The organism is Neorhizobium sp. BT27B (genome assembly GCF_050455485.1).
GTDB lineage: Bacteria > Pseudomonadota > Alphaproteobacteria > Rhizobiales > Rhizobiaceae > Neorhizobium.
Map to the genome: position 1 here is coordinate 340,455 of NZ_JBCIYT010000002.1, position 113,135 is coordinate 453,589.

Genomic DNA, 113,135 nt, shown 5'->3' on the forward strand with positions numbered 1-113,135 from the left:
GCGGCGCGCAGGCCACGCTGGTCGTAGATGCGGTCGTTTTCATCGCGCGTCAGCGCTTCCGGGCCGTTATCGACATCAAGCAGGATGGCATCCCATGCCTGCGAGCCGGCCTTGATGAAGCTGGCGACATCGTCTTCCTCGATCGTCACGCGCGGGTCGGACAGGCAGTCGCCATAAACCTCCGCCATCGGGCCACGCGCCCATGCCACCACAGCCGGCACCAGTTCGACGACGGTGATCTGCGCGTCTTGCGGCAGTTCCTTCAGCGCTGCGCGCAAGGTAAAACCCATGCCCAGTCCGCCAATCAGCATTTTGGGCTTTGGCCGCCCCTTGATCTTCTCCCAGGAGAGTTTGGCCAGTGCCTCTTCGGAGCCGCTGAGGCGACTGTTCATCAATTCGTTGCTGCCGAGCATGATGGAGAATTCGGAGCCGCGCTGTTTCAGGCGCAGTTCGTCACGACCGTCTGGCACCTTGGCCGTATCAAGCACTATCCAGGGGATCATCGTTTTCTCCGCACGCGGTCTTTCCGTTACCCGCCTTATGCCGGTTCGGGCGTCATATCGCAATCAGTCGAAAAAATGCATAGCTGCAAAAACGAACTAGCCGCGAGACTGAACAAACAGCAGACTAATGCTCGCATTAGGGGAATCTTGCTCATCATTTATAAAGGAGAGGTTGTCTAGACTTCGCGCCGGACGATGGGGTGATGGGGATGGCATTCGATCTGCGGACGATTTACGCGATGACCGCGCTTGCCTGTGTGGTTTTGGGCTGCGTGCAGGGCGCCGCTTTTTTTACCGGCCGCTTTGGGCGCTGGCTGGCATGGTGGAGCGTCAATAATATCCTGCTTGGGTTGGCGTCATGCCTGATCGTGTTGCGGGAAATTGCCCCGGATTTTCTGTCGATTTCGGTCGGAAACACGATGACGATCGTCGGTTGCGCGCTGTTGCCGGTGGCGATCCGCGAATTTGCCGGACGCAAGACCAGCCCATGGATCGTCCTTCTTATGGCCGGGTTGCCGAGCCTTCCCTATTTTACGGTCTTCACGGATCCTGCCCATTCGATGCCGCGCATCGTGTTCTCATCCGCCGTCTGCGCCCTTTTTGATATGGCGGTTGCCTGGGAAGCGCGTCGGCTGGCGCGCGAGGAAAAATTGTACTCGGCAGAGCTTGCCTCCGGTCTGTTTGCGCTGACGGCAACGCTCTATGGGGCCCGCGCCATGATGGGCTGGTGGGGCAGCCTGGGAGATGGGCCGCTTTTCCACAATGGCGACCAGACGCATGCAGCACTTGGGCTTGTGGCGATGCTGCTTTTGACGCTGCGCTGCATGGTGATCATGATGATGGCGACCGAACGCACGCAGCTGCAGTTGCAGAGTGCGGCCTATCACGATGCGCTGACAGGGGTACTCAATCGGGCCGGAATGAGCCGTGCTTTTGGCGAGTTGCCGCGCCAGCCGCTGGGCGTGCTGCTGATCGATATCGATAACTTCAAGCAGCTCAACGATAGCTGCGGCCATGCAGTGGGCGATGATGTTCTGAAAGCCTTTGCATTTGCAGCACATGCCGTAACCCGGCCCGGCGACCTTGTGGCGCGTCATGGCGGTGATGAGTTCGTCGTCGTGCTGCCGGGGCTTTCACAGGAAGAGGCGGCCGCTCTGGCCCAAAACATGCGCAAGGCATTTTCGACCACGACAGCAGGTCTGGCCACGGAGTGCAGCACAAGGCCGACGCTGAGCATTGGTGTGGCAACCGGCCAGACAACGGAGCCGGAAACGCTGGAAGCGATCCTGCACAAGGCCGATCAGGCGCTGTACCGTCGCAAACGCGATGGCCGCGACGGTGTCGATGTTTTCGTCGGAGAATTGCAGGCGGCCTGACGACCAAGCCGCCTGACGGAGGGATCAGGCCGAGATGTCGATGACGCCGCAATCGCCGGCATCGGAGGCAAAGGCCAGCCGCTTGCCATCACTGCTCCAGCTGAAGCCGGTAATGCCGCCCTTGCCGGGACGGCGCAACAGCGCTTCCTTGCCATCGGACATTCGCACACCCAGAATCATGCCGTCGATATAGCCGATGGCGAGCACCTCTTCGGCCGGATGGAAGGCAACCTGCGTGACCATGATATTGGCGCGGGTGCCCAGTTCCTGCGGCGCCTTGCCCATCGGGCCATCCTTGCCGGCAAACGGCCAGACGATGGCGGCAGGCGCACCGGAAGAGGCCAGCCACTTGCCCTTGGGTGACCAGGACAGCGATTTCACCTTCGCCGGATAACCGGTCATGCGCATGTGGCGGGCATCACCCGCCTTGCCATCGAGCTTCCAGCCGTGAAGAGCGTTTTCAACCATCATGGTGACGAGGAAACGGCCATCCGGCGAGAAGATGACGCCGGTATGGGCGCCCTTCCATTCCAGATCCTGCGCCGGCGCATTGGTGCCGACCCAGTGCATCGACACGCCGTTGTAACGGGCCGCTGCGATGCGCATGCCTTTCGGCGCGAACGCAATCGCCTCGACGCTGCGTTCCTCGGTGAATTCCCTGGTTGTGCCATCAGCAAGCTTGACGAAGCTCGACTTGCCGTAAGCGTATGCGACCGCGTTCTGCGGGCCTCCGGCAACGACATTGATCCACTTGCGCGGCGCTTCGGCCACCAGCGTGGTCGAGCCGTCGGCTGCAATGCGCAAAACCTTGCCGTCTTCGCCGCCCGTCAGCAGCGTATTGCTGAAAGGATCACGAACGAAGGTGAGAAGGCCCTGATGGGCTTCATCCACCTTTTCGCCGCCATCGAGGCGGTGGATCGTGCCGGCGGCGGTGGCGAAGAACGGGGTGTCGCCGAGGAAGTGAACCCCGACGACATGGCCTTCAAGATCAAGCGGTGCAACGGTCGGCATTGTCAGGCATTTCTTTCACGCATGGATTTCGTAAGTGACCGCTTGGTCGGTATCGGCTATCAGGCCGGTGTCTTTTTCGTCGCCTGGCAGGCAAGGAAACTCTGCTCGATCTTGGCGAAATCGAGATCGCGGCCGATGAAGACGAGGCGGCTTTCGCGCTTTTCGCCATCTTTCCACGGACGCTGGTGATCGCCTTCGACGATCATGTGCACGCCCTGAACCACATAACGCTCCTCGTCACCCTTGAAGGCGATGATGCCCTTGAGACGGAGAATGTTGGGGCCTTCTGTCTGGGTGATCTTCTGGATCCAGGGGAAGAAACGCTCCGCGTTCATCTCGCCGCCGCGCAGCGAAATCGACTTCACCGTCAGGTCATGGATGGCCGAAACGGCGCCCGGCGAATGGTGGTGATGGTCGTGACCATGATCATGCTTGTGGTCATGATGATCGTGGCCGCAATCGGGACCGCAGGTGTGGTCGTGATCGTGGTGATCATGATGATGATGGCCGTGATCGTGATCGCAGTCAGGCCCGCAGACATGGTCTTCATGGCCGTGCTCGAGGAAATGCGGATCGTTTTCCAGCGCGCGCTCAAGGTTGAAGGCGCCCTGATCGAGCACACGAGCCAGATCGACACCCGAACGGGTGGCCTTGTAGACGCGAGCGGTCGGGTTGATGGCGCGCACGATTTCTTCGATGACGGCCAGTTCTTCCGGCGTCACGAGGTCTGTCTTGTTGATGACGACGACATCGGCAAAGGCGATCTGATCTTCGGCTTCGCGGCTGTCCTTCAGACGCAGCGGCAGGTGCTTTGCATCGACGAGAGCGATGACGGCATCGAGCTCGGTCTTGGCGCGCACGTCATCGTCCATGAAGAAGGTCTGAGCGACCGGGACCGGATCGGCAAGGCCGGTGGTTTCGACGATGATGCCATCGAAACGGCCGGGGCGGCGCATCAGGCCTTCGACGACACGGATCAGGTCGCCGCGCACGGTGCAGCAGACGCAGCCATTGTTCATTTCATAGATTTCTTCATCCGACTCGACGATCAGGTCGTTGTCGATGCCGATTTCGCCGAATTCGTTGACGATGACGGCATATTTCTTGCCGTGGCTTTCGGAGAGGATGCGATTGAGGAGCGTCGTCTTGCCGGCGCCGAGATAGCCGGTCAGCACGGTAACGGGAACGGGCTTTGCGGTGGCTGCTTCGGTCATGGAAACCTCGAGAGATCTTGTGGCGCTATCGCGCGGAATTTTGGGACCCGGACATCCGGTCCGCCCCATATAAGAGCAAGCGGCAGCGAGTTCAAAGGGTTTAATGTTATAAGATGACGGTGGGGGGATGATCAGGCGGCGATGGCCGGCTTGATGTCTGTGCGGGCAAAGTCGTCACCGATGAAGAGCAGAGGGCAGTCGAATTCCTGCGCCGTGGCATAGGCAAAACAATCACCGAAATTGAGCGATGCGGGATGGAAGCCTTTGCCCCATCGGGAGTAGGCGGCGGCTGCACGTTGGGCACGAAACGGCGTCACGTCTATGGTCTTAGTAATAACGCTATTCAGAAGATCGCTGACATCCTGAACAAGTTTACGTCGGGCGGACACGATCAGGACCTCTGCAAATGTGCCTGCAGAAATAAGGACCACTTTCTCTGTTGCCAAGACCTTTTCACGGTCGCGCGCCATCGGCTCGTTGGCTGCTATTGCGATAATTGCCGACGAGTCGATGACGATCATTTGGGCAAACCGAATTCATCATAAAGAAAATCCTGACTATGCGCGGCATCGGTATCATCAAAAGAGTTTCTTTCAGATGCGCGCCTGCGAATTCTTTCGAAAACTTTTCTCTTTTCTTCAGCGCTCAGAGGCTCACGTCTGGGTGTCAGAGGACCAACTTTTGCCAGTTCGGCGACGGCATCGTAGGATTGGAGCGACGTTTCAGCTGCTGCATGCACAATTGACAGCCGTGCGGATGGCAGGCCGGGCTGGGTCAGGATAACCTCTTCGCCCTGCTCGGCACGCCTCACCAATTCTTCAAGCTGATTTTGGGCTTCGGCAATGGATATGCGCATGTCCGCCTCCTTTGGGCGATCACAACTTCCGGCAGTATGAGGCATTGCGATTTCTGCGGCAAGCGTCCGAGCTTTGCAGATTTTACGTTGGTGGCGCAGGTTGCTAATTCAAGCTTGCCACATCAAACCGCGCCACATCCTCCAGCAATTCGATAAACCCCGCCACCGCATGCGCCACCAGCTGCTCTCCACGCTCGGCCGTGGCAGCGCTCGCATCGCCCGCCACGCCCTTGTCATTGAGGTCGCGCATCTTCCAGCCGAAGGCATGCGGCCCATAGGCGCGCAGGTGCCTGTAATCGCGCGCGAAATCCGCCTGTCGCGAGCCAAATCGTTCCGCCTTCGCCATGTCCACACGATCCGGCCACAGCGCCAGCATGACCGAGGTCTCGATGTCTCCGCCATGAATGTCGAGTGCCTTGTCTTCCGGCTTGATCCAGCCATCGGGCTGGCCGAAACGTGTCCAGCTGGTCGCCACTGCCAGCATGTCGAAACGCACGCGGGCCTCGGTGGCGACGATCGTCAGCAGCGGCGAGTTGCCGCCATGGGCGTTCAGCATCACCAATTTGCGGATGCCCTGCCCATGCAGCATTTCGGCAATGCCGAGCCAGCGTTCGACCGCTTCGGCAAAGCCAAGCGTTTTTGTGCCCGTCACATCCATGTGCTCTATCGAGTAACCGACCGGCTCGACCGGCAGGAACGTTACGGGCAGGGTTCGCGGCAATTGCGGGATAATGCGCTCGACAAGGCCTTCGGCAATCAGCGAATCGGTTTCGAACGGCAGGTGCGGGCCGTGCTGTTCGTGGGCGCCAAGCGGCAGAACGGCGATCCAGGTACTGCGGTCCTCTGGAGCAAGGTCTGGATCGTTGATGGCAAAATGACGGGCGGGATGGCTGGCGGACGTCGTCTCGACATTGGGCATCTGGTGATGGTTCCCGGCTTTCGCTATGGATGTGCTTCGTATACCGGGAAGGCATCTCCATGGCAAAGCCGCCACGGCAAAGACGGGTGAGAGCATGAGCAAGAAAAAAGCCGAGAAGAAGAACAAGACCGGCAAGAAGAAGGGCGCCTATGAGGCCGTCGATATCGCTCCGGCGATCACCCAGGCCGCGCGTTCCATGCGCACAGCGCTCAGCCACATGCTGTCGGAAAGCGGGCTTTATGCGGGACAGGACGGTGTCATCATGCTGCTCGCCGAAGAGGATGGCCTGACGCCGGGGCATCTGGCCGACAAGCTGGGCGTCAAGGCGCCGACCATGACGCGCACGATCGGCCGAATGGAAGCACAGGGGTTTCTGGAGCGCCGTTCCGATGACAGCGACGGTCGTCTTGCCAAGGTGCATCTGACCGAACTCGGGCGCAAGAGCGTGGAACAGATCGAGCGTTCGACAGCCGGTTGCGGTGCGCTGGCGGCGAAGGGCCTGTCCGACAAGGAGGTCAAGACGCTGATCAAGCTGTTGCGGACGGTGGATGAAAACCTGCAGCCGGGCGAAGACTGAAAGTCGCAGGCAAACCGCGTTTCAAAGCTTGCGAAACGGAATTAAATTGTTTTAATAATTTAAATCCCGATTGCGCCTCCGTTTGGTGCGTCTCACCCCGGAGGACTTGTGGCCCAAAAGATCAAGCTGTCGACGATCGCCGAAAGCCTCGGGCTTTCGACGGCAACCATTTCCCTTGCCCTTCGTGACAGCCCGCTGGTGGCCACCGATACCCGCGAAAAGATCAAGGAACAGGCGCGCGCGCTCGGTTATATCTATAACCGCCGTGCCGCCAGCCTGCGCACCTCGCGCTCCGGCATTATCGGCGTCGTGGTGCATGACATCATGAACCCGTTCTACGGCGAAATCCTCAAAGCCATCGAGACCGAACTCGACCGCAATCGCCAGACCTTCATTCTTTCCAACCATTACGATTCGGTCGAAAAGCAGCGCAATTTCATCGAAACGCTGCTGCAGCTCGGCGGTGATGGCGTCATCATGTCGCCGGCCATCGGCACGCCGATCGAGGATGTGCGACTGGCGGAAACCAACGGCATGCCGCTGATCCTCGTGGCCCGCTCGCTGGAAGGCACGGCGCTGCCGACCTATCGCGGCGACGACAGCTACGGCATTTCGCTCGCCACCAATCACCTGATCGGGCTTGGCCACAAAAGCATCGCCATGATCGGCGGCACCGACCAGACATCGACCGGTCGCGACCGTTATCAGGGTTATGTCAACGCTCTGCGCAAGGCCGGTATCGAGGTCGATCCCGAACTGCGCATTCCCGGCCCGCGCTCCATGCAGGGCGGTTTCGAGGCGGCGGTGAATTTTCTGTCGCTGCCGCAGAAGCCGACGGCTGCCGTCTGCTGGAACGATCTTGTCGCCATCGGCCTGATGAATGGCATTGCCCGTGCCGGACTCGTGGTGGGGCAGGATATTTCCGTCACCGGTTACGATGACCTCGAACAGGCTTCCATCTCCGTACCGGCACTCACCACGGTATCCAACCAGCAGGCCGAAGTCGGCCGTCTGGCGGCACGCGCGCTTCTCGATCGCCTTGCCGGCAGCCACGAGCCGGATGGCATCCATCTCATCAAGCCGGAAATGCGTATCCGCCAGTCGACGGGCCTGTATCGCCCGCGCTGAGTCGCATCCCACCTTTTAGAGATCAGCACAGGAAAAAGAGCATGACCGACAAGCCCGTCACCGTCCTCATTCCCGGACGTATTCATCCGCGTGTTCTGGAGCGGTTGGAGAAAAGTTTTGACGTGGTGAAGGTGGCGGGCCAGGGCGGCGAACTGGAGCTGGATGAAGAGACCCGCGCAAAGGTGCGCGCCGTCGCCCTGTTCGGCACGCTGCAAAAGCCGTGGATGGACAAGCTGCCGAACCTTGAAATCGTCTCGAATTTCGGTGTCGGTTATGATGGTGTCGATGCGACATACGCGGCTAGCAAAGGCATTGTCGTCACCCACACGCCCGATGTTTTGAACGACGAAGTGGCCGATACGACCATCGGCCTGCTGCTCAACACCGTGCGTCGCCTGCCGTTGGCCGAGGACTGGTTGCGCAGCGGTCGCTGGAAGGCGGAAGGGCCGTTTACGCTGTCGCCGCTGTCGCTGAAAGGCCGCCATGTCGGCCTGCTGGGGCTTGGCCGAATCGGCCTGGAAATTGCCCAGCGGTTGGAAGCCTTCAAGCTGAAGATCAGCTATCACACCCGCACCGCCCGCACGGATGTGCCCTACACACATTTTTCCTCGCTGAAGGAGATGGCGGAAGCGGTCGATACGCTGATCTGCATCGTGCCCGGCACGGCCGCCACCCACAAGATCATCAATGCCGACATCCTCTCCGCACTCGGCCCCAACGGCGTGTTCATCAATGTCGGCCGCGGATCGAGCGTCGATGAAGAGGCGCTGGCTGCCGCGCTGCGCAACGGCACCATCGCCGCTGCCGGCCTCGACGTGTTTTACCAGGAACCGACCACGGCCGCCGATTTCCTCGATCTCGACAATGCGTCACTGCTGCCGCATGTCGCCTCCGCCTCGGTGCCGACACGCAATGCCATGGCCGATCTGGTGGTCGATAACCTGATTCAGTGGTTCGATCATAAGAAGGTGCTGGCGCCGGTGCCGGAAACACCGGTCAAGGGGTGAGTGCCCGATGAGCCGATGCAAGCTGCAGATCAGACGAGCGCCTGATATCGGCGAGGCATGGGGTCGGCTGACCGTCGCGATCGACAACAGGACGCTGTTCGATATCGAGGCGGGTGAGACGAAGGCTGCGCTGTGCGAGCCGGGTGATGCGACGATCATCGTCACTGCCTCGGACGGGCGCGGCTTTTCGCGGCGCATGGCTCTGCCGCCGGAGCATGTCCTTGTTCTGTCGCTGCATGCGGTTGCACCGGTGTGGTGGCGGACCTTGCTGGGCGTTTCGCGGTTCCTCGATTTTACGGAAATAGCGCGAACTCCTATCGGCCCCTCCGAGCCCGGCCCGGCCAGCCAACTGACGCAGCAGATGTGGATCGGCCACGCCGCCAATGAAGGCGCGCTACACGCGCTGATGGCCGAGCGAGACGGCTATTATTCGGACGACAATGCCGAACGCGAGGATACGCCGGAGCATATGGCTCTATCTGGCTTCGCGGAGGCGATGGGTCAGCCGTCCTACGATCACGACTTTCTCGAATACGGATTTGCAAAACCGGGCGACGATCTGGAAAGCCGTTTTGCCGGACATTCCTGGGTCGAGGCATGGGCGCCGGTTCTGCGTGACACGCTATCTGCCGAGGAACTTGCCGACATCAATGTCTTCGTGATGTTCGGCGTCGATCGCGATCCGCAGTTCGGCGATCGCCGGCAGATCCGCCAGCCGCGTGATCTGGCGCTCACCGATATCCGCTTGCGCTATATCGGTGAGATCAACCATCCCGTCCGATCCTGACGGCCGGGCCTTATTCTGCCGCGAGGTTACGCACAGGCGCTGCGGTTTTTCCCGCCGCATAATCCCGTACGGCATCACCAAATGCTTCAAAAAGCTGGCGTGACGGCTGATCGACAGCTGCCCAATATTCCGGATGCCATTGCACGCCGACGGCAAAATTTTTCGCATCGATGACCGAGACGGCCTCGATCGTGCCGTCTGCCGCCGTTGCCTCGACCTGCAGGCTCGGTGCGGTCCTGGCGATCGCCTGCCGGTGCAGCGAGTTCACCTGCACCTCGCCGGCCATGCCGAGATAATTGGCGATGCAGGAGCCTTCCCTGACGAAAACCGGTTGGCGGATCGAATACATCACGTCGCGATCGGCATGTTCCGGCTTGCGGTGATCCCAGATACCTTCTTCCTCCTGGATTTCGCTGGCCAGCGTGCCGCCGAGCGCGACGTTCAGTTCCTGGATGCCGCGGCAGATGGCGAGAAGCGGAATGCCACGAGCGATGGCGCGGCGGATCAGCTCTAGCGAGGTGGCGTCGCGGGCCAGATCGAACGGGCCATCCTTGTCCGTTGCCTCAAGGCCATAGCGGGACGGGTGTACATTGCTGGCGGCGCCCGAAATCAGCACGCCATCGACGCGGTCGAGCAGGCTATCGATATCGTTACCGTCCTCGAAGGCGGGTACGATGATCGGCATGGCCCCGGCCACCTGAAGTGCTGCCTTGGCATACTGGTTGGGCGTGGCATGCCACAAAGCGCCTTCGATCTCCTTGATATCGGCGGGAATGGCAACGATCGGCTTGGGCATGCGAGAGGCTCCGAAAGGCTGGTCTGGATCAGCCTTTTGGCGCTGCTCACGGATGGAAGTCAAGCGCGCCGATGCAACCTTGGTCGCCGTACCGGGCAAAGTCTATTCGGGCACATGTGTGTCGACGCCAAGCAATGTGCGGCGACGTCTAAGACGAAAGTCTCATGTGCTGCGGCTGTTCCTGCATTCGAAAATACAGATGCCACGCTTGCCAGTGATCAAACGTCATGGTTGTTTCATATACGGTCGCGGGATTGGAGAGAGGCCCGTGGTCCGGTTCAACGTGAAGCTCACTGGGAGGTGAACATGGATCGTCGTGCATTCTTCAAAAAAGCGGCTGCCACGGGGGCGGGCGCTGCTGCCGCAAGCGTTCTGGCGGCACCCGCCATCGCGCAGGAAAATCCTAAGATCAGCTGGCGCCTGACCTCGTCGTTTCCGAAATCGCTGGATACGATCTGGGGCGGTGCCGAGGATATTGCCAAGCGGGTGAGCGAGGCGACCGGCGGCAATTTCACCATCCAGACCTATGCGGCCGGCGAAATCGTGCCTGGTCTGCAGGCGGCGGATGCAGTGAGCAACGGCACGGTCGAGATGTGCCATACCTGCTCCTATTATTACGTCGGCAAGGACCCGACCTTTGCGATCGGCACGGCCATTCCCTTCGGCCTCAATGCGCGGCTGACCAATGCCTGGTTCTATGAGGGCAACGGCAACACGTTGCTCAACGAGTTTTATGCCACCCACAAGCTTTACGGCATGATTGCCGGCAATACCGGTGCGCAGATGGGCGGCTGGTTCCGCAAGGAGATCAATACGGTCGACGACCTCAAGGGCGTGAAGATGCGCATTGCCGGCCTCGCTGGCCGCGTCGTCGAAAAGCTCGGCGTGGTGCCGCAGCAGATCGCCGGCGGTGACATCTATCCGGCGCTGGAGAAGGGGACGATCGATGCCGCCGAATGGATCGGCCCCTATGACGATCAGAAGCTCGGTTTCTACAAGGTCGCCAAGTATTACTACTATCCGGCCTTCTGGGAAGGCGGCCCGGCCATTCATGCGCTGATCAATCTCGACAAGTGGAACAGCCTGCCGAAACAGTATCAGGCGGCGCTGACGGATGCGGCGGCCTATGCCAATACCAACATGATGGCGAAATACGACCTGAAAAACCCGATTGCCGTCAAGCAACTGGTCGGGCAGGGCACGGTGCTGCGGCCATTCAGCCAGGAAATTCTCGAGGCCTGCTATGGCGCTGCCATGGAGGTCTACAAGGATATTTCCTCCAAGAACGAATGGTTCAAGAAGATCTACGAGGATCAGGTCGCCTTCAAGAAGGAAGGCTACCTCTGGATGCAGCTGTCGGAATACACCTATGACACGTTCATGATGATCCAGCAGCGCAACGGCAAGCTCTGACCACGCGCACGCTCTGAAACTGTGATGCCCCGGCTGAAAAGCTCGGGGCATTTTTTCAAACGCGATTACAATTTTTGCGTGCAAACGATTGCGTTCGCCACATCATGAAATACAGTTGAAATGTTGGAGAGCAGAAGCAGCATACTCCGAGGCCAGCCGGAGTGTCGGTGAAGACGGGCTTCACCGACTTAGGCATAAGCCTTGCTCTCGAACCGGAGGTGATGCGATGTGGAAACCACTGAGCATTACACTGCATTTTAGGAAGACCCGGACAGGCTGGTCAGTCGCGTTCCGGATCAACTTCCGTATCAAGTAGTAAATGAGGGCAGAGCTCCAACTCTGCCCTCACTCCGCAAATATATCCCCGATACCCTCTATCGGCAAGGGCAACCTTTACGGGTTTATCTTTGGCGGTTCGCCAAAGTTCGGCATGCCCGGCAGGCCGCCCGGTTGTGCCGGTGCGCCGTCCATCGGTGGCAGGCCGAAATTCGGCATCTGGTTGCCGCCGCCGTTGCCGAAGCCCGGTATCTCGATCTTGATGGAATCGAGGTCGACTTCCGGTGCCTTGTCCAGCCAGTAGGTGACCGATTCCGGCCAGAAGATCACGATGGCGACGAGGATCAGCTGCATGCCGAGCCATGGAATGGCACCGAGATAGATGTCCTTGGTCTTTACCGATTTGGGCGCGATCGAGCGCAGGTAGAACAGCGCAAAACCGAAAGGCGGGTGCATGAACGAGGTCTGCATGTTGATGCAGATCAGCACACCGAACCAGATCAGGTCGATGCCGAGCGCATTGGCGACCGGCACCAGCATCGGGATGACGATGAAGGCGATCTCGAAGAAATCGAGAAAGAAGGCCAGGAAAAAGATGAAGATGTTGACGAAGATCAGAAAACCGATCGCGCCGCCGGGGACGTGAGACAACAGGTGCTCGATCCAAAGGCCGCCGTTCATGCCCTGGAAAACCAGGCTGAAACAGGTGGCGCCGACGAGGATGAACACCACCATGGAGGTGATCTGCATCGTCGTGTGCATGCCCTGTTTGGTCAGATCCCAGGTCAGGCGGCCATGCAGCGCGGCGATGCCCATGGCACCGACGACACCGAGCGCCCCGGCTTCCGTTGGGGTTGCAAGCCCGAGGAAGATGGTGCCGAGCACGAGAAAGATCAGCACGATCGAGGGAATCATGCCCCAGAGCACGCGCATGACCAGCGCCATGTTCATTTCGCCACGCGCTTCCGGCGGCAGGGCCGGCACGTCCTTGGGACGGAAGATGGAGAGCGCCAGAATGAACAGCAGGAAGATCGTGACCTGCAGGATAGAGGGGCCGATGGCGCCGAGATACATGTCGCCGACCGACCGGCCGAGCTGGTCAGCCAGAACGATCAGCACGAGCGACGGCGGGATGACCTGGGTGATCGTGCCGGATGCGGCGATAACGCCGGTCGCGACACGCGGGTTGTAGCCGTATTTCAGCATGATCGGCAGCGATATCACGCCCATGGTGATGACCGAGGCGGCTACCGTGCCGGTGATGGCACCCAAAATGGCGCCGACGACGATGACCGCATAGGCAAGGCCGCCCGGAATGGCGCCGAACAGTTTGCCTGTGCCTTCGAGCAGGTCTTCCGCAAGGCCACATCGCTCGAGGATGGCGCCCATGAAGGTGAAGAAGGGAATGGCCAGCAGAAGATCGTTGGAGACGATGCCAAAGATGCGGAAGGGCAGGGCCTGCAGAAACACTTCCTCGAAATGGCCGGTAAACACTCCGAGTATGCCGAAGAACAGGCCGACCGCCGCCAATGAGAAGGCGACGGGAAAACCGTAGAGCATGAAGAGGATCATGCCGAGGAACATCAGGGGCGGCATCACACCGTAAGCGAACATCGTCTCTCTCCCGGTATGATTACTGAAGCGGTTTTTCGTAGGTCGTGTCGACGGCGGCAAGGCCCATCAGCGCGGCGATGCGCTTCACCAGTTCCGACAGGCCCTGCAATACGAGCAGAGCGAAACCGGCGAAGATGATCAGCTTGACCGGCCAGCGGATGAGGCCGCCCGCATTCGACGAGACTTCGCCCTGCAGCCATGACAGCCAGAAAAACGGAAAACAGATCCAGGCGAGATAGGCGCAGGCCGGGATGAGAAAGACCACGAGGCCGATGATATCGATCCACAACCGCTTGGTTTCAGAAACGGCCCCATAGATCAGGTCGACGCGCACATGTTCGTTCAGCCGCAGCGTATGGGCAGCACCGAGAAGCACGATGAATGCGAACATATACCACTGGATTTCCAGCCAGCCATTCGAACTGATGTTGAATGTATAGCGGATGAGAGCATTGCCGGCGCTGACAAGGCAGCAAAACAACACGAGATACCCGGAAAATTTTCCTATGATCTCGCTGAGCCTGTCGACCAGGCTGCTGAAACGAAGCAATACCGCCATTTATCCCCCCGGATGGTTCCTCTTCCATCCTTCTCCTCTTTAGGCGATGTAACAAAACAGTCGTCAAATTGAAAGACGGCGCTTATGCAACTTTCGTTGCTGCGGCGGCGAAGACACAGTAGTCTTGACAGGTGTTCGGTTCGCATCGGACAAATACAGTCGATCAATGATGGGCGAACACGCGGTGGTCGTCCGATGCTTATCTGGGAGGAGCGGGCATGGAACATCATAACAGCGGGCCGGTCGAAACCGGTGCCGAGATGGATTATCGCGAACACGAAAAGACTTACGACCGTTTTCTGGCCGGATCCAAATGGGGTTCCATGGCCGTCGTGGTGCTGCTGATTGCCATGGCCGTCGGGTTTCTGTCGGGCGGAGGTTTCCTCGGCGGCCTGATCGTCTTCATCGTTCTCAATATCGCCGGCGTTTTCCTGCTGCGCTGAGTTTCACGTCATTGCCCTGAAACGACTTCGGCCCCGCTGATACGGGGCCGAGCGCAATGTCGATTTCTCAATCGGCAGATGTTCAGGAAGCGCTGCCGCGTGTGCGGGCGAGGCCGTCCTTGGCCGGCTTGTAGTTCGGATCGAGGCGTGCCGCATGCGAATAGGACTTTGCCGCACGCGCCTTGTCGCCACGGCGCTCATAGACCAGTGCCTGGTTGGCCCAGGATTCGGCGAGCTTGTCATCCAGTTCGATGGCGTGGTTGAAGTCGGCGAATGCGTTTTCGTCGTCGTTCAGCGCCACGTAGGAAACGCCGCGGCCGTTATAGGGTTCGGCCGAGGTCGAGGACAGCGAGATCGCCTTGGAGAAATCGTCGATCGCCTGAGCGTGCTGGCCACGGCTCTGCAGGATCAGGCCGCGTCCGTGATAGGCGCGTCCGTCCGTCGTTTCCAGCTGGATAGCCTTGGTGAAATCGTTGAAGGCATCGTTGGTGCGGCCGGCCTGGCGATAGATGTTGCCGCGGCCGATATAGGCTGCGTCATAGTTCGAATTGATCTGCAGTGCGGCGTTGTAATCGTTTGCTGCTTCAACGGGCTTGCCCATGTTGCGATAGACCAGCGCGCGGTTGGCATAGGCCTGATAGAACTGTGGGTTGAGCTGCAGGGCGCGGTTGAAATCGTCAAGCGCACGACGGAAATCGCCGGCGCGGCCGTAAGCGGAGCCACGAACGTTGTAGCCTTCCGGATCCTGCGGGTTGGCGTTGATGACCGATGTCAGCGAAGCGATGTTCTGTTCAGAGCCCTGGGCGCGATCGACGCGGATCGTGTCCATCGAGGTCACGGTCGACTGGCAGGCGGTCAGCGCGCTGGCGGCGAGCAGGATAAGGGCGATGGGGGCGATGCCGCGACGCCTGCGGGCTGTGGAATGCGAAACACCATTCGAAATGGAGTGAGCGGCAGTCATGGCAGCCATCAGGCGCTTGTCCTCATATGAGCAGGGACGCCGGCCCGAGAAAAAATCACGGCGGACATCCAGACAGAAATCAAAAAGCGGCGGCGTCCGTTAGAGGTCGCCGCCGCTCTTAAGCATGAGAAAACGTCGAAAAGACGACAGATTAGCGAGCCGGGCGCGCAGGACGCGGGGTCTGCGGCAGCAGGCCTTCGCGCTGCATGCGCTTGCGGGCCAGCTTGCGAACGCGGCGAACAGCTTCAGCCTTTTCGCGAACGCGCTTTTCCGAAGGCTTTTCATAGCTTTCGCGCATCTTCATTTCGCGGAAAACGCCTTCGCGCTGCAGCTTCTTCTTGAGAGCGCGGAGAGCCTGATCAACGTTGTTGTCGCGGACTAGTACCTGCACGAGAAATCCCGATCCTTTGGTTTGGTGTCGCCGTTCCTCGACAGGATTTTCGGCGATAAAGTTACGTGCGCGCGGCGTTAACCGTGCGATTTGGCAGCGCTCTTAACAGGGCGGTGGGGTAAAGTCCAGATGTTAACCAGGGCTAACGCGAAAAATCGCCGTTATCAACGGCTTCAGCAGCCGCTACCATACCCTATATTCTTTCAGGAACGCACCTGTCCCCCGTGGACGGTTCGCGGGTAATAGCTTCCCAGACTATTGAACATTTTGGAGATTTTTCATGCGCAGCGCCATATATTCGCAATTCGGAACGCCTTTGAAGGTTTTGACCATCGAAGACAGGCCGGTGCCGCAGCCGGGACCCGGCGAAGTGCGCATCCGTATGGCAATGGCTGCCATCCACAACCATGATCTGCTGACGATAGAGGGCAAGTATGGCAGCCTGCCGGCTCTGCCGGCGGTTGCCGGCACCGAGGCGACGGGGACGGTGGATGCGCTGGGCGAGGGCGTGACGCATCTGAAGATCGGTCAGCGGGTCGCTGTGTCGGGCAAGGGCACATGGGCCGATTATTATCTCGCATCGGCTGCGATGGCGGTGCCGCTGCCCGACTCGATCCATGACACGGCTGCAGCGCAATTGATCTCCATGCCGCTCAGCGCACTGACATTGCTCGATTTCGTCGGCGCCGAAAAGGGCGACTGGCTGATCCAGAACGCTGCCAATGGGGCCGTTGGCAAGACGCTGGCGATGTTTGCAAAGAAGCGCGGCATCCGCGTCGTCAATCTCGTGCGCCGCGACGACGCGGTCAGCGAGCTTGCGGATCTGGGTATCGAGGATGTCGTCTCGACGACGCAGGAAGGCTGGCGAGAGACGGTGCGAGCGATCACCGGCGGCGCGCCGATCAAGGCCGGTGTCGATGGTGTCGGTGGGCCGGCCTCGGGCGAACTGGTGTCCACGCTTGGCGACAACGGCCTGCTGGTGTCCTTCGGCCTGATGTCCGGACAGCCGATGCAGCTTTCGGCCAGCGACATGATTTTCAAGCAGGCGACGGTCAAGGGGTTCTGGCTTGCCAAGATCGCGCCGACGCTGCCTGTCGAAAAATTGAAGAGCATGATCGGCGAGATTGTCGAGAGTGTCGCAAAGGGCGAGGTGGAATTGACCGTTTCCGACGTGTTCGACCTGTCGGACGTGGCGAAAGCGGCCGCTGCGGCGGGGGAAACGGGCCGCAAGGGCAAGGTTCTCATCCGGGGCTGATCGCCGATCGATTTTTCGCCGTGTCGAAACAATCCTCTCATGCGTCGCAAAACAGCCATTGCGGCGCATATTGATTTGCGATGGGTATGACACTACCCAAGTCATTGCGGCCGCAAGGCCCTTGAGGTGGAGCAAAGAAGAGAGGCCAGATGCGCAGATATTCGGTTTTCGCCATCGCACGCGAGGCAATGCGTGCCCATAAGGGCTGGGACCAGCAATGGACCTCGCCAGAACCGCGCTCCGCTTATGATGTCATCATCATCGGTGCCGGCGGTCATGGTCTGGGAGCCGCCTATTATCTCGCCAAGGAACATGGCATCACCAATATCGCGGTGATCGAGAAGGGCTGGCTCGGCGGCGGCAATACCGGCCGCAACACCACCATCATCCGCTCCAACTATCTCTATGAAGAGAGCATGGACATCTACGAGCATTCCCTCAAATTGTGGGAAGGCCTGAGCCAGGATCTCAACTACAACACCATGTATTCGCCGCGCGGCGTGATGATGTTGTCGCACAACATCCACGACCAGCAGTCGTTCAAGCGGCATATCAATGCCAACCGGCTTTACGGCATCGACAACGAGTGGATGACACCGGAACAGGCCAAGGCGTTTGTGCCGGTTCTCGATATCTCGAAAACGGCGCGTTACCCGATCAATGGTGCAGCCCTGCAGCGCCGTGGTGGCACCGCCCGTCATGATGCTGTCGCCTGGGGTTACGCACGCGCAGCCGCCGACCGTGGTGTGCACATCATCCAGAATTGCGAAGTCACCGACATCCGTCGCGGCCCGGCTGGCGAAGTGCAGGGTGTCGAGACCTCCAAGGGTTTCATCGGCGCCAAGAAGATCGGCGTTTCCGCTGCCGGCCATTCGTCGGTGGTGATGGAAATGGCGGGGGTACGCGTGCCGTTGCATTCCAACCCATTGCAGGCGCTGGTGTCCGAACCGTTGAAGCCGATCTTCCCCTGCGTGGTCATGTCCAACACCGTGCATGCCTATATCTCGCAGTCCGACAAGGGCGAGCTGGTCATCGGCGCCGGTACCGACCAGTACAACTCCTATAGCCAGACCGGCGGCCTGCAGATCATCACGCATACGCTCGATGCCATCTGCGAACTGTTTCCGATCTTCCGCCGCGTGAAAATGATGCGCCAGTGGGGCGGCATTACCGACAACACGCCGGATCGTTCGCCGATCCAGGGCGTGACGCCGGTGCCGGGCCTGTTCGTCAATTGCGGCTGGGGTACAGGCGGTTTCAAGGCGACGCCGGGATCTGCCAACCTGTTCGCGCATCTGATTGCCAAGGGCGAACCGCATCGTCTGGCTGCGGGCCTCAACCTCGACCGTTTCCGTACCGGCCGCCTGATCGACGAAGCGGCCGCTGCCGCCGTCGCGCATTGATAAATAGGGGATAGACCAGATGCTTTTGATCCATTGCCCCTATTGCGAGGAAGAGCGTTCCGAGCTGGAATTCCGCTGGGCCGGCGAAGCACATATCGCCCGGCCGGAAAATATCGCGGCTATTTCTGACGAAGAATTCGCCGAATACTTTTTCCTGCGCAACAACGAAAAAGGCGTCACCTACGAACGGTGGCGGCATATCCATGGCTGCGGTCGCTTCTTCAACGCGGCGCGCGATACGGTGAGCGACAAGTTCCTGATGACCTACAAGGCAGGCCTTCCGAAACAGCCTATCCCCGCTGCGACAAAAGCCGAGGCGATTGCCGAGGAAAAGACTGTAGAAACGTGGGAACAGACGGAAGGAGACGCCCGATGAGCGCATCCTCCAATTCCGGCGCATTCCGCATCAAGGGCGCTGGTCGCCTGACGCCGGCGCGCACCGCTCGTTTCACCTTCGACGGCAAGACCTATACGGCGCTTGAAGGCGATACGGTCGCCTCCGCGCTTCTGGCGCATGGCGTGCATCTGCTTGGCCGTTCGTTCAAATATCACCGTCCGCGCGGCATTCTTTCGGCTGGACCGGAAGAGCCGAATGCGCTCCTCGACGTGTCGCGTGATGCATCCCGCCGTCAGCCGAACGTGCGTGCTACCGTGCAGGAAGTGTTCGATGGCGCAAAGATCGCCTCGCAGAACCGCTGGCCGTCGCTGAAACATGATATCGGCGCTTTCAACGATCTGCTGTCGCCGTTCTTCGCCGCCGGATTTTACTACAAGACTTTCATGTGGCCGAAGGAAGCCTGGCACAAACTCTATGAGCCGATCATCCGCCGTGCGGCCGGTCTCGGCGAAGCGCCGAAGGAAGGCGATACCGACCATTACGCCAGCCGCTACGAACATTGCGACGTGCTGATCGCCGGTGCCGGCGTGGCTGGTCTGACGGCAGCACTCTCTGCTGCCGCGACCGGTGCAAAGGTCATCCTTGTCGATGAACAGCCGGAAGTGGGCGGTGCGCTGCATTTCGACTCATCGACCGAGATCGATGGCAAGAACGGTTTTGACTGGGCGCAAGGCGTTGCTGCCAAGCTGAAGGCCATGCCGAATGTCACCGTGCTCAATCGCACCACGGTATTCGGTTATTACAATCACGGTTTCCTCGGGCTTGCCGAACGTGTCACCGACCATCTGGCCCTGCCTTCGAAGGAGCTGCCGCGCGAACGTCTGTGGCAGGTGCGGGCAAAGAAGGTGATCCTCGCGACCGGTTCGATCGAGCGCCACATGGTGTTCGCCAACAATGACCGTCCCGGCATCATGCTCGCCTCGGCTGCGCGGACCTTTCTCAACCATCACGGTGTTGCCGTCGGTCGCGCGGTGGCCGTCTACACGGCGCATGACAGTGCTTATGAGGCGGCATTCGACCTGAAACGTGCCGGTATCGATGTGGTTGCCATCATCGACAATCGTCAGGTATCCGGTGAAGCGGTGCTGGCCGAGGCCCGTTCTCTCGGCATCGAGGTTCTGCTGTCGCATTCCGTGCTCGATACGGCGGGTCGCCATCGCGTCTCTTCGATCACCGTTGCCCGCAATGGCGAGAAGAATAGCCGCAAGCTCAAGGTCGATGCGCTGCTGGTCTCGGCCGGCTGGACGCCCTCCGTGCATCTGTTTTCGCAATCGCGCGGAAAACTGCGGTTTGATGCCGAAAGCGACCGCTTCCTGCCGGATATCTATGCGCAGGACTGCATCTCGGTCGGCGCCTGCAACGGCACCGACGACCTTTCGACGCTGATCGGCGAGGCGCTGTCGGCTGGTGCCGAAATGGCCGGGCATAAGGGCGCGGCGAGCATAGACGCCATCGCCTTTGCCGGCTCCAATCTCTATGAGTGGACGGGCGGCATGATCGGTGCGGCCGAAGGGGCCGGGCCTGATACGGCGGTCAAGGCCTTTGTCGATTTCCAGCATGACGTGACCGCCAAGGACATCCGCCTTGCCGTGCGCGAAGGCATGCATTCGATCGAGCATATCAAGCGCTTCACCACCAATGGCATGGCGTCCGATCAGGGCAAGCTGTCCAATATGCATGGCTTGGCAATCGCCTCGGAAATGCTCGGAAGGCCGATCCCGCAGGTGGGCCTCACCACGTTCCGTGCACCGTATACGCCGGTGACCTACGGCACGCTGGTGGCGCATTCGCGTGGCGAGCTTTTCGATCCGGCCCGCAAGACGCCGATGCACCATCTCGAAGCGGCCGAAGGTGCCGAATTCGAGGATGTCGGAAACTGGAAACGCGCCTGGTATTTTCCAAAGCGCGGCGAGGATATGCATGCTGCCGTCAACCGCGAGTGCAAGACGGTGCGTGATGTCGGCGGCGTGTTCGATGCCTCGACGCTCGGCAAGATCGAGGTGGTCGGGCCGGATGCGGCGCAGTTCCTCAACCTGCTCTACACCAATGCATGGGACACGCTGAAACCGGGCAAAAGCCGTTACGGCATCATGACCCGTGAAGACGGTTTCATCTATGACGATGGCGTCGTCGGGCGTCTGGCCGAAGATCGTTTCCATGTGACGACGACGACCGGCGGTGCGCCGCGCGTGTTGCAGCATATGGAAGATTATCTGCAGACGGAATTCCCCGATCTCAAGGTCTGGCTGACCTCGACCACCGAACAATGGGCGGTCATCGCCGTTCAGGGTCCGAAGGCGCGCGATATCATCGCGCCGTTCGTCGAGGGTCTCGACATCTCCAACGAAGCCTTTGCGCATATGAGTGTTGCCGAGTGCACGGTCATGGGTGTGGCCGCACGTCTGTTCCGTGTGTCGTTCACGGGTGAGGTCGGTTTTGAAGTCAACGTGCCGGCCGATTTCGGTCCGGCGGTGTGGTCGGCGATCTGGGAACGCGCGCAGTCGCTCGGCGCCTGCCTTTACGGCACCGAGACGATGCACGTGCTGCGTGCCGAAAAGGGTTATCTCATCGTCGGTCAGGATACCGATGGCACGGTCACCCCGGACGATGCGGGCTACGGTTGGGCCGTTTCCAAGAAGAAGACCGACTTTGTCGGCATCCGCGGCCTGAAACGCCCGGATCTGGTGCGCACCGGTCGCAAGCAACTGGTCGGGCTTCTGACGAAGGATCCGAACGAGGTGCTGGAGGAGGGCGGCCAGATCGTTGCCGATCCGAACCAGCCGAAACCGATGACCATGCTTGGGCATGTCACGTCTTCCTACTGGTCGGAAAATCTCGGACGCTCGATTGCCATCGCTCTGGTGGCCGGTGGCCGCGACAAGATGGGGCAGCGGCTTTACGTGCCGATGAAGGATAAGGTGATCGAGGTCGAAGTCACCGACGTGGTGTTCGTGGATAAGGAAGGAGGCCGTATCAATGGTTGAGGTCGCAACAAGAACCCTTCCGCTTTCCGGCGTTCACGGCGGTTCGTCCAAGGTGCGGCTGGAGCCGGCAGCACCTGCCGCGCGCATCAACCTGCGGGTTCGTGCCGAAGACGTGGCGGCGCTGTCTGCAGCGCTTGGCGTCGATCTGCCGGTCAGGCCGAAGACGTCGGCATCCGCCAATGGTCGCACCGCGCTCTGGATCGGGCCGGATGAATGGCTGGTGATTGCCGAAGGCAATACGGATATCGGCAGCATGCTGGTGGCGGCGGCCGCCAAATCCGGCGCGTTGCATTCGGCCACCGACGTGTCCCATCGTAACACGGCGATCCTCGTCTCCGGCGCCGGAGCGGCTGCGGCCATCAATACCGGTTGCCCGCAGGACCTGTCGCTGCAGGCATTTCCTGTCGGTGCATGCTCGCGCACCATCTTTGGCAAGGTGGAGATCGTTCTGCTGAGAACCGCCGAAGATGCTTTCCGGGTCGAGGTCTGGCGGTCGTTTTCGGATTATGCGTTTGGGATGCTGGCGGAAGGCGCGAGGGACGCGGCGCTCTGAGGGCGCCGCTGACGGTCACTCACCGGGTTGGCGGTTCTTGCGTCTTTGCCTGCGATCCAGATCCCACTCGTGCAGTTGGGCTGCAACAAACGCCAATACGACAATTCCCGCAGGTAGAACGATCGAATAGAAAAACCAGAAGTCCATTACGCAAGCCTCCTGAGTATTCGTCTCGCACGATAATGTAGTGCTATCGCGCCGAGAAACCAAGCTGTGAGCGTCACGGTCATGCGCAATGTCGACAACGTGCTGAAGACTGCAAGGCTATAAGCGTAACCCGCAAGTGGCGTCGCTATTCCCACAGTAAAACATGCTGTCGAGGCGCGATCCAGCGCATTCGCCAGCAGCTTGGTCTGCTCGATTTCTGCCGGATCAAGTCTACTCATCATTACATCCCTAAAATACAAACGCAATCATAGGGTGTGTTTGGGTGCTGTCAAATGTGGGCGAGCGACCGCATGATCTTGCTTGTCACCACCCCTTCCACTTCACCCACCGTCCGTGAAAATCGACGCGTCCCAGTTCGCGTTTTTCTCCGCCCGGCCAGATCTGCAGGCTGATTGTCGCGCCGTCTTGTCTGTCGTCGGCTTCCATCTGCAGGCGGGCGAGCGGCGTGCTTTTGGTGGCGCGGTTGCCGGCTTCGGTAATGGTGGCTTCGCCGCGGGCGCGTAAAGCTGCCGGCAGATATTGCCAGGCGATCGAGTGGTAGATGACGCGCACCGCGCCGGTCGGTGGTTTCACCAGTTCGCGCGGCAGCCATTCCAGCGCATCGGCACGTTCTACCGGCGGCGGATCACCGACGGCGAGGTCAAGCGCGGCCGAGAGGCGTTGCAGACGGTCCGGCTGGTCGGCCCAGACATAGGACATCAGTCGCAGCCGGTCTTCTGCGGATGTCACGTCTAGCGGGTTGAGGTCACAGCCGAGGCGGCTGGCGATGGTGATCTCCGCATCGGGTGGCGGCGGCCCCTGCCAGTCGGGTTGCAACAGCACGGGGGAGGCGGGATCGCCCCATTCGAAACCGCCGAGATTGTAGCGATACCGGTCCCATTGCAGGTTGAGGCCGGCGCTTGCGCCGACTTCCAGCAGATCCAGCGGTTTTTCGAAGATTTCGGCGATGGTGAGAAAACCGGGCAGAAGCGCGTTGCAGCGGCGGATTTCATTGGTCTGCGGGGCCGATTGCAGCCGCTGGATGATGAAATCGCCATGCGCTTCGAAGGCGCCGGTAATGGCCTGCCAGAGCGTGTCGTCATCGGTTTCCTGCGGCGGATAGACGGCTTTCAGCGCTTCATCCTGACCCGACAGAACAAGTGCATGCAAGGAGCCGGCCAGCCGCAAGGGTATGAGATCGTTGTTGATCGAGGCATCACCCGGCCAGTCCAGAACAGCGCTGCCGACAGCGGTGCCATGGTCCAGTCGTTCAGCGGCGAGGCGGCACAGATGCGCGACAAAGGGTGATCCAAGCTCCGTCGCAGCCTTGACCTGCTTGCGAAAAGCATCGCGCACGGCGTTTTCACGATCCATCTCAAGGGTCATGTGTTTCTTCCTGCTGTCCTTAAAGGGATAGGTCGAGCCGCTTTTCCCGATCGATATAATCGCGTTGTTTGTCGGTGATGTAATCGCGCACGATCGGAGCGGCATCGCGCTTGCGCGACAGCTGCATGTGAAAGACCATCTGGCTGCCGGTGCGGAACATCATCTCGGCGCTGATCAGATAAAATTCCCACATGCGGGTAAAACGCTCGTCGTAAAGCGCGATCACCTTGTCGCGGTTGGCCTGAAAACGCGCGTTCCAGTGGGCGAGCGTCGTGGCGTAATGCACCCGCAGAACCTCCACATCGGTCACCCACAGGCTGTTCTGTTCTACAACCTCGAACACTTCGGAGAGCGCCGGCGAATAGGCGCCCGGAAAGATGTATTTGCGCAGCCATGGGCTTGCCATGCCCGGCGGGCTCATATGGCCGATCGAGTGCAGAACCATGACGCCGTCATCCGGCATCAACGTATTGATCTTGGAAAAGAACTCGTCGTAGTGGTGCACGCCGACATGTTCGAACATGCCGACCGAGACGATGCGGTCGAATTTTTCCGTGACGTCGCGATAGTCGCGCAGCTCGAATTTGACGCGGTCGGCCAGACCCGCTTTCTGGGCCCGTTCCGATGCCAGCGCCTGCTGTTCCTTCGACAGCGTCACGCCCAGAACCTGCACGTCTTCGAGGCTCGCGAGATAGAGCGCCAGATCGCCCCAGCCGCAGCCGATATCCAGCACTTTCATGCCCGGTTTCAGGCCGAGTTTTGCCGCCAGCAATCGCAGCTTGTTGCGTTGCGCCTGTTCCAGCGTTTCGCCGTCCTCGCGAAAATAGGCGCAGGAATACAGCATGTTGTCGTCGAGGAAGAGTTTGTAGAATTCGTTGCCGAGATCGTAGTGGTGGGCGACGTTCTGTTGGGCCTGCCCCTTGCGGTTGGACTGCTGGCGTTTGCGGAATTTCATCTTGATGGCCCGCAGCGCCTTTTGCAGTGGATAGGAGCCGAGCGACAGGCGGTTCACCGAAAACAGCGTCAAGAAATCCTGCAGCGTCGAGCCTTCCTCAAAGCGCATCGTGCCGTCCATATAGGCTTCGCCGGCCGCGAGTTCGGGATTGAAAACGAGGCTCTTGTAAAGCTTTGGATCGGTCAGCCGCATGGTGACCTCGAGACCCGGCGTGCCGGAGAAGATGTGGCGCTTGCCGTCGGCATCGATGACCGTCAGCTTGCCTTTGCGGATAAAGGATTTCATCATATGCGAGAGAGGAAACATGCAGCCTCCTGAGCCGGGGATGAATATCCCGAGCCTAACATCGCAATGGCTTGGCGTGCATCAGAAAATTGCGGTTTGCTTATCTCAGGCGTCCTCGGGCCGGTCCTTTGGATCGAACTGCACGATCGTCGTCCAGCTGCCGGTCAGCGCCGGCTTTTTTTCGTTCTCGATCTCGATCAAGATATCATAGGTGGTCATCAGCATGGCGGCACCGCGAAAGCGCGCTTCCTTCAGCGTGAAATGGCAGCGGATGCGGCTGCCGGTCTTGACCGGCGAGCCGAAGCGGATGTGATCGAAGCCGTAATTGAGGCCCATCGTCTGTTCACGGATCACCGGCAGGCTGTCGTAGTTCATCGTCGACAACAGCGACAGCGTCAGAAACCCATGGGCGATGGTGCCGCCGAACGGGCTCTCGCTCGCGGCGCGTTCAGGGTCGACATGGATGAACTGGTGGTCGTCGGTGGCATCGGCAAAGGTGTCGATCATCGTCTGGTCGACGGTGATCCAGCTGGACACGCCGATTTCCGTTCCGACGAGATCGCTTACATCCCTCAACGAAATTTCACGCGGCATGGATTTCTCTTTCGGATGGCAGGTGATTCCCGGCAAGTATCGCCAAGCTTTGCACACATCACATGGCGCAAAAAGCGATTTGCTGGCCGCAGGCTGGATCAGGCCTCGAGTGCGAAGCTGACGGACCGTGGCGGCAGCTCCATTCTAGTGATTGTGCCGGCATATGCCAGCGTTCTCCAGTTGTTTCCGGGCAGATCGGCAGCGACCGTTTCGTGGCCACGGTTGAACAGCACGGCGACACGGACGTTGCGCCCGCTGTCACGGTCCGGCTTGGCAAGCACCATGGTCAGCGTTGCCGCATCGCCGCGTTGCCAGTCCTCGACCGTCATTGCTGCACCGCTGGCGGAAAACCATGCGACATCGTCTGCGCCGGTCAGGAACGCCGTGTCGGCAAAGGCCGGAAAACGCCTGCGCATGCGCGCAAGAAAAGCGGTATGGGCGATGATGGCCGGATCGAGTTTTGCCCAGTCGACCCAGGTGATGGCATTGTCCTGGCAATAGGCGTTGTTGTTGCCGCGCTGCGAGCGCCCGCCTTCGTCACCCGCCGTCAGCATCACCGTGCCACGGCTGGCAAACAGCGTGGAGAGCAGGGCGATCACGTCGCGGCGGCGATTGTCGAGGATGTTTGGGTCTTCGGTCGCGCCTTCTGTGCCGTTGTTCCATGACAGGTTTTCGCCGTGGCCGTCGCGGTTGTCCTCGCCGTTTGCCTCGTTGTGCTTGTGCTGATGGGAAACGAGATCCATCAGCGTAAAGCCGTCATGGGCGGCGAGGAAATTGACGCTGCGGGTTTCGGTGAGGCCGTGGCGGGAAAAAATCTCGGAGGAGCCGGCAAGAGCGCTCGCCAGCGTGCCGGTCAGGCCATGGTCACCCCGCCAGTAGCGACGGATATCGTCGCGGGCGCGGTCGTTCCATTCGAGGAAGGGGGCTGGAAAATTGCCGAGCTGGTAACCGCCGGGGCCGATATCCCAGGGTTCGGCGATCATGATGCGGTCGGTCATAACGTCGTCGGCGAGGATGGCTGAAAGCGTGCCGCCATCGCGCACAAAAGCGTTTGCCGTGCGGCCGAGCACCGGGGCGAGGTCGAAACGGAAACCGTCGATACCGGCTTCGGACACGAAATGGCGCAGCGTGTCGATGATCAGTCGCTGCACCACCGGATGGTCGCAGGCAACCGTGTTGCCGGTGCCGGTGTCGTTCACCAGCACATCGGGCGCATCCGGCAGATGGCGGTAATAGGAAAGGTTGTCGAGGCCGCGCATGGAAAGCGTCGCGCCGTAACGGTCGCTTTCGCCGGTGTGGTTGAACACGAGGTCGAGAATGGTGCCGATGCCGGCATCGTGCAGTTTCGCCACCGTCTCGCGTAGCTCGGTGATGCCGCCGGGGCAGAGGCGCGGATCGAGCGCCATGAAGGCGACGGGATTGTAACCCCAGCCGTTGGTTAGGCCCAGCGGGGGCAGATGGCGTTCGTCGATCCAGGCGGTGATCGGCATCAGTTCGATGGCATCGACGCCGATTTTCTGGAGATGCGCGATGATGGCGGGGTGGGCGAGTGCGGCGATGGTGCCACGCTGTTCTTCCGGCACATCCGGGTGCAGCATGGTGAAGGGGCGCACGGCGACTTCATAGACAAAACCGCCGGGTTTGAATTTTGGTGACGTGACGTTGATGGGGGCGGCCGGCGTGAGGATGGCTTTTGGCACGATATCGGCGGTGTCTTCGCCAAAACGCATCAGCCGGACATCGTGGCGGAAGGGGCGGTCGAGTTCGCGGGCGTAGGGGTCGACGAGGAGTTTTGACGGATCGAACCAGAGGCCGTGATCGGGATCGTAAGTGCCGTGGGCGCGAAAACCGTAACGCTGGCCGGCGGTGATGCCGGGAAGGGTGATGTGGTGGATGCCCTCATTACCGCGGATGAGCGTGTGGCGGGCGGTTTCGGTGTCGTTGTCGAACAGGCAGAGTTCGATCTTTTCGGCGGTCGAGGACCAGATGGCGAAGTGCGTGCCATCAGGGGTGAGGGTGGCGCCGAGGGGATAAGTGTGTGGCATTATGAGGTGTACCCCCCTCTGCCTTGCCAGGCATCTCCCCCACAAGGGGGGAGATCGGCTGGGGGCACGATCCTCGTTTCATCTCGATCGCTGAGATTATCGCGGACGCCGAGGAAAGAGAAAGGCGGGGCATCGCCACGTCCGATCTCCCCCCTTGTGGGGGAGATGCCCGGCAGGGCAGAGGGGGGCAGCGACATCCGTCGACCTTTCGTTTTCAGTAGCAAGAACCTCAGGTAATCACCGTCGGGGCATCACGGCCCGAACGCTTTTTCAGCTCGGAAATCTCGTCCGCTACCGCGATCAGGTCGGCCAAAGCCTCCTGCGTTTCGATGGCGTGACGGGATGCGTCCGGCTCGTAACGTTCGACGTAGAGGCGGATGGTGGCGCCCGAGGTGCCGGTGCCGGACAGACGGAAAACCACGCGGCTGCCGCCTTCGAACAGGACGCGCACGCCCTGGTTCTTGGACACCGAGCCATCGACCGGATCGTTATAGGCAAAGTCGTCGGCAGCGGCGACCTTCAGATTGCCGAATGCCTGGCCGGGAAGGGAGCTAAGCTTTTCGCGCAGGGCGGCAATCATGCCGTTGGCGGCGTCGCTGTCGACCTCTTCATAGTCGTGACGCGAATAGTAGTTGCGGCCGTATTCGGCCCAATGTTTGGTGACGATGTCGTAGGCGCTTTCCTTGCGCACGGCCAGAATGTTCAGCCAGAACAGCACGGCCCACAAACCATCCTTCTCACGCACGTGATCCGATCCGGTGCCAAAGCTTTCCTCGCCGCAGATGGTTGCCTTGCCGGCGTCGAGCAGGTTGCCGAAGAATTTCCAGCCGGTCGGCGTCTCATACATGCCGATGCCGAGTTTTTCCGCCACGCGGTCGGCGGCGGCGCTGGTCGGCATGGAGCGGGCGATGCCGGCAATGCCCTTGGCATAACCCGGTGCCAGCGTCGCGTTGGCGGCGATGATCGCAAGGCTGTCGGAGGGGGTGACGAACATGTTCTTGCCGACCACCATGTTGCGGTCGCCATCGCCATCGGAAGCGGCGCCGAAATCCGGGCCGGTCGGGCTCATGACGTCGTCATAAAGCTCCTTGGCGTGGACGAGGTTCGGGTCCGGGTGATGGCCGCCAAAATCCGGCAGCGGCGTGGAATTGCGCACCGAACCAGCCGGAGCGCCAAGACGCTTTTCGAGGATTTCCACGGCGTAAGGGCCGGTGACGGCGCCCATACTGTCGATCACGACCTTGAAGCCGCCGGCAATCAGCGCCTTGATCGCCGGGAAGTCGAACAGTTCTTCCATCAGGATGACGTAGTCGGTGACCGGATCGACCACTTCCACCGTCATACCCGCGAGATCGAAAGTGCCGATCTTGTCGAGATCGATATCGGCGACCTCGGCGATCTTGTAGGTATCGATGACCTGCGTGCGGGCAAAGATCGCGTCGGTGATCTTTTCAGGTGCCGGGCCGCCATTGCCGATATTGTACTTGATGCCAAAGTCTTCGGTCGGGCCGCCGGGATTGTGGCTGGCCGACAGAACGATGCCGCCGAACGCCTTGTATTTGCGGATGAGGTTGGAGGCGGCGGGGGTGGACAGAATGCCGCCCTGGCCGACCATGACCTTGCCGAAGCCGCTAGCTGCCGCCATTTTCAGCGCCTTCTGGATGACTTCGCGGTTGTAATACCGGCCGTCGCCGCCGATCACCAGCGTCTTGCCGTCAAACCCTTCGAGGCTGTCGAAGATCGCCTGGATGAAGTTTTCGGCGTAGTTCTCCTGCTGGAAAACCGGAACCTTTTTACGCAGGCCCGAGGTGCCTGGCTTCTGGTCCTTGTAGGGCGTGGTGGAGACGGTCTTGAACATGATCATCCTTTATTTGCAATGAGGCGGGCGTAGAGGTCGGCGTAAAGGCCGGCGCTCTTGTCCCAGGAGACATCCGATTTCATGCCCTGCTTCTGCATGGCCGACCAGATCTTGGGGCTCTGGTAGAGACCGACAGTGCGCCTGATGGCGCGGCGCAGGTTATCGGTGGTGACGGCGTTGAAGGACACGCCGGTGGCTGCTCCGGCCGATATTGCGGCCGGGTTGGCATCGATGACGGTATCGTTGAGACCGCCGGTGCGGCTGACCACCGGCACACAGCCGTAGCGCAGGCCGTAAAGCTGGGTCAGTCCGCAGGGTTCGAAACGGGATGGAATGAGAATGGCATCGGAGCCGGCCTGCATCAGGTGCGACAGCGGCTCGTCATAACCACGGTTGATGGCGATGCGGCCATGATGGCGGGTGGCTGCGGCAGAGAGTGCCTGTTCCAACGCCGGATCGCCGGAGCCGAGCACGGCGAGGCGGGCGCCCATGGCGACGATCTCGTCGGCAAGGTCGGCCAGCACATCCATGCCCTTCTGCATGGTCAGGCGCGAGATGACGCAGAACAACGGACCATCATCCTCGTCGAGGCCGAAGCGGGCTTCGACGGCGCGCTTGTTGGCGCTGCGGGCCTTCAGGGTCGAGGCGCTGTAATGGGTGGGCAGGTCTGCGTCGGCGCGCGGGTCCCAGACATCGGTATCGATGCCGTTGACGATGCCGGACAAGTGTTCGGAACGGGCGGCGAGCAGGCCTTCTAGGCCCATGCCGAATTCCGGCGTGAGGATCTCCTCGGCATAGGTCGGGCTGACGGTGTTGATCGCCCAGGCTGCCTGCAAGCCGGCTTTCAAGTAACCGACGCCGCCATAAAACTCGACGCCGTCGATATCATAGGCATGCGCCGGCAGGCCGATATGCGGCAGAATGCTGGCGTCGAAGCGGCCCTGAAAGGCGATGTTGTGGATGGTGATCAGGCTCGGCAGTTCCGGGCCGTCACTGTAGCGCATATAGGCGGGAACCAGACCGGCCTGCCAGTCATGCACATGCACGAGATCCGGCTGCCAGCCGTCCATCTCGCCCGCCGCAATCCGCGCGGCGGCCAGCGACAGGGCGGCGAAGCGGCGCCAGTTGTCGGCATGGTCGGCGCCGGTCGCATCGGCGTAAGGGCCGCCGGGGCGGTCGAACAGTTCCGGCGCGTCGAGGATCAGAAGGTCGAGGCCGTCGATCCGGGTTTCGATGATATCGGCGGAGACGCCGAGCAGATCGTCGAAATGCAGGCTCAGCGTGGTGTCGCCCCGTAGCTTGGCCATCACGGCGGGATAACCGGGGATGAGCGTTCTGGTGGCGACGCGATAATGTTTCAGCGCAAGCGGAAGCGCACCGGCCACATCGGCAAGCCCGCCGGTTTTCACCAGCGGGTAGAGTTCGGATGCGACGGCCAGAACCTGCATTTTCGTCTTCAAAACCCCGTTTCGTCTCAGATGTCGAGCTTGTCGATCATCTTCTGGGTGATCAGGCAGATCCCGCCCTCGCTGCGCCGGAAACGCTTTGCGTCGATCTCGGGATCCTCGCCGACTACCAGTCCTTCCGGAATGGTTACACCGGCATCGATGACGACATTGCGAAGCTGGGCATGCCGTCCGATACGCACATTCGGCAGGATTACGGCACCGTCGAGGCGCGAATAGGAATTGGCGCGCACGCCTGTGAACAACAGGCTGCGGTTCAGCGACGAGCCGGAAATGATGCAATCGCCCGAAACGACCGAGGAGATTGCCGAGCCGCGGCGGTCTTCGTCGTCATGCACGAATTTCGCTGGCGGGGTGACTTCCTGATAGGTCCAGATCGGCCAGGACTTGTCGTAGATATCAAGCGTCGGCACGATGGCCGTCAGGTCGACATTCGCCTGCCAGTAGGCATCGATGGTGCCGACATCGCGCCAATAGGGCTCGCGCTCGAAATCGGAACGCACACAGCTGTCGGCAAATCGGTGGGCGACGGCTTTGCCATTGGCGACGATGTGAGGAATGATGTCCTTGCCGAAATCGCGGCTGGAATTCGGATCGGCGGCATCGCGTTTCAGCGCCTCGATCAGGAATTTGGTGTGAAAGACGTAGATGCCCATCGAGGCCAGCGCATGATCCGGATCGCCGGGAATGCTCGGCGGATCGGCGGGCTTTTCGACGAAATCGATGATCTCGTCCTTGGCGTTGACATGCATGACCCCGAAGGCCACGGCTTCCATGCGCGGCACTTCCAGGCAGCCGACGGTGACGTCGGCACCGGAATCGACGTGCTGCTGCAGCATCAACTCGTAGTCCATCTTATAGACGTGGTCGCCGGCAAGGATGACCATGTATTCGACGCCATGGTCCTGGATGATGTCGATGTTCTGGTAAACGGCGTCGGCCGTGCCTTCGTACCACTGAGTTTCGGAGACGCGCTGCGAGGCCGGCAGGATGTCGAAACTTTCGTTACGCTCGGGACGGAAAAAATCCCAGCCGCGCTGCATGTGGCGGATCAGCGAATGCGCCTTGTACTGGGTGGCGACGCCAATGCGGCGAATGCCGGAATTGAGCGCGTTGGACAGCGCGAAATCAATGATGCGGGTCTTGCCGCCGAAATAGACGGCTGGTTTCGCGCGCCGGTCGGTCAGTTCCTTCAGGCGGCTGCCGCGGCCGCCGGCCAGAACATAGGCCATGGCATCACGTGCGAGTGGTTGAACGCGTTTCGTGGTCATTTCATCCTCCCCAAATTTCGACTTCTTGTCCGCTAGACGTCTTTGTTCTGTCTTTGCCGCAAAACCGCTCCACACGATCTTGCGGCGGCAGCCGTTATTCCAGTTCCAGCATGATCGTCGCCAAGGGCGGCAGCGTCACTTCGGCAGAGATCGTGCCTCCCGCATCGACCGCCTGCACGCGTCCGCCATTGCCCTTGCCGCTGCCACCATAGATCTCGGCATCGGTATTGAGTATTTCGCGCCAGCGGCCGGCATTCGGCAAGGGAATTCGGTAGTTTTCGCGGTAAGCGGGCGTAAAATTGCAGATCACCGCCACCGGCTTCTCTCCCGGCGACATTCTCAGCCACGCATAAACCGAATTGTCGTCGTCATCGACGATCAGCCAGCGGAACCCTTCGCCCTCGCAATCGCGCGCATGCAGCGCCGGTTTCGAGCGGTAGCAGAAGTTCAGGTCGCGGATCAGCCGGCGCATGCCCTCGTGCATGTTGTACTGAAGCAGATTCCAGTCGAGTGCGCGCTCCTCGCTCCATTCGCTCCACTGGGCAAATTCCTGGCCCATGAACAGCAGCTTCTTGCCGGGATAACCCCACATCAGGCCGTAATAGGCGCGCAGATTGGCAAATTTCTGCCAGTCGTCGCCGGCCATCTTGGCAATCATCGAGCCCTTGCCGTGCACCACTTCGTCATGGCTGATCGGCAGCACGAAATTTTCGGAAAAAGCGTAGACGAGGCCAAAGGTCAGTTCGCTGTGGTGGAACTTTCGGTGCACCGGATCGCGGCCCATATAGGACAGCGTGTCGTGCATGAAACCCATGTTCCACTTGAAGCCGAAACCCAGCCCGCCTTCATGCACCGGCGCCGAAACTTTCGGCCAGGACGTGCTCTCTTCCGCGATGGTCATGACGCCGGGATGGGCGCCGTAGGAGAGAGAATTCATCTTCTGCAGAAAACGCACGGATTCGAGGTTTTCGCGGCCGCCATATTCGTTCGGCACCCATTCGCCGTGGCGGCGGGAATAGTCGAGATAGAGCATCGAGGCGACGGCATCGACGCGCAACCCGTCGAGGTGGAATTTTTCCGACCAGTAGAGCGCGTTGTTGATCAGATACGACAGAACCTCGACGCGGCCAAAATTGTAGATCGCGGTGTTCCAGTCGGGATGGTAGCCCTGACGCGGGTCGGCATGTTCGTAGAGTGCTGTACCGTCGAAATGGCGAAGGCCATGCGCATCGGTCGGAAAATGCGCCGGCACCCAGTCGAGAATGACGCCGATGCCGACCTTGTGGCAGCCGTTGACGAAACGGGCAAAACCTTCCGGTTCGCCGAAGCGGGCGGAGGGGGCGTAGAGACCGGTCGTCTGGTAACCCCATGACGGATCATAGGGATGTTCGGTGATCGGCAGGAATTCGATATGGGTAAAACCCATGTCGGTGACGTAAGGGATCAGCTGCGAGGCAAGCTCGTCCCAAGAGAGGAAGGAGCCATCGTCGCGGCGCTGCCATGAGCCGGCATGCACTTCGTAGATGGAAATCGGCTGACGGCGGTGGTCGGCCTTTTCCCAATGCTCGCGGTGGGCGGCGTCTTCCCATTTCTGCTCGAGTTCCGGCGTGGTGACGGAAGCCGTTTTCGGGCGCATTTCGGCGCGGCGGGCATAGGGATCCGCCTTCAGCGGCAGAAGCGTGCCATCGGCACCAACGATCTCGTATTTGTAGGCGGAACCGGTGCGTACGTCGGGCGCAAAGATTTCCCAGATGCCGGTATCCTGCCGCAAACGCATGACGTGGCGGCGGCCGTCCCAGTTGTTGAACTCGCCAACCACCGACACGCGCTGCGCATTCGGTGCCCAGACGGCAAAGTGAAACCCTTCGACGCCTTCATGTTTTAAAGGATGCGCGCCCATCCTGTCGAACAGGCGCAGATGCGAGCCTTCGCGCAGCAGATAATCGTCCATGGGGCCAAGAACAGGGCCAAAGGAATAGGGGTCGGTGACCGCCCATTCGACATCGCCGCGGGCGGCGCGGTAGCGCAGCGGCTGCTGGCTGGTGAGCGGCAGCATGCCTTCGAAATAACCGGCTTCGTGGCGCAGTTTCAGCTCGCCGAGATCCTTGCCGTCGAGGGTGAGCACGATGGCTTCCTCGGCGCCGGGAATGAAGCAGCGGGCGATAAATCCCTCGCCGATCTGGTGGACACCCAGAACGGCGAAGGGATTGGTGTGTTTGCCATTGATGATCGCCTCGATCTCGGAGAGAGGAATCTCACCGGGAGCGCGGGTCTCGTTGCGAGCGCCGGCTTCCCCGAGATCTTTGGGCGATTTGGTCATATGGCTCTCCAGATTTCCGTCGCATATTGACGGATGGTGCGGTCGGATGAGAACCAGCCCATCCGGGCCGTGTTGCGGATCGTCTTGGAATACCAGGACGTCTGATCGGTCCAGATCTGGTCGACATCGCGCTGTGCTTTTGCATAGGCGTCGAAATCGGCGGCAACCAGGAACCAGTCGTTGTTGTAGATACCGTCCATCAGGGCGGTGAAGCGGTTGCGGTCATCCGGCGAGAAGACACCGGACGAAATGGCGGCCAGCGCCTGCGACAGTTCGCGCGAACCCTCGATGACTTCGCGCGGATTGTATTCGCCGGCGCGCAGGTTGGTGACCTCTTCAGCCGTCATGCCGAAGATGACGATGTTTTCCGCACCGACATGTTCCTGCATTTCGACGTTTGCGCCATCAAGCGTGCCGATCGTCAACGCGCCGTTCAGCGCGAACTTCATGTTGCCCGTGCCAGACGCTTCCATGCCGGCCGTCGAGATCTGCTCGGACAGGTCGGCGGCCGGGACCATGGTCTCGGCCAGCGTGACGTTATAGTTGGGCACGAACACCACTTTCAGAAGACCGCGAACCGCGGGGTCGTTGTTGATGACCCGCGCCACGTCGTTGGCGAGTTTGATGATCAGTTTCGCATTATGGTAGCTGGGGGCTGCCTTGCCTGCGAAGAGCTTAACGCGCGGAACCCAATCCAGTTCCGGATGCGAGCGGATTTGATCATACAAAGCAACGGCTTCGACAATGTTCAAAAGCTGGCGCTTGTATTCATGGATGCGCTTGATCTGGATGTCGAACATCGACGACGGATCGAGACGGATGCCCATGCGGCTGCCGACCAGATTGGCGAGCGCCACCTTGTTGGCGCGCTTCACGGCCGCGAACTTTTCCTGGAATGCCTTGTCGTCGGCGAACTTGTCGAGTTCCACCAGCGCATCGGTATCATCCATGAACTTGTCGCCGATCGCTTCGCGGATCAGAGAGGTCAGGCCCGGGTTGCACTGCATCAGCCAGCGGCGCGGTGTGATGCCGTTGGTCTTGTTGTTGATGCGCTTCGGATAGAGAGTGTGCAGGTCGGCAAACACGGTTTCCTTCATCAGCTCGGTATGCAGCGCCGAGACGCCGTTGACCGAATGTGAACCGATGAAGGCAAGGTTGCCCATGCGCACGCGGCGATCGCCACTTTCGTCGATCAGCGAGATCGAACGGATCTGGCTCTCGCCAAAGTTCTTTTCCTTGCGGGCTTCCAGCAGGATCTTTGCGTTGATCGCATAGACCAGCTGCATGTGGCGCGGCAGCAGGCGTTCGAACAGCGGCACCGGCCAGCTTTCCAGCGCTTCGGGCAGCAGCGTGTGGTTGGTGTAGGAGAAGGTGTGGCGGGTGATTTCCCACGCTTCCTCGAACTCCATGCCATGCACGTCGCAAAGCAGGCGCATCAACTCGCCGATCGAGATCGCCGGATGGGTGTCGTTGAGCTGGATCGACACCTTTTCATGCAGGTTGGTGAAGTCCGGATATTGTTGCAGGTGACGACGCAAAATGTCCTGCAGCGAGGCCGACGAGAAGAAATATTCCTGACGCAGACGCAGTTCCTGACCGGCCGGGTTGGCATCGGCCGGGTAAAGAACGCGGGTCAGCGCTTCCGCCTTGTTGCTCTCGCGCAGCGCGCCGATATGGTCGCCGGCATTGAACGCATCGAGCAGGATGGGATCGATCGGCTGGGCCGACCACAGGCGCAGCGTGTTGACGCGTTTTCCCCGCCAGCCGACGACCGGCGTGTCATAGGCCATGGCGATGACACGTTCGGCCGGCTTCCAGACGTAGCGCGGGGCATCGTCATACCCGCCGACGGTCTCGACAGAGCCGCCAAAACCGATTTCATAGGAACTTTCGCGGCGCTCGAATTCCCACGGATTGCCGTGGGCAAGCCATGTTTCCGGCAGTTCCACCTGCCAGCCATCGGCCATCTGCTGGCGGAACAGGCCGTGGATATAACGGATGCCGTAGCCATAGGCCGGCACTTCCACCGTCGCCATGCTCTCCATGAAACAGGCAGCCAGACGGCCGAGACCACCGTTGCCAAGGGCGGCGTCCGGCTCGAGGCCGGCGATGACGTTGATATCGACACCGAGCGACGTCAGGGCATCGCGGATTTCCGACATCAGGTTGAGATTGGAAACGGCATCGCGCATCAGGCGGCCGATCAGGAATTCCAGCGATAGATAATAGACGCGCTTCTGGCCTGTCCGGTAGGCCTGACGCGTGCTTTCCATCCAGCGGTCGATGATGCGGTCGCGCACGACGAGAATGGTGGCGGTCAGCCAGTCATGCGGTTTTGCGACCTGGACATCCTTGCCGATGCGGTAGGTGAGACGTTCGATGATCTCCGCAGCCATGATCTCCGGGCGCGAGGAACGCGGAGCGGGATGAGGAAGGTCATTGGAAAAGACGGTAGTGCTCATTGTATCGCCAACTTTGCTGGAGGAGCGGATGGGAGGGTCGTCCGATTCAGTCGTCTGGCATGCTCTAAACCACAGTTTATGCATTCTTATGATGGACTGGCAATATCGGGGCGATGGTCTATTCGACAAGATCGGAAAAGGAAATTCGGCAGAAATAACAAAGCCCCCGCTGCGGGCAGCGAGGGCTGTGAATAATGCGGGCCGGATTGGCGATCAGTTGGTCAGGCGGGTCGTTGCCTTTGCCGCTTTTTCGGCGATTTCGCCGAAGGCGGTGACCAGATCGTTCATATCGTCCGGCTCGTAATAGTAGCTGCTATCGCTGGCGCAGTAATTCAGGAGCGACTTGCCGGTTGCCGGCGCCATGAAGGCAACAGTGAAAATCTGGATGCCGTCCTTCTTGGCGGCCGCGCATTTGGCGCGAACAGATTGATCGAGGCCGCTATTGAAGGCGGAGCTGTAGCCTGTCATTTCACCATCGGTCATCAATACGATATACCGCGAGAAGCTGTTGTTCCCTTTCTTGGCATGAGCTTCCTTTTCGGCCGAATTGCTGCTCTTGAGAGCATCGAAGGCAACCGTCATCGCGCCGTTGGCATCGGTACCGCCCTCTGGCAGGCTGGGTAGACTGGCGACGTATTTAGCGGTCTTCGCCGTGCCCCAGTCGAGCGCCGAAGCTGTCTGGGTTTCGTCCGTATAGGAAACCGCGCCGACGCGAACGAGGTTGGAATTCTTGTCGGCCGTGTTAAGCGCCGTGAACATCGTGGCGCCGGCTGTCTTCAACGCATCGATCTTGCGGACGTAGCAGGGGCTCTCTGCCTTGAGATAAGGATTTCCATACTTATCCTTTGTGTTTTTGTATCCCCAGTTCGATGCAGTATAATTGACGCAACTGGTGTTCTTGATGACCGTCGAGGTCTTGAACGACATCGAGCCCGAACGGTCGAGCGCCAGATACATGGAAATGCCGTTGGTCGATTCGGTGGCGCTGGATGCGGTGCTCGATGCGGCCAAAGTCATGCTTTTGCCTGCGACGAGGCTGGTCATCGCATTGAGCGGCATCTGGTAGTTTGACGATACCGTGACTGAATAACTCTTGCCGCGGCTGCCATTGGCCGTTTCGGTGATCGTGACCTTCATCGCAGCTATCTGCGCGGCAATCATGGCATCGATCTCGCCGTCGGTTTCCTTGCCGGTCTTCAGAAAATTGACGATCTGGCCGGCATAGATCTTTTCGGCACGCTCTTTTGCCTTGGCGCTGGTCATGTCCTCTTCTTCAGACAGGGCCCTTGCAGCGGCGAGCGACGCGGAATCCGCTATCGCCTGCAACTCGCCCTTGACCTGCATGGCCTGCGTGAGGTCGATCGCAATGCCGCCGGCACCAATCGCCAGCGGCGCGATAACTGCCGTCATAATTCCGAAATTACCGCCGCGATCCTTCAGGAAACGCGAAAGAGTGTGAGAGATCTTCATTGCCCCAGCCCAATCCATTGGAACCCATGGAGGCTGGTTTATCGGCGATGCGTAGACAGGGGCCTAAATTATTCCATCGAATTTTAGGCATGTGCAGAATCTCGGGAAAACCGCCCTCATTTAGGACAGTTTCCCAACCCTCTTTCAGGTAATTCCGGCTTTTCCTGGCTCGGCAAACGTTCATTGCGTCAGGCGCGTTATCCCTTTCGCTGCGGCTTCACCGATAGACTTGAAGGCCGCCGCGAGTTCGGCGGAGCTTTCGGCATTGAAGTAATGGGCAGATGTCGATGCACAATAATTCAGAAGCGTCTGGCCGGGTGGCGGAGCCATGAACGCCACCGAATACACGGTGATATTTTTGGCTTTGGCAAGGTTGCAGGCGGTCTTGGTCACGACGTCGGCATTGCCGACATTGTTTTCGCCGTCCGTCATCAGGACGATGAATTTGCTTGGGACCTGGCCATTCTTCTTATTATGGGCATCGTTTTCGGAGCCTTTGCCCGTGGCGGCAAGGGTCGCGTAAGCCAGCGCGGTCGCTTCGCCGGAATTGGTTGATCCGTCTGCCGGCAGATCCGCGGCATATTCGCCGACAGCAGCGGTACCCCATGACATGGGCTCGGGGTCCTGCATCTTTTCGTTATACGAAACCGCACCAAGGCGTGCATACATCTGGTTCGGATCTGCTTCGGCGATAACCTTAAGAAGACCTTTTACAGCCCCCTTTAACGCATCGATCTTCTTGACATATTCCTCTTTGGTGCATTTGCCGGCGTTGTTGGTCTTGATGCATTCCTTCGTATTGGTGTTGTATTTCATCGACCCGGACTGATCGAGGACGAGATACATGGAGAAGGCGTTCTGGCTTTCGGTCGCGCTTTGGGAGGCCGCCTTGGTGCCGAGCGTGATGGATGGCCCGGTGACGATCGCCGTCATCTGATTGACCGGCATCGTATAGCTCGAGGCGATGGAGACGTCGTAGATCTTACCCTTCGCGCCGTTTGCCTTGGTCACGATCGTTGTGGTTGTTGCGTCCTTGATGGCTTTGACCATAGCTGCGAGCTCTGTCTCGGTCTCCTTTCCACTCCTGCTGACCTGAACGATCTGGGTGGCGTAGAATGTGTTGGCGAGATCCTTGGCCTGCGCTTCGGTAAAGTCCTTTTTGTTGGATAGCGATGTCGCCGCAGCCAGCACTGCGGAGTCGGCTATTCCCTGCATTTCGGCCTTGACCTGCATGGCGCGCGTTACATCGATGGAAATGCCAGCGACGCCTACCAGTACGGGTATTATTGATGCGGTAATAATCCCAAAGTTGCCGCCGCGGTCACGGATAAGCTGCGCAAGATGCCTTGAAATGCCCATTGTGATCCCCGCTCACATTTATACCCCTATAGCGTGCATATCGCTTTGTGAGTGGAGAGAGGCTTAAGAAACTGCGCTGAATTTTATGTATTTCGAGAAATATGATACAAATTCGTTTATTTCAGCGGAACGACATCCACGGATTGCACCGTCTGGTGGGTTCCGTAGGTTTTCAGCACACCGATGACCGGGGCGATATCGGCGTAATCGCGGCCATAGGCGACGACGATGTGGTCGCTGCCGGCGGTGATGTCATTGGTGGGATCGAGTTCGACATAACCGGTCGTCTCGCCGCACCAGACGCGCACCCAGGCATGCATGGCATCGGCGCCTTCCAGCCGTTCCTTGCCCGGTGGCGGGATGGTGCGCAGGAAACCTGAAACGTAACCGGCCGGAATGCCGAGGCTGCGCAGCGCCACGATCATCACATGCGAAAAATCCTGACAGACGCCACTCTTCAGCTTGAAGGCTTCGCCCGGCGTGGTGTCCACCGTGGTCGCTTCGGGATCGTATTTGAAATCCTTGTGAATGCGGCGACACAGCGCCGCGGCGATCTCGCGCACCGTCTGGCCAGGTTTCAGACCTTCGCGGGCATAGGCCGCGATCTGCGGATCGTCGCGCAGCCGGGGGCTTGGTCCCGTCAGATGATGGGGTGATGTCGCATCCACCGACAGCACGCCGGCCAGCTCTTCGCGCAGCACCTCCAGCGTCGGCGAGAGGTCGGCGGTGATCGCCGGGGTTTCGACCGAGACGCGGGCATGCATGCGGATATCCAGCCGCTCATGCGGCGCGCGCAGAAACACCGAGGTTGCCTGCTGGCCGAAAAAATCGATGAACGTCGTCTTTTCCTCGGCATTCGGCGTCACCGTCACGGCACCGGCAATCAGCCGCTGGCGGTCGGGAAGCGAGAGCGGCAGAACGCGGATGACATGGCGCGCGCCGGAGGCCGGCACGTCATAAACATAACCCATGTGCAGGGAGAGATCGTAGAGCATGGCTGTATCTCTCCTTATGCAGTTCTCGCGTCGGCCGGTTCATCGGAGGGGTCGGGCACAACATTCGGAGTGCGATCCAGAATTGAAAGCGCCGCATCGACATTTCCGCGGGCCGCCCGTTCCTTAAGGCTCATGATCGCACGTCTGTGGCCGATACCGTCTGCGATGAAAGCTGAAAGCAGCTGGTTGAGCGACACGTTGTCTTCCGCCGCTGCGCGCTTGGCTTCCTCCATGACGTGATCTGCTATTCTGAGAGGATATGTAGTCATTTCGGCTGCCTCCTTGTCATCAATTCCGCCAGAAAATCCGCCGGCCTCACGACTGTCATCCCGAATGCACGAACGGCTGGATGGCGAAAATGTCTGTCATGCGTGACGATGAATGTCGCCTCGGCCGTCAGGGCGCATTCGATATAGATGTCGTCCTTCGGATCGCTCAGAAACGGCCTGAAACGAAACCATGGAGAAACGAGATAGGCCTGGCTGAAGAGTGCATCCAGCACCGTGTCAATCTCGTCCGGGCGGATCCACGGTTCATCGCCGAAAATACCTTCCCGTTTCAGCAAATCTTCGTATTCGAAGGCGACGGCTGGTGACACGGCAAAGGGAGCCTTGCCGACAAGCATTTCCCGCAAAAGCAGGTGTGACGCGCCTGCCGACGAGCGCATGGCCGAAAGCACAACATTCGCGTCCACAACCATCATGACCTTAATATGATATCGTATGTGATGTCACGTCAAGGTGCCAATGAACAGCGTTTGATGGCCTGAACGCCACCCGAAAAGACCTCAATGCAGATAGGTCTGGCCGAGAATGTCGGAGAGTTTTCCGAGATCCTGCTCCAGCCGTTCGTAGACCTCGCCGTCCATGGCTTCCGGCGTCATCACCGCAAGGCCCGAGTAGAGGCGGGTGGCCTCGCGCAGGAAGGGTGACATCTGGCCGTTGAGCTTGGCATTGGGCAGCTGTTCCACCTCGTTGCGGATCTCGTGCAGCTGGAAGAGGATCGAGCGCGGGTTGAGCTGGTCGAGGCCGAGCAGGTCGTTGATGGTAAGGCGGGCGGTCGCCACATTGTAGCGGCGGCGATGGGTCATGACGCTGTCGCCGATTTCCAGCAGCATGTCGAGCGCGCCATCGGGGGCTTCTGTGCCGGACATGTGGCCGAGCAGGCCGGACATGTGCAGGCCGCGCTCGAGATGGCGGCCGATCGACAGGAAACGCCAGCCGGTGAAACGATACATGTTTTCATGCACGAGACCGGCAAAACCGGCGAGCTTGCGCAGGAGAATGGTGGTGGCGTGGGCTGCGTCATCGCCGGGTTTCACCACTTCGTGGAAACGGCGTGCTGTTTTCGCAAGGTCGGTCAGGGCCAGCCAGCCATCCGGCGAAAACCGGTCGCGGATATTGCTGGCCGAATAGATGGCGCTGTCGAGATTGCGGATGAGGGTGGCCGGAATGGCTTCCTCGACCATGTCGATGTCCAGCCCCTTCATGTAACGGGTGACATCGGCCAGAAGCGGCGCATTCGGATCGGCGGATTCGGCGTAACGCACGTTCCAGGCGCGCAGGATGCGCAGCGCCCCTTCGGCGCGTTCGATGTAACGGCCAAGCCAGTAGAGATTGTCGGCAGCGCGGCTCGGCAGCGAGCCCGGCATGTTACGGGTAAAGCTTTCCTCCGGCGGCAGAAGTGTTGGTTTCGGCACCGGCTTGTCGGAGACGATCCAGACGTCGGCGGCCGAACCGCCCGACTGCATGGCGATGGCCGCCACGTCGTCACCGGAACCGATACGGGCAAAACCGCCCGGCATGATCTGCCAGCCCTTTTCGGTGCGGGCGGCGAAAATGCGCAGCGACATCGGCCGCGGCGTCAGCTTGCCGTCGACATAGACCGGGGTGGTCGACAGCGTGACGACCTCTTGGCCGACCAGCTTTGCACCGTCGCTTGCCAGCCATTCACCCAGCGAGCCTTGTGCGGTCTTGCGCAGGGCCGAACCGCGCACCGACTGGCCATTGTCCTCGAAAAACGGCATGCGCGAATAGGCAGGGCCGATCACCATGCGGTCGATGTTCTTGGCCACATGTTCGCGTTCGGATTTCTGGCCGCACCACCATGTGGCAACCGATGGCATCAGCGGTTCTTCGCCGAGCAGACGGCGGCAGATGGTGGGCATGAAGGCGAGCAGGGCGCGGGTTTCGAGAATGCCGGAGCCGAGCGCGTTGACCAGCGTCATCGAGCCGGAACGCAGTGCCTGCACCATGCCGGGCGTGCCGATATGCGAATTCTGGTCGAGTTCCAGCGGATCGGCGTAGGACGCGTCGAGACGGCGCCAGAGCACACCGATCGGTTTCAGGCCGGCCACGGTGCGCACCATGACGCGGTCGTTGACCACGGTCAAGTCTTCGCCTTCCAAGAGCATGAAGCCGAGATAACGGGCGATATAGGCGTGTTCGAAATAGGTCTCGTTGGCGGGACCGGGCGAGAGCACGGCGATGCGATCATCCGGGTTCTTACGGTGGCCCTGAAGCGCATCGCGGAAGGCGCCGAAGAAGGAGGCGAGGCGATGCACATGGCTTTCGGCATAGATGTCGGAAAAGGCGCGGGTGGTGGCGACGCGGTTTTCCAGCGCAAAACCGGCGCCCGAAGGGGCCTGCGTGCGGTCGGCCAGAACCCACCAGTTGCCATCCGGGCCACGGCCGATCTCGAAGGAACAGAAATGCAGGTAATGGCCGCCAACCGGTTTGACGCCGACCAGAGGCCGCAGGAATTCCGGGTTGTTGGCGATCAGCTGCGGCGGCAAAAAACCTTCCTGCACCAGCTTGTTGTCACCGTAGATATCGGCGATCACCGCTTCCAGCAGATCGGCGCGCTGCACGAGACCTTTGGAAATGCCTTCCCATTCGCGCTCGTCGATCATCACGGGCACATGGCTGATCGGCCAGTTGCGCTCGCCATTGTCCTTACCGTCATAGGTTCGGTAAAATACGCCGGCATCGCGCAGGTAACGGTCGGCGCGAGCGAAACGCTCGTGCAGCTCGCGCGCCGGCATGCGGTCGAGATGGGCGATCAGCTTGCGCCAGACCGGCCTAATCTGTCCGTCTTTATCCAGCATCTCGTCGGCGACGCCCGGAAGCGCCGCATAACCGAGGGCCGGTTCGTTTTCGATCGCATCTTCATTCACGCGTTCGGCTGCCGGTCCGGTGGACATAAGAGGTCGTCATACTCCAAGTGGCCGGCGCAGATCGAGCGTCAGCGGAAATTCGGGCGAGGGCACTTCGGCTGCGAGCTGATAATGCCCGGCTGTGTGCCCCCATGGTTCGAACCGCGACAGTCGGCGTGCTTCTGCTTCATTGCCGTTGACCGGAAAGGTCTCATAATTGCGCCCGCCCGGATGAGCAACATGATATCTGCAGCCGCCGATCGCCCGGCCGGACCATGTATCATAGATGTCGAATGTAAGCGGCGTGTTAACCGGCAACATCGGATGCAGGCCGGATCTCGGCTGCCAGGCCTTGAAACGCACGCCGGCCACCGAAATGCCGGAGGTATCGGTTGCCTTGAGCGGCACGGCGCGGCCGTTGCAGGCAACGGTATAACGCTCCGGATTGCCGGTTTCGAGCCGCACCTGCAGGCGTTCGACCGAACTATCGACAAACCGCACCGTGCCACCGATGGCACCCTGTTCGCCCATCACGTGCCATGGCTCCAGCGCCTGGCGCAGTTCCAGCTTGGCGCCTTGCTGCTCCACCTCGCCGAAGAATGGGAAGCGGAATTCCAGCTGGGCGGCGAACCATTCGGGGCGCAGATCGAAACCGTTTTCGCGCAGGTCCTGCAACACGTCCATGAAATCGGCCCAGACGTAATGGGACAGCATGAAGCGGTCGGCAAGTGCCGTGCCCCAGCGCACGAATTTTCCCTGCACCGGATTTTTCCAGAAGCGTGCGATCAGCGCCCGCACCAGCAATTGCTGGGCGAGCGACATGCGCGCATTCGGCGGCATTTCGAAACCGCGGAATTCTACGAGGCCGAGACGGCCGGTCGGGCCATCCGGGGAAAACAGTTTGTCGATGCAGATTTCCGAGCGGTGGGTATTGCCGGTGACGTCGGTCAGCAGGTTGCGGAACAGCCGGTCGACCAGCCATGGCAAAGGCGGCTGGCCTTGACCTGGGACAGGTACCTGCGAAAGCGCGATTTCCAGTTCGTACATGGAATCGTGGCGGGCCTCGTCGATGCGCGGCGCCTGTGAGGTCGGGCCGATGAACATGCCGGAAAACAGGTAGGACAGAGACGGGTGGCGCTGCCAGTGTAGCACGATGCTTTTCAAGAGGTCCGGGCGGCGCAGGAACGGGCTGTCGGCCGGATTGGCGCCACCGACCACGACATGGTTGCCGCCGCCGGTGCCGGTGTGGCGGCCGTCGATCATGAACTTGTCGGCACCCAGACGCGTCTGGCGGGCTTCCTCGTAGATCGCGGTGGTGATGTCGACGGTTTCCTTCCAGCTTTCGGCCGGATGGATGTTGACCTCGATGACGCCGGGATCGGGCGCGACGCGGATGACGTGGATGCGCTCGTCATGTGGTGGCGCATAACCTTCGATATGGACCGGCAGGCCGAGTTCGGCGGCGGCGTTTTCGGCAGCGGCGATCAGTTCGAGATAGTCCTCGATCTTTTCCACCGGCGGCATGAAGACGCACAGGCGGCCGTCGCGCGCCTCGACCGAAACCGCGGTGCGCACCGCACCGGCAATCTCACTCAGCGTTTGTTCGACGCGTCCGAGATTGGCGGGATCACTGGCCGTGAACGAGGACTCCGGCATGGCGCGGCCCTGACCGCCAGCATGGCCGATCGGTACGATGGCTTCAGGCAGGGGAGCGCGCGGGATGGAGGGGTCGGCCTCGTGGATATAGGGAAATTGCGAGGCCGGAATGAAAGGCAGGGTGCCGAGCGGCAGGCGATAACCGACGGGGCTGTCGCCGGGCACAAGGAAAATCTTGCCGCGCCGCGTGCTCCATTTTTCGCTGATCCAGCGCCGGGTCTGCGGCGCGCCGCTGGCATGGGCGTTCCAGGCCTGCACCGGCAAGACATGGCCGGTCGGTTTGGTCAGGCCACGTTCGAACACGCGGGCGATGCGGTTGCGCTCCTCCGGATCCTTCAGCTGTGAATTGGACGGATCGACATTTTCGGGCAGCGAGCCTTCCTTGATGATCCATTCGGCCGGATCCTCGAAAGCGGGCACCACCATCTCGGCATCGATGCCGAGTTCGCCGGCAAGGGCGGTGAGAAAGTTTTCCGAATCACTTTCGCTGACACCGTAATCGCCGCCTTCCTGGGCCACCAGATCGGGGTTCTGCCAGATCGGCTTGCCGTCCTTGCGCCAGTAGAGCGAAAACGTCCAGCGCGGCAGGCTTTCGCCGGGATACCATTTGCCCTGGCCGTAATGCAGGAAACCGCCGGGCGCGAATTTTTCGCGCAGGCGGCGGATCAGCACATCGGCCTTTTCGCGCTTGGTGGGGCCGACGGCGCCGGTGTTCCATTCGTCGGATTCGAAATCGTCGATCGACACGAAAGTCGGCTCGCCACCCATGGTGAGGCGCACGTCCTGCGCTTCGAGGACGCGATCCACCTGTTCGCCAAGCGCATTGAGCGCTTCCCAGCTTTCATCGGAAAACGGTTTGGTGATGCGCGGATGTTCGGCCACGCGGGTGACGTTCATGGCGAAATCGAACGCGGTGTTGGCCTCGCCGAAATACCCGCCGGAAATCGGTGCGGCATTGCTGTAATGCGGGGTGGCGGCCAGCGGAATGTGGCTTTCGCCGGTCAGGAGCCCGGAGGTCGGGTCGAGACCCACCCAGCCGGCGCCGGGAAGATAGACTTCGCACCAGGCGTGCAGATCGGTGAAATCCACTTCCGTTCCGGAGGGGCCGTCGAGCGCCTTCAGGTCCGGCGTCAGCTGGATCAGGTAACCCGAGACGAAGCGGGTGGCAAAACCGAGATTGCGCAGGATCTGCACCAGCAGCCAGGATGTGTCGCGACAGGACCCCATGGCCGAAAGCAGGGTCTGTTCCGGCGTCTGCACGCCCGGTTCCATGCGGATGACATACCCGATCGCCTGCTGCAGGCGGGCGTTGATGCCGACCACCATGTCGACGGTCGGCTGGTCGGGCGACATGTCGAAATCGCGAAGGTAATCGATCAGCGCCGGGCCGGGCGGTTCCGGGATCATGTAGATCGACAGGTCTTCGGCCAGTTCCTCAGGGTATTTGAACGGCCAGAGCGTCGCGTCTTCCTCAACGAAGAAATCGAACGGATTATAGACCGTCATGTCGGCGATCAGATCGACCTCGATCTTGAACTCGCTGACCGGATCGGGAAACACGAAACGGGCGAGGTAATTGCCGTAGGGATCCTGCTGCAGGTTCACGAAGTGGTTTTGCGGTGTCACCTTCAGTGAATGCGACAGCACTTTCGTGCGCGAGTGGGCTGCCGGTTTCAGCCGGATGATTTGCGGCCCGAGCCGGACGGGTTTGTCATAGATATAGTGAGTAAGATGGTAGACGCTTGCCTTGATCGACATCGTTCCCCTTAAGGCCCTTTGCGGGCGCCCCTTGCCCGGTCTCGTTTGAATGGACCGGTGCATCTTCGTTAAGGCGAGTTTGTGCAATGCGGGGAGAGAATGCAAGGCGGTTTCGGGCGCCGGTACAATCGGCCTTCGTCAAAGCCGCAAAAGCCGGCATATGACGCCTGTGTCATGTCTGCCGGTTACGCTTTCCGATATGCAGATGAGGATAGTCACCGTCTTTTGTGGCAATGTAAGGCTTTCTTTATGAGTAAAGCTTTACGTATCCGCCATGTTGTCAGCTCTTATAACCTCCTCCAGCCTTGCCATCGCGAGCCTGCTGATCGGCTTTGCATTGTTCGTCGCCTGGTGGCAGTTCGGGCGCAGGACCCATGCGCTGATCTGGGCGTTTTCCTTCATGGCCGCGGCGCTCGGGCACGGTACGCGCATCATCGGCGGGCCGCTGTCCGGTCATAGCGATTTTCTCGCCATGCTGGCCTGCCATGCATCGGTTGCCAGCTTTGCCTTTCTGGCTTGGGGTTTTCGGCTGCGGGCAGGGCGCGGCAACCGCCTGACTATCGGCTGCTGGGTCATCGCGACGCTGGCCTTGCTCACCTGCTATTTCGTCATCGGCGGGGGAGAGGGGCGGATGTTGAACCGCATCATCACCGCCGCCGGTGATGCCGTCATGGTTGCCATCATCGTTTTCACGATCGGTTCTTCCAGTCGGCTGGCTGCCACCGTGCGCTGGCTGTTCGTTGTGTACGGCGCCTATATCTGCAGCGTTGGCATCGCCGCATGGTTGGCGCGCGATGGCGGTATGATCGGAAATCCGGTGTTCATCGCCGTGCTGTCGATCGGCACGCCGACCGGCATGATCGCCACCGGGCTTTTGACGCTTCTGATCGTTGCCGCCGATCTGGCTGAGGAATTGCGCCGGCAGGCGATCGCCGATCCGCTGACCGGGCTTTTGAACAGACGCGGCCTTGAGCAGGCGGTGACGCCAATCTTTGCTTCCGGCGGTCGGGCAGGACGCCCACTGGTGGTGGTGCTGGCCGATATAGACCGTTTCAAATCGATCAACGATCGTCTTGGCCATGCCGGCGGCGATGTGGTGCTGAAGGCTTTTGCCGCGCATCTGTTGTCGGAGCGTCGCAAGGGCGATCTGGTGGCGCGGATCGGCGGTGAGGAATTTGCGATCGTTTTGCCGGATGTGGATATTCACGAGGCGGTGGCGCTGGTGGAAACCATCCGCGCCGGTGTTTCGCATGCTTTGCGCGGCGGCGTGCCGATCAGGGACATTACCGCCAGTTTCGGCATTGCTCTGGTTGGAGATGGCGAAACTTTTGAAGCCACGCTCGGCCGCGCCGATGCCGCGCTCTACCGTTCAAAAACGGGCGGCCGCAACGCCGTGACGCTGGAGCCGCCGCATGACCTGGCACGCGCCGGCTGAGTTTCAATCCGTCACGCCCGGCAGATCAGGGCCCACCGGCACGATGCCGTTCGGGTTGAGCGCCTTGATCGAATAATAGCCCTGCTTGATATGGTCGATATCGACCGTTTCGCGCACGCCCGGCAGCGACAGGACACGCAGCATATAGGCCTGCAGGGCTGCATAATCGGCGATGCGGCGCAGATTGCATTTGAAGATGCCGTGATAGGCGGCATCGAAGCGGATCAGCGTCACGAACAGGCGCACATCGGCTGCCGTCACCCGGTCGCCGAACAGGAATTGTCTGCCGTCTGCCAGCCGTGTCTCCAGCGTGTCAAGCATGGAGAAGACATCGGCGAAGGCTTCTTCATAGGCGCCTTGCGTGGTGGCGAAACCGGCGCGGTAAACGCCGTTGTTCAGTTTTGGGTAAAAGGCCTCGGCCAGCGCGTCGATTTGCGCGGCGATATCGGCGGGGTAAAGATCGATCGTGTCATCCGCCAGATCGCCAAAACCGCTGTTGAGCATTTTCAGGATGTCTGCGGATTCGTTGTTGACGATGGTCTTCTTCTGTTTGTCCCAGAGGACAGGCACGGTGGCGCGGCCGGTATAATGCGGGTCGGCCTTCGTGTAGATTTCATGCATGTAGGTGGCGCCATTCAGCGTGTCCAAGTCTGCGCCGGGATAGCTGCCGAACTGCCAGCCTTCGTGCGACAGTTTTGGCTCGACGACGGAAACGGAAATGACGTCTTCCAGCTTCTTCAGCTTGCGGCCGATCAGCGTGCGCGACGCCCAGGGGCAGATCAGCGCGACATAAAGGTGGTAACGGCCAGCCTCGGCCTTGAAACCGGCGTCACCGGTCGGGCCGGCGGAGCCATGGGGCGTGACCCAATGACGAAAGCCGGAGACCTGCCGCACAAAACCGCCCTTGGCATCGGTTGCCTGAACCGGATGCCATTCGGCCGTCCATTTTCCATCTACGAGCATTTTTGTCTTCCTGTCTGCGGTAGATGGCAGGGTATCACAGGATTCCCTGCCATCCGGATTTTTAGCGCTTGCCGACCGGGGTCGGGCGCAGGGCGTAAGCACCGTCGCCGATCAGGGCCAGCGCGATCAGGCCGATGATCCAGAACGCCGGGAATTCCCAGCCGCCATTCGGGTTGTTGAAGAAGAAACCGGCTGCGCCGTGAACGGTGAAGATCGCACCGAGCAGGATCGGGATCAGGGCAATGGCGGCCAGGCGCGGCAGAACGCCGAGGATGAGCGCCAGCGCGCCGACCAGTTCCCAGGCGATGGTGACATAGGCCAGCCAGCCCGGCAGACCGAGCGAGGAAAAGAAACCGGCAGTGCCGGCGGGGGTGAACACAAAGATCTTCAGGCCGGCATGGGCCAGAAACAGGATGCCGAGGCTGAGGCGGAGAATGAGGGCAGCGTAAGGGGCCGTGCGGGCGTCGATCATGGGTGCAAAACCTTGGGGCTAAGAGCAATAATGCTGCGCTTATGCACCGTTTCCGTGCGGCCGATTATCCGGTTAAGATGAGAATAATTGTTTCTGATTTGGAAGGAATGGTGGGCGTAAACGGTTGGAGGGCGCTATTGCGCCATTCGCAGTCATTCTCGAGGAAGCTTTTCTGCAATTTCTTGAAACTGCGCAGCAGTAAATCCCGTAAGCGTCGGCATCTCCCAGTCAAAAAAAGACTTGCTGGAGATTGCATGTAGGATCAGCAGTCGCAAACCGTGCATTTCCTCTGGAGTGAGGCCAGGATTTGGCACGACTGATCTCAGCCCCACGGCGATTTTTTCAGCGGCCTTTCGAGGTGATGCCCCCAAAAGGATGACATCGTCATCTCGTTCCAGTTGCTCAAGAGCGTCGATGATAGTCTGAATGATTGTCGTGTTATGAGGTTCGTTCATTGGCAGTCGGTCAGCAGTGAAGTTTGGTCAGAGAGTCCATAACAGGCACAGCACCAGAGGCAACCAAAAGTCCGCATCAGGCCGATAGTGGTCGCCCGCTCGATGACCCGCACCGTTCTGTACCCTACCACCCCTTGTCCCAATCCGGCCGCCCCCGGAATGCTGCACTCAAAAAATCCACCAGCACCCTCACTTTCAAGGCCAGATGTCGCCCCGGTGGATAAAGCGCATAGATGCCGAAATCGTCGTAACCGCGCTCCGATAGAAGCAAGGTCAGCCGGCCATCCCGCAGGCAGGGGCCGGCGATAAAACTCGGCAGACGGGCGATGCCGAAACCCGCAAGCGTGGCGGCAAGGCAGGCTTCTGCATTTGAGAATTGCAGCCGCCCCTTCATCACCACGGTTTCGGTGCCGCCATCGGGGTGGGCGAACTGCCAGCGAAACGGTTCGCGAAAATTGGTGTCGATGACGCAGTCATGGCCTTCCAGCTCGGCCGGCGTTTTGGGCGTGCCGCGCGCAGCAAGGTAAGCGGGGGAGGCGGCTACCACGACGCGGCTGTCGCAGAGTTTTCGCGCGATGAGGCTGCTATCCATCGGCCGGCCGACGCGGATGGCTGCATCAAAACCTTCATCCACCAGATTAACGTTTCGATCAGAAAAATTAACATCCAGCTGTATATCGCTGTATTGTTTGGCAAATTCTATTAAGATAGGTGCCAGCTGTGCGGTGCCGAAGGTGATCGGCGCGCTGATCCTCAATCGTCCCGAAGGTGCGCCGGAAGCATGGCGCGTGACGGTGTCCAGCGCCTGATAATCGTCCAGCAGCGGCTTGATGCCCTCCAGATAACCGCGGCCGGCTTCGGTCAAAGACAGAGCGCGGGTGGTGCGCGACAGCAATTGCACGCCGAGTTCCGCTTCCAGCCGCGACACCAGTTTCGATGCCTGTCCGGTACTGGCGCCCAGCTTCGCGGCGGCGGCGGCAAAACTGCCGCTTTCGGCCACGGCGACGAACATCCGATCACATTCGAGCCGATTCATTTTCCAGTCTCCGTATTCTTTTCGGACGCTTCCAGGGGCAGGGATGCCCCATTCGCATGCAAAAGGCGTTTATTATTCAATTCATGCGGGTGTTTTTTAAGTGCGGGGGTTGAATTTTCCGCGATGTTCTTGTTAATTGACATCCGCAAGTTGAGCTAAAACGAGACGGTATCTGATTTATCCATCGGGATAAGACGGGTTCCTTGATCTTCGAACCGATCGCCTGGCTCATCTGCCGATGCAGCATGGACCGGCAGGCCTTTGAATTGAGCGGTCTGCCGCAGAACAGCGAAATCCGCCGGGCTTCCCGCCGACGTGCATACCCTCATCTGGAAAATCAACGCCAAAGTTTTGCAACTTTGGCGAAAGGACGTTCATGGCCTCTGTCCCGTCAAGCATTGTGCCCGGTGTTCAGCAGATTTACGGCCCGGCCGGCGGCAAGGCAATATCCGTCAGCGGTTACGTTGCCGGTCTCGACGGGTTGCGTGGCATTGCGGTCATATCCGTCATTCTCGGGCATTTCGGCGCGCCCGGTTTTTCCGTTGCCGGCGGTTATGGCGTCGATGTCTTTTTCGTCCTGAGCGGTTATCTGATCTCGAAAATCATCATCGGTTACGCCGAGCGCGGCACTCCTCTTTCCACCTTCTACTGGAACAGGTTCGCGCGTCTGGTGCCGCCGCTCGTGCTTGTCTGCGCCTGCCTGTTTCTGTTGCCGTCCTCATGGCTGAGCACATGGGGGGCCGTGCTGAATACGGCCAATGCGCTGTTCTATACGGCCAACTGGACGCGCGCCTTTCCGACGCCCGGTTGGCCGAATTTCATGGCGCATAGCTGGTCCCTGTCCGTCGAGGAGCAGTTCTATCTTCTCTGGCCGCCGCTTCTTTATTACGCCACCCGGCGCCACAGGCAGGTTTTGGCGACGCTTCTGGTCACAACGGGCTCGTTGCTGCTCTTGATGTTCCTGATCCGCATCGGGGCAAGCGAGGGGCATTTGTACAATGGTGCGCATTCCCGCAGTCCGGCGCTTTTCATGGGCTGCTGCCTTGCGGTGTTTCCGCAGGTCCGGCTTCCCTCGTGGATGGCGCTGGCCGCGCTTCTCGCCTATTTCGGCATGGTGTGTCTGGTGTCCTATACGGCCGTTGCGGGGCTGGTCGTCAGCGTGCTGGCGCTGATCCTCGTCTGTCACGCGCGCTTTCGCGACAACCGGGATGTGCTGACGCGGGTCCTGTCCAACCGTATCCTGATCTATTTCGGCGTCATATCCTACGGCGCCTATCTCTGGCATTTTCCGATCTGGTATGGCCTTTCGGCCAAGGCGGGGCTGTCGCCGCTGGTGGCGGGGCTTTGGGGTATTCCGGCAACGGTGCTGCTTGCGCACCTGACCTATGTCGCCATCGAATATCCGGTGATGCAGAACCGCGAGAGGCTGGCTGCGGTGACGCGGGCTCAGCTTGGACGTATCCTGTTTGCGACGAACTGGCTTGCGATTGCCTGCGGACTTGTGCTGTTTTACGGCGGTTTTATCGTCCACGCACCTTATTGAATGGTTGCGGGCTGATCTCGTCGCGCAGTTGACCTCCCGCGCGGCGGATATGCGCGCGGCGCCGGCCGGGTCGTGTGCGGATGTCGCTGCGTGTTTCCATGAGGACGAACGTGCGAAAATGGCAGTCAAGGTCTCCACTCCACAAACATTCACACTATACTTTAGACTTCACGCATATCCAGTCTGTGCCCGCCGCCCTGACTAGGCTGCGGGCCTTTTTTGCGCTTGGGCTGAGGACGGTGAACGTCGCATGGGCCGACACAGGGCAACAGTTCAAAGAACCTGCGTGTCGCTATGTTGGTCGGGTCCCGGAAAAGAAAAAGGCCCTGCGTAAACAGGGCCTTGCTTAAAACTGGATGGTGGGCGTGACAGGGATTGAACCTGTGACCCCTACGATGTCAACGTAGTGCTCTCCCGCTGAGCTACACGCCCTTCCGTGAGGCGGCATAAACCATATGGCTTTGCCGCCGTCAATCGGTTTTGTGTCGATTTTTTGAAGTTTTTTCAAACCCCTTATGACACAAGCTTTTCGCCTTATGCGGCGTCCAGCATCTTGTTCACTTCTTCCACAAGGTCACGCAGGTGGAAGGGTTTGGACAGCACTTTTGCGTCCTTCGGAGCCTTCGAATCTGCGTTCAGCGCAACAGCGGCAAAACCGGTGATGAACATTACCTTCAGATCCGGGTCGAGTTCGGTGGCGCGGCGGGCCAGTTCGATGCCGTCCATCTCGGGCATGACGATATCCGTCAGCAGCAGCGAGAAGGGCTCTTCGCGCAGGCGGTCGTAGGCGCTGGCGCCGTTGTCGAAGGACGACACTTTATAGCCGGCCTTTTCGAGCGCCTTCACAAGGAAGCGGCGCATGTCGTTATCGTCTTCAGCGAGAAGGATTTTTTGCATCGTCTTGGAAAACCGTCAGTGGGTCGTGTTTAAAATTAGGCTCTTCGTCCTACATTAGTCAAATCGCGGTAAAGAACCGGTGAAGCCAAGCAGGATGCCATTGGTGGGACTGTACATAGTATGGACTTCGCTGCAGGCAACTGGCAACATGACGTTACGAACAAGTTACCTTTATGGTAAAGGCGGCATCTTAAAAGGCGGATGGACGGGGTGACGGGCGAGATCGACCTATTCGAGGTGAGGGAGCCGACGTCGCAGACCATCCCTTTTGTCTTCAATTCACCCCATAGCGGCCGGCATTACCCCGCCCAGTTCCTTAGTGAGTCGCGCCTCGATGAGATGGGTATTCGTCGCTCCGAAGATCATTATGTCGACGAGTTGTTTGCGCATGCGCCAAATCTGGGGGCGCCGCTCCTGCTCGCGCATTTCCCGCGCGCCTATCTCGATGTGAACCGCGAGCCTTACGAACTTGATCCGCGCATGTTCGATGGCGCGCTTCCGCCTTACGTCAATATCGGTTCGATGCGGGTGGCCGGCGGGCTTGGCACCATTCCGCGCATCGTGGCCGAAAACATGGAAATCTATCGCCGGCGGCTGAGTGTCGAGGAGGGGCTTTCGCGCGTCGAGACGATCTACAAGCCTTATCATGCCTGCCTGCGCCGGCTGATTGCCCGCACCCATGCGAGTTTTGGCATGTCGGTGCTGATCGATTGCCATTCCATGCCCGGCAATATCCGCCTTTCGGGTTCCGATATCCGTCCGGATTTCATCATCGGCGATCGTTACGGCACCAGCGCTGCTGCCGAGCTTTCGCGCGCTGCGATGTATTTCCTCGAAGGGCTCGGTTTTACCGCCGTGCGCAACAAGCCTTATGCGGGCGGCTTCATCACCGAACATTACGGCCGGCCGGTGCGCGGTCTGCATGCGTTGCAGATCGAGATCAATCGCGCGCTCTATATCGATGAAGTGACGCTGCGCAAGCGCCCGGATTTCGATGATCTGGCCCGCGCGCTCACCGAATTCATGGGGTCGATGGCGGATTATGCCGCCGAGTTCGGTCCTGATTCGGCGTTGGCTGCCGAATAATCCTTCCACGGCATTGCGAAATTTTTGCCGGCTTCCATTCGGGGAGGGCGGCTTTCTGCGGCCAAAAAAAACCGCGCTCGAGGCGCGGTCAAGTCTAGGGAGGAAACACCCAAGGAGGGTATTACAGTCCGAAGACTGCGAGGTTGAATTTACTCCCGCACTGCACAATCGTCAAGCATATTTTTAAATTGGCTAAATAATGGGCATTTGCTGAAAGTGGCGGCCCCGATTGGCCTTGGCGGAAATCTGTGGTCTATGGTGCCGCACGCAAATTTTCGGGGGGACCATGCTTCCAGATCGTTCGTTTTTCGACAGGCTGGCCGATGCGGCCAAGGCCGAGACGCTGCCGCGCTTTCGCACCGGCACTTCGGTCACCAACAAGCTGGCCGGCGGGTTCGATCCTGTCACGGAAGGCGACCGCGCCGCCGAGACGGCGATCCGGGCGCTGATCACGGAAGAATTCCCCGAGCACGGCATTCTGGGCGAGGAGCACGAAAATATCGGGCTCGACCGCGAGCATGTCTGGGTGATCGATCCGATCGACGGGACGCGCGCCTTCATTTCCGGCGTGCCCGTCTGGGGCACGCTGATCGGTTTTCGCTCCAACGGGCGGGCGACCATGGGCATGATGGACCAGCCGTTTACCGGCGAACGTTATTTCGCCGATGGCGAAAAGTCGTGGTATCGCGGCCCGGATGGTGAGCATGAAATCCGTACGCGCGATTGCGGTCGGTTGGCCGATGCGATCCTGTTCACCACCTCGCCGCATATCTTTGAGGGAGCTGATCTCGCCGCCTATAAAGCCGTCGAGGAAAAGGTGCGGCTGTTCCGCTACGGCACCGATTGTTACGCCTATACGCTGCTGGCCGGCGGCCATATCGATCTCGTCGTCGAAAACAACCTCAAGCCTTATGATGTCGGCGCGCTGATCCCGCTGATCGAGCAGGCGGGCGGCATCATCACCACCTGGGATGGCGGCCGGCCGGAAGAGGGCGGCAATATCATCGCCGCCGGCAGCCGCGCCGTGTATGACGAGGCGCGGGCGCTGCTTGGCCGTTGAGCCGCTTCAGGCGGCTGCGTCGTCGGAGACGAGCGCTGTCGCGTCGCTGCCGGGGATGAAGGCTTCGATCGCCGCCAGCGCCTGGGCGCGGTAGATATCGGCCTCGCTGAACAGTTCGTGGCGTCCGCCGATGATGTTGACCAACTGGCCGGCGCGGAAATTGCGGGCCAGTTCCTCTTGGGCGCCATAGGGCACGATGCCGTCGCGCATCGGCGCAAGGATCAGCGTCGGAATGGTGATGTTGGTCAGATGCGCCTGTGACGCGATGCGGCGTCCGGCCTTCAGCGTTTCCTTCAGCCAGCGCATGGTCGGCGGGCCGATTTCCAGTTCCGGATATTCCTTGCCGATCGCACCATTGCGGGCAAACCGTTTTGGATCGGATGTCAGCGGATTACCGGAAAAGGGGCGGCGGTTCTGATCGGTTCCGGCTGACAGCTGGCCGAGGCCGATGGCCGTCAATGAGCCTGCGATGAGACGGATCAACCCTTCGGAAAATGCCTGTCCGGTGAGGCCCACGAACGGGGCGGCCAGCGCCATGCGATCGATGCGGTTGGCCAGATAAGGTGCAGCGGCAAGCGCGATTAGCGAACCGGTGGAATGTGCGACGAGGAAAAACGGCAGACGGGCATCGGGCAGCACGATCTGTTCGAGAAACAGATCGAGATCGCGCTCATAATCGGAAAAGCGGCGCAGATGGCCCTTTTTCGGCTTTTTCAGCAGCCGGTCGGAACCACCCTGTCCACGCAGGTCATAGGTCGCCACCCACAGGCCCATGGCGTTGAAATCGCGGATCGTCTCGTAATATTTCTCGATGGATTCGCTGCGGCCATGCAACAGAACGATGGTGCCGCGCGCCGGCGAAATGTCGGAGCGGAACACGGCGTAGCGCAGTTTTGCACCGCGATATCCGGTGAAAAAGCCGGCAAAATGGTTGGGCGGCACCGGGTTGTCAGGCGTCGACCGGAGGATTTCGAAGGGCGGGGTTTCTGCTTCGCTCATGCAGACAAGCGATAGGCGGAATGTTTTTCGGGTCAAGGGGAAAGTGGGGGAGCTGGGGCTTCTTCTTCGCGCGCGGGAAGGGGATTGCATGCGAAAAAGACCCCGCCCCAAACCCCTCCCCACAAGGGGGAGGGGCTTAACCCGGCCGATCCGCTGTGGCTCAATTGGGGCAGGTGGTTGCCACAAGTTTTCTCCCCCCTTGTGGGGGAGATGGCCGGCAGGCCAGAGGGGGACTTTGCAACCGAAAGCGTGGCAATCAATCGTCGCTGTCGATCGAGACCTGTTCGCCGGTTTCCGGGTTGAATTTCACCTCGATGCGGCGGCCATCCTTGTTGCGGCCGGAAACTTCGTAGCAGCCGTCGTCGATTTCCACTTCGCGGACTTCGATGCCAAGGCCGGTGGCGCGGTCGCGCATCTGGGCTTCGCTCATCCACTTGTCGAGCTGGATATTGCCGCAACGGCGATCGTCGCGGTCATCGGCATGGGCGATGGAAAGCGGCGCAAGGGCGGTCAGCGTGGTGGCGGCAATGGTGGCGGCGAGGACGAGTTTCTTCATGGGTGGTTTCCTTCCCGGATGTGGCGGGCACCATTGCCCTGCCGATGAAGCCACCCTAAGTGACGGCCACTGATCGATAACTGACGGCAGCTGTCAGCGAAATTTCAGTTTGGAAATGATAGTTTCGCCGCCATGTCACACCATGTCCTTATAAAAATGTCGCTGGTTTCTGCGCTGTTGTTCACGGCACCGGCGGCAGGTCTTGCGCGCGATCTCGACAAGCTGCGTGATGCGGTGAAGCGCGGCGATGTGCTGCCGCTGTCGGTGCTGCAGGAAAAGCTGCGCGCCTCCTATCCGGGCGATATCATCCGCGTCGAACTTGATGAGGATGACGATCGTTTCATCTACGAATTCAAGGTGCTGCAGGCGAATGGCCGGCTTTATGAAATCGAGATGGATGCCAGGGATGGCCGCATTCTCGATGTCGACGATGATGATGACGATTGAGGCCCATGCGCATTCTGCTTGTTGAAGACGACCCGCTGATCGCCCGCGATGTCACGCACCACCTGTCACGTGCGGGTTATCTCGTGGAACACGAAAGTGACGGCGAAAGTGGCTGGTATCGCGGTGACAGCGAGGAATTTGCCGCCGTCGTGCTCGATCTCGGCCTGCCGAGCATGGACGGGCTTTCCGTGCTGAAACGCTGGCGCGCCGCCGAGCGCGAATTGCCGGTGCTGATCCTCACCGCCCGCGGCAACTGGGAAGAGCGTGTCGAGGGGATCGATGCCGGCGCCGACGACTATCTCGCAAAACCGTTTCAGATGCCGGAGCTTTTGGCGCGGCTGCGGGCGATCATCCGCCGTTCGCAGGGCAAGGCCAGTCCTGTCCTGTCCGCCGGCCGCATGAAGATCGATCCACGCAGCCGCACCGTGTCGCTGGATGGCGAACCGGCAGACCTGACGCCGCTCGAATATCGTTGCCTGCATTATCTGATGGCCAATGCCGAACGGCATGTCTCGCAGCTGGAACTGACCGAACAGCTTTACGCTCAGGATTTTGAGCGCGAGAGCAATTCGGTGGAAGTGCTGATCGGGCGGTTGCGCAAGAAATTCGGCAAGGAGCTGATCACCACCCGCCGCGGTTACGGTTACCGGATCGGTGCTGCATGAAGCGGCCGCTGTCGATTCGCGTCCGTTTTCTTCTGGTGTCCTTGGTTGCCGTTCCCTCGGCACTGGCGCTTGCCGCCCTGTTCATGACCTCGATGTTTTCCGCCAGTCTGGAACGGCGGCTGGAAGAGGAATTGAAGGGCCATATCAACACAATTGCCGGCTCGATCCGGCTTGGTATCGATGGAAAAATCGAACATCCGTTCAGCCTGATGGACCGGCGGTTTGCGCAGGCCTATGGCGGGCTTTACTGGCAGATCGGTGATGCCGCGACGTCAGCGCAGTTCCGTTCGGAATCGCTGTGGGACACCAGCCTGTCGAGCCCGGACGATTTGCCCGATGATGGCGCCGTGCACCGGTACGAGGCCGATGGGCCTGAGGGCACCCGGCTGATCGTGCTGGAGCGGCAGATCATGGTGAGCGCGCCGGCGGGCCTGAAGCCGGTGCAGATTTCCGTCGCATCGGACACCCGTGCACTGGATGAGGCGAGCCGCGGGTTTGCGCTGGATATTCTGCCTTATCTGGCAGGTCTTGCGGCGTTCCTGATCGGCGCGTCGCTAGTGCAGGTGATCTTTGGCCTCAAACCGCTGGCGGACCTCACCAAGGGGCTGGACCGCATTCGCGAGCGCCGCAGCGGCAGGCTGGAAGGCGCGCTGCCGGCGGAATTTGTGCCGGTGGAGGCGGCCGTCAACCGGTTACTGGAATCGCAGGCGCAGTCGCTTGCCAGGGCGCGGGCGCGCGCCGGTGATCTGGCACACGGGCTGAAGACGCCGCTGACCGTGCTCTCCAACGATGCGCTGACCTTGCGCGAGCGGGGTGAGGGCGAGATTGCCGATGAAATCGAGCATCTGGTACAGATGATGCGCGGGCATGTGGAGCATGAGCTGGCGCGCAGCCGTATCGTTGCCAATGCCGACATGCGCCAGACCGATGCGGATATCGAAAAAATCGTCGGACAGGTGGTGAAAACGCTGCAGCGCACGCCGAAGGGCGAGGCTCTGCAATGGACTGTCGAGATCGGTGAACCCTCACACGTGCCGCTCGATGCGCATGACCTGCGCGAACTGATCGGCAATCTCACCGAAAACGCCGTCAAATGGGCCTCGGGTGAAGTCTGTATCGGCTGGAAACAGGGTCGGCTGGTGGTGGCCGATGACGGGCCGGGTGTGGACCCCGACAAGATCCGCAGCATGACCGAGCGCGGTGTGCGGCTGGACAGCCAGACACCCGGCACCGGCTTTGGCCTGTCGATCGTCAAGGAAATCTGCGAGGTTTACGGGCTGACATTGTCGATCGAAAACCGGCAGGGCAGTGGCTTGATGGTCTCGGTGGGGTTTGGGGCTGCCGAATAGCGATTGTAGCGGTTGCCGTTCAGCCGATCTCCCCCCTTGAGGGGGAGATGCCCGGCAGGGCAGAGGGGGGTAATGCTGGCGCAAATGGCCGCTTTCCCACCACTTGCCACACCGTTGTTCACCCCCCTCTGTCACTATCGTGACATCTCCCCCTCAAGGGGGGAGATCGTTGGGAGCAAGCCTCAATGCTTATGCTCCGCACCGCCGCCATCATGCGGCACCACCGGCGCCGCAACCGCCGCATCGGTCGGGTGCGGATGGTCCGGATCAGGACTGTGGGTAGTACGGTGGATGGCCGCCACATTGCCCTCCTGGCCATAGATGGCGATATGCAGGCCCCAATAGGACGAGGCAAAAATCACCAGAGCGGCTGCAATGCCGATCGGCACGCCGGCCAGTAATTTCTTGAAATTGGGGACAAAAAACACGTCGCGCGTGTGGTCTGCGGCAATTGCCACGATGACCGCCATGATCAATGCATGGCCGATCAGGTCGATGCGGCCGAACGGGTAAACGGCGGCGTTGAAGATGACGAACAGGGCGACCGCCGAAAGACGGCGCACCAGCGGCGTCCACAACAGGCCAAACCCCATGGTGAATTCGGAGACGCCAGCCATGGGAATAAAAACGTCGCGCGGCATGCCGAAGGTCAGAAACGGCTTTTCCTCGACCAGCGGATAGAACCAGTCGGGATAGGCGAATTTTTCGAGGCTCGACCACATCAGGGCAATTGCGACACCCCAGCGCAGCGCCTGAAAGCGGTGTTTTCGGATCTCCTCGTTGGAAGACGCCTCCATCACCAGATAGGCGGCGACGCCGACGCCGAGTGCGAGATAATCAAGCAGGTGAAAGATGTCGTAATCGCGCAACGCCAACAGCCAGAGCAGGATGATACCGGCGGCAGCCAGCGGCTGGGTGCGGCGGAAAAAGATCAGCAGGGCGATCAGCAACTGACCCCATGAGACGATTTCCGAGGGCGTTTTCAGGTCGGGTGTCAGATAAACCCCGCCAACCGCAAAGATGGCGATGAAAAAGGCGCCGACCACGCAGCGCACGAAATCATCGAGGCGGTTCCATAGGGGATCGGTCAGGCGGTCCATGCCGAGCAAGATTTTTTCGCCGGCGCTGGATCGTTCAATGGCGCGGGTGGCGAGAAAGAAGACCAGCACGAGAGCGATGCCGACCCAGAACCATGTGTTGGCAAGTGTTGCGCCGATCGGCTGCGGCGGGGCGCCGACGATATAGGGCGCGAACCATTTGACATGTGCCGACGCGGGTTCGGCAGCGAGAAGGGGTAAGGCGAGCGTGAGCCATCCGGCTCGATGAGCGGAATGCATGGTGGTGTTCCTATCGATATCGCAGCAACGGCCGAGGCGAAGGCATACGGACAATCCGTTTCTGCAATTTTGACGATAGTTTATTTTCTGACTGGTTATTTGATTTTTGGCAATCAGCGAATGGATTGAAGACTGTCAGGCCGCGACAAAATGGCTATTTTTGCCCGTTTTTGCATTCTCCGGCATCGTGTTTGCTGTTTCATGGATTTCTAAAATTCGCGCAAAGGTCGCATATGCGGGATTCCCGAAAAAGGGTCTTGAAGCGGGAAAATGCAATTCCCATCTTGGTTCTGCGGGCGCCGATGACGGGTCCGCAACGAGAGGTCAGGCATCGCCAGAACGGGATGCCGGCTTAAAAAACCGCAACACGTCGCTTCATGAGAGGACATCATGCGTCACGTCGATTTTTCCCCCCTTTATCGTTCCACCGTCGGTTTCGACCGCCTTTTCACCATGCTGGACAGCCTTGGCCAGCCCGATCAGGCGCAGACCTATCCGCCCTACAATATCGAGCGGACCGGCGAGAATACCTATCGCATCACCATGGCCGTTGCCGGTTTCGACGAAAAGGAACTGAGCATCGAGGCCCGTGCGCATGTGCTGCACGTCAAGGGTGAAAAGAGCGAGGACGAAGCCGCTTCAACCAGCGAGTTTCTCCACCGCGGCATCGCCAAGCGCGCCTTCGAGCGCCGCTTCCAGCTTGCCGATCACGTGGAGGTGCAGAGCGCGCAGCTGAAGAACGGTCTTCTGCATATCGATCTTCTGCGCTCCATTCCGGAAGCGATGAAACCGCGCCGGATCGCCATTGCCGCCGAACCGGTCGATACGCCCACGACCATCGAGGCGCAGGTCAGCCAGCCGCAGATCAACTAACGCCCAAGGCCGGACCTCCAGTCCTGACCTTCGCGTCAGATGGCCCGTCATGCGCCCCCTTCCAGCCGGGAGGGGGCGTTTTTATGTGAGGTTTGACGGGATTTGATGGCCAGCATACTATGATCGTGATGTTTGGCACGAGAGGCCGTCATGCGAGTGACCGTGAAAAAAATGGGCGACAGCGCCTCAATCCCGATCCCCGCCGAGATCATGGAAGCGGCCAATCTCTCCGTCGACACCGAGGTTGATGTCCGCGCGCAAAACGGTCGCGTGATTGTCGAATTGGTCGGAGAGGGTGATCTCAGTCTCGATGAGATGATCGCCCGCATCACGCCAGACAATCGTCACGACGAGGTCGATTTTGGCGCACCTGTCGGTCGCGAGCTGCTCTGATGGCGGCTGCCGGTTATGTCCCTGACGCAGGTGACATTGTCTGGTTGAATTTTTCGCCGCAGATGGGGCATGAGCAGGCCGGCCGTCGCCCCGCGCTCGTTTTAAGCCCTGCCAGCTACAATCGCCACGGTCTCATGTTGTGTTGTCCCATGACGACGAGACGCAAGGGCTATCCATTCGAGGTGGTCTTGGGAGAGGACAGCATTGCTCTCGCAGATCAGGTCAAAAGCCTGGACTGGAAAAGCCGCGATGCCCAGCGCAAAGGCCAGGCATCGGATGCAGCATTAAAACAGGTTGGGCGAAGGCGATAAAGCTGCTCGGGTGAACCGGGCCGCCGCGTGTTTGCTTTACGCCGCAGCCGTTGCCGTCTTGTCTTCCACCTTCACCTTGCGCTGCGCATATTTCTGCGCCAGCACGGCGCAGACCATCAGTTGGATCTGGTGGAACAGCATGATCGGCAGGACGATGGCGCCGATCGAGGACTGGCCGGCAAAGATGGCGTTGGCCATCGGCACGCCTGATGCCAGCGACTTTTTCGAGCCGCAGAAGGTGATGGCGATCTCGTCCTCCTTGGAAAAACCGAGAAGGCGGCTGCCATACATGGTGATGACCAGAACGATGGCGAGCAGAACCATGTCGGTGACGATGACGGCAGCGATATCGGTGAGCGAAAACGTCCGCCAGATGCCTTCGATGACGGCCGTCGAAAAGGCGAGGTAGACAACCATCAGGATGCCGCCGCGATCGACCGGCGCCAGCAGCTTTTTGCGCGCCCGGATCCAGTTGCCGATGAAGGGCTGCAGAAGCTGGCCGATGACGAAGGGGGCGAGAAGCTGGAGCGCAATTTTTTCAATGGCATCGGCGGAAATGCCGCCGCCTTCGCCGGTCGTCGACATGACAAGGCTGGCGAGGATCGGTGTCAGGAACATGCCAAACAGGTTGGAGCCGGAGGCCGAGACGATGGCTGCCGGCACGTTGCCGTTCGCCATCGAGGTAAACGCGATCGACGACTGCACGGTGGAGGGCAGCACGCAGAGGAACAGGATGCCGGCGTAAAGCGGGGCGGGCAGGATGCTTTCCGGCAGGAAGCCGATGGCAAGACCCAAAAGCGGGAAGATCACGAACGTCGTCGCCAGAATCGTCAGATGCAGGCGCCAGTGCAGCAGGCCGCCGACCACGACTTCACGTGACAGGCGGGCGCCATGCAGGAAGAACAGCAGGCCGATGGCGATGTCAGTGGCGATACCGAACCAATAGGCGGGTTCGCCGTAAATCGGCAGGAAGGAGGCGAGGATGACCGCGCAGACCAGCATGATCGTGAAACGGTCCGGCATGAAGCGGCTCATGGCATGTCCTTAAACTGATTTTACTTCGGTTGGGAGACGTCTTCTCTTATCATGAACCGCGATGCAAGAATTAACAGTTATCACGAAGCAGGATAAGGATGCTCAATCTCCATCATCTCGAAAGTTTCGTGATGCTGCAACAGGCCGGCAGCTTTACCCTTGCTGCCGAGCGGCTCGGCATCGGGCAGTCAACGATCAGCCAGCATATCCAGCGTCTTGAAAAATCACTCGGGCGGCAATTGGTGCAGCGGGATACCCATCAGGTGCGGCTGACGGCGGATGGCGAGGCACTGCTCGGTTATGCGCGCGGCATGCTCGATCTCAACGGCAAGGTAGCGTCGCTGTTCGGTGAAAGCCGATTGCGCGGGCGGTTGCGGCTGGGTGTGTCGGAAGATGTCGTCGCCAATCGACTGACCGCCATTCTGGAGGATTTCAGCCGGCTGCATCCGTGGGTCGATCTGGAACTGACGGTGGCGCTGAGCGGGGTGCTGTTTCAGATGCAGGAGGTCGGCGAACTCGATCTGGTTCTGGCCAAGCGGCATATCGGCGAAACGCATGGGCGTCTGCTTTATCGCGAGCCGCTTGTCTGGCTGGCGCGGGATGCGGATGTGCTGTCGCGTGTCGAGACCGTGCCGCTGATCGCCTTTCCGCCGCCGAGCATTACGCGAAAGGTGGCGCAGCAGGCGCTGGATCAGAACAAGATCGCGTGGCGGATCGTCTGTACCTGCGGCAGTCTTGCGGGGCTGACGGCAGCAGCGCGTGCCGGTATGGGCGTGCTTGTGCAGCCGCGCAGCATGGCGCCGGACGGTTTGCGGGAGATCGCGCCGGGACGTTTGCCGGATCTGGAGGATATCGAATTCGTGCTGGTGCCGCGGCGCGGGGCGGATGCGGCGCTGGTGGAGGCGGTGTCGAGTTTGATCACGGCGCGGATCGTGCCGTGAGGGGAGTGGATTGCGCGATGGAATGTGCAAAAAAAGACCCCGCCCCAAACCCCTCCCCACAAGGGGGAGGGGCTTAACCCGGCCGCTCCGTCGAAACTCAATTGAGGTAGGCGTTTGCCGCAAGTTTTCTCCCCCCTTGTGGGGGAGATGGCCGGCAGGCCAGAGGGGGACTTTCTTAAGGCTGTGGCTTTAGCGTTTATTCAAGCCGAAGCGCATATAGACAAGAACTGGTCAACGTCTTCTTCCGTCGTGGCAAAGCTCGTCACCATGCGGATCAGCACTTCGTCAGCGGCCACCTTTTCCGGCATGTCGCGCGGTTCCAGCCAGTCGTAGAACTTTGCGCCCTTGTCCTGCGCCGCCTTGGCGGAGGATTTCGGCAGGATGGCGAAGACTTCGTTGGCCTGGGTCGGCCAGGCGAGGCGGGCGCTGTTGAGCGAGCCGAAACCGGCGCGCAGGCGGTTTGCCATGTCGTTGGCATGGCCGGCAAGACCCAGCCACAGGTCGTCCTTCAGATAGGCATCGAACTGGGCGGCGATGAAGCGGGATTTGGAAAACAGCTGGGCGGTACGCTTGCGCAGGAAGGCAAAATCCCTAGCGAGTTCGGGATCGAAAAACACGATCGCCTCGGCGCACCAGCAGCCGTTCTTGGTGCCGCCGAAGGAAAGCACGTCGACACCGCGTTTCCAGGTCATTTCGGCCGGCGTGCAGCCGAGCGCCATCAGGGCATTGGCGAAACGGGCGCCGTCCATGTGCAGCGGCAGGCCGTTGTCCTTGGCGATCTTTGCGATCGCGTCGATTTCATCGAGCGTATAGACGGTGCCGGCTTCGGTGGCCTGCGTCATCGAAACGGCGGCGGCGCGGCCGTGGTGGATGGCGTCCTGCGGATAACGCGCGATACGGCTGATCAGGTTTTCCGGCAGCATCTTGCCATCCGGGCCTTCCACCGCGACCATGCGCATGCCGGAAAAGAAGTCCGGCGCGCCGCACTCGTCCTCGATGATATGTGCTTCCGAATGGCAGAAGGTCAGGCCGCCGGGGCGGGCGATGCTGGCCAGCGACAGCGAATTGGCGGCAGTGCCGGTCGCCACGAAAAACACCGCGACCTCGCGCTCGAAGATCTCGTTGAAACGCACCTCGATCGACTTGTCGAGTTCGCTCGAACCATAGGCTGAGGCAAAGCGGGTGGATTCTTTCGAGAGGCGCTCATTGATGGCGGGGTGGGCGCCGGCCCAGTTGTCGGAAGCAAAGAACATGGAGGGTCCTGTAAGGTCATGCGTGATGCTGCGGGAGAGATGCTGAACTTAAGGAATTTGCTGCTGCAATCAATGGAAAAGCCAGTCCGTGCGGGTGGGCCTATCCGTCTGGCAATCTAAGCAATGTATTCTGTCGATTTGAGTAATTTTGTTGCGCCGCAGCGCCGTTCTGGTGCCTTCTTGTGTCGTTTTGTCCGGTTTGAATTGCATTTCAGCCTCTTGTGGCGCATTAACTTCTGTGTCATATAAAATGAGAAATAGGTCAGAATAACTGTCCTACTTTCCGGAAATCAGGTCGGCGATGGGCTGGTTTCTGTCATGACCTCCGCGCCGATCCGGGTTATGCTGCTGCGCAATAGCAGCGGACTGTCCGGGCGGCGCCGTCGCATGAGTTAAGAACTGTCGCATGAATTTCGGATTGATGTGCGACACCCGCACCTCGTTTCGCGCAATGAACCGATACCACCTTGCCCGCTCGAGCGGCCAACTGGAGGACTGACGATGACGAAGACGATTTTGGATATGCACTGTCCCACCGACATAGCTTCGGCGAAAGCCGAAGAGCATGTGCCCTTCATCGCGTCGGGCATTCCTGGGCCCCAAGGTCTTTATGATCCGCGCAACGAACACGATGCCTGCGGCGTCGGCTTCATCGCCCATATGAAGGGCCAGAAGTCGCACCAGATCGTCAAGGACGGCCTGTTCATTCTGGAAAACCTGACGCATCGCGGCGCCGTTGGTGCCGATCCGCTGATGGGCGATGGCGCCGGTATTCTGGTGCAGATCCCGGATCGTTTCTTCCGCGAGGAAATGGCACGCCAAGGCATCACCCTGCCGAAGGCCGGCGAATATGCCGTCGGCCATCTGTTCATGCCGCGCAAGCCGGAAGAGATCGAGCATTACAAGCAGGTGGTGCGAGACGTCATCGGCGAGGAAGGCCAGCAGTTCATCGGTTTCCGCGATGTGCCGGTCGATAATTCCTCGCTGTCCAAGGCGCCGGATATTGCTGCGACCGAACCCTATCACGTTCAGGTCTTCATCGGGGCAGGGCGCGATGCCGCGACCAATCTCGAATTCGAGCGCAAGCTTTTCCTGATCCGCAAGGTCATCTCGAACCGCATCTATGATGCCTTCGGCGGCGTCGATCAGGGTTTCTATCCGGTGTCGCTGTCGTCCTCGACCATCGTCTACAAGGGCATGTTCCTGGCCTATCAGGTCGGCGCCTATTACAAGGATCTGGCCGATCCGCGGTTTGAGAGCGCCGTGGCGCTTGTGCACCAGCGTTTCTCAACCAACACGTTTCCGTCGTGGAAGCTGGCGCATCCGTACCGCATGGTCGCCCATAACGGCGAAATCAACACGCTGCGCGGCAACGTCAACTGGATGGCGGCGCGTCAGGCTTCGGTTTCCTCGCCGCTGTTCGGTGATGATATCTCCAAGCTGTGGCCGATCTCCTATGAAGGCCAGTCGGATACGGCCTGCTTCGACAACGCGCTGGAATTTTTGCTGCGCGGCGGCTACTCCATGGCGCATGCCGTGATGATGCTGATCCCGGAAGCATGGGCCGGCAACCAGTCGATGTCGAAGGAGCGCAAGGCGTTCTACGAATACCACGCCGCGCTGATGGAGCCGTGGGATGGTCCGGCCGCCGTCTGTTTCACCGATGGCAAGCAGATTGGCGCAACGCTCGACCGTAACGGCCTGCGCCCGGCGCGCTACCTCGTCACCGATGACGACCGTATCATCTTGGCCTCCGAAGCCGGCACGCTGCCGGTGCCGGAAGAAAGCATCGTCAAGAAGTGGCGCCTGCAGCCGGGCAAGATGCTGCTGATCGACATGGAAAAGGGCCAGATCATCTCCGACGAGGAGTTGAAGACGGAGCTTGCCACCAAGCACCCCTATTCCAAGTGGCTCGACAACACCCAGCTCATCCTCGAAGAGCTGAAGCCGGTGGAACCGCGCGCGCTGCGTCGCGACGTGTCGCTGCTCGACCGTCAGCAGGCTTTTGGTTACACCCGCGAAGACACAAAGATCCTGATGTCGCCAATGGCGACCACCGGTCAGGAAGCCGTGGGTTCGATGGGCACCGATACGCCGATCTCGGCCATGTCGGAAAAGTCCAAGCTGCTTTACACCTATTTCAAGCAGAACTTTGCGCAGGTCACCAACCCGCCGATCGACCCGATTCGCGAAGAGCTGGTGATGAGCCTCGTGTCCTTCATCGGCCCGCGCCCGAACATTCTCGACCATGAGGGTGCGGCCAACGCCAAGCGTCTGGAAGTGCGCCAGCCGATCCTGACCAATGGCGATCTCGAAAAGATCCGCTCGATCGGCCACACGGAAGACCGTTTCGACACCAAGACGCTCGACTTCACCTACGCGATCGAGCGTGGCGCCGAAGGCATGCCGGAAATGCTGGATCGCCTGTGCGAGCGCGCCGAGGCGGCCGTCAAGGGTGGCTACAACATCATCGTGCTCTCCGACCGCCAGATCGGCCCGGATCGCATGGCCATTCCGGCGCTTCTGGCAACCGCTGCCGTGCACCATCACCTGATCCGCAAGGGGCTGCGCACCTCGGTCGGTCTCGTTGTGGAATCGGGCGAGCCGCGCGAAATCCACCACTTCTGCTGTCTCGCCGGTTATGGCGCCGAAGCCATCAACCCCTATCTCGCCTTCGACACGCTGACCGACATGCATATGCGCGGCGAGTTCCCCAAGGAAGTCGATGCGCAGGAAGTGGTCTATCGCTATATCAAGGCGGTCGGTAAGGGCATTCTCAAGGTCATGTCCAAGATGGGCATTTCCACCTATCAGTCCTATTGCGGCGCGCAGATTTTTGATGCTGTCGGCCTGTCGTCCGAACTGGTCGAGCAGTATTTCTTCGGCACCGCCTCTTCGATCGGCGGCATCGGTCTGGAAGAAATCGCCCAGGAAACCACCGAGCGCCACACGTCGGCTTTTGGTAAGGACCCGGTTCTGGCCTCGACGCTCGATATCGGCGGCGAATATGCCTACCGCATGCGCGGCGAAAGCCATGCCTGGACGCCTGACGTCGTTGCCACCCTTCAACATGCTGTGCGTGGAAACAGCCAGGACCGCTACCGCGAGTTCGCCGGCCTTGTGAACGAAAGCGCCGTTCGGATGAACACCATCCGTGGCCTGTTCAAGATCAAGAGCGCCGAGGTGCTTGGCCGCACGCCTGTTTCGATCGACGAGGTCGAGCCTGCTGTCGATATCGTCAAGCGTTTCTCCACCGGCGCCATGTCCTTCGGGTCGATTTCCCGCGAAGCGCATACGACGCTGGCGATCGCCATGAACAAGATCGGCGGCAAGTCGAACACCGGTGAAGGTGGCGAGGAGAGCGATCGTTACCTGCCGCGCCGCGATGGTTCGGCGAACCCGGAACGCTCGGCCATCAAGCAGATCGCCTCCGGCCGTTTTGGCGTGACCACCGAATATCTGGTCAATGCCGATATGCTGCAGATCAAGGTGGCGCAGGGTGCCAAGCCCGGCGAGGGCGGCCAGCTGCCCGGCCACAAGGTGGATGCGACCGTTGCCAAGACCCGTCACTCGACGCCGGGTGTCGGCCTCATCTCGCCGCCGCCGCACCATGACATCTATTCGATCGAAGATCTGGCGCAGCTGATCTACGATCTGAAGAACGTCAACCCGACCTCCGACATCTCGGTCAAGCTGGTGTCTGAAGTGGGCGTCGGCACGGTTGCTGCCGGTGTCGCCAAGGCGCGCGCCGACCATATCACCGTCTCCGGTTTCGACGGCGGCACGGGCGCATCGCCGCTCACCTCGCTGAAACATGCCGGCAGTCCTTGGGAAATCGGCCTTGCCGAAACCCAGCAGACGCTGGTGCTGAACGGTCTGCGTTCGCGCATCGCGCTGCAGGTCGATGGTGGTCTGAAGACCGGCCGTGACGTCATCATCGGCGCGCTGCTCGGTGCTGACGAGTTCGGTTTCGCAACGGCTCCGGTTATCGCTGCCGGGTGCATCATGATGCGCAAGTGCCATCTGAACACCTGCCCCGTGGGCGTTGCAACGCAGGACCCGGTTCTGCGCAAGCGCTTCAAGGGCACGCCGGAACACGTCATCAACTACTTCTTCTTCGTGGCCGAAGAAGTACGCGAAATCCTCGCATCGCTCGGCTTCACCAGGTTCGATGATATTATCGGCGCATCCGACTTCCTCGAAAAGGACGACATGCTCGCCCACTGGAAGTCCAAGGGGCTGGACTTCTCCAAGATCTTCCACAAGGTCGAGGCACCGAAGGCCGCCACCTACTGGACCGAGCGCCAGAAACATCCGATCGACGATATTCTCGATCGCAAGCTGATCGAAAAGGCCATGCCGGCGCTGGAAAGCAAGGAGCCGGTGGTCATCGAAGTGCCGATCAAGAACGTCGACCGTTCGGCCGGTGCCATGCTTTCGGGTGAGCTTGCCAAGCGCTGGAACGAAAAGGGCCTGAAGGACGACACGATCCGCGTGACGTTGACCGGTACCGCCGGCCAGTCGTTTGGTGCCTTCCTCGCACGCGGCATCACCTTCGATCTCGTCGGTGACGGCAACGACTATGTCGGCAAGGGTCTGTCAGGTGGCCGCATCATCGTGCGTCCGCCGGAAAATTCCAAGCTGGTGGCGGAAAACTCGATCATCGTCGGCAATACCGTGCTTTACGGTGCGACATCGGGCGAGTGCTATTTCCGCGGCGTTGCCGGTGAGCGTTTCTCCGTTCGCAACTCCGGCGCCATCGCGGTCGTCGAAGGCGTGGGTGACCACGGCTGCGAATACATGACCGGCGGCGTCGTCGTCGTTCTCGGCGAAACCGGCCGCAACTTTGCAGCCGGCATGTCGGGTGGCGTGGCTTACGTTCTCGATGAAGAGGGCACGTTCGCCAAGCGCTGCAACATGGCCATGGTCGAACTGGAACCCGTTCCGGAAGAAGATGACATGCTGGAAAAGCTGCACCATCGCGGCGGCGACATCATGCACAAGGGCCGTGTCGACGTGTCAGAAGACATGACCCGCCACGACGAAGAGCGGCTTTACCAGCTGATCTCCAACCACATGCACTATACCGGCTCCAACCGCGCCAAGGAGATCCTCGATCGCTGGAGCGAGTTCCGTCCGAAATTCCGCAAGGTCATGCCGGTCGAATACCGCCGTGCGCTTGAGGAGATGGAGCGCATGCGGATGGGCGTTGCTGCGGAGTAAGCCTTTGGCTGTTTTTCACCGTTTGATTTCGGTGGTTATCGCGGTCGCTGTTCCGGCGGCCGCGTTCATGGCGAACGGTGACGTCGCATTGGAATTCATTGTGCTGGGAGCAACCATGGGATTTGCTTACTGGTACTGGGGCCCTACGGGCACCACTCTTTGAAGAGGACTAAAACATGGGCAAGGTAACGGGTTTCATGGAAATCGACCGGCAGGTTGGCAAGTACCAGCCGGCCTCCGACCGCATCCGCCATTTCCGCGAATTCACCATTCCGATGTCCGATGCCGAGGTTACCAAACAGGCGGCGCGCTGCATGGATTGCGGCATTCCGTTCTGTCATGGGCCGACGGGCTGTCCCGTGCACAACCAGATCCCCGACTGGAACGATCTGGTCTATAACAACAAGTGGGAAGAGGCGATCCGCAACCTCCATTCCACCAACAATTTTCCGGAATTCACCGGTCGCGTCTGTCCCGCGCCGTGCGAGGAAGCTTGCACGCTGAACCTCGAAGACGCGCCGGTCGCCATCAAGACCGTCGAGCAGGCGATCGCCGACAAGGCCTATGAACTGGGCTACATCGTGCCGCAGCCGGCAACGGTCAAAACCGGCAAGAAGGTCGCGATCATCGGTTCCGGCCCCGCCGGCATGGCCGCTGCACAGCAGCTTGCCCGCGCCGGTCACGAGGTCCATGTCTATGAACGCGAAACGAAGGCCGGCGGCCTGCTGCGTTACGGCATTCCGGACTTCAAGATGGAAAAGAATTTTATCGATCGTCGTGTCGAGCAGATGACCGGTGAGGGCGTCACCTTCCATTACGGCGTCAATGTCGGCGTCGACAAGCCGACCGAAGAGCTGATGGCCGAACATGATGCCGTCATCTATTGCGGCGGTTCGGAAACCCCGCGTCCGGCCGGTATTCCCGGTGTCGAACTGCACGGCGTCTACGATGCCATGCCGTATCTCGTGCAGCAGAACCGTCGCGTCGGCCGCGAAAACATCGACTCGACCGGCTGGCCGGCAGAACCGATCCTCGCAGGCGCCAAGCATGTCGTCGTGGTCGGTGGTGGCGATACCGCATCGGATTGCGTCGGCACGGCTTTCCGTCAGGGCGCCGTCAAGGTGACCCAGCTCGACATCCGCCCGATGCCGCCGGAAAAGGAAGACAAGCTCGCCGTCTGGCCGTTCTGGGCCACCAAGATGCGCACTTCGTCTTCGCAGGCCGAAGGCGCCAACCGCGAATTCCAGGTGGCGACGCTCGAATTCGTCGGCGAAGACGGCGTGTTGACCGGCGTGCGCTGCTGCCAGGTGGATGAACGCCGCAAGCCGATCGCCGGCACGGATTTCATCATCAAGGCCGATCTCGCCTTCATCGCCATCGGTTTTTCCGGGCCGATGACGACGGGTGTCCTGTCGGAACTGGAAGGCAAGCTGGAACTGAACACCGACCGCCGCGGCTCCACCAACGTCGTGGCGAACGAGCAGGACTACAAGACCTCGATCGACAAGCTCTACGTTGCCGGCGACGTTCGCCGCGGTCAGTCGCTGGTCGTCTGGGCGATCCGCGAAGGCCGTCAGGTGGCACGCGCCGTGGATGAGGCGCTGATGGGCGCTTCGGTTCTGCCACGGTAATTTTGAATCGGAAATTTGAATTGGGCGACCACAGCATCGTTGGCTGTGGTCGCCCAAATATCAGGTGCATACCCTCTCAAGAAGGTCCACCGTTACTGCCTGTGCCTGACCGGGAATATCGCGGAAGTCGTTGCGGTAGAGAAGTTGCGCCATGATCGCCTGCGTGAACTGCGGGTTCATCCGCCGCGCGGTGGCAAGAGCCTTTTCGCTTTCGCGCCGGAAAGGCCGCAAGGCCGCCATGACATATTCGATGCCAAGCACCTGGATGACGCAGGCGATATCGAACATGTCGCGAGGCTGCATCAATGCGCCGCGATAACATATTTTCTTTGCAATGATTTCAGCCGGCGTTTCGAGCAGAATGGTTCTGTCGCGCACTGTTGCCGCCACCGCCGGTGCTTCTGTCAGGGGCAGAGCGCAGATGAAATCGATCTCGCCGATGTTTTCGAACACGACTTTCAATGTTCTGGCGCCATCCGACACGTAGGCGTCTGGCGTTACATCGAGTTCGTATCCTTGCGTCCACGGATTTAGGTAGGGGAGCTGCTGCGGGTCATCAAGGAAGATATCGATATCGAAGCTTTCTCGATGATCGATCTGCAGCATAAGGGCGGTGCCGCCCCCCAAACTCCAGCTATCGATCAGTCTGAACTGGCCGTTTGTCTTGTCGATGATGCTGACGGCGAGTTCGAACAGGTCTTCCCACCGGCTGCGCGCTGCCAATTACGCAGCTTTCGCCAAGGGCAGATTATAACCCGCGAGCGCTGAAAACCGTTTCGCAAGATCGATGGCAATCGACGCGTCGATGTGCATCTCGTGCAGGAAGGCGTGCTGAAGCTCCTCGTCCACCTCGGAGAAAAAGGAAAAAGCAGATGGGTCGAAGTGGTCGGCACTGATGGGATCGGCAATCCGTGCTGCCAGCTGTTCGGCGGAAAGCGCCGTCCCATAAGGGGCGTTGACAGTCGATAGAACGCGAACAGCTACAGAAGACATCGTTTCGCACCGAAAGTTGCGGTGGTGTGTTATAACCTGACGATGTCTGCCAAACAAGGATCGCGCCCTTGGGAGGATGGGATGACGCAGCTATTGCGTCGTCTTGATCCGGTAATCGTCCACACGCCCAGCCGGCGCCTCCGGCAGTTCGCCGCGGGTCACCAATAGATCGCGCGGGGACTGCGTGTTGGCCGGTGTCGGTGCGCTCGCGCCCAGCAGGTCCTTGCCGCCGTCGAGATCGGGGTCGGATAGCGCGATCGGCTGGGTGGAGACCACTGCGGTGATCGGCGTGCCGGGAAGTACGGGAAGAGCCGGCAGATTGCTGCCGTCGAGATTGATCATTTCGGCCGGCGGAACATCGCCGAGGTGGCGGCGCGCCACCTTTTCCACGTAGAAGGCCAGCTTGCGGCGGCCGGCTTCGGTCATGTTGATGCCGTCGGCACTGCGCAGGCGCACCTGCTGGCCGTTGACGTCGGAGCCGGTGACGATGAATTTGCCGTCCTCATCGACAAACCCGTCCCAGATATCGACGAATTCGCCACCGATCTCTTCGGCCTGCGTCCGGAAAATGCTGTTGAGCGTGACGGCATCCGCCGTCATCGAAGCCGACTGGAAGGCCGGCAGGCCGACCCATAGCAGCGGCAGGTCGTGGTCGCGGGCAATCTGGCCAAATTCCTGAACACGCTGCTTGTAGATCTCGAACCAGCGTTCCGTGCGGAATTTCTCGCGCTGATCGCTGCTGTCGATCTGCTGGCGGTCATTGGCGCCGATCATCACCACCACAAGCGCCGGTTTTTCATTGGCGATCAGTTCGGGCAGAGCCTGCGGCCAGTCGTAATGATCCTGACGCACGAGGCCGGACGCGGTTTCGGCATGGTCGACAACGACGACGCCGGGATTTTCGGCAAAGGCCGCCTCAAGGCCGCCGGCCAGACGTCCGGCAAGGAAATCCCCGACGACCAGCACTTTTTTGGCATTTTCCAGCTTCTGGACGGGTTCCGGCGTCGGCTCGGCGGCAATCACCGGGGCAGCCGGTACCGGGCGCACCGCACGACGAGGGGCTGGCGGCGGTGCCGCGCGCCTTTTGCGGCGGGGCTCCATGTCGATGACGGATCGGTCGCGCTGGTACTCGCGTCGTTCACCGAAAAACATGTCCATCAGGTTGCGGCGCTGCGGGCGCTCATAACGGCGCTCCTCCAGATAATAACGCCGTTCCTGTGCCGATGCCGGCGTCACGATTGCGGGCAGGGCGATGGTGACGGCCGTCATGGCGATGACGAGGCGCGTCCCGAAAGACTTGATGCGTTCCCAAACGGGGAGAAGTGCAGACTTCATGTCCCTGCCGTCCATATCAGTGCGGGCTGCGAGTGGATCGCAGCCCGGCTTGAGAGTCAATTACCGGCCGATCCCGCCTTTGATCAGCGGATCGCCTTGAGCAGCGAATGCGACGGTTCGCCGTCTTCCTGCATGCCGAGCCGCTTCTGGATGGCGGAGATGGCGGCCTTCGAACCGGAGCCGAAATTGCCGTCGACCTCACCGTCGTAATAACCGAGTTCCTTCATGCGCGATTGCAGCTCGAATTTCTCCGAGATGTCGAGCGTGCCCTGCGGGCGCGGCCAACGCTGCTGCATGCCGCCGTAACCGGCGATCTGGTCGGCAAGAAGGCCGACGGCCAGCGCGTAACTGTCAGCCGCGTTGTATTTCTTGATGGTGAAGAAGTTTTTCATCATCAGGAAGGCCGGGCCGTCCGAGCCCGCCATCAGCTTCAGCGTGGCGCGGTCGGCACCGCGCGGAAAACCCTTGCCGTTCGGGCGGGTGAAGCCGAGCGCTGCCCACTGGGCAATCGTCTTGGTCTGGCCTTCGTATTTTGCTGCACCGGCCGGCAGGGCCGCTTCGTAACCCCAGGTCTTGCCGGTGGTCCAGCCGTTCTTGGCAAGCAGGTTGGCGGCGGTGGCGAGCGCATCCGGGATCGAATGCCAGATGTCGCGCTTGCCGTTGCCATCGGCATCGACTGCATAGAGCAGATAGCTGGTCGGGATGAACTGGGTATGACCCATGGCGCCGGCCCACGAGCCGGTCAGCTGCTTTGGCGTGACGTCGCCGGCCTGCAGGATCTTCAGCGCTGCGATCAGCTGCGTGCGGCCGAATTTCGAGCGTTTCGGATCGGCCCAAGCGAGTGTTGCCAGCGCCTGCGGCACGTGGTGCAGACGCTCGGGGTTTTCCAGTGCCGCGCCGTAATTGGATTCCATCGACCAGATGGCGAGAACGATGTTCTGATCGACACCGTATTGCCGCTCGATGGCGTTCAACAGACGGCCATGGCGGGCCTTCATCTCGCGGCCGACCTTGACCGTATAAGGGTTCACGCGGCTATCGAGATAATCCCAGATCTTTGACTTGAACTCGGGCTGGTACTGCGCCTTCTGCAACACGTCCTGATCAGGTGTGCTGATGCCTGCAAAGGCTTTGTTATAGGTCGAGCGTGTAATGCCGCTCTGGGCTGCTGTCTCATAGAAATTTGAGACAAAAGCCTTGAAACCTTGGTCTGCCTGAGCATGTATCGGAGTGACCGCGAGCGTCATGCCTGCGATCATCGAGAGTGCGAGCGCTTGAAAGCGACGGGTGCGGAACATAGTCATTACGGCGTATCCGTTGTTCTTCCAGTCAGGGTTTTCACCGGTGATGGCGGCCGGGTTACGGTCAGTGTAGAACATCAGAATAAATAAATTCTTTACCATGAGAACATCGCTCTGTCATTGCCCCGAAAAGGCTGAAATATATCCCTAGAGACCTTTTCACGGGCGACCGACATACAGACAAATTGTGCTTTTAGGAGGCATGAGTGGGACACCAAAAGATTCGTAAGGCAGTTTTTCCGGTAGCAGGCATGGGTACGCGTTTCCTCCCCGCGACCAAGGCTGTGCCAAAGGAAATGCTGACGGTCGTCGATAAGCCGGTCATCCAGTATGTGGTGGATGAGGCTATCGAAGCCGGTATCGAACATCTCGTGTTCGTCACCGGTCGCGGCAAAGGCGTTATTGAAGATTATTTCGATATTCAATTTGAACTGGAATCGCTCCTGAAGGAGCGTAACAAGAATGCCGAACTGACCATTCTTTCCGATCTCCTGCCGCAGGCCGGCATGGCAAGTTTTACCCGCCAGCAGGCGCCGCTCGGCCTCGGCCATGCCGTTTGGTGCGCACGCGACATCGTCGGCAACGAGCCATTCGCCGTCCTTCTGCCCGACATGATCATGTCGGCCGAGAAGGGCTGCCTCAAGGGCATGGTCGAGCTTTATGAAAAGACCGGCGGCAACATCCTCGCCGTCGAGGAATGCGATCCGGAACAGGCCCACAAGTACGGCATCGTCGGCGTCGGTGACGCTGTCGGCGGCGGTTTCAAGATCACCCAGATGGTCGAAAAGCCGGCCAAGGGCACCGCACCTTCGAACTTCTTCATCAACGGCCGCTACATCCTGCAGCCGGAAGTCTTTGATATCCTGGAAACCCAGGAACGTGGTGCCGGCAACGAGATCCAGCTCACCGACGGCATGCTGGCGCTGGCGAAATCCCAGGAATTCGCGGCCTACAAGTTCACCGGCGAAACCTATGACTGCGGCGCCAAGGATGGCTTCATCCTCGCCAACGTTGCTTTTGCCCTGAAGCGTGCGGATATCCGTCCGACCGTGGAAAATGGCCTGAAGGCACTGGTTGCCAAGCTCGGCTGAGTTTTGGTGATGTGATTGAGAGAGGCCTCGGGATGTGTTCCGGGGCCTTTTTTTGTCTTGATGGAAGATGGAATGCGGAGGGGGCGGCATTCGTACTTCTCCCCGTCAACACGGGGAGAAAAGGCAAGTCGTTACCGCCGCAGCGTCAAACCCGCGCCGATCTGCACCGTCTTGGTCGGTGAACTGCCGGCGTTTTCCTCGTGTTCGTAGGTCACGTCGCCGGTCAGGTCGAGATAGCGGTTGAGGCGATAGGTGATGCCGGCGCCGAGTTCGTAGGTGCTCTCGTCGCTGCCGGTGGGGAAGTCGCGCAGGGTCGTGGCCCCCGTCAGGCGGGCGATCAGGTCGCTGCGCAGCTGATGCTGTACGGCGGTGGAAAAGCGGTATTCAGCCCAGCCGTTTGCGCCGGCCGCCGTCGCATCCTGAAGCGTCGTGCGCAGGCCGAAATCGATATCAGTGCCACGGCGGGGCGACCATGTGGCATTGCCGTCGAAGGCGACCGCGCCAAGATCGGACAGGCGGCCGTCATCGTATTTCGCGACCACGTAACCGACGCCCAGCTCGCCGCGCAGTTTTTCGGAAAAATCGAATTCGATACCGGTGCGGGCGGCATAATTGTTCGACGAACGCTGATAGCCGGATGAGTCGAAACGCTGGTCATAGACGCCGCGACCGGCTGCCACTTCGAGGAAGGGAATGATCGCCGGCGACAGTTCGTAACCGACCCGCAGGCGGCCATCGAAGCCGGTGCGGTCGCGGTCGCCACGGCTGACGCTGGTGCCGTCGGAAAGATCGACATCGCCATAAACGGAGCGTGCCACCGAGAGGGCTGCCGTGCCGCGCATCACCCCGAAATCGCGCTGGACGGCAACGCCGCCACCAAACCGCTGCACGGTCGATTGTGTGCTGGCGCCCGCAACGGCGTTCGGATCGCTGTTGCTTTCGCGTTCCAGCGCGTAATTGCCGGTAATGTTGGCAATCGTGTCATTGGAGAGGTCGAGCCGCAGATCGGCATCGAGGCGGCCTTCCGGCTCGAAATCGGCGCTGTTGCTGGTGCGGCCGGAGAGCGTCTTTTCGAATGTGCCTTCGCCGGTGACGGTCAGCGCGTGGCGCGACCAGTCGGAGGACAGCGTGCCGCGAATGGCGGTGGCGAGATAGTTGCGGCTGGCCTTGCCCGCACCGGTGCGTTCGGTCTCGTGGTTGATGCTCTGGTTGACGCTCGGTCGCAGCCGGAATGTGCCGAGCCGCACACCAAGCCCGTCATCGGTCGAGGCGAGCGGGCTTTCGGCACCGTCGCGGTTGAGTTCCGGCGGGTTGAGCGTGCCCTCGACCGGCTGGTTGAGGTCGAGTTCCGCCTGCTGACCGGCCTCGTCGACAAGCCCGTCCTCGGTGTTTGCCTGTCGGCCGTTCAGCGGCTGGTTCGGGTCGTCGGCGTCGGTATCCTGCGCATTCGTATCGCCATAGGGATCGGCCGCGCCGGTCGGGATCGGATTGCCGGAAGAAACGGGGCTGATGCCATTGGAGGAGCCGAGGGCGCCGGTCGGCGCGCTGGCCGAATTCGTGCGCGTGCCATAGGCGGTGCCGCCATCGGCCGAGGTGAAATAGGAGGCCGGACGATTGGCCGATGCACCGGTGTAAGGTGTCTGTGCCCAGAGCGCACCGGGCACGAGCACGGTTGTCGCCAGAAGCATCAAAAGCGGGCCACGGCGGGTTGCCGGTTGGCTGTATGCCTGCGGGCGCGCCGGGGCGACCGACGGCATGGCGTCAGGCATCGTCGCTGCCCGTGGTGAAGCCGCCCGCTTGCGGGCCGCTCCCGATCGCGCCTGTTGTCCTGTGCCGTTCATCGCATCGCCTGAAGAGGGAGTTCCTATGCAATGGTAAATGCTCATGGTTAATGAAGCGTTGCTGATGGTTGCAGCACCGATGCGGCGATCCGTCCGTTGTCGCACCACGGCGACCGATGGACACCGCGCCCTAACCGCGATAAATGCTCGCCATGACCCAGAACGCTGCCGAAACCATTCCTGCAACTGATGTGATCGAATCCGCCCTGCGGACCGTCGCCTTTGAAAAACAGGGGCTGGATGCGCTGGAAGCGGCGCTGAAGAACGGTCTGGCCGAGCCTTTCCGCAAGGCGATCGACGTCATTCTCGCAACGACCGGGCGCGTCATCATCACCGGCGTCGGCAAGAGCGGCCATATCGGCGTGAAGCTGGCAGCAAGTCTGTCGTCCACCGGAACGCCGACCTCTTTCGTGCATGCGGCCGAAGCGGCGCATGGCGATCTCGGCATGATTGCCCAGAACGATGCGGTTCTGGCGATTTCCAAGGGCGGCGAAAGCGCCGAACTGAAAAGCATCGTGGCCTATACCCGGCGTTTTTCCATTCCGCTGATCGCCATGACCGGCAATCCCGAATCGTCACTTGGACGCGCCGCCGATATCGTTCTGCTTCTGCCGGATGCGCAGGAAGCCTGCCCACACGGTTTGGCGCCGACCACCTCGACGCTTTTGCAGATGGCGCTCGGTGATGCACTGACCGTGGCACTGCTGGAAGCACGCGGTTTCACGCCGACGGATTTTCGCGTGTTCCACCCCGGCGGCAAACTGGGTGCGAGCCTGATGCATGTGCGCGATATCATGCATACCGGCGATCGTGTTCCGCTGGTGCCGAAAGGTACGCCGATGGTGGAGGCGATCACCGTCTTGTCGCACAAGCATTTTGGCTGTGTCGGCGTGCTGGATGAAGAGGGGCGCCTGTGTGGCATCGTCACCGAGGGTGACATGGCGCGCAACCTGTCTCGCAACCTTGCCGAACTGTCGGTGGACGAGATCATGACGCGGCAGCCGAAGACGGTAAAACCGTCGGTTCTGGCGACGGCGGCGCTGGCGCTGCTCAACCAGTACAAGATCGGCGCGCTGATCGTGGTCGACGAGGATAACCGGCCGCTCGGCCTGATCCATTTCCACGATCTGTTGCGGATCGGCGTCGCCTGACGCCGATCGCGCTTTTTTTATTCAGGCCTGCTCGACAGTGAGATCGCGTCCACTCGACGCGGTCACTTTCACGCGTGTGCCGGCCGGCAGGTCGGGGCCCATGATCGACCATGTCGTGTCGTCGAGCTTGATGCGGCCACGACCTTCGAGGATCGGTTCGGCGAGCGTTGCCGTGCGGCCGACAAGGCTTTCGCCGCGACGGTTGAGCCAGGGTTCGTCGGTCTTGGCATCGCGGCCGCTATAGAACCTGCGGCCTGCCATGGCGAAGGCAACGGACAGGGCGGCAAACAGCAGAAGCTGCACATGCCAGCCCCAGAAGCTCGTGCCCCACAGCGCCAGCGACAGCGCGCCGAGCACGACGGCTGCCGCGCCGATCCAGATCAGGAAAAAGCCGGGCACGACGAGTTCGAGGGCGAGCAGCACAAGGCCGACGATCCACCAGCTCCACGGCCCAAAACTGTTCCAGAGTTCGATGACCATGGTTTCAGCTTTCGGTCGAGCCGAACGGCGGCACGGTCGGCGGGCGGCTGATCACCGGCTGGCGTGGTTGCTGCTGGCGTGGCGGCGTGGAGGTCTGGCCGTTGCTGTCACCGCCGAACACTTCCTTGGCAATCGCGCCGATGCCGCTCAGCGAACCGATCAGCGACGACGCTTCGAGCGGCATCAGCACGATCTTGGAATTGTTCGCCTTGCCGATTTCGACCAGCGCCTCGGTGTATTTCTGGGCAACGAAGTAGTTGATCGCCTGCACGTCGCCGGCAGCGATGGCCTCCGACACCACCTGTGTTGCACGCGCTTCGGCTTCGGCCAGACGTTCGCGCGCCTCGGCATCGCGGAAGGCGGCTTCGCGTTCGCCTTCTGCCTGCAGCACGGCGGCCTGCTTGGCGCCTTCGGCACGCAGGATCTGCGCATTACGCGAACCTTCGGCTTCAAGGATCTGGGCACGCTTTTCACGTTCCGCCTTCATCTGGCGACCCATGGATGCAACCAGATCGGCCGGCGGCTGGATGTCCTTGATCTCGATACGGGTGACCTTGATGCCCCAGGGCTGCACGGCCTCGTCGACGACGCGCAGAAGGCGGTCGTTGATGATGTCGCGGTTGGACAGAAGCTCGTCGAGATCCATCGAGCCCATCACTGAGCGGATATTGGTCATGGTGAGGTTCTGGACGGCGACTTCCAGATTGGTGATCTGATAGGCAGCCTGCGCCGGATTGAGCACCTGATAAAAGGCGACGGCATCGGCGGAGACGCTGGCATTGTCCTTGGTGATGACTTCCTGCGTCGGAATGTGCAGCACCTGTTCCATGACGTTCATGCGCGCGCCGATGCGCTCGATGAACGGCGTCAGGATGTTGAGGCCCGGCTGCAGCGTGCGGGTGTATTTGCCGAACCGCTCGACGGTGTAGCAATAGCCCTGAGGCACGGTTTTCACCAGGGCGAACAGCAACAGGATCGCCAGAATGACGATGCCGATGACAAAAATATCGAACCCACTCAGGTCCAGCATGGGATATCCCCCTTCAACTCACATTTGATCGCGGCGATCCTATGCAAGCGGCATGGCATAAACAAGCTGGTTGGCCGGGGGAGGGTAGTTTCCGGTGTGATTTCATCAACTTCGCGGCTGGTTTACAGGTATTTCCCGAACCAGCCGGGTCAGCAGCGGCAGGACATGCGCCGGCCGATCGCGCAGATGCTCGATCAGTTCCTTTTCCTGCCCGCTCAGCTTCGATCCCATGACATCGGTCGTCCGGGCGTCGCCGGACAACAGCCAGTCGAGCGAAATGCCGAGCAGTTCGGACAGACGATTGGCATTATCGATCGACATGGCGTGCCCCTGTATCCATTTGGAAACAGCGGCCGGCGAGATGCCGAGATCTGCGGCCAGCGCCATCATTTTCTGTGGTCCACGCGCACCGATCGCCTGCCTGAGACGTTTGCCGCGCTCGCGGTCGATTTTTTGGGGTGTCCGGCCTGGCAAAGAATCATCTCCTGCGTGTATTGTTATGAGTGTCCTCTTTTCGGTTGTGTATTTCAATGTCGTTTTGCAAAAAATGCAATCTATGGATGAAATTATTGTGATAATCACAATATCAAGGAAGCCCATTCCCATTCTCGATCCAACGCGATAAACAGCCGCCCAGAAATGCCGGTCGCAGCCTACCCGGTCAAAACAAGGACACCTGATATGAAGACCATTGTCGTCTGCTCCGGCGGACTCGATTCCGTTTCGCTTGCCCACCGCATCGCTGATCAAGGCGATCTGATGGGCCTGATCTCCTTCGATTATGGCCAGCGCCATAAGAAGGAGCTCGAATACGCCGCCGCCTGTGCAAAACGGTTGGGCGTGTTTCACCAGATCATCGACATGCGGGCAATCGGCAGCCAGCTGACCGGCTCTGCACTCACCGACGATCTCGATGTGCCTGATGGGCACTATGCCGAAGAAACCATGCGCGTCACCGTCGTTCCCAATCGCAACGCGATCATGCTGACGGTTGCCTTCGGCGTGGCGGCGGCGCGGGCTGCTGAGGCCGTGGCGATAGCCGTGCATGGCGGCGACCATTTCATCTATCCCGATTGCCGTCCGGGTTTTATCGACAGTTTCGATGCCATGCAGCGTCATGCGCTGGATGGTTATGCCTCCGTGAAGCTGCTGGCGCCTTACGTCAATGGCTCCAAGGCCGATATCGTCAGCGACGGCGCCAAGCATGCGACGCCGTTCGTCGAGACATGGTCCTGCTACAAGGGCGGGGAAAAACATTGCGGCCGTTGCGGCACCTGTGTCGAACGTCGCGAGGCGTTTCATCTGGCCGGTGTGGAAGACCCGACGGATTATGCCGACCCGGATTTCTGGAAGGCGGCGACGGCAGGTTTCAGGGCCGAGGAAATCCGCTGATGTACCGCATCACCAAGGAGTTTCATTTTTCCGCCTCGCACCAGCTGACGCACCTGCCGGCCGATCACCAATGCGCGCGCCTGCATGGGCACAATTATATCGTCGTGGTCGAGCTTTCGGCGAACGAACTCGATGATGATGGTTTTGTCCGCGACTATCACGAACTGAAGCCGCTCAAGCAGTATATCGATGAAAAATTCGACCATCGGCATCTCAACGATGTGCTGGGCCATGAAAAGGTGACGTCGGAATTTCTGGCGAAGCATTTTTACGACTGGTGCAAAGAGCGGCTGCCGGAAACCTCTGCCGTGCGCGTCAGCGAGACACCGAAGACATGGGCGGAATACCGGCCATGAGTGCTGCTTCCGAAAAGATCCGCATCAGCGAGATTTTTGGGCCGACCATCCAGGGCGAGGGCATGCTGATCGGCCAGCCGACCGTGTTCGTGCGCACCGGCGGCTGCGATTACCGCTGTTCGTGGTGCGATACGCTGCATGCCGTCGACAGCGAGTATCGCCATAACTGGCTGGCGATGGAGGTGGAAACGATCTGGGGGCAGGTGCGGCATTTGTCGGGCGATGTACCGTTGACCGTCTCGCTGTCTGGCGGCAATCCGGCCATCCAGCCGCTCGGCAGCCTGATCCGCCGCGGCAAGCGCGATGGCTATCGCTTTGCCATCGAAACGCAGGGCAGTGTCGCGCGTGACTGGTTTGCCGAACTGGATTTTCTAGTCCTGTCGCCAAAGCCGCCCTCGAGCTGCATGGAGACGGATTGGGATGTGCTGGCTGACTGTCTCAGGGCTGCCACTGGTTCTCCCGCTGGCGGCCCGCGCATCGGTTTGAAATTCGTGGTCTTCGATGATGCGGACTATGCGTTTGCGAAGGATGCGGCGGCGCGTTTCCCTGATCTTCCCGTCTATCTGCAGCCCGGCAATCACACGCCGCCGCCGCCGGATGACGATGATGCCCGCATCGATCTCGACGGCATCATGGATCGGATGTTGTGGCTGGTCGACAAGGTGACCGACGATCGCTGGTTTTCCGCGACCGTGCTGCCGCAGCTTCACGTCCTGCTCTGGGGCAACAAACGCGGCGTTTGATCTTCCTCCTTTGCCTTTCTTGCGGTTGCGCTAAATTCGTCACCGGATGAGAAGGAGGAGCTCATGCATAACAACGTCCTGATCGTGGGGGCTGGGCCGACCGGGCTGGTTCTGGCTTTGTGGTTGACGAAGATGGGCGTGCCGGTGCGCATCATCTCGAAGGCGGAAGGGCCGGGCACCGCCTCGCGGGCGCTTGCCGTCCACGCCCGCACGCTGGAACTTTACGATCAGGTCGGTCTGGCCGATGCGGTGATCTCGAAGGGGCATCACGTCTCCGGCGTCAATCTCTGGGTGGGCGGCGAGAAGAAGGCGCGTGCCGCTTTCGGGGATATCGGCGAGGATCTGACGCCCTATCCTTTCCTGCATATCTATCCTCAGGATGCCCATGAAGCATTGCTTGTGTCGCGGCTGGCGGCAGAAGGCGTTTCCGTCGAATGGAACACCGCCTTCATCGAGCACAAGGAAACCGCGGATGGCATTTCCGCCCGGCTGGTTCTGGCGGGTGGCAATGAAACGGTATGCGAAGCCGCCTTTCTTGCCGGCTGCGATGGTGCCGGTTCCGCTGTGCGCAAAAGTATCGGCGTCGGTTTTCCCGGCGATACCTATCAGCAGACTTTTTATGTCGCCGATGTCGAGGCTTCCGGGCCGCCGATGAATGGCGAACTCAACATCGCGCTCGACAGTGCCGATTTTCTCGCCGTCTTCCCGCTCGATGAAGGGCGGCGCGCGCGTCTGGTCGGTACGGTGGAGGAGGATGCGGCGCATGCCGGCGCCTTGCGTTTCGAGGATCTGAACGACCGGGCGATCGCGCATCTCGGTATTCAGGTGACGGCGGTCAACTGGTTCTCGACCTACCGGGTGCATCACCGGGTGGCGGAACGGTTCCGCAAGGGCCGCGCCTTCATTCTCGGCGATGCCGCGCATATCCATAGCCCGGCCGGCGGGCAGGGCATGAATACCGGCATCGGCGATGCCATCAATCTGGCGTGGAAACTGAAGGCGGTCCTGTTCGGCGGCGTGCACGATATCGCGGCGGCGAACCGGTTGCTGAACACGTTCGAGGAAGAACGCATCGCCTTTGCCCGAAAGTTGGTGCGCACCACCGATCAGGCTTTTTCGCTGGCGACCGCCGATGGAGGATTGGCGCGGTTCGTGCGGACACGGCTGGTGCCGCTGGTCGTGCCGATGGCGGTGCAGATCGAGCCGGTCAGGGATTTCATGTTTCGCACCGTCTCGCAGCTGATGATCAATTACCGGGGCGATTATCTCAGCCGGGGTGAGGCGGGCGACGTGCATGGCGGTGACCGGCTGCCGTGGTTCGATCTCGGTGATGGCCGCTGCAACCACGACGGTTTTCGCGATCTCTGCTGGCAGGTGCATGTTTATGGTTATGCCGGTCCCGAGGTCGAGGACTGGTGCCGGGAAAGCGGCCTGCCGCTGCACATCTTTCCATGGTGCTCGGAATTCGAGGAGGCGGGGATCGGGCGCGATGCCGCCTATCTGATACGGCCCGACAGCTATGTGGCCAGTGCCGCTCACGCCGCGCGGCCGGATGCGCTCGAGCGCTATTTTTCCGACCATGGCATCACGCTGCCGGCGGCGGCGGGTTAGGGTGAAAAGCATGTAGAGTTGCGACGGTGCGCCCATCCGATCTCCCCCCTTGTGGGGGAGATGTCCGGCAGGACAGAGGGGGGTAATGCTGGTGCAAATGCCGCTTTCGAACCACTCGCCGCACCGTTGCTTACCCCCCTCTGTCACCTTTCGGTGACATCTCCCCCACATGGGGGGAGATCATTGGGAGCAAGCGGCACTCTTTGCATTCCTCATACTATGTGCTTAGCCGATGAAGTGATGCCTATTCGGCGTAGATCATCTTCTTCGTCATGCCGCCGTCCACCGTGATCGTCTGGCCCGTGACGAAGCCGGCGCTTTCAAGATAGAGCACGGCGTCGGCAATATCCTTGGCGCGGCCGACACGGCCGGCCGGGTGCTGCGCCTCATCTTCGGCGGAAAGCTCCGTCTCGGCCGTGATCCAGCCCGGTGCGATGGCGTTGACGCGGATCTTCGGGCCGAGGCTGACGGCCAGCGCATGGGTGAGTGCCACCAACCCGCCCTTGGAAGCGGCATAGGCTTCCGAATTCGGCTCCGACATGAAGGCTCGGGTGGAGGCCATGTTGACGATCGCGCCACCCTCGCGCATCAGCGGGGTGACTGTTCGGGTCATCAGGAAGGCGCCGGTCAGGTGGCTGTCGATGACGCGGCGCCATTCCGTCAGCGACAGGTCCAGCAAAGGCGTGCCGAGTGCTCCGCCGGTGGCACCGGCATTGTTGACGAGAAGATCCATGCGGTCCCAGCCGAGTTCGGCGACGGCAATTTCGACGGATGCTTCATCGGCGACATCGCACTGGATGTGGCGGACGGTCTCGACCGGGTGTGGTTTGTCGGTGAGATCGAAGGAGGCGACTTCGAAACCGCGCAGGCTGAGTGCCTCGCAGATGCCGGTACCGATCAAGCCTGCACCACCGGTGACGATGGCTTTTTTCATGGTGTGTGCTCCTTTGGTTTTCCGGGCCTTGCCGAAACGACGGCATGCTTGAGGAAGCCCCCTCCCAACCTGCCGGGCTTGAGCCGCGGGTCTCAACCCGTCCTTACGGACCCCCACAAGGGGGAGGGCTTAACCCAGCCGACCCGTCTTGCTTCTATCGGGGCAGGTGGTTGCCACACTTTTTCTCCCCCCTTGTGGGGGAGATGGCCGGCAGGCCAGAGGGGGACTTTTTCACAAAGCCCGCCTTACACCCAGCCCTGCAATTCCCGCCGCACCACCGCTTCCAGCACGTTCATGCCATCGACACTGTCGTTGAGGCAGGGGATATGGACAAACTTCTCGCCGCCGTGATGCATGAAGATTTCGCCGGCTTCACCGGCAATTTCCTCCAGCGTCTCGAGACAATCCGACACGAAGCCGGGGTTCATGATGGCAACGCGCTTGATGCCTTCGGCGGCCAGTCCCTCCATCGTCTTGTCGGTATAGGGTTGCAGCCATTCTTCCGGCCCGAAACGCGACTGGAAGGTGATGCGCAGCTGATTTTCCGAATAACCGAGCTTTTCGCGCAGCAACCGCGCCGTCTTCTGACAGAAACACTGATAGGGATCGCCGGCCTTGAAATAGGACTGCGGGATGCCGTGGAACGAGGTGATCAGCAGCTGCGGTTCCCAGTCGAGCGTCGAAAGCGTGTTGCGCACCGAATTCGCCAGCGCCTCGATATAGACCGGGTCGTCGTGATAGGTCGGCACGGTGCGCACGGCCGGCTGCCAGCGCATCTTCATCAGGTGCTCGAAAGCCTTGTCGTTGACAGTCGCCGTCGTTGCCGCCGCATATTGCGGATAGAGCGGAAACAGCACGATACGGTCGCAGCCTTGCGCCTTCAGCGCATCGATCTTCGAGGCGATCGACGGATTGCCGTAACGCATGGCCCAGTCGACCACCACGTTCGGCAGGTCCTTCAGCCGCTCGACCATCAGGTCACCCTGGTTGCGGGTGTAGGTGCGCAGATAGCTTTCGTCGAGATCCTTATTCCAGATCTCCTCATATGCCTTGCCGACCTTCTGCGGGCGCTTGTTCAAGACGATGCCGTAGAGAATCGGGTACCAGTAGAGTTTCGACCATTCGATGACGCGGCTGTCGGACAGGAACTCCGCCAGATAACGGCGCATCGACCAGTAATCCGTGCCGTCGGGCGTGCCGAGATTGACGAGCAGGACGCCCACTTTTCCGAGTGAGACCTTCGGGTGGTTAGCGGGCAAAACGGCTGTGGGAGCGGTCATTCTGGCTTTCCGGCTGGACGTTGTGGGACCCGCATCCTTGATGATGCCGGCCGATGCGCCTTATGTAGAAACAAAGAACGGCCCGGGAAAGCCCCGGGCCGTCGTTTAACGTAGGACAAATCGTCTTAAACAGGCAGCCTTACTTGGCCGGCAGTTCAAGTTCCTTGCCGACCTGGATCAGGTTCGGGTGGCGCAGTGCATTGGCCTTGGAGATTTCGCTCCAGCGGGTGCCGTCGCCATAGGCGCTTTCGGCAATCGTCCACAGCGAGTCGCCCTTGACGACCGTGTATTTGCTCGGGCCGCTGGCCGGCTGAGCGGTCTGGCCCGGAGCCTCGACGGCGGCCGGAGCCGTGGTCGTTGCTGCCGGTGCTGCCGGAGCCGGAGCAGGGGCTGCAGGAGCCTGTGCCGTGGCGGCCGGTGTCGGGGCAGCCGCAGGAGCGGCGGGCTTTGCATCGGCCTTCGGTGCCGGCTTGTAGTCTGCCGGTGTCAGGTCGGTGATACGGCCATCCGTGTAGGGCTTGTAGGGGCTGTTGGCGGCGATGTAATCGGCCACCGCGTTTTCGAGGTTGGGGCCGAAATCGTAAGGGTTGATGGCGTTGGTGTTGAACACCTTGAAGCCGTCACCGCCGGTGCGCACGTAGTTGTTGGTGACGACGCCGTAGGTCTTCGCCGGGTCGATGGCAACGTATGCATCGCCTTCCTTGACCTGCACGTCGCTGACGCGGGAACCGGCAGGCTTCGACTTGTCGAAGGAGAACTTCATGCCGGCAACCTGCGGGAAGCGACCCGCACCGTCATCGATCTGGCTGACGCCGTTTTCGAGCGCGGCAACGACGTCCGAACCCTTGAGCTGGAAGGTGGCGATGGTGTTCTGGAACGGCAGCACGGTCAAAACTTCGCCCATGGTCACGTCACCGGCGTCGATCGAGGCACGCAGGCCGCCGCCGTTCTGAATGGAGAGCGTAATGCCCTGATCCTTGACGCGGTCGAGCTGCGCATCGGCGAGCAAGTTGCCCATCGTGCATTCCTTGGCGCGGCAATTGACGCGGTCACCATCGATGATGCCTTCCGACGAGCCGACGACCTTCTTCTTCAGCTCTTCGAGCGGGCCGCCGAGTTCCTTGACCTTGGCGACAAAGGCTTCGTCCTGCGCCACGCTGGCATCGAGAACCTTTGGTGCACCCGAAGTGGATTTTACCGCGCCGTTGTCATCGAAAACGACGGTGAAATCGCCGAGATATTTGGAATAGGCATAGGCCGTGACGATCGGAACCTCGACGCCGGCCGGGTTCTTGACCAAGGTCGGATAGGGACCGGCCGCCTTGGTGTCGGTGCTCGACAGATAGGTGTGGCTGTGGCCGCCGACGATGACGTCGATACCGTCCACGGCCGCGGCAATCGCCTGATCCTTGACGTAACCGACATGCGACAGAACGACGATCTTGTTGACGCCCTGGCCCTGCAGATCGGCAACGGCCTTCTTCAGGTAGGTGATCTCGTCTTCAAACGTGATGTCCGGGCCGGGAGAAGAGGTCTCGTTGGTGTCGGTGGCGAGAACGGAAACGACGGCAACCTTCTGGCCGCCAAAATCCTTCACCAGATAACCCTTGTACTTGTCCGCCAGAAGCGAACCGGGCTTGGCAATCGTGTTGCCGGAAATGATCGGGAATTTCAAGGCGCCGATGAATTTCAGCAGCTCATCCGGGCCATCGTCGAATTCGTGGTTGCCGATCGCCATCGCGTCGAAACCGATGCCGTTCATGAACTCGGCAACCGGTGCGCTCTTGTAGGTGCTGTAGAACAGCGAACCCTGGAACTGGTCACCGGCATCGAGAACCAGCACGTTCTTGCCCTGCAGCTCGGCGCGACGGGTGTCGATCGCCGTCTTGACGCGGGCGATGCCACCGAAGCACTCGTTCTTTTCGGTCTCGGACGGCGTGCAGGTGCTGTCGTATTTGTTGATCGGCTCGATGCGCGAGTGAAAATCGTTGATGTGCAGGATGTTGAGTTCGAAATCGGCAAAAGCTGCACCGCTGGAAAGGGCCAGAACCGAGGCCGTCAGCAGGCCCAGTCTCAATCTCTTCGTCATCGTTGTTCTCCTAATGCGGGCGCTGTCAAAACCCTGTTCCGCCTCGTTTTAATTATAAAATATGACAGGCTTTCAATGCCCCATGCTTTCATCAACAGAAGGGGGGTTCAAGGAGAAATATGACAGTGGTGCAGGATGTCCACGATGCACGCAAAAGCAAAGGGCCCCGCGTCTGCGAGGCCCTTGCCGAATGTCAGGAATGGTCATGCCGCCAGGGGTTTAGCTGCGGCGCGACAGCGAGAACTGCGAACCGCTGTCGGCGGTGCAATTCAGCTGGTTCATGTTGACCAGTGCGCAATTGACCTTGGACTGGGTCTTGCGCACCAGCGAGGTCATGTTGATCTCGACCAGCGTCGGCGACAGGGTGACATAGTTGCCGGAGGCGAGCAGCGCGTTGTTGTCGGTCGAGCGGGTGTTGAACGTGCCGCCCTGGAAGGTGGAGATGATGCCGTTCGGATCCGACCAGGTGCCTTCGACGCCCTGCGGCTGCGGCGGGGCGGATGCCATCTGGCGCGGCGGGGCAGAGGATACACAGGCGCTCAGGGTGGCAACGGCGACCAGCGCCAGGCTCAGTTTCAGCTTCATACTCATATCTCCGCAAATCGGCTCCCTGTCGGAACCATGCTGTCACACTCTATGTAAAGCAAGATGCTCGCTTTGACAGAGACCTTTACCAATTCTTCAACATGAAAAACGCCCGCACGATGGCGGGCGTTTGACTATTTACAGTTCCGGGCGGCTTAGCGGACCAGAATATTCTTGAACTGCCAGGCGTCCTTCTCGTCGATGTCTTCCGGGAACAGGCCCGGACGGCCTTCGAGCGGGGTCCAGTCGGTGTAATGGCCTTCGACCGGGCCGAGGTAAGGCGTCTGAACTTCCAGGCAACGCTTGTAATCGACCTCGTCGGCTTCGACGATGCCGGCCTTCGGGTTTTCCAGCGCCCAGACCATGCCGGCGAGAACGGCGGACGTTACCTGCAGGCCGGTGGCGTTCTGGTAAGGCGCGATGCGGCGGGTTTCTTCCAGCGACAGGCGCGAACCGTACCAGTAGGCGTTCTTTTCGTGGCCGTAGAGCAGCACGCCGAGTTCGTCGACGCCATCCTCAAGCTCGTCCTCGTTCAGAACGTGCAGGACGGGCTGCTGCTTGCCGCCATTGCCGAACATTTCGTGCAGCGACAGAACCGCGTCATTGGCCGGGTGGTAGGCGTAATGGCAGGTCGGGCGGTAGACGACTTCGCCGTCCTTCTCGACCGTGTAATAATCGGCAATCGAGATCGACTCGTTATGGGTGACGAGGAAACCGTATTGCGGGCCCGGTGTCGGGCACCAGGTGCGCACGCGGGTGTTGGCGCCCGGCTGATCCAGATAGATGGCGGCCTGGCAGCCCTTCTTGTGCTTCTTGGCGTTTTTCGGCATCCAGTTTTCGTGGGTGCCCCAGCCGAGTTCGGATGGCTGCAGGCCTTCCGAGATGAAGCCTTCCGCAGACCATGTGTTCCAGAACACGTTCAGCGGTTTTGGATGCTTGGTGCGCTGGGTGTCGCGTTCGGCAATGTGCACGCCCTTGACGCCGAGCTTCTTCATCAGCTTGGCCCAGCCTTCGCGGTCATGCTGATCCGGCTCTTCGAATTTCAGGCCGGTGTCGTTGGCAAGGTTGACCAGCGCCTGCTTGACGAACCACGAGACCATGCCCGGATTGGCGCCGCAGGTGGAAACGGCGGTGGTGCCGCCCGGGTTCTTGGCCTTTTCCTTGCGCACCGTTTCGCGCAGCGCATAGTTGGTGCGCTCGGAATTCTTCATGCTGGTGTCGAAATAGAAGCCGAGCCACGGCTCAACGACCGTGTCGATGTAAAGCACGTCGAGCTTGCGGCACAGCTTCATCAGGTCAAGCGAGCCGGTATCGACCGACAGGTTGACGCAGAAACCCTGGCCTTCGCCTTCGGTCAGGAGCGGCTTGAGCAGTTCCTTGTAATTTTCCTTGGTGACGTGTTCCTTGATGTGGCGCACGCCATGCTTGGCAAGGATTTCCATGTCGGCGGGTTCTTCGCGCGGGTCGATGACCACCATCCGGCTCTTGTCGAACTTGAAATGGCGCTCGATCAACGGCAGCGTGCCGCGACCGATCGAACCAAAGCCGATCATCACGATCGGGCCGGTGATTTCGGCATAAACCGGGTAGTTCTGGTCAGTCATGTCATGCTCCCTAACGATCGACTGCTGTTGTTTGGCCGCAGTCAGGCTTTTCACGCATAATGGTCCAGTGTGACGGATATTGTGACGTGTGTTTTGATGCGGTGCGCTAGATCATATTTCATCGTCACAATAAAGCGTTTGTTCCAGCAACACGGCAAGGACAAGGCGCTATTGCGCAGGCGTTTTTTGCGGCTCCATCACAGCGGTTTGCGGCTGCCGCAGCAGCGCCAGCAGTTCGTTCCGTTTTTCCAGCACGCCCTTGTATTCGGCTTCGTCGATCGTCAGTTTTTCCAGCTGATCCGCCATGGCGAGCGCCAGCCGTTCAGCATCGGGTTCGGCGAGGATCGCCGCCACCGGATCGAGGTAGATGCGGATGGTGAACAGGATGTCTCCTGATACCGGAAGCTTGGTCAGCGTCTGGCGTTCGACGCGGATGATCGTGTTTTCCGCCGGGGTCACGCGCACCACATCCGCTGGTGGCGATACCGGGTGATAAAGTGCGTGTCGCCAGTTGACCGACCAGTTCATCCGCCGCACGGGGTTGCCGGGCTGCAGGCGATCGAACATGCGGGCGATCAGCTCGGCATTGCGGCTGCCGTCCTGAAAACCGGGCACCGGGGCGTGCACCTCATTCATCACCTTGCCGAATTTTTCAGACAGTTTCCACGAGGAGGGGAAGGCCAGGAATGCAGCGGCAATACGCCAGCCGTTTTCACCCTTTTTCATGATGACCAGATCGTCCTGAACCAGAAGCCCGGCGCGGTGGATCGGCAGCATGGTTTCGTCGGATAGATCGACCGTGTGGCCGGCCATATGGATGCGGTCGCCATCGCGCCGGTAGAGATCGGGATGGTGGGTGGTGAGATAGTCCGCCAGCCGCTCCAGCACCTCGCGCTGGGCATTTTCCGTGCCCGGCTCTGCGCGAAGAACCTTGTCGCCATGCTCGGAGACAAGGCGGCGCTTTTCCGCCAGTTCGAAGACGAGATTTGTATCCGGCTCGATCCAGCATTCGGGGTCGAGCGGCGACAGGCCGATGGTGAAAAGCGGCGATGAGCCGTCATAGGGTGTGTAGGTCGGCGACATGCGGTGCAGGCTGGCCGGGTGCCGGGCGCTTGTCAATCTCCTGTTTCAGCGAACGGTTGCGGGCGTCGTAAAAACACCCTGGGGCTTGGAACTTGTCCGGCGCGCCCTAGAAACAGGGCGAATGGGGTTTTGAAACGAGATGGTGGGATGACCGAATTCACGCTGAGGGCTTATGTCGTCGCCGCTGTAACTGACGATGCGGATCTGGCGGTGTTTCGCCATCGCGGCGTGTAAGCAGGGGCATTTCATGGGTATCGTGCGGGCTGGCAGGGTGATCGCTGCCGTCAAAAGCGGGTCGGAATTGCCGCGTTGGGCACTGTGGCTGGCCTTCTGGCTGGTGTTTTTTCTCGGCTGCAACATGGCAGCGGCATTGGCGGATGAGGAACGCAAGGCGTGCGATTTGACACCGCACAGCGTGTCGCCCATCAAAACGACATGATTCCGCATTGATGCAAAAGCCATGACAGTGAATGAAGCAGACAACGGCGCCTCGGCGCTGATCGCCTATGGCAGTTATGCGCCGGGCGGTGAGAACCATGCAAGGCTGGCGTTTTTTGCGGGCGAGTGGCGCAAGGGATATGTTCTGGGTACCCGCCACACGTCCGATGACGATATCGGGCCGGGAGAAGGGCTGATTGATGCCTGGGTGCTGGAATTTCCGCGTCCGCAGGCGGATGTGAATTCTCCGGAATATCAGGCCTGGGCGCGTCGGCTTTCCGATCTCTGGAAGGGACTGGACAATGTCATGGGGGCCACCATGAGCCGCGACAGCCGGCCGTGGTGGCCGGAGGGATCGGCTATTGTTGTCGGTGCCGCCGGCATGAAAGTGGCCAATATCTATCTGCCGCTTCGCCGTTTTGCCGATCACCTCGAGAAACAGCAACCGGAGCCGTCGGCGGAAGCGCCTCCAGCGTCGGTGGTTGAGCCCGAACGGGCGCCGCAAGCGGTTCCGGACGAGCAGCATGATCTCGAAATACTCTGGCGGCAGACCTATACGGGCGAACAGGAAAACGACCACAGCCATTTCATTGCGCTGATCGGCCAGGCGCATCCCGACCGTTTCGACACGCTGTTCGCAGATCTGCCGGATGGCGGCAGGTTTCTCGAAAGGCTGAAGCGGCTGTTCACCGATCACTGGCCGGCCACGCAATCCTTGCCGGCAGCGGAGGGAGAAAACGCTGGTTTTCATGCCCGTCCGCTGGTGCGCAATGCGCGGCCACTGGATGTTCTCGTTGAACTCGCGCGCCGCGATATCGCCCAGCGGGCCGGCTTTTTGCGCGCACGTGGCAAGACGACCCATGCGGATGCCCTGGATGAACTGACGTTTGTCACCGGCAAGCCGGAACATCCCGAATGGGAGGAGGCCGGTGACGCGCTGGACGCCTTTGCCGATGAGGTGCGTTATTCAGGGCCGAAAAGACCAAGCTGGCATTACGGCCTCAAGGAAGCCTGTCACGGCATTGCGGCCGACTATGTTCTGCAGGATTGGCTGATGCTGTTTCTGCTGCAGCCCGATCTGCCGGAGCCCAAGCCCAGACCGCGTGGCGGCCTGATTTCCCGGCTGGGGCTGCGCCGGGAATCGCCCTCTCTCGATCTGGAACCGGCCTATTCCCTGTGGAAGGCGGGCGGTCGTTACGAGATCGATGGTAAAAACTGCTGCGTTTATGAGGTCGAGCGGCACGAAGGCTGATTATTTTCGAAATTGCCGCAGGTGATCCACCAATGCCCGCAGTTTTGGCGCCATGTTTCTCCGGCTCGGGTAATAGAGATAAAAACCCGGAAACCACGGGCAGAAATCTTCGAGAACGGGAACCAGTTCGCCACGCGAAAGCGGTTCGCGAAACGTGTCTTCCATGCCGAAGGAAATGCCGGCGCCGGCAACGGCAAGCCGCACCATCAGCGTCATGTCGGTGGTGGTGATGGTGTCGGCGGCCGCGACGACAAATTCCTTGCCTGCTTCGGCAAACTCCCAGCGATAGGGGGCAATATGCGGGGCGACGCGCCAACCGATGCAACGGTGGCCGGACAATTCGCGCGGATGTGCGGGTGTGCCAAAACGCGCGAGGTAAGCGGGGGAGGCGACGGCCAACTGCCGCTGATCGCCGGAGACCGGGACGGCGATCATGTCCTGCGCGATCACTTCGCCCAGCCGCACGCCGGCATCATAACCTTCGGCGACGATATCGAATTCCTCGTCGGTGACGGTGATGTGCAGTTTCACATCCGGGTTTTCCTCGGCGAAGGCCGCCAGCAGCGGGCCGGAGAGAAAACTTTCGGCGATCGATGATACCGCCAGATTGAGTTTGCCACGCGGACTGCCCTGCCGGTTGGCGGCGGCTTCGACGGCGCCGCGCATCTCGGCCAGCGCCGGGGCGGTTTCCGCGTAAAGCCGCTCTCCTGCCTCCGTCAGCGCCACGCTGCGGGTGGTGCGCGCAACAAGCGCGATGCCAAGCGTTTCCTCCAGCTTTCGGATCGTCTGGCTGACGGCGGAGCGGGTGACGCCCATGCGGTCGGCGGCAGCGCGAAAATTCCTCTCCTCGGCGACGAGGGCAAAGATGGCGAGCGCGTTGAAGTCGGGCAGCATTGGTTAGTTTTCCTTGCCAGTCTGGAAATCAATGAGTGGCTTATCGCGACAATGGCGAAAACATATCTTGCTGGCAACCGCAATGAGGCGGGTCGTTCAGAGGAGAAAGTCATGGACAGGATCAGGGACAAGGTTGTTCTCATCACCGGCGCATCGAGCGGTATCGGCGTCGGCATTGCGCGTGAACTGGCGAAGGCCGGCGCGACCGTCGTGCTCGGTGCACGCCGCACCGACCGGCTGGAAACGCTGGCGCAAGAACTGCGCGGCACCGGCGCCACGGTGCTGACCCGCAAACTCGATGTGACAGACCGCGCCGATGTCGCGGCCTTTGCCGATGCAGCACGAAAAGAATTCGGGCGGGTGGACGTCATCGTCAACAATGCCGGCGTCATGCCGCTGTCACTGATGTCCTCGCTGAAGGTCGAGGAATGGGACCGCATGATCGACGTCAACATCAAGGGTGTGCTCTACGGCATTGCCGCCGTGCTGCCGGAGATGACGGCGCGCGGTTCAGGCCAGATCATCAACATCGCGTCGGTGGGCGCACTTTCCGTTTCGCCGACGGCGGCGGTCTATTGCGCCACGAAATATGCGGTGCGGGCGATTTCCGATGGGTTGCGTCAGGAAAACGAAAAACTGCGCGTCACCTGCATCCATCCCGGCGTGGTGGAAAGCGAACTGGCCGACACGATCACCGATCCGGTCGCCGTCGAAGGCATGAAGACCTACCGCGCCATAGCACTTCAGCCTGATGCGATCGGCCGCGCCGTGCGCTTTGCCATCGAGCAGCCGGAGGATGTCGACGTCAACGAGATCGTCGTGCGCCCGACGCGGGCGGCTTTCTGAGGAGCGATCTGATGACGCGCCGCCAGATCACCCTTCGCGCCGCCGTCTCACTGGCGGCGCTTTTTGCCCATCCCGTTTTTGCAGAGGACACGATGAACAAGACCCGGCAGACCCACCCCTATGTTGGCATGTGGGTGACAGAGGATGGCCGCATCCGCCACGAGCTGTTGCCCAACGGCCGTTACGACGAGGCGCGCGGCAGCCGCGAAAGCGCCTATCAGGGGCGGTATGAAGTGACTGGCAGCCATATCGACTATTGGGACGATACCGGTTTTACGGCTGACGGCGATTTCGCGAGTGCGGATGTGCTGCACCATGGCGGCATGGTGTTTTATCGGCGGAAATGAATGGTCCTAGGTGGTTGGCGTGCCTTGGTGAAAAACCATGCGCCAACCGCCATCTGCTTCCAATCTCCAGATCGAACTGCGATTTGTCCGCTGGGTGCTGCCATCCGCTAGAAAACGAATGCCGAGATAGGTTGCCAGGGCAATCGTGTCGCTCAGGAGAGAAATGCTGAAATCTTCGATCGTCGCTTTCGCGGCTATTGTCTCACTCGTCAGGCCTGCAAGGGTTTGCCGAAAGTCGTAACTGCGACCGGAGCGGCCGAATTCACGAAAATCGGAAGACAAAAGTTGCCGCAGTCGTGCCTCAGAGTTTCTTGTCGTCGCGGTTTGTAGCTCGGTTTCGAGCGCAAGGAGATGTTGGTGCAGATCCGTCCCCGCCACGATGCTCAGCCCACCAGTTCCGCCCTGATCAGCCCGCGCAGCGAGTTGCCGACAAAGATCTGTCGTCCTTCCATGTCGGCGCGCTTCACCAGACCAGACTTGGCGCGGCCTTCGCGGATCAGATCGCCGCGCAGGATGCCGGCCAGCAGGCCCGACGAGATCGGCGGTGTCGTCAGCGTGCCGTCGGCCTGTTCGACAAAGATATTTGTGATCGTGCCTTCGCAGAGTTCGTCGCGTTCGTTGAGCAGCAGAACCTCGTCCACCTCTTCCATCGAAAATTCGGCGCGGGCCGCCTCGTAGACTTCGCGGCGGGTGGTTTTGTGGCGGTACATCAGGTCATCGGACGGCATGCGGGTTTCGGCAATTTTGATGCGCCAGATCGTGTCTTCCGAGAGCGGATTGAAGGCCGTGGTGGTGATGTCGATATTGCCGCGAAAGGTCATTTCGAGGCGCACGCGCAAGGGCGCTTCGCCTTCGGCCGCACCTTTCAGGCGTTGCACGATGTCGTCGGGGCCGGCGCGGAAACCCAGTGCATCGGCCGAGCGCTTCAGCCGGCGCAGATGCTGGTCGATGCGGGCAAAGCCGGTATCCGGCTCCCAGCGCATGGTTTCGATCAGCGAAAGATCGGCCGGTTTCCCGCCGCGAACCTTGCCTTTAGCAGACATTCCTCATACTCCGCCTCTGCGGTGGAATCGAACACGATGCCGCCGCCCACATTGAAAACCGCATTCCCGCTCCTGAAAAGGGAGATCGTGCGGATGGCCACCGAAAATCGCATCGGCCCCGCCGGATCACACCAGCCGATCGCGCCGCAATAGGCGTCGCGCGGGCCGTCCTCCAGTTCCGACAGAATGCGCATCGCCCACATCTTTGGAGCACCGGTGATCGAGCCGCAGGGAAACAGCGCGGCCAGAATTTCCGGCAAACCTGTTTTGGGCAACAATTTGGCGCGAACATGGCTGACCATCTGGTGCACGGTCGGATAGGTTTCGATTTCGAACAGTTTTGGCACCGACAGCGTGCCGACCTCCGTTACAGCGGAAATGTCGTTGCGCAGCAGATCGACGATCATGCGGTTTTCGGCGAGCGTCTTTTCGTCGGACAGCATGGTGGCGATGATGGCGCGGTCGTCGTCCTCGTTCGCTCCACGAGCGGCGGTGCCCTTCATCGGATGGGTTTCGATTATCCCATCGGTATCGACGGAAAAGAACAGTTCGGGCGAGCGTGACAGGATGGTTGGGCCGCCCGTCTCTGCATCAAGATCGATCAGTGCGCCGTAACGCACCGGCTGGCGTTCGATCAGCGACCAGAACAGTGTTTTGGCGTCACCCTCCCAGCGGGCGGTGATCGGCATGGTGAGGTTGGCCTGATAACAGTCGCCGCGGCGGATATGGCGGTGCAGGCGTTCGAACCGCTCGGCATAGGTGTCGAAATCCCAGCCGGCGCGGAAATCGGTGAGCGCTGCGGTGTCATTCTCGGCGGGTGGCGTGGCCAGCGGATGGTCGTTGCCGGTTGGGGCATCGAATATGCCCATGGCGATCAGCGGCGTTTCACGGTTGTCCTCGATCAGCGGCCGCAGTTTGGGCTCGAAAATGTGGCCGGCTTCATAGGAAAGGTAACCGGCCAGCCAGAAGCCGTTTTTTCGGGCGGTTTCCAGCTTTTCCAGTGCGGGCAGGATGTCGTCGGCGGTACGGGCCATGACGATTTCGTGCGGGTGGTCGAAGACCATGCTTTCGCCGGTGCGGTCATCGCGGAAGAGAGCGAAGGGGGCATGTGTTGCCATAAGTGAGAAAAACCCGATTACCCTTTTTCTGCGTTAGCGAATGCAGGTGTCCATTACCATGCCCATCAATGGTTCGCGCAACGAGTTTTCTATCAAGAGCGGAGCTGTGCGTGGAGGTGAGGGGCCGCCATGAACTCCCTCTGATCTCCCCCCTTGAGGGGGAGATGTCACGATAGTGACAGAGGGGGTTAAGCAACGGTGCGGAAAAGACGGAACAAGCGGTATTTGCGCCAGAGACACCCCCCTCTGCCCTGCCGGGCATCTCCCCCTCAAGGGGGGAGATCGGCTGAGAGGCACCGTCACTGGAAGCGCTCAGGCCTCGTCCAGCGCTTCCAGTTCGTCGATCAGGCTCTCGATCATCGACAGTCCCTTCGACCAGAAGGCCGGATCGGAGGCATCGAGGCCAAACGGTTTCAGCAGTTCCGAATAATGCTTTGAACCGCCGGCTTTCAGCAGGTCAAAATACTTTTCCTGAAAGCCCGGAGCGGCGTTCTGGTAGACCGCGTAAAGCGAGTTCACCAGGCAGTCGCCGAAGGCGTAGGCGTAGACATAGAAGGGCGAGTGGATGAAGTGGGGGATATAGGTCCACCACGTCTCGTAGCCTTCCGAGATTTTGATCGCCGGGCCGAGGCTCTCTTCCTGCACCGACAGCCAAAGTTCGCCGATCTGTTCAGCCGTCAGTTCGCCATCCTTGCGGGCCGTATGCACCTTGCGCTCGAATTCGTAGAAGGCGATCTGGCGCACGACCGTGTTGATCATGTCCTCGACCTTCTGGGCGAGCATGGCCTTGCGTTCTTTTCTGTCCCTGGTTTTTTCCAGAAGTGCGCGGAAGGTGAGCATTTCGCCGAAGACGGAAGCGGTTTCCGCCAAGGTCAGAGGCGTCTGGCACATCAGCGCACCCTGTCCGCCGGCCAGAACCTGATGCACGCCGTGGCCAAGCTCGTGGGCGAGCGTCATCACGTCACGCGGTTTGCCGAGATAGTTGACAAGCACGTAAGGATGCGCGGACGGGACGGTCGGATGCGCGAATGCGCCCTGTGCCTTGCCGGGGCGGGCAGGGGCGTCGATCCACTGTTCGTCGAAGAAACGGCGGGCGATATCGGCCATTTCAGGAGAAAACGCACCGTAAGCCGAAAGAACCGTGTCCCTGGCGTCGGTCCACGGGATCACGGCATTCGGGGTTTTCGGCAGCGGTGCGTTGCGGTCCCAGAAATTCATAGTCTCCATGCCGAGCCATTTTGCCTTCATCGCATAATAACGGTGCGACAGGCGCGGATAGGCGTCCTTTACAGCAGCAGCCAGCGCATCGACGGTTTCGCGCTCGACGCGGTTGGCAAGGTGGCGGCTATCGGCGATGTCCTCGAAACCGCGCCAGCGGTCGGAGATCGCCTTGTCCTTGGCCAGCGTGTTGGTGATCAGGGTGAAGACGCGCAGATTGTCCTTGAAGGTGGCGGACAGTGCCTGCGCCGCCTTGGCGCGTACCTCCGGGTCCGGCTCCTGCAGCATGTTGAGGGTGATTTCCAGCGGCTGCTTTTCGCCATCCACCTCGAAACGCAGATCCGCCATGGTCTCGTCGAACAGGCGGTTGAAGGCGGCAGCCGAAGTCATCGACTTGTCGAGAAAAAGTTGCTCCAGCTTGTCTTCCAGCTGGAAAGGCTTGTCTTTTCTCAGGTCGACGATCCATGGCTGGTAATGGGCAACTGCCGGATCACGCGCAATCGCGGCGTCGATCACCGCGTCATCGATGCGGTTCAGTTCCAGCGCGAAAAATAACAGATGGGCGGAAAGATCCGTGAGCTTGGCCTGCACGTCGCCATAAAATTTGCCGTTTGCGGGGTTGGACGTGTCGGAAAAATAGGTGAGGCCGGCATAGGAGCCGATCTTGCCGAAAAGGTCGTCAAGCGCGTCATATTCGGCGATGGCCACGCCCAGGCCCTGCGCGCCGGTCTTCTCGGCGGCGGTGGCAAGCTTGCCCTTCCAGGCGGATTCAAATGCTCTGGCGCGCTCGGCGGCGCTGTCGAGATCGGCCTTCAATGCGGCGCCATCGCGGCTGTCGTAAAGATCCTCGAGCTGCCATGTCGGGAGGTCGCCGAGTTCAGTCGTCGCGGCGGAAGTGGCAGCGCTGTCGGCTGCGACCACGATACCGCGGCGGTTCTCCTTGCCATTCGGTCTAACGTGGGACGTCATCGTGCAAAATTCCTTCCTGTTGATGTCTCAAGTGCCGTTTCCGGTCTTTTTCGAAGCAGGTTTCAGTCGTGGTGCTCTGTTTTGAGGCCATGCCGTTAAAATGCAAGCCTTTCTCAAAACGGGATGTTCAAGCCTTTCATGACACAACCTCCATTATAGGTGCCATTACGGTACTGCCCACTATTTCGGGAGCGAGCATGACTGCGCACATTCTTGTCGTGGACGACGATCCGGTACAACGCCGTCTTTTGAAGAACGCCGTAGAGCGTCATGGCCACTCCTGCCATCTGGCTGAAAACGGCCGGATCGCGCTTGAGTTCCTTCGTCGAAACCGGGCGCAGTTCAACGCCGTCGTTCTCGACCTGATGATGCCGGAGCTGGATGGCCTCGGTTTCCTCGATGCCGCCAACGAACTCGGCCTCAATATTCCGATCATCGTGCAGACCGGGCAGGGTTCGATCGAAACGGTCGTACAGGCCATGCGCGCCGGTGCTTTCGACTTCGTCGTCAAGCCGGTTTCGCCTGAGCGTATAGCTGCTTCCATCGCCAATGCCTTGAAGCTGGATCAAAAGGAAACAAAGACGCGCACCGTGCGCAAGGGTCGCAACGGGCCGATCGGTTTTGCCGATATCGTCTCTGCCAGCCCGGACATGCTGCGGGTTATCGATCTGGCCGAACGGGCTGCCCATTCCGGCATTCCGGTCGTGCTCGAAGGTGAATCCGGCGTCGGCAAGGAAATGGTGGCGCGTGCCATCCAGAGCGGCAGCGACCGTTCGGGAAAACCGTTCATCACCGTCAACTGTGGTGCCATTCCGCACAATCTGGTCGAGAGCATCCTGTTCGGCCATGAAAAGGGTGCGTTCACCGGCGCGATCGACCGCCATACCGGCAAGTTCGTGGAAGCCGATGGCGGCACGCTGTTCCTTGACGAGATCGGCGATCTGCCGCTCGACGTGCAGGTGAAGCTGTTGCGCGCCGTGCAGCAGGGCGAAATCGAAACCGTCGGTTCCTCCAAAACCCACAAGGTCGATGTGCGGCTGATCTCGGCCACCAACAAGGACCTGATCGAGGAAGTCCGGGCAGGGCGTTTTCGCGAAGATCTCTATTACCGCCTCAACGTCTTCCCCATCACCATTCCGGCGCTGCGTCGCCGCAAGGAAGACATTCCGCATCTGGCGCGCGTCTTCACCGAGCGGTTTTCCGCCGAGCAGAAGCTCGACCGCAACCTGACGCTCAATGCCGGTGCCCTGGCGCTGCTCACCGCCTATGACTGGCCGGGCAATATCCGCCAGCTGGAAAACTCGATTTTCCGCGCAGTCGTGCTGGCCAGCGGCGACGAGCTGACGGAAGACGATTTTCCGCAGATCGCGGCACAGCTGCCGGAATTCCGCACGGAGGAACTGCGGGCGATTGCCGTCGAGATGCAGGGGCCTTCTTCGGTCGGCTCTGGTCGCGCCGATGAGGCCGGCCTCTACGGCGAGCGGTCGGACACTGCTGCGCATCACATTCCGTTGCATGTGCCGGACAATGTCATCGTCAGCACCGATGATACCGGCGACGTGCGCAAGCTGGCGGATGTGGAAGAGGAACTGATCCGTTTCGCGCTGAAATTCTACCGCGGCCAGATGAGCCAGGTGGCGCGCAAGCTCGGAATCGGTCGCTCGACGCTTTATCGCAAGCTCAAGGATTACGGAATCGATCCGGACAATCCGCTGCGCGAAGCCGCCTGATCTGCGCGTAACGCGTGTGTGAAAGGCATCAGGACCAATTTTGTTCGATAAAGATCGCCGTCCTGGCGATCTTTCCTGTTAATCCTGACGCAAGTCTGGGCTGGTAAACACTGTCAATCTTTTATAAGTCCTTTGTTGACTATAAAAGAATTGCTTGTGGACATGTGGCGGATTTGCCATGCTGTCACCGCATTTCACAGTCATGTGAGGCAGCACTGGCTGTGCTGTCAATCGGACGGGGATCGACTTGCCGTATCAGAATGAAAACACCACGCCCGGAAATGGGACAGGGCGCAGCGGGTTCGCCGCACGTTGCCTGTCGTTTTCCAAGCGCGTTGTGGCTGCCGCCTCGCTCTGCGTGGTAGCGCTGCCACTGATGTCGGCGGTGTCGGCAACCACAGCGTCTGCCGAGACCCGCAGCCTCAAGCTTTATTACACCCATACCCGCGAGAAGGCCGAGATCGTCTTCAAGCGCAATGGCCGTTTCGACCCCAAGGGTCTGGCGCAGCTCAACCAGTTCCTGCGCGACTGGCGCCGCAACGAGCCGACGAAGATGGACCCGCGCCTCTTCGACCTCGTGTGGGAAGTCTATCGCCGCGTCGGCGCCAAGGATTACATCCACATCGTTTCCGCCTATCGTTCGCCGGCCACCAACGGCATGCTGCGTTCGCGCACCAAGGGTGTCGCCAAGAACAGCCAGCATACGCAGGGCAAGGCGATGGACTTTTTCATCCCCGGCGTAAAACTTTCGACGCTGCGCGGAACCGCCATGCAACTGCAGGTCGGCGGCGTCGGTTTCTACCCCACGTCCGGTTCGCCGTTCGTGCATCTCGATGTCGGCGGCGTGCGCGCCTGGCCGCGCATGTCGCGTGACGAACTTGCCCGTCTTTTCCCGAAGGGCAACACCATCCATCTGCCGTCAGACGGCAAGCCTCTGCCGGGTTATGATCAGGCGCTGGCCGATTACAAGAAGCGCGTCGGCGCCGATTCGATCGAGATTGCCAGCACGGCCGGTCCTGCCTCTTCGGCAACCGTGAAGAAAAAGAAGAACCTGCTGGCCATGCTGTTCGGCGGCGGCGACGAGGATGAAGATCCCGAAGCCATCACCACGCCGGCACCTGCCGCTCCGGGCCGTCCGGCGGCTCCGGCCACCGCAGACGACGGCGAAAGCGACAGCGCGCCGGTCATGGTGGCGTCCGCGCAACCGCAGGCTCCGACTATCGATGCGCCGGTGCCGCAGTCGCGTCCGGCCTTCCGCCAGGACGGCAGCACCAGCCTTGCCAATGCGCTGTATTCGCAAGGCGGCCGCAGCGCCGCGCAGGATGCGCTTCAGGCAGCCCTTCCGGCCCAGCAGAACGGCGAGAACTTTGCCGATCTGCAGCAATATACCATTCCGGTTCCAACCCTGCTCGGCCCGCGCGGCATGAAGGGTGATGCCGATACCGGCACGATGACGGCCTATGCGGCTGCCATCAACAAGGCCGAAATGAGCGGCACCGCATTGCCGGTTCCGGCCCATCGCCCGGCCTTCTCGGCCGGTCCGATGAATGCATCGCTTCCGTCGCAGCAAACGCAGCAGCTGGCCGCCGCATCGCCGCAGGCCGTGCCGAACACGCTTGATGCGCAGGCCCAGCATCTTGCATCCGGTGGCGCGGTTGCCGAAGGTTCGCAGGCTCTGACGCCGGAGCTGGTTGCAGCGCTTGCCAAGGGTGCCGAATATTCGCGCGCGTCCGAGGCATCGGTTCCTGTTCCCGGCAAACGCCCGGTTCAGGTGGCGCTTGCCAACCCGGCTGCGGCCAACACTGCGGCCCGTACATTCGGTGACGGTTTCGATGCGCCGAAGGCCAAAGCTCCGGTGAAGCAGGCTCCGACCGCCAATGCTGCGCCGTCTCAGGCCGCACCAGCCGACAAGTCGCTGACCGGCGATGTTCTGGCGCAATGGGCGCAGACCAAGGGCAAGGTGGAAGCGTCCGCCAAGGCGCCGCGTGTCGTGTCGTCGCGTTCGTTCAGCACGGAAAACACCGCCATGAACGATGGCTTCAAGCCGGCGCATCCGGTGCAGATCGATCCGGGCCGGTTCTAAGAAAGCCGTTTCAGAAAAAAGAAACAAAGCCCGTCCGGATTGCTCCGGGCGGGCTTTTGCTTTTGGCGGTCCGGATCCGTCAGCCCATCGTTTGGCGCCGGACCCGCGTCAGCATCGGCCCGTATTCGAAAAGATAGAGGCCGAAAGCGATGAGCCAGAGCAGACCGGCGGCTGCGTAGATCAGGTCGAGCTGGCCGGGCAGGATGCCCGAGAGCGGCCGCACCAGCGCGCAGGCGAGAATGGCAAAGTAGCAGAGATTGGTGACTTTCGATGCCGTCAGCTGCCGCCCGGTATGGCCGCGGGTGGCGCGGGTCATCACCGCCAGCATCATTGCCGACATGGTGCCGACGGTCAGAACATGCATGGACGATGCCCGGTCGATTGCGCCGAGCGCCGAGGCGGCGATGGCGACAAAGCCCAGTGGCACAAAGAGATAGGCGACGTGCAGGATGGTGACCAGCGTTTCGCGCGTCGTGGTCCAGCCGCGCCAGCGGTGAAGGCGTACCAACTGGAACATGGCGGCAATGCCGCAGACGATCGCGGTTATTTTGCCTTCGGGGGCAACGGACCAGACGAGAAGGGCGATCACCGAACAAAGGATGGTGACCATATCGAACCGGCCGAAGGGGGCTGGAAACCGTGTCGCCCCCTGTTTTGCCAGCCAGTTGCGGGTGAAGCTCGGAATGATCCGGCCGCCGATGACGGTGATCAGCGCGATATAGGCGGAGATGCCGAAGCGGGACGCGTAGTCCGGTGCGCCAATGGCGATCGTTTCGTAATGAAAGCCGATGTTCGCGGCGGTCAGCACGCCGAGGCCGATCAGCACTTTCAGGTTCTTCCACTGTTTGCCGGCAATGATTTCGCGCGCACTGATGACGAGAAGGGCCGGCAGGAAAAGCGCATCGAGCACGGCGGCAAGCGAGGCGCCGGTCCAACCGGGAAACAGCATGGCGAGCCGGCCAAGGCACCAGAGCGAAAACAGCCCGGCCAGAGGCCAGCCGGAGACCGGCAGGCGGCCTGTCCAGTTGGGCACGGCGGTGAGGAAAAACCCGGCGAGAATGGCGCTGCCGAAACCGAACAGCATTTCATGCGCATGCCAGGCATAAAGGCCGTAGTCGCCACCGATGCCGATCTGGCCGCTCAGCGCGGCGATCCACAACACCATGGTGACGCAGGCCCAGATGGCGCCGCCGAGGAAAAACGGCCGGAAACCGTAGGAAAAAAGCACCGGTCCGGTCTGCAGCAATCCGCGGGGAACGGCTCCGCGGTGGCTTGGGTGAGGCTGTTCGATCGTGGGCATGGCGAGGCTCCTTAAGCGCTCGCTGCAGATGGCTTGAAAAAATCCGGCTTTCGTTGATGAATCGCAAATAAATCCGCATTTCAGCGATTAGTCAGGTGAGACGCTGGCGTTCTTTGGCCGGCATGGAGGTTCGGCGTGAAGCTCGATATCAGTCTCGTCAAAAAATTTGCGCTGTTTGCCGAGATGGCCGATGGCGATATCGAGGCCATGCTGTCGCATGCGGTGTCGCGGCGAATTGCGGCGGGGGATGCCGTGTTCGAACAGGGCGCGCCTGCCACGCATTTCTTTCTGCTTCTGAATGGTCGGCTGAAGGTTAGTCAGGTGACGCCGCAGGGCCAGCAGATCATCGTGCGCATGGTCAATCCGGGTGATCTGTTCGGCATCGCCAAGGCTCTGCAGCGAAGCGATTATCCCGGCACGGCGCTGTGCGTGTCCGAAGCGGTGGCCCTGTGCTGGCCGATGGAGCTTTGGTCACAGATGATCTCTCAAAATCCGCAGCTGGCAGCGACGGCGCTGACCACGATCGGCCAACGCCTGCAGGAGGCGCATACGCGCATCCGCGAAATTTCTACCGAGGAAGTGGAGCGCCGGGTGGCGCATGCGGTGCTGCGGCTCAGCGAACAGGCGGGTCGCGCGGAGGGGGCGGGCGTGCGCATCGACTTTCCGATCACCCGGCAGGACATTGCCGAAATGACCGGCACGACGCTTCACACCGTGTCGCGCATCCTGAGTGCCTGGGAAGGCAGGGGGCTGGTGAGCGGCGGGCGCCAAAAGCTCTTGGTGCGCGATGTCGCGGGGCTGAAGGCGCTGGCGGAGAATGAGAAGATGGGGTGATGCCCGATGGGAAAAAAAGGCCCCTCCCAACTAACCGGGGCGGGCCACCGGTCCCGCCCGTCCTTCGGACCCCCACAAGGGGGAGGGCTTAACCCAGTTGATCCGCCGAAGTTCAATTGAGGCAAAGCGGGTGCCGCAGGTTTTCTCCCCCCTTGTGGGGGAGATGGCCGGCAGGCCAGAGGGGGACTTGCTTCATAAGCTGTTGCCCCGAACCGCGCGCTTGCCCAAAACCTTGCCGTGATACGAAAAAGGGCGACCCGCTTGCGCTGTCGCCCTTTGATAATTCGGGAATGAAGGCTGCCTATCAGGCTGCTGCTTCTTCCTCGGTGCCGGCGCCGGGGATCATGCCGAGCGCGGAGAGGTAGGTGTCGAGGATGAGATCCTCTTCCATGCGCTCCTGATCGTCCTTCTTGCGAAGGGCGATGACCTTTTTCATGATCTTGGTGTCGTAACCCATCGACTTTGCCTCGCCGTAGACATCCTTGATGTCGTCGGCAATGGTCTTCTTTTCTTCTTCCAGTCTCTCGATGCGCTCGATAAAGGCGCGGAGTTGGTCGCGGGCGACGCCATGGGCATCAGACATCGGGGCCTCCTAAAATAGTCTCGACAATTTTGCGGGTGGTGTCACCTGCCGCGAAGTGCGGGCAAGGTCAAGCCAATTTACGTGAGAGCCATTCAATAGTGAATGGCTCCGGGCTACCCATGCGAGGGCTTGTTGCTCTCGAATGCGGCTTTTTGAGCGTCGGATGCTTCCGCCTGATGTTGGTTTTTCCAATCCTCATAGGGCATGCCATAGACGATTGCGCGTGATGCATCCTTGGTCAGGGCAATGCCCTTTTCATTCGCCGCATCGAGATACCAGTTGGACAGGCAGTTGCGGCAGAAACCGGCCAGATTCATCATGTCGATATTCTGCACGTCGGAACGTTCGCGCAGGTGGCTGACGAGGCGGCGAAAGGCTGCGGCCTCGAGTTCGGTTTTCTGCTGTTCGGTCAGGTCGCTCATCGGGCGATCTCCTTTGTCTCGTGTTCGCTCAGGCCGGGTAGGGGCCGGTGCGCGACGGAAATATCTGTTGCTCGTGCAAGGCCGGGTCGGCATTCATTTTGGCGAAAATCGGCGCCAACCGCTGCGCCCATTCCGCGATACCATTGTCGTCACCGATCAGGTCCTGGCGCACTTCCAATAGGGCGTGCGCAATGCCGGGGCGCATGCAGTGGCGATACATGGTGTCGTTTTTCAAGGCGCCATCATAAGGCTCATTGTCGCCGATCAGAAGCGCAGGGTTTTCGCGCAGCATATCCAGCAGAGGCCGGACGGCGCGGTGATCGCTGTCCCACAGCACCGAGGCATGCCATGGGCGCGGCACGCCCTTCCAGGCCGGCGTAAAAGAGTGGAGGGACACAACCAGCGGCGTTTTGCCGCTTTCCCTTGCAGCTTTGACGATCGTCAAATCCACGGCCTGATGATAGGGCCGGTGGAAACTGTTCAGCCGATGCTGCCATTCGCTGTCGGTGATCGGGTGGTTTCCCGGAATGATTGCGCCGTCGGAGATGCGCATGATCAAGGTCGGATCGTCTTCGCCGCGATTGGGATCGATCAGCAGTCTTGAAAAACCGCAAAGCACGGCGGGGATGCCGAGCATGGACGCCAGACTGCGGGTCAGGCCTTCGATGCCGATATCATAGGCGATGTGGCGCCTGAAGGCTGCTTCATCGAGACCGAGCGTGCCGTAACCGGGCGGCAACCGGTTCATGGCGTGATCGGCCAGAAGCACCATCCCGGCGTCATAATTACCCTGTACGATTTCGTAGGAACTGAAATCCTGCATTGCCCGCTGCCCGGCTTACCAATTGTTTGTTCTGGCTGATTTTTAACCCGGCGTGTGATCGCACGCAGTTTGCGGATAGGCAAGGCGAAGGGGGCATAATCGCAGGAAATCGGCCCGAAGGCGGACGCTAAACGATTAGACTTTCGTTTGACTTTCGATCGTGGCCGCGCCAAGAACAGTGCATCTGATTTAGCAGGGGATCCGCCGGAAACCGTGTCGAAACCATCCTTGTTTTCCTTCACCGCTCTTTTGTCACCAACTCTTTTCGGGCTGGCGCTTGCCGCTGCCGTGCCGCTGTTTGCGGCAGGCGAAGCACGCGCTGATTTCCGTGTGTGCAATGGCACGCAGAACCTCGTCGGTGTCGGTATTGGTTACCGCGCCCAGGAGGGCTGGATTTCCGAAGGCTGGTGGCAGGTCCCTGCCTCAAGCTGCGCCACTCTGATCGAGGGTGAGCTGCAATCGCGTTATTATTATCTCTATGCCGAGGATTCAGCCCGTGGTGGCCGTTGGACCGGCGAAGTCAGCATGTGCGTCGCCGAAAACGAGTTCAAGATCACCGGCGTCGGAGACTGCTTTGCCCGCGGTTACCAGAAAATGGGCTTCAAGGAATATGACACAGGCCGTCAGGGAAGCTGGATGGTCCAGCTCTCCGACAATACAGGCACGCAGGAAGGCCAGAACTGATGAAGCGTAATCGCAAAGTAAAAATTCTTGCAACACTCGGTCCGGCGTCGTCCGAAGAGGCGATGATCGAGAAGCTGCACGAAGCGGGCGCCGATCTCTTTCGTATCAACATGAGCCACGCCAGCCACGACATGATGCGCACGCTGATCACGCGCATCCGCGCGGTGGAGGCCCGTTCGGGCCGCCCGATCGGCATTCTCGCCGACCTCCAGGGACCAAAGCTGCGCGTCGGCAAGTTTGCCGATACCAAGGTTACGCTGACCCCCGGCCAGACCTTCACGCTCGACAACAACGAAGCGCCGGGCGATGAAAATCGCGTTTTCCTGCCGCATCCGGAAATTCTGACATCGGTGAAGGTTGGCGACCGCCTGCTGATCGACGACGGCAAGCTGGCGCTGAAGGCGACCAAGGTCGATGGCAAGTCGATTGTCTGTACCGTCGTTGCCGGCACCAGCATTTCCGACCGCAAGGGCGTCAGCCTGCCCGACACGCTGCTGGAAGTCGGCGTTCTGACCGACAAGGACCGCGCCGACCTTGACGCCGTTCTGGCCACCGACGATGTCGACTGGGTTGCGCTTTCCTTCGTGCAGCGCCCGGAAGATCTGGTCGAAGTTCGCCGCATTTCCGGCGGCCGCGTCGGCCTGATGTCGAAGATCGAAAAGCCGCAGGCTCTCGAGCGCATCGAAGAAATCATCGAGCTTTCCGATGCGCTGATGGTGGCCCGTGGCGACCTTGGCGTTGAAATGCCGATCGAAATGGTGCCGGGCATCCAGAAGCAGCTGACCCGCGCCTGCCGCCGCGCCGGCAAGCCTGTCGTCGTCGCCACGCAGATGCTGGAATCGATGATCACCGCACCGGTGCCGACCCGCGCCGAAGTGTCGGACGTGTCGATCGCCGTGTTCGAAGGCGCCGATGCCGTCATGCTGTCGGCCGAATCGGCTTCCGGCCAGTATCCGGTCGAAGCCGTGTCGATGATGGCGTCGATTGCCCATACGGTCGAGCAGGATCCGCTTTATCCGAGCATCATCTACGCACAGCGCGCCACGCCGGAAGCAACCGGCGCCGATGCGATTTCGCTGGCTGCCCGCCAGATCGCTGAAACGCTGAAACTGGCGGCCATCGTCACCTATACCTCGTCGGGCACGACGGGCCTGCGCGCCTCGCGCGAGCGTCCGAACGTTCCGATCCTGGCTCTTTCGCCGAAGGTACAGACGGCACGCCGCCTGTCGGTCTGCTGGGGCCTGCACTGCGTCGTCACCCATGACGCGACGGATCTCGACGACATGGTCAACCGCGCTTGCCGCATCGTTGCCGAAGAAAGCTTTGGCAAGCCGGGCGACCGCATCATCATCTCGGCCGGTGTTCCGCTCGGCACGCCGGGCGCCACCAACATGGTGCGCATCGCCTATATCGGCGCCGACGGCCAGAGCGCCGTCTGAGGTTTTGCAGAGATTGCCATGACTTTCGAGCGGCCGGAGAAATCCGGCCGTTTCTGTTTTCCAGGACTGTGTCTGATGACCTCTTTGCCAATGCCGACGATCCCGACACTCGTTACCGAGCGCCTGACACTACGTGTCCCGCGCATGGAAGACTGGCCGTCCTATGCGGCCTTCATGGCCACCGACCGCTCCATCTATATGGGCGGGCCGCATGAGCAGGCGATCGCCTGGGGCATGTTCTGCCATGACGTGGCGCAATGGCATCTCTTGGGGCACGGCTCGCTGATGATCGAGCTGCGCGAAGGCGATGCCGCTGCCGGACAATGTATCGGTCAGGTCGGCATCAATGCCGGGCCACTATTTCCCGAACACGAACTCGGCTGGCTGCTTTATCTCGGTTTCGAGGGTAGAGGCTATGCATTCGAGGCGGCCAACGCCATGCGCGACTGGGCATTTGGGGCGCTCAGCCTTGAGACGCTGGTGAGTTATATTCATCCCGAAAATACGGCGTCCTGCCGTCTGGCGGAACGGCTGGGCGCGGTGCTGGATGCCGATGCGGCGCGACATGATCCTGCCGATCTGGTCTATCGGCATCCGGCATCGATGGCTGCCGCTTAGTTTCTTTCGATCGACGCGCCCATCGCCGACT

General features: G+C 60.5%; 104 protein-coding genes, 1 tRNA gene and 2 pseudogenes (2 of these 107 cut by a window edge). 42 read left to right on the forward strand and 65 right to left on the reverse strand.

What is annotated here, in order from left to right; all coding sequences use genetic code 11:
• Positions 1-503 carry the 5' portion of a hypothetical protein gene (locus tag AAIH70_RS07090; RefSeq protein WP_132271490.1) on the reverse strand. The gene continues 175 nt to the left of window position 1, outside the view, so the window shows 503 of its 678 coding nt (coding positions 1-503); the start codon lies at positions 501-503; the stop codon falls past the left edge of the window.
• 209 nt (positions 504-712) lie between these two features.
• Here AAIH70_RS07090 and AAIH70_RS07095 point away from each other — a divergent pair, with 209 nt between their 5' ends.
• Positions 713-1,879, forward strand: coding sequence for a GGDEF domain-containing protein (locus tag AAIH70_RS07095; protein WP_165931916.1), 1,167 nt, complete (start codon positions 713-715; stop codon positions 1,877-1,879).
• 24 nt (positions 1,880-1,903) lie between these two features.
• Here the strand turns inward: AAIH70_RS07095 and AAIH70_RS07100 are convergent, their stop codons facing one another.
• The 5 genes from AAIH70_RS07100 to AAIH70_RS07120 form a co-directional block, all read right to left on the reverse strand.
• Positions 1,904-2,890, reverse strand: a complete 987-nt coding sequence (locus tag AAIH70_RS07100) for a WD40 repeat domain-containing protein (RefSeq protein WP_132271492.1) — start codon at positions 2,888-2,890, stop codon at positions 1,904-1,906.
• Between the two features lie 59 nt (positions 2,891-2,949).
• Complete coding sequence (locus AAIH70_RS07105) at positions 2,950-4,104, reverse strand: CobW family GTP-binding protein (RefSeq protein ID WP_132271493.1); 1,155 nt, start codon at positions 4,102-4,104, stop codon at positions 2,950-2,952.
• A gap of 131 nt (positions 4,105-4,235) precedes the next feature.
• A complete protein-coding gene (locus tag AAIH70_RS07110) occupies positions 4,236-4,625 on the reverse strand; it encodes a type II toxin-antitoxin system VapC family toxin (RefSeq protein WP_132271494.1) in 390 nt (129 codons plus the stop codon).
• Positions 4,622-4,960, reverse strand: coding sequence for a type II toxin-antitoxin system Phd/YefM family antitoxin (locus AAIH70_RS07115; RefSeq protein WP_132271495.1), 339 nt, complete (start codon positions 4,958-4,960; stop codon positions 4,622-4,624). The genes AAIH70_RS07110 and AAIH70_RS07115 overlap by 4 nt, the downstream gene beginning before the upstream one ends.
• A 103-nt stretch (positions 4,961-5,063) precedes the next feature.
• Positions 5,064-5,879: a creatininase family protein gene (locus AAIH70_RS07120; protein WP_132271496.1), complete on the reverse strand. Its 816-nt coding sequence runs from the start codon at positions 5,877-5,879 to the stop codon at positions 5,064-5,066.
• Between the two features lie 25 nt (positions 5,880-5,904).
• On the opposite strand from AAIH70_RS07120, the gene AAIH70_RS07125 reads away from it, so the two are divergent.
• From AAIH70_RS07125 to AAIH70_RS07140, 4 genes are all read left to right on the forward strand, one after another.
• Complete coding sequence (locus AAIH70_RS07125; RefSeq protein WP_430033694.1) at positions 5,905-6,456, forward strand: MarR family winged helix-turn-helix transcriptional regulator; 552 nt, start codon at positions 5,905-5,907, stop codon at positions 6,454-6,456.
• Positions 6,457-6,564: 108 nt separating this feature from the next.
• Positions 6,565-7,584, forward strand: coding sequence for a LacI family DNA-binding transcriptional regulator (locus AAIH70_RS07130; RefSeq protein ID WP_132271498.1), 1,020 nt, complete (start codon positions 6,565-6,567; stop codon positions 7,582-7,584).
• A 41-nt stretch (positions 7,585-7,625) separates the two neighbouring features.
• Positions 7,626-8,591 (forward strand): 2-hydroxyacid dehydrogenase, encoded by a 966-nt coding sequence (locus AAIH70_RS07135; protein ID WP_132271499.1) that lies wholly within the window; start codon positions 7,626-7,628, stop codon positions 8,589-8,591.
• A gap of 7 nt (positions 8,592-8,598) precedes the next feature.
• Positions 8,599-9,378 (forward strand): immunity 22 family protein, encoded by a 780-nt coding sequence (locus AAIH70_RS07140; RefSeq protein WP_132271500.1) that lies wholly within the window; start codon positions 8,599-8,601, stop codon positions 9,376-9,378.
• A 10-nt stretch (positions 9,379-9,388) separates the two neighbouring features.
• On the opposite strand, the gene AAIH70_RS07145 is transcribed toward AAIH70_RS07140, so the two are convergent.
• Positions 9,389-10,174 carry a gamma-glutamyl-gamma-aminobutyrate hydrolase family protein gene (locus AAIH70_RS07145; RefSeq protein WP_132271501.1) on the reverse strand — a complete coding sequence of 262 codons (786 nt, stop codon included), beginning with the start codon at positions 10,172-10,174 and terminating at the stop codon, positions 9,389-9,391.
• Between the two features lie 306 nt (positions 10,175-10,480).
• On the opposite strand from AAIH70_RS07145, the gene AAIH70_RS07150 reads away from it, so the two are divergent.
• Positions 10,481-11,587 (forward strand): TRAP transporter substrate-binding protein, encoded by a 1,107-nt coding sequence (locus AAIH70_RS07150; protein WP_132271502.1) that lies wholly within the window; start codon positions 10,481-10,483, stop codon positions 11,585-11,587.
• A gap of 393 nt (positions 11,588-11,980) precedes the next feature.
• On the opposite strand, the gene AAIH70_RS07155 is transcribed toward AAIH70_RS07150, so the two are convergent.
• Together AAIH70_RS07155 and AAIH70_RS07160 are read right to left on the reverse strand one after the other, a co-directional pair.
• On the reverse strand, positions 11,981-13,477 hold the full coding sequence (locus AAIH70_RS07155) for a TRAP transporter large permease (RefSeq protein WP_132271503.1): 1,497 nt from the start codon (positions 13,475-13,477) through the stop codon (positions 11,981-11,983).
• A gap of 19 nt (positions 13,478-13,496) precedes the next feature.
• Positions 13,497-14,036 (reverse strand): TRAP transporter small permease subunit, encoded by a 540-nt coding sequence (locus AAIH70_RS07160; protein ID WP_132271504.1) that lies wholly within the window; start codon positions 14,034-14,036, stop codon positions 13,497-13,499.
• 218 nt (positions 14,037-14,254) lie between these two features.
• Between AAIH70_RS07160 and AAIH70_RS07165 the strand changes: the two genes are divergently transcribed.
• On the forward strand, positions 14,255-14,479 hold the full coding sequence (locus AAIH70_RS07165) for an aa3-type cytochrome c oxidase subunit IV (protein ID WP_132271505.1): 225 nt from the start codon (positions 14,255-14,257) through the stop codon (positions 14,477-14,479).
• Positions 14,480-14,561: 82 nt separating this feature from the next.
• On the opposite strand, the gene AAIH70_RS07170 is transcribed toward AAIH70_RS07165, so the two are convergent.
• Together AAIH70_RS07170 and rpsU are read right to left on the reverse strand one after the other, a co-directional pair.
• A complete protein-coding gene (locus AAIH70_RS07170) occupies positions 14,562-15,449 on the reverse strand; it encodes a tetratricopeptide repeat protein (protein WP_132271506.1) in 888 nt (295 codons plus the stop codon).
• A gap of 142 nt (positions 15,450-15,591) precedes the next feature.
• On the reverse strand, positions 15,592-15,831 hold the full coding sequence (rpsU, locus tag AAIH70_RS07175) for a 30S ribosomal protein S21 (protein WP_132271507.1): 240 nt from the start codon (positions 15,829-15,831) through the stop codon (positions 15,592-15,594).
• Between the two features lie 280 nt (positions 15,832-16,111).
• Here rpsU and AAIH70_RS07180 point away from each other — a divergent pair, with 280 nt between their 5' ends.
• The 5 genes from AAIH70_RS07180 to AAIH70_RS07200 all read left to right on the forward strand — a co-directional run bounded on the left by AAIH70_RS07180 (position 16,112) and on the right by AAIH70_RS07200 (position 22,423).
• On the forward strand, positions 16,112-17,086 hold the full coding sequence (locus tag AAIH70_RS07180) for a zinc-binding dehydrogenase (RefSeq protein WP_430033699.1): 975 nt from the start codon (positions 16,112-16,114) through the stop codon (positions 17,084-17,086).
• 149 nt (positions 17,087-17,235) lie between these two features.
• Positions 17,236-18,489 (forward strand): sarcosine oxidase subunit beta family protein, encoded by a 1,254-nt coding sequence (locus AAIH70_RS07185; RefSeq protein WP_132271509.1) that lies wholly within the window; start codon positions 17,236-17,238, stop codon positions 18,487-18,489.
• A 19-nt stretch (positions 18,490-18,508) separates the two neighbouring features.
• Complete coding sequence (locus AAIH70_RS07190) at positions 18,509-18,865, forward strand: sarcosine oxidase subunit delta (RefSeq protein ID WP_132271510.1); 357 nt, start codon at positions 18,509-18,511, stop codon at positions 18,863-18,865.
• Positions 18,862-21,870, forward strand: a complete 3,009-nt coding sequence (locus AAIH70_RS07195; RefSeq protein ID WP_132271511.1) for a sarcosine oxidase subunit alpha — start codon at positions 18,862-18,864, stop codon at positions 21,868-21,870. The genes AAIH70_RS07190 and AAIH70_RS07195 overlap by 4 nt, the downstream gene beginning before the upstream one ends.
• On the forward strand, positions 21,863-22,423 hold the full coding sequence (locus AAIH70_RS07200; RefSeq protein WP_132271512.1) for a sarcosine oxidase subunit gamma: 561 nt from the start codon (positions 21,863-21,865) through the stop codon (positions 22,421-22,423). Before AAIH70_RS07195 ends, AAIH70_RS07200 begins: the two co-directional genes overlap by 8 nt.
• Before the next feature lie 15 nt (positions 22,424-22,438).
• Here the strand turns inward: AAIH70_RS07200 and AAIH70_RS07205 are convergent, their stop codons facing one another.
• The 18 genes from AAIH70_RS07205 to AAIH70_RS07290 all read right to left on the reverse strand — a co-directional run bounded on the left by AAIH70_RS07205 (position 22,439) and on the right by AAIH70_RS07290 (position 47,604).
• Positions 22,439-22,570, reverse strand: a complete 132-nt coding sequence (locus tag AAIH70_RS07205) for a hypothetical protein (protein WP_281033520.1) — start codon at positions 22,568-22,570, stop codon at positions 22,439-22,441.
• Entirely contained in the window at positions 22,570-22,809 is a 240-nt protein-coding gene (locus tag AAIH70_RS07210) for a hypothetical protein (protein WP_132271513.1), read from the reverse strand. Before AAIH70_RS07210 ends, AAIH70_RS07205 begins: the two co-directional genes overlap by 1 nt.
• Before the next feature lie 85 nt (positions 22,810-22,894).
• On the reverse strand, positions 22,895-23,956 hold the full coding sequence (locus AAIH70_RS07215) for a DUF2332 domain-containing protein (protein ID WP_132271514.1): 1,062 nt from the start codon (positions 23,954-23,956) through the stop codon (positions 22,895-22,897).
• Between the two features lie 19 nt (positions 23,957-23,975).
• Positions 23,976-25,217, reverse strand: coding sequence for an SAM-dependent methyltransferase (locus tag AAIH70_RS07220; protein WP_132271515.1), 1,242 nt, complete (start codon positions 25,215-25,217; stop codon positions 23,976-23,978).
• Between the two features lie 84 nt (positions 25,218-25,301).
• On the reverse strand, positions 25,302-25,790 hold the full coding sequence (locus AAIH70_RS07225; protein ID WP_132271516.1) for a MaoC family dehydratase: 489 nt from the start codon (positions 25,788-25,790) through the stop codon (positions 25,302-25,304).
• Between the two features lie 98 nt (positions 25,791-25,888).
• On the reverse strand, positions 25,889-27,835 hold the full coding sequence (gene glgX / locus AAIH70_RS07230) for a glycogen debranching protein GlgX (RefSeq protein ID WP_430033703.1): 1,947 nt from the start codon (positions 27,833-27,835) through the stop codon (positions 25,889-25,891).
• Between the two features lie 229 nt (positions 27,836-28,064).
• The gene (locus tag AAIH70_RS07235) at positions 28,065-29,693 is read right to left on the reverse strand and encodes an alpha-D-glucose phosphate-specific phosphoglucomutase (protein ID WP_132271518.1); all 1,629 of its coding nucleotides are present in this window, start codon (positions 29,691-29,693) and stop codon (positions 28,065-28,067) included.
• 2 nt (positions 29,694-29,695) lie between these two features.
• Positions 29,696-31,141, reverse strand: a complete 1,446-nt coding sequence (glgA, locus tag AAIH70_RS07240; RefSeq protein ID WP_132272525.1) for a glycogen synthase GlgA — start codon at positions 31,139-31,141, stop codon at positions 29,696-29,698.
• Between the two features lie 26 nt (positions 31,142-31,167).
• Positions 31,168-32,430 carry a glucose-1-phosphate adenylyltransferase gene (gene glgC / locus AAIH70_RS07245; RefSeq protein WP_112728652.1) on the reverse strand — a complete coding sequence of 421 codons (1,263 nt, stop codon included), beginning with the start codon at positions 32,428-32,430 and terminating at the stop codon, positions 31,168-31,170.
• A gap of 94 nt (positions 32,431-32,524) precedes the next feature.
• Positions 32,525-34,750: a 1,4-alpha-glucan branching protein GlgB gene (gene glgB, locus AAIH70_RS07250; RefSeq protein ID WP_132271519.1), complete on the reverse strand. Its 2,226-nt coding sequence runs from the start codon at positions 34,748-34,750 to the stop codon at positions 32,525-32,527.
• Positions 34,747-37,212 carry a glycogen/starch/alpha-glucan phosphorylase gene (locus AAIH70_RS07255; protein WP_132271520.1) on the reverse strand — a complete coding sequence of 822 codons (2,466 nt, stop codon included), beginning with the start codon at positions 37,210-37,212 and terminating at the stop codon, positions 34,747-34,749. Before AAIH70_RS07255 ends, glgB begins: the two co-directional genes overlap by 4 nt.
• Positions 37,213-37,425: 213 nt before the next feature.
• Positions 37,426-38,682: a vWA domain-containing protein gene (locus AAIH70_RS07260; RefSeq protein WP_430033706.1), complete on the reverse strand. Its 1,257-nt coding sequence runs from the start codon at positions 38,680-38,682 to the stop codon at positions 37,426-37,428.
• Positions 38,683-38,862: 180 nt separating this feature from the next.
• On the reverse strand, positions 38,863-40,041 hold the full coding sequence (locus AAIH70_RS07265) for a vWA domain-containing protein (protein ID WP_132271522.1): 1,179 nt from the start codon (positions 40,039-40,041) through the stop codon (positions 38,863-38,865).
• A 116-nt stretch (positions 40,042-40,157) separates the two neighbouring features.
• Positions 40,158-41,036, reverse strand: coding sequence for a transglutaminase family protein (locus AAIH70_RS07270; protein WP_132271523.1), 879 nt, complete (start codon positions 41,034-41,036; stop codon positions 40,158-40,160).
• 14 nt (positions 41,037-41,050) lie between these two features.
• A complete protein-coding gene (locus AAIH70_RS07275) occupies positions 41,051-41,305 on the reverse strand; it encodes a hypothetical protein (RefSeq protein ID WP_132271524.1) in 255 nt (84 codons plus the stop codon).
• The gene (locus tag AAIH70_RS07280; RefSeq protein WP_245519062.1) at positions 41,302-41,736 is read right to left on the reverse strand and encodes a PIN domain-containing protein; all 435 of its coding nucleotides are present in this window, start codon (positions 41,734-41,736) and stop codon (positions 41,302-41,304) included. Before AAIH70_RS07280 ends, AAIH70_RS07275 begins: the two co-directional genes overlap by 4 nt.
• 87 nt (positions 41,737-41,823) lie before the next feature.
• The gene (locus AAIH70_RS07285; protein ID WP_132271526.1) at positions 41,824-44,238 is read right to left on the reverse strand and encodes a circularly permuted type 2 ATP-grasp protein; all 2,415 of its coding nucleotides are present in this window, start codon (positions 44,236-44,238) and stop codon (positions 41,824-41,826) included.
• A gap of 9 nt (positions 44,239-44,247) precedes the next feature.
• Positions 44,248-47,604 (reverse strand): DUF2126 domain-containing protein, encoded by a 3,357-nt coding sequence (locus AAIH70_RS07290; protein ID WP_132271527.1) that lies wholly within the window; start codon positions 47,602-47,604, stop codon positions 44,248-44,250.
• Between the two features lie 274 nt (positions 47,605-47,878).
• Here AAIH70_RS07290 and AAIH70_RS07295 point away from each other — a divergent pair, with 274 nt between their 5' ends.
• Positions 47,879-49,039, forward strand: a complete 1,161-nt coding sequence (locus tag AAIH70_RS07295; protein WP_132271528.1) for a GGDEF domain-containing protein — start codon at positions 47,879-47,881, stop codon at positions 49,037-49,039.
• Positions 49,040-49,042: 3 nt separating this feature from the next.
• On the opposite strand, the gene AAIH70_RS07300 is transcribed toward AAIH70_RS07295, so the two are convergent.
• From AAIH70_RS07300 to AAIH70_RS07315, 4 genes are all read right to left on the reverse strand, one after another.
• Positions 49,043-50,002, reverse strand: a complete 960-nt coding sequence (locus AAIH70_RS07300) for a glutathione S-transferase family protein (protein ID WP_132271529.1) — start codon at positions 50,000-50,002, stop codon at positions 49,043-49,045.
• 61 nt (positions 50,003-50,063) lie between these two features.
• Positions 50,064-50,474 (reverse strand): DoxX family protein, encoded by a 411-nt coding sequence (locus AAIH70_RS07305; protein WP_132271530.1) that lies wholly within the window; start codon positions 50,472-50,474, stop codon positions 50,064-50,066.
• 152 nt (positions 50,475-50,626) lie between these two features.
• Positions 50,627-50,929, reverse strand: a complete 303-nt coding sequence (locus tag AAIH70_RS07310) for a hypothetical protein (RefSeq protein ID WP_132271531.1) — start codon at positions 50,927-50,929, stop codon at positions 50,627-50,629.
• Positions 50,930-51,053: 124 nt separating this feature from the next.
• Positions 51,054-51,965 (reverse strand): LysR family transcriptional regulator, encoded by a 912-nt coding sequence (locus AAIH70_RS07315; RefSeq protein ID WP_132271532.1) that lies wholly within the window; start codon positions 51,963-51,965, stop codon positions 51,054-51,056.
• A 376-nt stretch (positions 51,966-52,341) separates the two neighbouring features.
• Between AAIH70_RS07315 and AAIH70_RS07320 the strand changes: the two genes are divergently transcribed.
• Positions 52,342-53,508 carry an acyltransferase family protein gene (locus AAIH70_RS07320; RefSeq protein ID WP_132271533.1) on the forward strand — a complete coding sequence of 389 codons (1,167 nt, stop codon included), beginning with the start codon at positions 52,342-52,344 and terminating at the stop codon, positions 53,506-53,508.
• A 357-nt stretch (positions 53,509-53,865) separates the two neighbouring features.
• On the opposite strand, the gene AAIH70_RS07325 is transcribed toward AAIH70_RS07320, so the two are convergent.
• Both AAIH70_RS07325 and cpdR1 read right to left on the reverse strand, forming a co-directional pair.
• Positions 53,866-53,940, reverse strand: a tRNA-Val gene (locus AAIH70_RS07325).
• Between the two features lie 102 nt (positions 53,941-54,042).
• The gene (gene cpdR1, locus AAIH70_RS07330) at positions 54,043-54,405 is read right to left on the reverse strand and encodes a response regulator CpdR1 (RefSeq protein WP_112728645.1); all 363 of its coding nucleotides are present in this window, start codon (positions 54,403-54,405) and stop codon (positions 54,043-54,045) included.
• Between the two features lie 201 nt (positions 54,406-54,606).
• Here cpdR1 and AAIH70_RS07335 point away from each other — a divergent pair, with 201 nt between their 5' ends.
• Both AAIH70_RS07335 and hisN read left to right on the forward strand, forming a co-directional pair.
• Positions 54,607-55,491, forward strand: a complete 885-nt coding sequence (locus AAIH70_RS07335) for an N-formylglutamate amidohydrolase (RefSeq protein WP_132271534.1) — start codon at positions 54,607-54,609, stop codon at positions 55,489-55,491.
• Between the two features lie 286 nt (positions 55,492-55,777).
• Entirely contained in the window at positions 55,778-56,551 is a 774-nt protein-coding gene (hisN, locus tag AAIH70_RS07340; protein WP_132271535.1) for a histidinol-phosphatase, read from the forward strand.
• A 6-nt stretch (positions 56,552-56,557) separates the two neighbouring features.
• Here the strand turns inward: hisN and AAIH70_RS07345 are convergent, their stop codons facing one another.
• Together AAIH70_RS07345 and AAIH70_RS07350 are read right to left on the reverse strand one after the other, a co-directional pair.
• Positions 56,558-57,550, reverse strand: a complete 993-nt coding sequence (locus AAIH70_RS07345; RefSeq protein WP_245518993.1) for an alpha/beta fold hydrolase — start codon at positions 57,548-57,550, stop codon at positions 56,558-56,560.
• A gap of 256 nt (positions 57,551-57,806) precedes the next feature.
• Positions 57,807-58,106 carry a PepSY domain-containing protein gene (locus tag AAIH70_RS07350; protein WP_132271538.1) on the reverse strand — a complete coding sequence of 100 codons (300 nt, stop codon included), beginning with the start codon at positions 58,104-58,106 and terminating at the stop codon, positions 57,807-57,809.
• Between the two features lie 132 nt (positions 58,107-58,238).
• Here AAIH70_RS07350 and AAIH70_RS07355 point away from each other — a divergent pair, with 132 nt between their 5' ends.
• Genes AAIH70_RS07355 through AAIH70_RS07365 form a run of 3 tightly spaced genes read left to right on the forward strand, consistent with a single transcriptional unit; the run spans position 58,239 to position 60,567 of the window.
• Complete coding sequence (locus AAIH70_RS07355) at positions 58,239-58,553, forward strand: PepSY domain-containing protein (protein ID WP_132271539.1); 315 nt, start codon at positions 58,239-58,241, stop codon at positions 58,551-58,553.
• 5 nt (positions 58,554-58,558) lie between these two features.
• Entirely contained in the window at positions 58,559-59,218 is a 660-nt protein-coding gene (locus AAIH70_RS07360; protein ID WP_430033713.1) for a response regulator transcription factor, read from the forward strand.
• Positions 59,215-60,567: a sensor histidine kinase gene (locus AAIH70_RS07365; RefSeq protein ID WP_132271541.1), complete on the forward strand. Its 1,353-nt coding sequence runs from the start codon at positions 59,215-59,217 to the stop codon at positions 60,565-60,567. Before AAIH70_RS07360 ends, AAIH70_RS07365 begins: the two co-directional genes overlap by 4 nt.
• Before the next feature lie 182 nt (positions 60,568-60,749).
• On the opposite strand, the gene AAIH70_RS07370 is transcribed toward AAIH70_RS07365, so the two are convergent.
• On the reverse strand, positions 60,750-61,904 hold the full coding sequence (locus AAIH70_RS07370; protein WP_245518995.1) for a hypothetical protein: 1,155 nt from the start codon (positions 61,902-61,904) through the stop codon (positions 60,750-60,752).
• A gap of 390 nt (positions 61,905-62,294) precedes the next feature.
• On the opposite strand from AAIH70_RS07370, the gene AAIH70_RS07375 reads away from it, so the two are divergent.
• The 3 genes from AAIH70_RS07375 to mazF all read left to right on the forward strand — a co-directional run bounded on the left by AAIH70_RS07375 (position 62,295) and on the right by mazF (position 63,481).
• Complete coding sequence (locus AAIH70_RS07375; protein ID WP_132271542.1) at positions 62,295-62,777, forward strand: Hsp20 family protein; 483 nt, start codon at positions 62,295-62,297, stop codon at positions 62,775-62,777.
• A gap of 150 nt (positions 62,778-62,927) precedes the next feature.
• Positions 62,928-63,170 carry an AbrB/MazE/SpoVT family DNA-binding domain-containing protein gene (locus AAIH70_RS07380; protein ID WP_132271543.1) on the forward strand — a complete coding sequence of 81 codons (243 nt, stop codon included), beginning with the start codon at positions 62,928-62,930 and terminating at the stop codon, positions 63,168-63,170.
• Complete coding sequence (mazF, locus tag AAIH70_RS07385; RefSeq protein WP_132271544.1) at positions 63,170-63,481, forward strand: endoribonuclease MazF; 312 nt, start codon at positions 63,170-63,172, stop codon at positions 63,479-63,481. Before AAIH70_RS07380 ends, mazF begins: the two co-directional genes overlap by 1 nt.
• Positions 63,482-63,517: 36 nt before the next feature.
• Here the strand turns inward: mazF and AAIH70_RS07390 are convergent, their stop codons facing one another.
• Entirely contained in the window at positions 63,518-64,516 is a 999-nt protein-coding gene (locus tag AAIH70_RS07390; RefSeq protein WP_132271545.1) for a bile acid:sodium symporter family protein, read from the reverse strand.
• A 98-nt stretch (positions 64,517-64,614) separates the two neighbouring features.
• Here AAIH70_RS07390 and AAIH70_RS07395 point away from each other — a divergent pair, with 98 nt between their 5' ends.
• Positions 64,615-65,457 (forward strand): LysR family transcriptional regulator, encoded by an 843-nt coding sequence (locus tag AAIH70_RS07395; protein ID WP_132271546.1) that lies wholly within the window; start codon positions 64,615-64,617, stop codon positions 65,455-65,457.
• 200 nt (positions 65,458-65,657) lie between these two features.
• Here AAIH70_RS07395 and AAIH70_RS07400 read toward each other — a convergent pair whose 3' ends face one another.
• Positions 65,658-66,710, reverse strand: a complete 1,053-nt coding sequence (locus tag AAIH70_RS07400; RefSeq protein ID WP_132271547.1) for a low specificity L-threonine aldolase — start codon at positions 66,708-66,710, stop codon at positions 65,658-65,660.
• Positions 66,711-67,211: 501 nt separating this feature from the next.
• On the opposite strand from AAIH70_RS07400, the gene gltB reads away from it, so the two are divergent.
• Genes gltB through AAIH70_RS07415 form a run of 3 tightly spaced genes read left to right on the forward strand, consistent with a single transcriptional unit; the run spans position 67,212 to position 73,564 of the window.
• A complete protein-coding gene (gltB, locus tag AAIH70_RS07405) occupies positions 67,212-71,933 on the forward strand; it encodes a glutamate synthase large subunit (protein ID WP_132271548.1) in 4,722 nt (1,573 codons plus the stop codon).
• A gap of 4 nt (positions 71,934-71,937) precedes the next feature.
• Positions 71,938-72,096: a hypothetical protein gene (locus AAIH70_RS07410; RefSeq protein WP_165931918.1), complete on the forward strand. Its 159-nt coding sequence runs from the start codon at positions 71,938-71,940 to the stop codon at positions 72,094-72,096.
• 13 nt (positions 72,097-72,109) lie between these two features.
• Positions 72,110-73,564: a glutamate synthase subunit beta gene (locus AAIH70_RS07415; protein WP_132271549.1), complete on the forward strand. Its 1,455-nt coding sequence runs from the start codon at positions 72,110-72,112 to the stop codon at positions 73,562-73,564.
• A 60-nt stretch (positions 73,565-73,624) separates the two neighbouring features.
• Here the strand turns inward: AAIH70_RS07415 and AAIH70_RS07420 are convergent, their stop codons facing one another.
• The 4 genes from AAIH70_RS07420 to AAIH70_RS07435 form a co-directional block, all read right to left on the reverse strand.
• The gene (locus AAIH70_RS07420; RefSeq protein WP_132272526.1) at positions 73,625-74,209 is read right to left on the reverse strand and encodes a nucleotidyl transferase AbiEii/AbiGii toxin family protein; all 585 of its coding nucleotides are present in this window, start codon (positions 74,207-74,209) and stop codon (positions 73,625-73,627) included.
• A 78-nt stretch (positions 74,210-74,287) separates the two neighbouring features.
• Positions 74,288-74,557, reverse strand: coding sequence for a hypothetical protein (locus AAIH70_RS07425; RefSeq protein ID WP_132271550.1), 270 nt, complete (start codon positions 74,555-74,557; stop codon positions 74,288-74,290).
• Between the two features lie 90 nt (positions 74,558-74,647).
• Positions 74,648-75,892: an SGNH/GDSL hydrolase family protein gene (locus tag AAIH70_RS07430; protein WP_132271551.1), complete on the reverse strand. Its 1,245-nt coding sequence runs from the start codon at positions 75,890-75,892 to the stop codon at positions 74,648-74,650.
• 83 nt (positions 75,893-75,975) lie between these two features.
• Positions 75,976-77,196, reverse strand: coding sequence for a lytic murein transglycosylase (locus tag AAIH70_RS07435; protein ID WP_430033824.1), 1,221 nt, complete (start codon positions 77,194-77,196; stop codon positions 75,976-75,978).
• Between the two features lie 203 nt (positions 77,197-77,399).
• On the opposite strand from AAIH70_RS07435, the gene galU reads away from it, so the two are divergent.
• Positions 77,400-78,284 carry a UTP--glucose-1-phosphate uridylyltransferase GalU gene (galU, locus tag AAIH70_RS07440; RefSeq protein ID WP_132271552.1) on the forward strand — a complete coding sequence of 295 codons (885 nt, stop codon included), beginning with the start codon at positions 77,400-77,402 and terminating at the stop codon, positions 78,282-78,284.
• A gap of 131 nt (positions 78,285-78,415) precedes the next feature.
• Here the strand turns inward: galU and AAIH70_RS07445 are convergent, their stop codons facing one another.
• Positions 78,416-80,125: an outer membrane beta-barrel protein gene (locus AAIH70_RS07445; RefSeq protein ID WP_165931919.1), complete on the reverse strand. Its 1,710-nt coding sequence runs from the start codon at positions 80,123-80,125 to the stop codon at positions 78,416-78,418.
• Between the two features lie 152 nt (positions 80,126-80,277).
• On the opposite strand from AAIH70_RS07445, the gene AAIH70_RS07450 reads away from it, so the two are divergent.
• Positions 80,278-81,276, forward strand: coding sequence for a KpsF/GutQ family sugar-phosphate isomerase (locus tag AAIH70_RS07450; protein ID WP_132271554.1), 999 nt, complete (start codon positions 80,278-80,280; stop codon positions 81,274-81,276).
• 21 nt (positions 81,277-81,297) lie between these two features.
• Here AAIH70_RS07450 and AAIH70_RS07455 read toward each other — a convergent pair whose 3' ends face one another.
• The 3 genes from AAIH70_RS07455 to AAIH70_RS07465 form a co-directional block, all read right to left on the reverse strand.
• Positions 81,298-81,756 carry an NfeD family protein gene (locus AAIH70_RS07455; protein ID WP_132271555.1) on the reverse strand — a complete coding sequence of 153 codons (459 nt, stop codon included), beginning with the start codon at positions 81,754-81,756 and terminating at the stop codon, positions 81,298-81,300.
• A gap of 4 nt (positions 81,757-81,760) precedes the next feature.
• The gene (locus AAIH70_RS07460; RefSeq protein ID WP_132272528.1) at positions 81,761-82,783 is read right to left on the reverse strand and encodes an SPFH domain-containing protein; all 1,023 of its coding nucleotides are present in this window, start codon (positions 82,781-82,783) and stop codon (positions 81,761-81,763) included.
• Between the two features lie 108 nt (positions 82,784-82,891).
• Entirely contained in the window at positions 82,892-83,392 is a 501-nt protein-coding gene (locus AAIH70_RS07465) for a helix-turn-helix domain-containing protein (protein ID WP_132271556.1), read from the reverse strand.
• 75 nt (positions 83,393-83,467) lie between these two features.
• On the opposite strand from AAIH70_RS07465, the gene queC reads away from it, so the two are divergent.
• The 4 genes from queC to AAIH70_RS07485 all read left to right on the forward strand — a co-directional run bounded on the left by queC (position 83,468) and on the right by AAIH70_RS07485 (position 86,888).
• The gene (gene queC, locus AAIH70_RS07470) at positions 83,468-84,178 is read left to right on the forward strand and encodes a 7-cyano-7-deazaguanine synthase QueC (protein ID WP_132271557.1); all 711 of its coding nucleotides are present in this window, start codon (positions 83,468-83,470) and stop codon (positions 84,176-84,178) included.
• Positions 84,178-84,534, forward strand: a complete 357-nt coding sequence (gene queD / locus AAIH70_RS07475; protein WP_132271558.1) for a 6-carboxytetrahydropterin synthase QueD — start codon at positions 84,178-84,180, stop codon at positions 84,532-84,534. The genes queC and queD overlap by 1 nt, the downstream gene beginning before the upstream one ends.
• Entirely contained in the window at positions 84,531-85,277 is a 747-nt protein-coding gene (gene queE / locus AAIH70_RS07480) for a 7-carboxy-7-deazaguanine synthase QueE (RefSeq protein WP_132271559.1), read from the forward strand. The genes queD and queE overlap by 4 nt, the downstream gene beginning before the upstream one ends.
• 63 nt (positions 85,278-85,340) lie before the next feature.
• Positions 85,341-86,888, forward strand: coding sequence for an FAD-dependent monooxygenase (locus AAIH70_RS07485; protein ID WP_132271560.1), 1,548 nt, complete (start codon positions 85,341-85,343; stop codon positions 86,886-86,888).
• A 244-nt stretch (positions 86,889-87,132) separates the two neighbouring features.
• Here the strand turns inward: AAIH70_RS07485 and AAIH70_RS07490 are convergent, their stop codons facing one another.
• The 7 genes from AAIH70_RS07490 to AAIH70_RS07520 form a co-directional block, all read right to left on the reverse strand.
• Positions 87,133-87,822 (reverse strand): SDR family oxidoreductase, encoded by a 690-nt coding sequence (locus tag AAIH70_RS07490; protein ID WP_132271561.1) that lies wholly within the window; start codon positions 87,820-87,822, stop codon positions 87,133-87,135.
• A 245-nt stretch (positions 87,823-88,067) separates the two neighbouring features.
• Positions 88,068-89,102 carry a ferrochelatase gene (hemH, locus tag AAIH70_RS07495; protein WP_132271562.1) on the reverse strand — a complete coding sequence of 345 codons (1,035 nt, stop codon included), beginning with the start codon at positions 89,100-89,102 and terminating at the stop codon, positions 88,068-88,070.
• 139 nt (positions 89,103-89,241) lie between these two features.
• A complete protein-coding gene (locus tag AAIH70_RS07500; RefSeq protein ID WP_132271563.1) occupies positions 89,242-91,191 on the reverse strand; it encodes a 5'-nucleotidase C-terminal domain-containing protein in 1,950 nt (649 codons plus the stop codon).
• A 219-nt stretch (positions 91,192-91,410) separates the two neighbouring features.
• On the reverse strand, positions 91,411-91,776 hold the full coding sequence (omp10, locus tag AAIH70_RS07505; RefSeq protein WP_132271564.1) for an outer membrane lipoprotein Omp10: 366 nt from the start codon (positions 91,774-91,776) through the stop codon (positions 91,411-91,413).
• A 155-nt stretch (positions 91,777-91,931) separates the two neighbouring features.
• Complete coding sequence (locus AAIH70_RS07510; RefSeq protein WP_132271565.1) at positions 91,932-93,380, reverse strand: homospermidine synthase; 1,449 nt, start codon at positions 93,378-93,380, stop codon at positions 91,932-91,934.
• A 168-nt stretch (positions 93,381-93,548) separates the two neighbouring features.
• A complete protein-coding gene (locus AAIH70_RS07515) occupies positions 93,549-94,499 on the reverse strand; it encodes a heme-dependent oxidative N-demethylase family protein (protein WP_348639704.1) in 951 nt (316 codons plus the stop codon).
• 9 nt (positions 94,500-94,508) lie between these two features.
• Entirely contained in the window at positions 94,509-94,889 is a 381-nt protein-coding gene (locus AAIH70_RS07520; protein ID WP_132271566.1) for a hypothetical protein, read from the reverse strand.
• A 34-nt stretch (positions 94,890-94,923) separates the two neighbouring features.
• Here AAIH70_RS07520 and AAIH70_RS07525 point away from each other — a divergent pair, with 34 nt between their 5' ends.
• Positions 94,924-96,153: a hypothetical protein gene (locus AAIH70_RS07525; RefSeq protein ID WP_132271567.1), complete on the forward strand. Its 1,230-nt coding sequence runs from the start codon at positions 94,924-94,926 to the stop codon at positions 96,151-96,153.
• Here the strand turns inward: AAIH70_RS07525 and AAIH70_RS07530 are convergent, their stop codons facing one another.
• Positions 96,154-97,047 carry a LysR family transcriptional regulator gene (locus AAIH70_RS07530; RefSeq protein ID WP_132271568.1) on the reverse strand — a complete coding sequence of 298 codons (894 nt, stop codon included), beginning with the start codon at positions 97,045-97,047 and terminating at the stop codon, positions 96,154-96,156.
• Between the two features lie 111 nt (positions 97,048-97,158).
• Here AAIH70_RS07530 and AAIH70_RS07535 point away from each other — a divergent pair, with 111 nt between their 5' ends.
• The gene (locus AAIH70_RS07535; RefSeq protein ID WP_132271569.1) at positions 97,159-97,893 is read left to right on the forward strand and encodes an SDR family oxidoreductase; all 735 of its coding nucleotides are present in this window, start codon (positions 97,159-97,161) and stop codon (positions 97,891-97,893) included.
• 11 nt (positions 97,894-97,904) lie between these two features.
• Positions 97,905-98,240 (forward strand): Atu4866 domain-containing protein, encoded by a 336-nt coding sequence (locus AAIH70_RS07540; protein ID WP_132271570.1) that lies wholly within the window; start codon positions 97,905-97,907, stop codon positions 98,238-98,240.
• Between the two features lie 6 nt (positions 98,241-98,246).
• Here AAIH70_RS07540 and AAIH70_RS07545 read toward each other — a convergent pair whose 3' ends face one another.
• From AAIH70_RS07545 to AAIH70_RS07560, 4 genes are all read right to left on the reverse strand, one after another.
• Positions 98,247-98,618: a DUF4440 domain-containing protein gene (locus AAIH70_RS07545; protein ID WP_165931920.1), complete on the reverse strand. Its 372-nt coding sequence runs from the start codon at positions 98,616-98,618 to the stop codon at positions 98,247-98,249.
• A 5-nt stretch (positions 98,619-98,623) separates the two neighbouring features.
• Positions 98,624-99,283 carry an aminotransferase class IV family protein gene (locus AAIH70_RS07550; RefSeq protein ID WP_132271572.1) on the reverse strand — a complete coding sequence of 220 codons (660 nt, stop codon included), beginning with the start codon at positions 99,281-99,283 and terminating at the stop codon, positions 98,624-98,626.
• Positions 99,232-100,401, reverse strand: coding sequence for an aminodeoxychorismate synthase component I (locus AAIH70_RS07555; RefSeq protein WP_132271573.1), 1,170 nt, complete (start codon positions 100,399-100,401; stop codon positions 99,232-99,234). Before AAIH70_RS07555 ends, AAIH70_RS07550 begins: the two co-directional genes overlap by 52 nt.
• Before the next feature lie 312 nt (positions 100,402-100,713).
• The gene (locus tag AAIH70_RS07560; RefSeq protein WP_430033727.1) at positions 100,714-102,588 is read right to left on the reverse strand and encodes a M3 family oligoendopeptidase; all 1,875 of its coding nucleotides are present in this window, start codon (positions 102,586-102,588) and stop codon (positions 100,714-100,716) included.
• A 197-nt stretch (positions 102,589-102,785) separates the two neighbouring features.
• Here AAIH70_RS07560 and AAIH70_RS07565 point away from each other — a divergent pair.
• From AAIH70_RS07565 to AAIH70_RS07575, 3 genes and pseudogenes are all read left to right on the forward strand, one after another.
• Positions 102,786-103,977, forward strand: a pseudogene (locus tag AAIH70_RS07565) (sigma-54-dependent transcriptional regulator); the annotation flags it as partial.
• A gap of 158 nt (positions 103,978-104,135) precedes the next feature.
• Positions 104,136-104,318, forward strand: a pseudogene (locus AAIH70_RS07570) (helix-turn-helix domain-containing protein); the annotation flags it as partial.
• Positions 104,319-104,565: 247 nt separating this feature from the next.
• Positions 104,566-106,401: a DUF882 domain-containing protein gene (locus AAIH70_RS07575; protein ID WP_132271576.1), complete on the forward strand. Its 1,836-nt coding sequence runs from the start codon at positions 104,566-104,568 to the stop codon at positions 106,399-106,401.
• A gap of 79 nt (positions 106,402-106,480) precedes the next feature.
• On the opposite strand, the gene AAIH70_RS07580 is transcribed toward AAIH70_RS07575, so the two are convergent.
• On the reverse strand, positions 106,481-107,701 hold the full coding sequence (locus AAIH70_RS07580) for an NnrS family protein (RefSeq protein ID WP_132271577.1): 1,221 nt from the start codon (positions 107,699-107,701) through the stop codon (positions 106,481-106,483).
• 135 nt (positions 107,702-107,836) lie between these two features.
• On the opposite strand from AAIH70_RS07580, the gene AAIH70_RS07585 reads away from it, so the two are divergent.
• Positions 107,837-108,535: a Crp/Fnr family transcriptional regulator gene (locus AAIH70_RS07585; protein WP_132271578.1), complete on the forward strand. Its 699-nt coding sequence runs from the start codon at positions 107,837-107,839 to the stop codon at positions 108,533-108,535.
• A gap of 304 nt (positions 108,536-108,839) precedes the next feature.
• Here the strand turns inward: AAIH70_RS07585 and AAIH70_RS07590 are convergent, their stop codons facing one another.
• The 3 genes from AAIH70_RS07590 to AAIH70_RS07600 all read right to left on the reverse strand — a co-directional run bounded on the left by AAIH70_RS07590 (position 108,840) and on the right by AAIH70_RS07600 (position 110,363).
• Positions 108,840-109,118, reverse strand: coding sequence for a DUF2312 domain-containing protein (locus AAIH70_RS07590; protein ID WP_132271579.1), 279 nt, complete (start codon positions 109,116-109,118; stop codon positions 108,840-108,842).
• A gap of 113 nt (positions 109,119-109,231) precedes the next feature.
• Complete coding sequence (locus tag AAIH70_RS07595) at positions 109,232-109,540, reverse strand: DUF1244 domain-containing protein (RefSeq protein ID WP_132271580.1); 309 nt, start codon at positions 109,538-109,540, stop codon at positions 109,232-109,234.
• Positions 109,541-109,568: 28 nt separating this feature from the next.
• Complete coding sequence (locus AAIH70_RS07600) at positions 109,569-110,363, reverse strand: N-formylglutamate amidohydrolase (protein ID WP_132271581.1); 795 nt, start codon at positions 110,361-110,363, stop codon at positions 109,569-109,571.
• A gap of 228 nt (positions 110,364-110,591) precedes the next feature.
• On the opposite strand from AAIH70_RS07600, the gene AAIH70_RS07605 reads away from it, so the two are divergent.
• From AAIH70_RS07605 to AAIH70_RS07615, 3 genes are all read left to right on the forward strand, one after another.
• Positions 110,592-111,047, forward strand: a complete 456-nt coding sequence (locus AAIH70_RS07605; RefSeq protein WP_430033826.1) for a DUF1036 domain-containing protein — start codon at positions 110,592-110,594, stop codon at positions 111,045-111,047.
• On the forward strand, positions 111,047-112,486 hold the full coding sequence (pyk, locus tag AAIH70_RS07610) for a pyruvate kinase (RefSeq protein ID WP_132271583.1): 1,440 nt from the start codon (positions 111,047-111,049) through the stop codon (positions 112,484-112,486). Before AAIH70_RS07605 ends, pyk begins: the two co-directional genes overlap by 1 nt.
• 75 nt (positions 112,487-112,561) lie before the next feature.
• Entirely contained in the window at positions 112,562-113,104 is a 543-nt protein-coding gene (locus AAIH70_RS07615) for a GNAT family N-acetyltransferase (protein ID WP_245518998.1), read from the forward strand.
• On the opposite strand, the gene AAIH70_RS07620 is transcribed toward AAIH70_RS07615, so the two are convergent.
• Positions 113,101-113,135, reverse strand: partial view of an alpha/beta fold hydrolase gene (locus AAIH70_RS07620; protein ID WP_132271584.1) — the 3' portion only. The gene runs 1,006 nt beyond the window's last position; the window shows 35 of its 1,041 coding nt (coding positions 1,007-1,041); the start codon falls outside the window, past its right edge — the gene reads right to left on this strand; its stop codon occupies positions 113,101-113,103. The genes AAIH70_RS07615 and AAIH70_RS07620 overlap by 4 nt on opposite strands.

What these genes read in the sequence shown, in the direction of transcription:
- AAIH70_RS07260 (WP_430033706.1), bottom strand. Translation starts at nt 38,682, where the DNA reads ATGAAGATCTCTCACACTCTTTCGCGTTTCCTGAAGGATCGCGGCGGT.
- AAIH70_RS07115 (WP_132271495.1), bottom strand. Translation starts at nt 4,960, where the DNA reads ATGCGCATATCCATTGCCGAAGCCCAAAATCAGCTTGAAGAATTGGTG.
- AAIH70_RS07210 (WP_132271513.1), bottom strand. Translation starts at nt 22,809, where the DNA reads ATGAGTAGACTTGATCCGGCAGAAATCGAGCAGACCAAGCTGCTGGCG.
- AAIH70_RS07125 (WP_430033694.1), top strand. Translation starts at nt 5,905, where the DNA reads ATGGATGTGCTTCGTATACCGGGAAGGCATCTCCATGGCAAAGCCGCC.
- AAIH70_RS07180 (WP_430033699.1), top strand. Translation starts at nt 16,112, where the DNA reads ATGCGCAGCGCCATATATTCGCAATTCGGAACGCCTTTGAAGGTTTTG.
- AAIH70_RS07255 (WP_132271520.1), bottom strand. Translation starts at nt 37,212, where the DNA reads ATGAGCACTACCGTCTTTTCCAATGACCTTCCTCATCCCGCTCCGCGT.
- AAIH70_RS07600 (WP_132271581.1), bottom strand. Translation starts at nt 110,363, where the DNA reads ATGCAGGATTTCAGTTCCTACGAAATCGTACAGGGTAATTATGACGCC.
- AAIH70_RS07110 (WP_132271494.1), bottom strand. Translation starts at nt 4,625, where the DNA reads ATGATCGTCATCGACTCGTCGGCAATTATCGCAATAGCAGCCAACGAG.
- AAIH70_RS07350 (WP_132271538.1), bottom strand. Translation starts at nt 58,106, where the DNA reads ATGAAGAAACTCGTCCTCGCCGCCACCATTGCCGCCACCACGCTGACC.
- AAIH70_RS07165 (WP_132271505.1), top strand. Translation starts at nt 14,255, where the DNA reads ATGGAACATCATAACAGCGGGCCGGTCGAAACCGGTGCCGAGATGGAT.
- AAIH70_RS07335 (WP_132271534.1), top strand. Translation starts at nt 54,607, where the DNA reads ATGGACGGGGTGACGGGCGAGATCGACCTATTCGAGGTGAGGGAGCCG.
- AAIH70_RS07200 (WP_132271512.1), top strand. Translation starts at nt 21,863, where the DNA reads ATGGTTGAGGTCGCAACAAGAACCCTTCCGCTTTCCGGCGTTCACGGC.
- AAIH70_RS07195 (WP_132271511.1), top strand. Translation starts at nt 18,862, where the DNA reads ATGAGCGCATCCTCCAATTCCGGCGCATTCCGCATCAAGGGCGCTGGT.
- AAIH70_RS07190 (WP_132271510.1), top strand. Translation starts at nt 18,509, where the DNA reads ATGCTTTTGATCCATTGCCCCTATTGCGAGGAAGAGCGTTCCGAGCTG.
- AAIH70_RS07345 (WP_245518993.1), bottom strand. Translation starts at nt 57,550, where the DNA reads ATGAGCGAAGCAGAAACCCCGCCCTTCGAAATCCTCCGGTCGACGCCT.
- pyk (WP_132271583.1), top strand. Translation starts at nt 111,047, where the DNA reads ATGAAGCGTAATCGCAAAGTAAAAATTCTTGCAACACTCGGTCCGGCG.
- AAIH70_RS07265 (WP_132271522.1), bottom strand. Translation starts at nt 40,041, where the DNA reads ATGGGCATTTCAAGGCATCTTGCGCAGCTTATCCGTGACCGCGGCGGC.
- gltB (WP_132271548.1), top strand. Translation starts at nt 67,212, where the DNA reads ATGACGAAGACGATTTTGGATATGCACTGTCCCACCGACATAGCTTCG.
- AAIH70_RS07285 (WP_132271526.1), bottom strand. Translation starts at nt 44,238, where the DNA reads ATGTCCACCGGACCGGCAGCCGAACGCGTGAATGAAGATGCGATCGAA.
- AAIH70_RS07430 (WP_132271551.1), bottom strand. Translation starts at nt 75,892, where the DNA reads ATGAAGTCTGCACTTCTCCCCGTTTGGGAACGCATCAAGTCTTTCGGG.
- AAIH70_RS07145 (WP_132271501.1), bottom strand. Translation starts at nt 10,174, where the DNA reads ATGCCCAAGCCGATCGTTGCCATTCCCGCCGATATCAAGGAGATCGAA.
- AAIH70_RS07435 (WP_430033824.1), bottom strand. Translation starts at nt 77,196, where the DNA reads ATGACTATGTTCCGCACCCGTCGCTTTCAAGCGCTCGCACTCTCGATG.
- AAIH70_RS07500 (WP_132271563.1), bottom strand. Translation starts at nt 91,191, where the DNA reads ATGACGAAGAGATTGAGACTGGGCCTGCTGACGGCCTCGGTTCTGGCC.
- AAIH70_RS07170 (WP_132271506.1), bottom strand. Translation starts at nt 15,449, where the DNA reads ATGGCTGCCATGACTGCCGCTCACTCCATTTCGAATGGTGTTTCGCAT.
- AAIH70_RS07140 (WP_132271500.1), top strand. Translation starts at nt 8,599, where the DNA reads ATGAGCCGATGCAAGCTGCAGATCAGACGAGCGCCTGATATCGGCGAG.
- AAIH70_RS07590 (WP_132271579.1), bottom strand. Translation starts at nt 109,118, where the DNA reads ATGTCTGATGCCCATGGCGTCGCCCGCGACCAACTCCGCGCCTTTATC.
- glgA (WP_132272525.1), bottom strand. Translation starts at nt 31,141, where the DNA reads ATGCAGGTTCTGGCCGTCGCATCCGAACTCTACCCGCTGGTGAAAACC.
- AAIH70_RS07320 (WP_132271533.1), top strand. Translation starts at nt 52,342, where the DNA reads ATGGCCTCTGTCCCGTCAAGCATTGTGCCCGGTGTTCAGCAGATTTAC.
- AAIH70_RS07580 (WP_132271577.1), bottom strand. Translation starts at nt 107,701, where the DNA reads ATGCCCACGATCGAACAGCCTCACCCAAGCCACCGCGGAGCCGTTCCC.
- cpdR1 (WP_112728645.1), bottom strand. Translation starts at nt 54,405, where the DNA reads ATGCAAAAAATCCTTCTCGCTGAAGACGATAACGACATGCGCCGCTTC.
- AAIH70_RS07185 (WP_132271509.1), top strand. Translation starts at nt 17,236, where the DNA reads ATGCGCAGATATTCGGTTTTCGCCATCGCACGCGAGGCAATGCGTGCC.
- AAIH70_RS07310 (WP_132271531.1), bottom strand. Translation starts at nt 50,929, where the DNA reads ATGAACGAACCTCATAACACGACAATCATTCAGACTATCATCGACGCT.
- AAIH70_RS07415 (WP_132271549.1), top strand. Translation starts at nt 72,110, where the DNA reads ATGGGCAAGGTAACGGGTTTCATGGAAATCGACCGGCAGGTTGGCAAG.
- AAIH70_RS07270 (WP_132271523.1), bottom strand. Translation starts at nt 41,036, where the DNA reads ATGCTCTACGATCTCTCCCTGCACATGGGTTATGTTTATGACGTGCCG.
- AAIH70_RS07155 (WP_132271503.1), bottom strand. Translation starts at nt 13,477, where the DNA reads ATGTTCGCTTACGGTGTGATGCCGCCCCTGATGTTCCTCGGCATGATC.
- AAIH70_RS07280 (WP_245519062.1), bottom strand. Translation starts at nt 41,736, where the DNA reads ATGGTTGTGGACGCGAATGTTGTGCTTTCGGCCATGCGCTCGTCGGCA.
- AAIH70_RS07305 (WP_132271530.1), bottom strand. Translation starts at nt 50,474, where the DNA reads ATGATCGACGCCCGCACGGCCCCTTACGCTGCCCTCATTCTCCGCCTC.
- AAIH70_RS07395 (WP_132271546.1), top strand. Translation starts at nt 64,615, where the DNA reads ATGCTCAATCTCCATCATCTCGAAAGTTTCGTGATGCTGCAACAGGCC.
- AAIH70_RS07540 (WP_132271570.1), top strand. Translation starts at nt 97,905, where the DNA reads ATGACGCGCCGCCAGATCACCCTTCGCGCCGCCGTCTCACTGGCGGCG.
- AAIH70_RS07490 (WP_132271561.1), bottom strand. Translation starts at nt 87,822, where the DNA reads ATGAAAAAAGCCATCGTCACCGGTGGTGCAGGCTTGATCGGTACCGGC.
- queE (WP_132271559.1), top strand. Translation starts at nt 84,531, where the DNA reads ATGAGTGCTGCTTCCGAAAAGATCCGCATCAGCGAGATTTTTGGGCCG.
- AAIH70_RS07215 (WP_132271514.1), bottom strand. Translation starts at nt 23,956, where the DNA reads ATGACCCTTGAGATGGATCGTGAAAACGCCGTGCGCGATGCTTTTCGC.
- glgB (WP_132271519.1), bottom strand. Translation starts at nt 34,750, where the DNA reads ATGACCAAATCGCCCAAAGATCTCGGGGAAGCCGGCGCTCGCAACGAG.
- AAIH70_RS07520 (WP_132271566.1), bottom strand. Translation starts at nt 94,889, where the DNA reads ATGGGCGACACGCTGTGCGGTGTCAAATCGCACGCCTTGCGTTCCTCA.
- AAIH70_RS07160 (WP_132271504.1), bottom strand. Translation starts at nt 14,036, where the DNA reads ATGGCGGTATTGCTTCGTTTCAGCAGCCTGGTCGACAGGCTCAGCGAG.
- glgX (WP_430033703.1), bottom strand. Translation starts at nt 27,835, where the DNA reads ATGCCACACACTTATCCCCTCGGCGCCACCCTCACCCCTGATGGCACG.
- queD (WP_132271558.1), top strand. Translation starts at nt 84,178, where the DNA reads ATGTACCGCATCACCAAGGAGTTTCATTTTTCCGCCTCGCACCAGCTG.
- AAIH70_RS07100 (WP_132271492.1), bottom strand. Translation starts at nt 2,890, where the DNA reads ATGCCGACCGTTGCACCGCTTGATCTTGAAGGCCATGTCGTCGGGGTT.
- omp10 (WP_132271564.1), bottom strand. Translation starts at nt 91,776, where the DNA reads ATGAAGCTGAAACTGAGCCTGGCGCTGGTCGCCGTTGCCACCCTGAGC.
- AAIH70_RS07595 (WP_132271580.1), bottom strand. Translation starts at nt 109,540, where the DNA reads ATGAGCGACCTGACCGAACAGCAGAAAACCGAACTCGAGGCCGCAGCC.
- AAIH70_RS07370 (WP_245518995.1), bottom strand. Translation starts at nt 61,904, where the DNA reads ATGCATTCCGCTCATCGAGCCGGATGGCTCACGCTCGCCTTACCCCTT.
- AAIH70_RS07380 (WP_132271543.1), top strand. Translation starts at nt 62,928, where the DNA reads ATGCGAGTGACCGTGAAAAAAATGGGCGACAGCGCCTCAATCCCGATC.
- AAIH70_RS07530 (WP_132271568.1), bottom strand. Translation starts at nt 97,047, where the DNA reads ATGCTGCCCGACTTCAACGCGCTCGCCATCTTTGCCCTCGTCGCCGAG.
- mazF (WP_132271544.1), top strand. Translation starts at nt 63,170, where the DNA reads ATGGCGGCTGCCGGTTATGTCCCTGACGCAGGTGACATTGTCTGGTTG.
- AAIH70_RS07450 (WP_132271554.1), top strand. Translation starts at nt 80,278, where the DNA reads ATGACCCAGAACGCTGCCGAAACCATTCCTGCAACTGATGTGATCGAA.
- AAIH70_RS07465 (WP_132271556.1), bottom strand. Translation starts at nt 83,392, where the DNA reads ATGGGAATGGGCTTCCTTGATATTGTGATTATCACAATAATTTCATCC.
- AAIH70_RS07150 (WP_132271502.1), top strand. Translation starts at nt 10,481, where the DNA reads ATGGATCGTCGTGCATTCTTCAAAAAAGCGGCTGCCACGGGGGCGGGC.
- AAIH70_RS07390 (WP_132271545.1), bottom strand. Translation starts at nt 64,516, where the DNA reads ATGAGCCGCTTCATGCCGGACCGTTTCACGATCATGCTGGTCTGCGCG.
- AAIH70_RS07105 (WP_132271493.1), bottom strand. Translation starts at nt 4,104, where the DNA reads ATGACCGAAGCAGCCACCGCAAAGCCCGTTCCCGTTACCGTGCTGACC.
- AAIH70_RS07095 (WP_165931916.1), top strand. Translation starts at nt 713, where the DNA reads ATGGCATTCGATCTGCGGACGATTTACGCGATGACCGCGCTTGCCTGT.
- AAIH70_RS07535 (WP_132271569.1), top strand. Translation starts at nt 97,159, where the DNA reads ATGGACAGGATCAGGGACAAGGTTGTTCTCATCACCGGCGCATCGAGC.
- AAIH70_RS07360 (WP_430033713.1), top strand. Translation starts at nt 58,559, where the DNA reads ATGCGCATTCTGCTTGTTGAAGACGACCCGCTGATCGCCCGCGATGTC.
- AAIH70_RS07205 (WP_281033520.1), bottom strand. Translation starts at nt 22,570, where the DNA reads ATGGACTTCTGGTTTTTCTATTCGATCGTTCTACCTGCGGGAATTGTC.
- hemH (WP_132271562.1), bottom strand. Translation starts at nt 89,102, where the DNA reads ATGACCGCTCCCACAGCCGTTTTGCCCGCTAACCACCCGAAGGTCTCA.
- AAIH70_RS07135 (WP_132271499.1), top strand. Translation starts at nt 7,626, where the DNA reads ATGACCGACAAGCCCGTCACCGTCCTCATTCCCGGACGTATTCATCCG.
- AAIH70_RS07300 (WP_132271529.1), bottom strand. Translation starts at nt 50,002, where the DNA reads ATGCTCGTAGATGGAAAATGGACGGCCGAATGGCATCCGGTTCAGGCA.
- AAIH70_RS07315 (WP_132271532.1), bottom strand. Translation starts at nt 51,965, where the DNA reads ATGAATCGGCTCGAATGTGATCGGATGTTCGTCGCCGTGGCCGAAAGC.
- AAIH70_RS07510 (WP_132271565.1), bottom strand. Translation starts at nt 93,380, where the DNA reads ATGACTGACCAGAACTACCCGGTTTATGCCGAAATCACCGGCCCGATC.
- glgC (WP_112728652.1), bottom strand. Translation starts at nt 32,430, where the DNA reads ATGACCACGAAACGCGTTCAACCACTCGCACGTGATGCCATGGCCTAT.
- AAIH70_RS07615 (WP_245518998.1), top strand. Translation starts at nt 112,562, where the DNA reads ATGACCTCTTTGCCAATGCCGACGATCCCGACACTCGTTACCGAGCGC.
- AAIH70_RS07225 (WP_132271516.1), bottom strand. Translation starts at nt 25,790, where the DNA reads ATGCCGCGTGAAATTTCGTTGAGGGATGTAAGCGATCTCGTCGGAACG.
- AAIH70_RS07220 (WP_132271515.1), bottom strand. Translation starts at nt 25,217, where the DNA reads ATGTTTCCTCTCTCGCATATGATGAAATCCTTTATCCGCAAAGGCAAG.
- AAIH70_RS07485 (WP_132271560.1), top strand. Translation starts at nt 85,341, where the DNA reads ATGCATAACAACGTCCTGATCGTGGGGGCTGGGCCGACCGGGCTGGTT.
- AAIH70_RS07550 (WP_132271572.1), bottom strand. Translation starts at nt 99,283, where the DNA reads ATGTCTGCTAAAGGCAAGGTTCGCGGCGGGAAACCGGCCGATCTTTCG.
- AAIH70_RS07525 (WP_132271567.1), top strand. Translation starts at nt 94,924, where the DNA reads ATGACAGTGAATGAAGCAGACAACGGCGCCTCGGCGCTGATCGCCTAT.
- hisN (WP_132271535.1), top strand. Translation starts at nt 55,778, where the DNA reads ATGCTTCCAGATCGTTCGTTTTTCGACAGGCTGGCCGATGCGGCCAAG.
- AAIH70_RS07375 (WP_132271542.1), top strand. Translation starts at nt 62,295, where the DNA reads ATGCGTCACGTCGATTTTTCCCCCCTTTATCGTTCCACCGTCGGTTTC.
- AAIH70_RS07555 (WP_132271573.1), bottom strand. Translation starts at nt 100,401, where the DNA reads ATGGCAACACATGCCCCCTTCGCTCTCTTCCGCGATGACCGCACCGGC.
- AAIH70_RS07120 (WP_132271496.1), bottom strand. Translation starts at nt 5,879, where the DNA reads ATGCCCAATGTCGAGACGACGTCCGCCAGCCATCCCGCCCGTCATTTT.
- AAIH70_RS07290 (WP_132271527.1), bottom strand. Translation starts at nt 47,604, where the DNA reads ATGTCGATCAAGGCAAGCGTCTACCATCTTACTCACTATATCTATGAC.
- AAIH70_RS07445 (WP_165931919.1), bottom strand. Translation starts at nt 80,125, where the DNA reads ATGAACGGCACAGGACAACAGGCGCGATCGGGAGCGGCCCGCAAGCGG.
- AAIH70_RS07560 (WP_430033727.1), bottom strand. Translation starts at nt 102,588, where the DNA reads ATGACGTCCCACGTTAGACCGAATGGCAAGGAGAACCGCCGCGGTATC.
- AAIH70_RS07235 (WP_132271518.1), bottom strand. Translation starts at nt 29,693, where the DNA reads ATGTTCAAGACCGTCTCCACCACGCCCTACAAGGACCAGAAGCCAGGC.
- AAIH70_RS07425 (WP_132271550.1), bottom strand. Translation starts at nt 74,557, where the DNA reads ATGTCTTCTGTAGCTGTTCGCGTTCTATCGACTGTCAACGCCCCTTAT.
- queC (WP_132271557.1), top strand. Translation starts at nt 83,468, where the DNA reads ATGAAGACCATTGTCGTCTGCTCCGGCGGACTCGATTCCGTTTCGCTT.
- AAIH70_RS07365 (WP_132271541.1), top strand. Translation starts at nt 59,215, where the DNA reads ATGAAGCGGCCGCTGTCGATTCGCGTCCGTTTTCTTCTGGTGTCCTTG.
- AAIH70_RS07400 (WP_132271547.1), bottom strand. Translation starts at nt 66,710, where the DNA reads ATGTTCTTTGCTTCCGACAACTGGGCCGGCGCCCACCCCGCCATCAAT.
- AAIH70_RS07455 (WP_132271555.1), bottom strand. Translation starts at nt 81,756, where the DNA reads ATGGTCATCGAACTCTGGAACAGTTTTGGGCCGTGGAGCTGGTGGATC.
- AAIH70_RS07355 (WP_132271539.1), top strand. Translation starts at nt 58,239, where the DNA reads ATGTCACACCATGTCCTTATAAAAATGTCGCTGGTTTCTGCGCTGTTG.
- AAIH70_RS07275 (WP_132271524.1), bottom strand. Translation starts at nt 41,305, where the DNA reads ATGACTACATATCCTCTCAGAATAGCAGATCACGTCATGGAGGAAGCC.
- AAIH70_RS07295 (WP_132271528.1), top strand. Translation starts at nt 47,879, where the DNA reads ATGTTGTCAGCTCTTATAACCTCCTCCAGCCTTGCCATCGCGAGCCTG.